The sequence below is a fragment of the Thiofaba sp. EF100 genome (assembly GCF_039822285.1).
Taxonomy (GTDB): domain Bacteria; phylum Pseudomonadota; class Gammaproteobacteria; order Halothiobacillales; family Halothiobacillaceae; genus Thiofaba.
This window is the reverse complement of sequence record NZ_JBAJEY010000001.1, coordinates 54123-167931: the sequence shown is the minus strand read 5'-3', so window position 1 is coordinate 167931 and position 113809 is coordinate 54123. Positions and strand designations below refer to the sequence as shown.

Below are 113809 nucleotides of genomic sequence, written 5' to 3'. Positions count from 1 at the left end.
TCTCCGATCTGTTCGACGGCCTGGGCGCGGCCCACCGTGACCCCAAGCGCCTGCTGGTCGTCATGCGTGACCCGCACATCGGCGGGATGGGTGCGCTGGCCCTGAATCTCCAGCTCATGACCAAGCTCGTGCTGCTGATGCTGGCCGTGCGCGAAGGGCTGTGGCTGGCCCTGCTTTTGATCCCCGCCTGGGGGCGGCTGGGCACCCTGGTCTGGGCCCGGCTCCTGCCGCCCCTGGACCGGGGGCTCGGGGAGCGCTTTGCCTGGCGCATCCCCCCCTGGGCCATCATCGGCTGGGGCCTGCTGCTGTTGGCCGCCGCCTTTCTTTATGCCCCCGTCCTGCTGCTGGCGCCACTGGTCCTCGCCTGCTGGGCCGCCTTCCTGCACTGGAGGGTCGGTGGGATGAGCGGGGACATGCTGGGGGCAGGCACGGAGGTGAGCGAGTCGTTGCTGCTCGCCCTCGCCTGCGCATGGGCACTGGCATGAGGGCGTGGCTTGCGCTCGTCCTTGGGCTGCTCATGGCTGCGGCTGCCGCCCAGCCCGTGTGCGTGCCCCAGGCCGACGGGACGCCGCTCTGTCTTGAGCAGCCGGCCCGGCGCGTGGTGAGCCTGGCCCCGCACCTGACCGAGATGCTGTTTGCCATCGGCGTGAGCCCGGTGGGGGTGGTCGAGCGCAGCGACTTCCCCCCTGCGGCGCGCAGCCTGCCCTCTATCGGCCCCTACCACAGTCCGGACCTTGAGCGGCTCATGCTCCTTGCCCCCGACCTGGTGGTGGCTTGGCAGAGTGGCACCCCGCCCGCCCTGCTCGAACGCCTGCGCGGCCTTGGGTTGAGGGTTCTGCTCACACGCGGGCAGGCCCTCGAAGACATCCCGCGCGAGCTGCGTGCCCTCGGCCAGCTGACTGGGCAGGCGCCGGCGGCCGAACAGACCGCCACGGCCTTCGAGCGGGAGCTGGACGAGCTCACCGCACAACATGCCCAGGTGCGCAAGCTCACCGGCTTCTACGAGATCTGGCCCAAGCCGCTGATCACCGTCAGCGATGCGCATTTCATCGGCCAGGCCATGGCCCGTTGCGGCATCCGCAACATCGTCGGACCCGCCATGGGGGAGACCCCCACCTGGAGCGAGGAGGCCGTCCTGCGCGCCCGCCCGGAGCTGCTCCTCACCTCCCCGCCCGCGCGCGACTTCGACCGCTGGCGGCGCTGGAAGGACCTGCCCGCGGTGCAGCACGACGCCCTGATCGTCCTGCCGCCCGACGTGCTGATGCGCCCCGGCCCCCGCCTGATCGAGGGCATCCGCGCCCTGTGCGCGGCGGCCGACCGGCAGAGGCAGGCGCAGCCATGAATCGCCTGCGCTGGCGTGTTGTCGTGCTCGTCCTGCTGGCCCTGGCCGCAGGCTTGATCCTGCTCGCCAATCTGCTGTTCGGCAGCAGCGGGCTGGTCTGGCCCGGTGCACCGCAAGGGCCGCTGGCGCAGGCCATCCTGCTCGAGCTGCGCCTGCCGCGCGTGCTGGCAGCCTTTGCCGCGGGAGGCTTGCTGGCGCTCGCCGGCGCGCTGATCCAGGTGCTGACCCGCAACCCGCTGGCCGACCCTTACATCCTCGGCATCTCCGGCGGGGCGGCGACCGGTGCCCTGCTGGCCATCCTGTTCGGCCTGCCGCTCTGGCTGCAGCATCTCTCCTCCTCGCTCGGCGCCCTGGCCGCCCTGCTTGCAGTCATCGCCCTGGCCCACGGCGAGGGGGCGTGGACCCGCCATCGCCTGCTCCTGACCGGGGTGGTGCTGGCCGCCGCCCTCGGCGCGCTGATCACCCTGCTCCTGGCCCTGGCCCCGGAGACCGCCCTGCGCGGGATGCTGTTCTGGCTGATGGGCGATCTTGCCAGCGCCCCAGCCCCGTGGTTCGCCCTGCTCGGTCTTGTGGCCCTGACCCTGCTTATCCTTCCCTGGGCGCGCGACCTGAACATCCTCACCCGCGGCGAGGCCAGTGCCCTCGCGCTCGGCGTTGCCGTGCCGTGGCTTCGCTGGGGGGCCTACCTGATCGCCGCCACGGCGACCGCACTTGCCGTCATCACCGCCGGCAGCATCGGCTTTGTCGGCCTGCTCGCCCCGCACCTCGCACGCCTGCTGGTCGGCGCGGACCACCGCCTCGTCCTGCCCGGCGCCATCCTGCTTGGCGGCAGCCTGGTCATGCTGGCCGACCTTCTGGCACGCACCCTCATCGCCCCGCAACAACTCCCCGCCGGGGCCCTGCTCGCCCTCATCGGCGCCCCGCTGTTCCTTGTGCTGCTCTACCGCGAGGCCCGGCGATGAACCGTCCCCTGATCACGGTCGAGGGGCTTGGCGTGTCGCAGGGCCAGCGTCGCTTGCTCAACGGCCTGGACATGGAGCTCAAGGCGGGCGAATGCTGGGCCCTGCTGGGTCGCAACGGCGCGGGCAAGACAACCCTGCTGCACACCTTAGCCGGCATCCGGCCGATCGAGGTGGGGAGCATCCGGCTTTTGGACCGCGATCTTCATGCGTGGCGCGCCCGGGAGCGGGCGCAGTGCCTCGGCCTGCTCACCCAGGATGCAAGCCAGGGCTTCGAGGAAACGGTGCTGGAGGCCGCACTCGTCGGGCGCCATCCACACATTGGGCGCTGGTCGAACGAGGGCGAAGAGGATGTGCGCATCGCGCGCCAGGCCCTGAACGACTGCGGCCTCGCGGGCTTCGAGCAGCGCGCGGTGCAGAGCCTGTCCGGCGGCGAGCAGCGCCGTCTTGGCCTGGCCACCCTGCTGACTCAAAACCCCCAGCTGCTGCTTCTGGACGAGCCGCTCAACCACCTGGACCTGCAATGGCAGTGGTGCATGCTGCATCAGCTGCGCGGCCTGTGTGAGGCGGGACGAGGCATCCTTCTGAGCCTGCACGATGCGAACCTTGCCCTGCGCTTCTGCTCTCACGCCCTGCTGCTGGATGGGGAGGGGGGATGGCGCGCGGGTTCGGTCGATGAGGTGATCACCCCCAAGGCCCTGCAGCAGACCTACGGCATGGCCATGCGGCTGATCGAGGATGAACAAGGGCGCTGGGTAGTGCCGGATACCCGCATGATGCGGACGGGCACCATGGGAGGAAGGGGCAACCTTAAAGGTTGAAAAAACTGGCGGAAGCGGTGAGATTCGAACTCACGGAGCCTTTCGACTCGGCGGTTTTCAAGACCGCTGCCTTAAACCACTCGGCCACGCTTCCGAAGGCCCGAAATGATGGTTTTCGGGCCGGGCAAAGTCAAGCCTTGCCCGGATGCAGTAGAATCCGTGGCTTTGTTGTCGAACGCCCGCTGGGCAAGCAAAAACACCGCATGAGCATCATCATCAAGACCCCGGAAGACATCGAGAAAATGCGCATCGCCGGCCGCCTGGCGGCCGAGGTGCTGGACTATCTGGCGCCGCATGTCGTCCCGGGGGTCACCACCGGCGAGCTGGATCGTCTGGCGCATGACTACATGGTCAACGTGCAGGGCACCATCCCCGCCACCCTCGGCTACCACGGCTTTCCCAAGTCCATCTGCACCTCGATCAACCACCAGGTCTGCCACGGCATCCCGGGGGAGAAGGTGCTGAAGAAGGGCGATATCGTCAATATCGACGTGACCGTCATCAAGGATGGCTATTTCGGCGACACCAGCCGCATGTACGAGATCGGCGAGGTCTCGGTGCTGGCCAAGCGCCTGATCCGGGTGACCAAGGAGTGCCTGGAGATCGGCATTGAGACGGTGCGGCCCGGTGTGGATCTCGGCACCATCGGCCACAAAATCCAGCAGCACGCCGAGAAGAACGGCTTCTCCGTGGTGCGCGAATACTGCGGCCACGGCATCGGCAAGGCCTTCCACGAGGAACCGCAGGTGCTGCACTACGGCACCCCAGGCGAAGGCGTGGTGCTCGAACCCGGCATGACCTTCACCATCGAGCCGATGATCAACGCAGGCAAGCGCCAGGTGAAACTGCTCAACGACGGCTGGACGGTGGTCACCAAGGACCACTCCCTCTCCGCCCAGTGGGAGCACACCGTGTTGGTGACCGACACGGGGGTGGAGATCCTCACCCTCTCCCCCAACACCCCTGCCTGACGCGCGGCCATGCCCCCTTCCCCGCTTGAGCAGTCCTGCGCCGCCCTCGCCCAGTGGAGCGCGGAGGAACCGGCCCGCCTGCGCGAAGGGGTCGCCCTGGAGACCTTGTTCGCCCGCCGCGTGGAGCGGGTCGATGCCGTGCTCCATGCCGCCTGGCAGGCAGCGGGCCTGGCCGAGGCCCCAGCGGCCCTGCTCGCGGTCGGCGGCTACGGGCGCGGCGAGCTGTTCCCGCACTCGGACATCGACGTGCTGGTGCTGCTCGACAACGCGCAGGCCGATGGATGGAGCCCGCAGGTCGAGCGTTTCATCAGCGCCCTGTGGGACATCGGCTTCAACCTGGGCCACAGCACGCGGACGCTGGATGAGTGCCTCGCGCTCGCGGCGGAAGATCTGTCGGTGGCCACCAACCTGTTCGAGTCGCGCCTTCTGAGCGGCAAGACGGCCCTGTGGGACAGGCTGCGCCAGGGCATGCAGGCACCCTTGTTCTGGCCCGCGCGCGAATTCTTTCTCGCCAAAAAGGCCGAACAGACCGCACGCCACCAGCGTTACGACCATTCCGGCTACAAGATCGAACCCAACGTAAAGGAGAGCCCGGGCGGCCTGCGCGACTGGCACATGCTGCGCTGGCTGGCCTGCCGCATCCTCGGGCAGGACGACATGGCATCTCTGGTGGAGCACGGCCTGTTGACCCGTGGCGAGGCCGACGACCTGGGGCGCGACATCGATTTTCTCTCCCGGGTACGCTATGCGCTGCACCTGCTCACCGGCCGGCACGAGGATCGCCTGCTGTTGATCCACCAGAAGGCCTTGGCCGCCGAGTTCGGGCATGCGACCGCAGACGGCAACACCGGGGTCGAGGCCTTCATGCAGCGCTACTTCCGTGCGGTGATGAGCATCGAGCGGCTCAACGATCTGGTCGTGCAGCAATTCGAGGAACGCCTGTTCCCGCCCCAGGGCGAGGCTCGGCCCCTCAACCCGCGCTTCAATGTGCGCGAGGGCCTGATCGAAACCCGCCATGCGCAGATCTTCCTCATGGCCCCCTGGGCGATGCTCGAGATCTTCCTGCTCATGCAGCAGCACCCTGAGATTCAGGGCATCCGCGCCAGCACGCTCCGCCAGCTGCGCAGCCACGTGATGCTCATGCGCCAGGAGATGCGCAGCAACCCGCAGGCGCGCGAGCTGTTCATCGCCATCCTGCGCCAGCCGCAGGGGGTCACCGAGGCCCTGCGGCGGATGAACCGCCTCGGCCTGCTCGCAGCCTACCTCCCCGCCTTCGAGCAGATCGTGGGGCGCATGCAGTTCGACCTGTTCCACCTCTACACGGTGGACGAGCACACCCTGTTCGTCATCCGTAACCTGCGTCGCTTCGCCGTGCCCGAGTACCGGGAGGAGAATCCGCTGGCGCACGAGCTCTTCCTTGCCTTCGACCAGCCTGAAGTTTTGCTGCTGGCCGCGCTGTTCCACGACATCGCCAAGGGCCGCGGCGGCGACCACGAGCTTTTGGGGGCGGAGGATGCGCGCGAGTTCTGCACCCTGCACTGCCTGCCCAAGGAGGACACCGAACTGGTCGCCTGGCTGGTGCGCGAGCATCTGGCCCTCTCCTTCACCGCCCAGCGGCGCGACATCGAGGATGCGGACGTCATCCGCGAATTTGCCGCCCGGGTTGGCGATCGGCGGCATCTGGACGCCCTCTACCTTTTGACTGTGGCCGACATCCGTGCCACCAACCCCACCCTGTGGACCGAGTGGCGGGCCGCCCTGCTACGCGCCCTGTACCGCAAGACCCGTGCCTTCCTGGAGGCCGAACAAGCGGCCCTCGACCTGGCCGAGCTGCGCACGCGCACCTTCGCCCTGCTGGCGGAAGATGCCCCGGTCAACACTCAGGCCGCGGAGCGCCTGTGGGCCACCCTGCCACCGGGCCATCTTGCCCGTTTCGACGCGGCCAGCCTGGCCTGGCAGACCCGCGCCGTCCTGCGCGACCCCGAGCGTCCGGTGGTCGTCCTGCGCCAGGATCGGGAGCGCCAGGCCACCGAGCTGTTCGTCTACACCCCCGATGCCGCCAACATCTTCGCCCGCATTGCCGCCACCCTGGACAGAATGGGGCTCGACATCCAGGCGGCCCACATCACCAGCAGCACGGACGGCCATGCGCTGGAGGACATCCTCTTCCTCGACGGGCAGGGCCAGCCCCTGAATGACGAATGGACCCAGCTTGAACTGATCCGCCAGATCAAGGCCGCCCTATCCCTGCCCGAGGATACCCCGCTGCGCCTCGGCACCCGTCGCCCTTCACCCCACCTGCGCCACTTCGACGTGCCCACCGTGATCATCATGGATCCGGCCTGCGGCGGTCATTGCACCCGCGTGCAGCTTGAAACCGGGGACCGGCCGGGGCTGCTGGCGCGCGTGGGGCTCGCGCTGGCGGAGTCCGGCCTGCGCCTGCGCGGCGCGGTGATTAACACCCTCGGCGAGCGGGCGCTCGACACCCTGTTCGTGTCCACCCGCGACCACCAGCCCCTGGATGGGGCGCAACGCGACGATCTGGAGCGCCGCCTGCGCGCGGCCCTGGATGAAGGGCGAGGCGGATGATCACCGACCCAGCCATCCCCCTCCCCGGCTATGGCGTGCTGTATGAGGACGAGGACCTGCTGGTGGTGGACAAGCCCACCCGCATGCTCACCCAGCCCGGCGTCGGGCCGGGCAAGGATGACAGCCTCATCACCCGCATCCAGCGTGAATGGCCCCAGGCGCGCATCGTCCACCGCCTGGACTGGGACACCTCCGGCCTGCTGCTGATCGCCCTCAACGCCGCCTCCCACCGCGCCCTGTCGATCCAGTTCCAGGAGCGGGAAACGGAAAAGACCTACATCGCCGTGGTGCATGGCCACCTGCACCGGCCAAGCGGCACGGTCGACGCCCCGCTCGGCCCCGACCGTGCCCGCGCGCCGCGCCACCTCGTCACCCCCACCGGCCGGCCGTCCCTCACCCATTGGGAGGTGATCGGCCAGGAAGGCCCCCACACCCGCGTGGCGCTCCACCCCGTCACCGGCCGCTCGCACCAGCTGCGCGTGCACATGCTGCACCTCGGCCACCCGATCCTGGGCGACACCCTCTACGCCCCGCCCGAGATCCAGGCCGCGGCCCCGCGCCTGCTCCTGCACGCCGCCCGTCTGGGCTTTGCCCACCCACGCCGTGGCGAGGCCATGGTCGTGGAGAGCCCGGTGCCATTTTGAAGCATGGGGGTGTAGGAGCGGCGACCCCGCCGCGACCCGGCACGCATACAGGTGTGATCGGCCCGAGGGCGGGCCTCCTACATTCAATGCCCGCGCCATACCCATCCTTCAGCGCAGGGGATAAGCTTGGACCACCCCATCCTCATCCTACCCAGGGGGCCTCACATGCGTCGGCTACTTATCCTCTGCCTCCTCCTGCCCACCCTGGCCGCGGCGGCCAGCGTGGAAGTCCTCCCCCTGCACAACCGCCCGGCCGAGGAGATCATCCCGCTCCTCCAGCCCCTGCTCGGCCCCGAGGATGCCATCAGCGGTCAGGGCGGCACCCTGATCGTGCGCAGCTCGCCAGCCACGCTCCAGACCATCCAGCGCCTGCTGGGCGAGCTCGACCGCGCCCCGCGCAACCTGCTCATCAGCGTGCGCAGCAGCATGGACGACCTGCGCGAAGGCACCTCGGCCGGTGGGCGCATCCAGGCCGGCCCGGGCGGGACGACCATCCAGGGCAGCGCAGGGGCGCGCGAACTGAGCACGGGCCGCGGGGCAACGCAGCAGATCCGCGTGCTCGAAGGCATGCCCGCCATGCTCAGGGTCGGGGAGGAGACCTCGCGCACGGAACCGGTGGTCGTCCCCTACCCCGGCGGCTATGCCGTGGTACCGGCCACCACCACCCGTGCCACCGGCCGCTGGCTGCGCGTCGTACCGCGTTTGCAGGGCCAGCAGGTCCTGCTCGCCATCGAGCCGGAGGAGGCTCATCCCGACCCTCACCAGCCACGTACCCTCGATGTTCAGCGGCTCGCCACCGAGGTCGTGGTACCGCTCGGTCAGTGGGTGCCACTGGGAGGGCTGGAGAGCCAGGAAGCGCGCAGTTCGGGTTGGAGCGCCAGCACCCGCAGCCAGTCCAGCGAGGTGTGGGTGAAGGTCGAGCTGGCGGAAGGTTCTCCCTGAGACATCGGGGACAAGTCTGCACACTCATCGCCCCACTTTCCGGAAACGGGGCTATGTTCATTCCACGCACCGGAACTCCGGCGCGCTTCACAAACCAACCCCGTTGGAGGTGGAAGCCATGAACAACCCCCGCAAGAACCTGCTGGCCCTCGGGCTGGCCTCCGCCCTGTTTGCAGTCACCCCGGTATCCGCTGACCCTCAGCCTGGCCCGGGCGGGTACGGCCCCATGATGGGCGGCCCGGGCATGATGCGCGGCTACGGCCCCGGTGCCGCGACGGGCATCGAACTGAGCAACGAGCAGCGCGCCAAGATGCGCGAGATCCAGCGCGAGCAGTTCAAGCAGGAAATGGCGCTGCGGGAGAAGCTGTACGACGAATACGGCAAGCTCGAGGAGATCTACGAAGCCGACAAGCCAGACCCTAAGGCCGTGCGTGACGCCTACGACCGCATCTACGCCCTCCGCAAGCAAAGGATCGAGGCCCGCCTCCAAGCACACAACAAAATGTTCGACCTGCTGACGGACGAACAACGCACGCTGTGGAGAGCCCAGCGCAGGCAAGGGGCTGGCCTGGGCCGTGGCATGATGGGGCCGGGCATGATGGGAGGACCGGGGTGGGGCGGCTACGGCTTCATGGGCCCAGGCTATGGGCCGTGGTGGGATGACGAGAACTGATTTGAGAGCATCCCCCGCAGACCGCCTCGGCCAGATATCACCGGGCTATTGGCCCGGGTCGTCTTCCAGCACGGGCTTGTACCCTCGGTCTCGCACGCCCTGGAGCAGCTGATCGATGTCCGGAGCCGGCACCTGAAGCATCTTCAGGGCCGTCGCACCGAGGCGCAGGCTTGCCTCGATGGTTTCCGGATAGGCGTGGACCGCCCCGGCCTCAAGCAGGCGTGTGCTCGATTCCAGATCGCGCGCACGCGCGACAACCGGAACCTGCGGATACGTTCTGCGCAAATAGGCGATGACCCGCAAAGCCGAGGCGAGGCCGTCGACAGTCATCACCACCAGCGAAGCACGTTCTACGTGGATGGACGACAGTAATGCCGGATCCGAGATATCGCCATACATGACTGGAAAACCATCCGCCCTTCCCTGGGCGACCTGCCGCGGATCGGTGTCGAAGGCTACGAACGGAATGCCACGTGAATGCAACAGCACCGCGATGGTGTGGCCTACGCGGCCATAGCCGCCGATCACGACCCATTTTTCCGGGGGTTCCGGCAACTCCGGAATGACGGTTTCTTCGGCACGCGGGGAACCGGCCAACCAGGATGCAATGACCGCATTGAAACGGATCAGAATGGCACCCGCAATCATCGAAAGCAAAACCGATGTGATCGCGATTTGCCCCAATTGCGTGTCGATCACGTTGGAATCCAGCGCGATGGCAACAAGAGCGAGACCGAATTCCCCTCCCACGCTCAACAGCAAACCCGTGCGCAGCGCGACTTGAGCATCCACCCCGATCCTGCGCACCAAGATCGTGACGATCAATATTTTGCTCGCCAGGATGAGCAAGGCACCAAGCAAGGACCAGTGCCATATGGGCGGTATCGCCGCCGGCTCGAAACGCATGCCGATGCCGATAAAGAACAGGCCAAGCAGCACGTCCCGGAAAGGGCGGATGCTGGATTCCACCTGGTGACGGAACTCCGTTTCACCCAGCATCATGCCGGCAAGAAATCCTCCGAATGCGAGCGACAACCCGAGGCTGTTCGTGGTCCATGCCGCAAGCAGGGCGACCAGCAGCACCGCTAGTGTGAACATTTCCAGCGAGGGGCGCACAGAAACTACATGAAACAGAGGCCTGAGCAGCCAGCGCCCCACCATGAATACGAGCGCGAACGCGAGGACGGCTTTCGCGATCGCCCATCCCAGCGCGCCGGCCAGGACATCCGCAGCGACCGACGCCCCCAGTACAGGTATGACCACAAGGAAAGGAACGGCAGTGACGTCCTGGAAAACGGACATCGCGATCCCGAGGCGACCGTGCCGGGTGTTCTCCTCACCCTGCTCGGCTAACAGGCTGGCAATGATGGTGGTCGACGACTGGGCGAAGACCGCTCCGAACACAAACGCGGCGGCGACAGGAAGCCCCGCAAGCCAGGCGATGAACCCAACGAGCAGGGTTGTGAAAACGACCTGCCCCGTCCCCAGTCCCAGCACCTGGTGGCGCAAAGTCCGCAAATGCGGCAGGGAAAAATTGAGTCCGATCGTGAACAGCAGAAAGACGACACCAAATTCAGCGAGAGCTGCGAATTCCGGAACCCAGACCGTCGGCCCCACCGTATGCGGACCGAGAATCACTCCCACGAGCAAATACCCCAGACTGGTCGGGATATGCAGCCTCAGGAAGGCCACCACGACGACCAGCGTCACGCCCAGAAGCAAGAGGATTTGCGCAAGATGCTCCATCATGGCCTTGATTGCCGCATTTGCAGTCAGCCTCCCATCAGTTCCACCGCGTTCCCATCCGGGTCTCGCAAGAAAATGGAGGCTCGCCCCGATCTGCTCCGAGTGTAGGCCACGTTCCCCTGTTCCAGCCGCTGGATGAAGGGCGCGAGGTCCGCCACGCGCAGGGCGAAGTGACGATCCCGACCGCCGTGCTCCGGTCGGCCAGTCTTGGGATCGGGATCGGGCAGCTCCATCAGGTGCAGCTGCTGGCCCTCGCCCAGCGCCAGCCAAGCGCCGGGGAAGCCAAGATCGGGGCGCTCCAGCGGCTTGAGGCCGAGCACATCTTCATAGAAGCGACGGGCGCGGGCGATATCGGCAACAAGGATGCTGACGTGATGCAGGGCGAGGATGGTGGGTTCGGCGGTCATGAGGGGCCTTTGCGGTATACTCCCGCCTCATTCTCCACGACCTTTGCCGCCGCATGAACCCCGATCTCGGCCTGTTGCAGCCCTATCCCTTCGAAAAGCTGGCCAAGCTCAAGGCCGGGGTCACCCCGCCCGCCCACCTTGAGCACATCGCCCTGTCGATCGGCGAGCCCAAGCATGCGCCACCCGGCTTCGTGGTCGAGGAACTCATCCACCACCTGCACGGGCTGGCAAACTACCCGCTCACCCGCGGCAGCGACGCGCTGCGCGAGGCGGTGGCGGGCTGGCTGCTGCGCCGCTTCAAGGCCAAGGTCGATCCGGCCACCCAGATCCTGCCCGTGTCCGGTACGCGCGAGGCGCTGTTCTCCTTCGCCCAGTGCGTGGTGAACCGTGCCGACAAGCCCCTGGTGCTGATGCCCAACCCCTTCTACCAGATCTACGAAGGCGCGGCGTACCTGGCCGGTGCAACGCCCTGGTTCTACCCCACCCCAGCCGAAAATGGCTTTCTGCCGGACTTCGACGCCATTCCCGCCGAGGTCTGGCGGCGCTGCCAGCTCATCTACGTCTGCTCGCCCGGCAACCCGACCGGCGCGGTGCTGCCGGAGGCCGCCTACCGCCGCCTGATCGAGCTGGCCGATGAGCACGACTTCATCATCGCCTCCGACGAGTGCTATTCGGAGCTGTACTACGACGCGCCCCCGGTCGGCCTGCTGCAGGTCTGCGCCAACCTCGGCCGCGACGACTTCGCCCGCTGCGTGGTGTTCCACTCGCTCTCCAAGCGCTCCAACCTTCCGGGTCTGCGCTCCGGCTTCGTCGCCGGGGATGCGGTGATCCTCAAGGGCTACCACCTGTACCGCACTTACCACGGCTGCACCCTGCCCCCGCCCACCCAGACGGCGAGCGTGGCCGCCTGGCGCGACGAGGCGCATGTGGAGAAGAACCGCGCGCTTTACCTGCAAAAATTCACGAAAGCCATTGAAATCCTTGGCGATGTGCTGGATGTGAGCATGCCCGAGGGCGCCTTCTACCTGTGGGCCAAAACACCCATCAGTGATACCGAATTCGCCCGCCGCCTGTTCGCCGAGCAGAACGTCACCGTGCTGCCAGGCAGCTACCTCTCGCGCGAGGTCGACGGTCATAACCCGGGCGCGGGCTACGTGCGCATGGCGCTGGTGGCCGAGATGGACGAGTGCGCCGAGGCCGCCGAGCGCATCAGGCATTTCATCCAGACCCTGTAGGAGTCGGCTGGTCCCAGCCCGCTCCACCCGATTCAAAACCAGATCGCGACGCAAGCGTCGCTCCTACATGAGGACATGACATGAACAATCTTCGCCAGCTCATCGAGGACGCCTTCGAGAAGCGTGCCGAATTCACCCCCGCCAACGCCCCGAAGGACGTGCGCGATGCGGTCAACGAGGTCATCGCCCAACTGGACGCGGGTACCCTGCGCGTGGCCGAGCGCCAAGGCGTGGGCCAGTGGCAGGTGAATGAGTGGGTCAAGAAGGCCGTGCTTTTGTCCTTCCGCCTGAACGACAACCGCGTCATGGGCGCAGGCGATCTGCAGTTCTTCGACAAGGTCGAGCCCAAATTCGCCGGCTGGAGCGACGCGCAGTTCCGCGCCGCCGGCATCCGTGTCGCCCCCACCGCCATGGCACGCCGCGGCAGCTTCATCGCCAAGAGCTGCGTGCTCATGCCGTCCTACGTGAACATCGGCGCCTATGTCGATGAAGGCACGATGGTGGACACCTGGGCCACCGTCGGCTCCTGCGCCCAGATCGGCAAGAACGTCCACCTCTCCGGCGGCGTCGGCATCGGCGGCGTGCTGGAACCGCTGCAGGCTTCCCCGACCATCATTGAGGACAACTGCTTCATCGGTGCCCGCTCCGAGGTCGTCGAGGGCGTGATCGTCGAGGAAGGCTCGGTGATCTCCATGGGGGTCTACATCGGCCAGTCCACCAAAATCTACGACCGCGAGACCGGCGAGGTGCACTACGGCCGTGTCCCGGCGGGTTCCGTGGTGGTGTCCGGCAACCTGCCTTCCAAGTGCGGCAAGTACAGCCTGTACTGCGCGGTGATCGTGAAGAAGGTGGATGCCAAGACCCTTGGCAAGGTCGGCATCAACGAGCTTCTGCGTGACGTGTGACGTCCCCCCGCGCCGCTCTGTAGGAGGCCCGCCCGCGGGCCGATGCGATGCATCGCGGCGGGGGCGCCGCTCCTACGGCTTTGGATTGATTGTAGGAGGCCCGCCCTCGGGCCGAATTCTGCCACCCTCGATCGCGCATCGCGCCGGGGGCGGCGCTCCTACCCCTCAGATCGCGCCATTCACCCCAAAGGCCCGGCCGATCAGGTAGGTCGCCAGCATGGCGATCGCCCCCCATACCATCACCCGCATCCCGCCGGGCATCAGGCGCGCCCCGCCTGCCCAGGCTGCCAGCGCCCCCAAGGCAAAGAGCAGCACGAGGGAGGACAGGGCAAGGACCCACAGAAGCTCGTTGGGTAGCCCCCAGGCCAAGAGCACGGGCACGATGCCGCCGGACATGAAAGCCGCGGCCGAGAACGCGGCCGCCTGCAAAGGGCGCGGGGCATGGGTGTCGGTCAGACCCAGCTCGTCGATGGCATGGGCACGCAGGGCGTCATGCGCCATCAGCTCCCGCGCCACCGCCAAGGCCGTTTCCTTGCACACCCCACGGGCCTCGTAAACCCCGGCGAGTTCGTGCACCTCCTCTTCCCAGTTTTCCTCCAGCGCGGCCTTTTCGACCGCAAGATCGGCCTGTTCGGTATCGGCCTGGGATTTGACCGAGACATACTCCCCCGCCGCCATCGAGATGGCTCCGGCAATCAAGGCGCCCAGTCCGACGAGCATGAGCGTCTGCTTATCCGCCCCCGAGGCCATGACCCCGATCAGCAGACTCACCACCGAGATGATCCCGTCATTGGCCCCCAGCACAGCGGCACGCAGGCCGTTCATGCGGTGGCTGAAATGTTTTTCTTCGATGTGCTGCTGGAGGGTACTCATGGGCCTTCTCTCACAAAGACATGCGCGCAGGATAGCCCATCTTGCCGCTCACGCCTGTGACGGTGTCGTGACCAGGCGCACACGATGGACGAACCAGCCGAGCGCCAACACAGACACCGCCGCCGCCACGGCAAAGGCCAGCCTTGAGCCGAACGCCTCCCAGAGCACCCCGAACAGCAGTGCCCCCGGCAGGGCCGCCAGTCCCGTCACCATGTGGTACATGCCAAAGGCCGTGCCACGCACGGCCTCGGGTGCGCGATCGCCGATCAAGGCCCGCTCTGCCCCCTCGGTCGAGGCCAGGGCGGCGGCATAGGCCAGGAAAAGCAGCAAGGTGACCACCACGGATGCCTGGCTGCCATACAGGGCCAACAAGGCCAGCACGACGAATCGCAGCCCCCATCCGACCATCAATACCGGCAGACGCCCCAAGCGGTCCGACAACACGGAAAAAGGCACCACGATCACCATCTTGATCGCGCTGGCCGCCGCCCAGAGCAGCGGCACCCAAGCCACCGCGAGGCCACGATCATGAGCCCACAGCACGAGGAAGGCCTCCGGCACTGCGACCAGGGCCAGCAGACCTGCCGCCAGAATCAGACCGCGTAGACGGGCATCGAGCAGGGACCAGCGCAAGGGCGGCACCGGCTGGGTGGACGCGGTGACCGGGGCATGGCCGGGCAGGCCGAAGATCAACAGCAGCATGACCAGGGTGCCGGGGATCACTGACCAGAGAAAGACGTTCTCCAGCGCCATCCCGGAGCTGAGCAAGGCGAAGGCGAGCAAGGGCCCGACGACTGCCCCCGCATTGTCGAAGGCCCGATGGATGCCAAACGCCAAACCCCGCCGGTTCGTTTCCACCGAAGCTGCGATCAGGGCGTCGCGCGGCGCTGTGCGAATGCCCTTCCCCACCCGGTCGAGAAAGCGCAGCAACAACACCCAGAACCAGCCGACGGCCAAGCCGAGCAAGGGCCGCAGAACGTTCGACAGGCCATAGCCGATGAGCACCAGCCGCTTGGCCCGGAAGCCATGATCCAGAAGACGGCCGGAGAAGAGCTTGAGCAGGCTCGCGGTGGCCTCGGCCAGCCCTTCGATCAGGCCTACGATGGCCGGCCCCGCGCCCAAGGCCGCGGTCAGGAAGATGGGCAGCAAGGGGGTGATCATTTCACTGGCGGCGTCATTGAGGAAGGACACCAGGCCCAGAATGAAAACCGTGCGCGGGATGCCGAAAGACATGTCACCTTGTCCTAAACACGCCCCTCTCCTGCCTCGCCGGCTAGGCGGAGGGAGGGAGAGGAGCCGGAGCGGCCCCCTTGGGCTCTGTACGTCCCAACAACATCGGGAACAGCAGGGGCAGCAACAAGAGGGTAAAGAGCGTCGCGGAGACAATACCGCCCACGATCACCACCGCAAACGGGCGCTGGGTCTCTGAACCGATGGCGTCGGAGAGCGCCGCGGGCAAGAGCCCCAGCCCGGCCATGAGCGCGGTCATGAGGATGGGGCGCAGGCGACTGGCTGCACCTTCCAGCACGGCCTCGGTCAATTCCATGCCGTTGCGCAGCGATTCGAGGAAGCGCTCGACCATGATCACACCGTTCTGCACCGAGATCCCCGCCACGGCGATGAAACCGACGGCGGCGGAGACCGACAAATGCAGCCCCGCAAGCCCAAGCCCCGCCAGCCCCCCGATGAGGGTGAAGGGCACCATCAGCAGGATCAGCAGGGCAAACTTGACCGAACGGAAGGCCCAGAACAGCAGCACGAAGATACCCGCCAGGCTCAAAGGCACGATGATGGACAGACGCTTCATCGCGCGCTGCTGGTTCTCAAACTGCCCGCCCCAGGTGATGGCGTAGCCTTCCGGCAGGCGCACCTGGGCGGCGACTTTTTGCATCGCCTCGGCCACGAAGCTGCCCTGGTCGCGCCCAAGCAGGTTGGCCTTGACCGCGATGTAGCGGCTGCCGAATTCACGTGAGACGCGGTTCGGTCCCTGCCGCACGACGATCTCGGCAATACTCGCCAGCGGGATGACCTTGCCATCCGGCAGGCTGATGGGCAGCTCCTTGAGGTCCTCCGGAGAGTCACGATAGGGCTTCATCAGGCGCACGGCGATGTCGAACATCCGCTCGCCCTCGTAGAAGGTGTTGACCGCCATGCCCGCCAGCGCGGTATTGAGGGTCCCGTTCACGTCCTCCACGGTGAGGCCATAGCGGGCCATGAGGTCGCGGTTGAGGTGGATATCCAGCTCGGCCTGACCGCTGACCTTGATGGCCGCGACATCCGAAGCCCCGGGGATGGCGGCGACGATGGCGGCAATCTGGCTGGCCTTGTCCTCGAGAATCTCCAGGTCCGGCCCATAGACCTTGATCGCGATCTCCCCCTTCACCCCGCTGATGGACTCCTCGACGTTGTCCTGGATGACCTGCGAGAAATTGGTCTCCAGTCCCGGCACCACCTTCAGGCGCGCCGCCATGTCCTCGACCAGGGCCTCCTTGGAAGGGAAGCGCCAGCCCTCGCGCGGTTTGAGATCGACCAGGAGTTCCATGTGGTTCGGCCCTTTGGGGTCGGTTCCATCGTCGGGCCGCCCCATGTGGGCGATGACCTTGTTGACCTCCGGATAGCCCAACAAGGTGGTGCGTACGATCTTCTCCACCTCGCGGGTCTTGTCCAAGCTGGTGGCCGGGGGGAGGTCGATGGTCAGCCAGATATTGCCCTCGTCGAGCTTGGGCAGAAACTCGGTTCCCAGGCGCGGGGCAAGCAGAATGGCCACGGCCAGCACGGCCACGGAGGCCAGAATCACCCCGGCACGCAGACGCATGGCCCCTTCCAGGATGCGCCGGTAAGCATGCTGCAAGGCATGCATCCATTGGCTATGGCGCTCCGCCAGGTCATAGCGGCGCACACCGTAGCTCAACAGCGCGGGCACCAGGGTCAGGGTCAACAGGATGGCACCGAGGATCGCGAAACTGAGGGTGATGGCCATGGGCGAGAAGATCTTTCCCTCCACCCGCTGGAAGGTGAAGATGGGCAGGAAGGCCAGGATGATGATGGCCTTGGCGAACAGGATCGGCTTGCCCATCTCGACCACGGTGTGCTTGAGGGTGCCAAGCCGCCAGGCATAGGTGCCGTGGCTTGGGTGCTGGTCCACCGCCGCCAGCGCCAAGCGCACCATCAAGGCCTCCACCAGCACGACCGCGCCATCGACGATGATGCCGAAGTCCACCGAGCCCAGCGAGATCAGGTTCGCCGACACTCCCATCAGGTGGATGAAGATGAAGGCAAAAAGCATGGACAGCGGGATGACGATCGCCACCACCAGCGCGGCAAAGAGCGAGCGCAGGAAGATCACCAGAATCGCCATGACCAACAGCGCCCCGACCCCCAGGTTGTGCGCCACCGTGTGCACGGTGTGATGCACGAGCTGGGTGCGATCGTACAGGGGTTGCACGCGCACCCCCTCGGGCAGGCGGGGGGTGAGTTTGTCGATGGCCGCATGCACATTCTCGATCACCACCGACGGGTTCTGGCGCTTGGTCATCTGCACGATGCCGATGACCACATCGTCCCGCTCGTTGTAGGACACGATGCCCGAGCGGGTGCGATCACCGATGGCCACCTCGCCCACATCCCCCACGAGGATGGGCTTGCCATCGCGCACGTCCACCCCGATCCGGGCGATGTCCTCCACTGACTCCACGAGGCCGATGCCGCGGATGACCAGGCTCTCCTCCCCGCTCTGCATCAAACCGCCGCCGGTGTTGGCGCTATTGGCCGCCAGGGCCTTGGCGACCTGATCAATGGAGACCTGGAATTTGCGCAACAGGAAGGGGTCCAGGCGCACCTGGTATTCCTTCACGCTGCCGCCAAAGCTGACCACATCCGCCACGCCCTGCACCTGCCTTAAGGCCGGGCGCACCACCCAATCCTGGATGGCACGCACCTCGCGCGCGGGCATCCCGGGCGGGGCTTCGATCACGTAGCGGAAGATCTCGCCCACCGCGGTGGTCAGCGGGGCGAGCGAGGGCTGCACGCCGGCCGGCAGGTCGGCATCGCGCAGCTTCTCCAGCACCTGCTGGCGGGCGAAATAATCATCAGTGCGATCGGTGAAGGTCAGGGTCACCACGGAGAGCCCGGCGATCGACACCGAGCGCAGCCCGGACATGTGCGGCACCCCGCCCATCGCACGCTCGATCGGCATGGAGATGGCGCGTTCCACCTCCTTGGCCGCCAGCCCCGGGGCTTGGGTAACGATGTTGACCTGCACATCCTGTACGTCAGGAAAGGCCTCGATCGGCGTATTCATCAAGGCAAACCACCCTGCCGCCGCCATGAACAGCGACAGGGCGATGACAAAGACGCGCTGCTCCAGCGCGAAGGTCGTCAAACGTTGCAACATGTCATTGCCCCGAAAGCTCGGCATTGAGCAGCAAGGCGCCCGTGGTGACGATGCGCTCGCCCGCCTTGAGGCCCTCCTTCACCCACGATGTCGCCGGACCACGGAAGGCCAGGCGCACCTCGCGCTTTTCAATCACCCCCGGCTCGCGCTCCACGAACAGGAAGGTCTTGACGCCTTCGGTCACCAGCGCCGTATTGGGCACGCGCGGCAGGCTCTGGCCTTCGGCCAGCGGCGTGACCTTGGCATACATCTCGGGCTTGAGACGACGTTCCGGGTTGTCGAGCTCCGAGCGCACGACCAAACGACGCGTGGTCGGGTCCACCACGTCGCTGATGAAGTCGATGCGGGCGGTGAAGGCCTGGTCCGGATAGGCCTCCACGCTCACCGCCACGGGCTGGCCCAGGTGCAGCTTGCCGACGTCCTTTTCCGCCAGCTCGAAACTGACCCACAGCCGGGTCGGGTCGGTGATCACGAACAAAGGCTCGGTCTTGGCATTGTCCACCTCGGTGCCGGGCAGGATCTTGCGCTCGGTCACCACCCCGTCGATGGGCGCACGCAGGGCAAAGCTGGTCTGGCGTGTATCCAGCTTGGGGTTGAGGTGACGGAAACGCGCCTCGGACCGGCGCAGCTCCTCCTGCGCGTGCTCGAGCTCGAACACCGCAGCCTCGAAGTCCTTGCGCGCGATCACCTCGCCCTTGTACAGCGCGGCGGCGCGGTCCCGCTCGATGCTCTTCTGCCGGAGCTGGGCACGGGCATCGTTCAAATCGGCCAGGGCCTGGATGTAATCCGGCGATTCCAGCCAAGCCAGAGGATCGCCCTGACGCACCGCATCGCCGGGTTTGGCGACGATGCGCGTGACGCGGCCATCCACGGGGGTGAAGACGCGTGCGGTCAGATCATCGTTGTAGGCGATCCGCCCGTTCTGGGGTTCGAGCACCGGCACGGGGCTGACCACCATCGCCTCGATGTTCAAATACGACAACTGCGGCGCGCCGGGCGGGTAGCGCAGCACCCGGTCGGCAAACTGGGTGGCGGCGGGCGTCGGCTCGGCGGCCCCCACGGCGAAGGACCCCATGACGCAACACAAGGTCATGATGAGCGGAAGCTTGTTCATGGCTGATCATCCATAAGTGCGAGGGCCGCCCGCCAGGCAGCCAGGGCCTTGGCGTGATCGGCACGGGCCGAGACGGCCTCGATCTGGGTGGCAAGATAGGTACGGCGCGCATCGAGCAATTCGACCAGGCTCGAGGCGCCATGCTGGAAGGCAAATTCGGCATTGATTGCGGCGCGTTCAGCATCGGCCAAGAGGCCGTTCTCGTAACGCAGCAAACGATCCTGGGCGGTTTCCAGGTCGCCCTGCGCCCGCGCGATCTCCTGCCGCGCCTGGGCAATCACCTGGGCGATCTGCGCCTGGGCCTGGGTGAGCAGGGTTTGCGCCTTGCCGATCTCGCCCTGGTACTGATAGTTGGTGAAAAGGGGCACGGAAACCTGCACACCGACGGTGTTGGCAACGAGCGGATGACGCTCGGCGCTCACCCCCACCGTCACATCCCGGGTCAGCTGTGCCCGCGCAAGCTCCAGCGCGGTGCGCGCCCCCTCCAAGCGTTCCTGGGCGGCGCGCACATCGGGACGCTTCTCCAAGCGCCCCTCGATGCCAGGCGAATGAGCCGGCATCATCTCCGGCCAAGGATCGGTGGCCTGGAGCGATGCGGCATCCTGCATCGACACCCCCAGGTAATAGGCCAGGGCCGACTGGGCCTGGCGCAAGGTGTTCAAATCCTGGCGCACCTGATTCTCCATGCGCGCCACCTCCACCTTCAGGCGGGTGACATCGCTTGCGGGGACATCCCCCTCCTTCCAACGCTTGCTCGTGGCCATGAGGCTGCCGCGGTACAACTCGGCCATGCCCTGGTCAATGGCCAGGATCTCTTGCGCCAGTTTCAGGTCGTAATACGCCTGCATGACCGTCACGCCCTGCGCGCGCATGACATCGCTCCAATCCTGCTCGCTGGCACGGGTCGCACTCTGCGCCAGGGCCTGACGCAACTCCCGCTTACCGCCCCGTTCGATCAGCTGGCTGAGCCCGAGGATGGTGTCGTTGCCGTTGACATCCCGCTGGGTGAGCGGCGCGATGCTCTGGACCGACATGGTCGGATTGGGCCGCGCAGCAGCCGTCAGCTCATCGAAACGCGTCCCCTCGACCTGGAGTCGCGCAAGCTCCAGCTCATGGCTGTGGCTCTTCCAGAGCGTCAACGACTCACGCAGGGAGAGGGCCCGCGTCGGCGCAGGATCGGCCGCCAGGGCCTCAGGGGGCGGAAGCCCCGCAGCAATGAGGGAAAAAAGTCCCAAGGCAAAGATGACATGACGCGGCATAATGAAACGGCTTCAAAAAGGCTTTGAACACGGCTGGCAGGCCGTTGAAAAACGCCTTCAACGGCCCGCCAAGGCAAGCCATGCGACGAGGTGCGTTGAAAAAGGCACGATGCCCTTTTTCAACATGTTGCTATTACACCCTTTCAAGCTGACAGCACGCTGACAAACCATGCATCTTTTGATTGTGGAGGACGACACCCTGCTCGCCGAGGCCATTGGCGACTCCCTCCGCCCGCTCGGCCCCCGCCTGCGCTTTGCCCGCACCGGTGCCGATGCCCTGGAGGCCTTGCATGCGGAGACGTTCGATCTGGTGCTGCTGGATATCGGCTTGCCGGGACTGTCGGGGCTGGAGGTGCTCAAACGCCTGCGGCAGAAGGATGCGCACACCCCGGTGTTGATTCTGACCGCGCGCGACGGGCTTGAAGACCGGGTACGCGGGCTGGACCTTGGCGCCGATGATTACCTTATCAAGCCCTTCGATCCCCGCGAGTTGGAGGCCCGCGTACGCGCCCTCCTGCGCCGCGCGGGGGGCGTGTCGCTCGGCATCCTCACGCATGGCGCCCTGCGCCTGGACCTTGCGGCGCAGCGAGCCTGGCTGGACGGTCAGCCCCTGGACCTGTCCGCGCGCGAATGGCACCTGCTGCGCCTCTTGGTTGAGCGCGCGGGGCGCATCATCGACAAGACCACCATCATCGACGCCCTGTGCGGACACGATGAGGCCATCACCCCCAATGCCATCGAGGTCTATATCTCGCGGCTGCGCGGCAAGCTGGGCACGGCGGGGATGACGCTCCGCACGGTGCGCGGGCTGGGATACCTGCTGGAGAAGGACAACGAGGCCTACCATGCCAAGCCTTAGCCTGCGCGCGCGGCTGGCGCGCTGGGTGCTGCTGCCCATGATCGCCATCCTGGTGATCTCGGCGGTCCTGGTTTATCGCACCACGCTGCGACTCACCACGGTCCCCTACGACCGGGGCTTACGCGATACCGCCCTCATCCTCCAGGACCGCCTGCACGTCGTGGATGGGCGGATCGAACTGGATCTGCCCGTCGCCGCTCAGGATATCCTGCTCGAGGGGCCTCGGGATGAGCTCTTCTACGCCATACGGAGTCAGGAGGACCATTTCATTGCCGGACACAAAGGCCTGCCCTCTCCCCCTTATATCCCAGCGGTGGGCCATCCGCTCTACTTCGACGCCCATTACCTTGGTCAGCGCGTGCGGGTGGCCGCCTTACAGGCCATGGTCGAAGGCCGTGAGGTCACGCTCCTGATCGCCGAGACCACGCATGAGCGCGATGCGATCAGCCGCGAAACCACCCTGACGCTTATCATCCCTCTGACGCTGCTGATGAGCTTTGTCCTGTTCTGGATGATCTATGGCCTTGCTCATGCCTTAAAGCCGCTGGACCGGCTGCGAGGTGACATCGCCCGACGCAGCGCCCAAGACCTTGCCCCGCTCCCCACGGCAGGCGTGCCCTCGGAGGTGCGCCCGCTGGTCGAGGAAATCAATGCGCTGCTGGAACGTCTTGCCCATGCCCAAGAGACACAACGCCGGTTCATCGCCGATGCCGCCCACCAGCTCCGCACCCCCCTGGCCAGCCTGCGCGCCTATGCCGAACTCGCCGCGCGGGTTGAAGGGGACACCACCCTCCTGCGGCATGACCTTGACCGGCTGCGCGCCGCCACCGAACGCGCCGCACGCCTCGTCCAGCAGCTGCTCGGCCTGGCCCGTACCGAACCGGGCGCCGAAGCGGGATTGCGGCGGGAGCGGGTGCGGCTCGACGCGCTCATCCGCGAGCGCGCACCGGACTGGCTGCATCGCGCCGATGCCCGGCAGCAAAACCTGGAGTTCGCCGTCGAACCTGGCGAGGTCATCGGCGACCCCTTCATGCTCGGCGAACTCATGGACAACCTCGTGGACAACGCCCTGCGTCATACCCCAGCGGGCGGCGACATCCTCATCCGCACCGCCCTGATCGATCAGGCCATGTTGTTCGAAGTCGAAGACAGCGGCCCCGGCATCCCACCGGCCCAACGCGAGGCGGTGTTCGAGCGTTTCGTGCGCTTGCCTGGCAGCCCTGAGGGCGGTAGCGGACTTGGCCTCGCGATCGTTCGCGGCATCGCCCGACTGCATGACGCCAGGATTGAACTGCATTCCGGCCCTCAAGGACGGGGAACGCGCCTTCGTGTGCTCTTCCCTGCCCCGCCCGAGGATTCCCCGCCCATTGTTGCCTCCCAGACGGCCTGCTAAGGTTGCCCCTCCCCCGAAAGAAGAACGTCCATGCTTCATGTTTATGGCATCTCCAACTGCGGCACGGTGAAGAAGGCCCGTGCCTGGCTGGAGCAACGCGGACTGCCCTACCACTTCCATGACTTCAAAAAAGACGGCGTGCCGGAGGATCACCTGCTGGCCTGGGAGACCCGGCTTGGCTGGGAGAAGCTGCTGAAAAAGACCGGCACCACCTGGCGCACCCTGCCGGAGGAGGCCAAGGCGGGGCTTAACCGCGACAAGGCCCTCGCCCTGCTGCGCAGCCAGCACAACCTCATCCGCCGCCCGATCGTCGAGCTGCCCGACGGCCGCCTGTTGGCAGGCTTCGTGGAGGCCGAATACGAAACTGCCTTCAAGGAATAATCATGTCCGACGTCCTCAAGCTCGCCAGCGACCTCATCGGCCGCCGATCCGTCACCCCCGAAGATGCCGGCTGCCAGGCCATGCTCGCTGCCCGGCTGGAAAGGCTCGGCTTCCACATCGAGTGGATGCATGCAGGCTCCGTGACCAATCTGTGGGCGCGACGTGGCGACAAGGGGCCGCTGGTGGCCCTTGCCGGCCACACCGATGTCGTGCCGCCCGGGCGCGAGGAGGCCTGGAGCTCGCCGCCGTTCCAGCCGACCGTGCGCGACGGGCTGCTGTACGGCCGCGGCGCGGCAGACATGAAGGGTGGCGTCGCGGCGCTGGTGGTCGCGGCCGAGCGCTTCGTGCAGCGCCATCCCGACCATGCGGGCTCGATCGCCTTCCTGTTGACCTCGGACGAGGAAGGCGTGGCGGTGGATGGCACGGTCAGGGTCATCGAGACGCTTGAGCGTCGCGGCGAGAAGATCGACTACGCCATCGTCGGCGAGCCCACGAGCCGCGCGGTGCTGGGCGATGAATTCAAGATCGGCCGCCGCGGTTCGCTCACCGGCAATCTCACCGTGCACGGCGTGCAAGGTCATGTGGCCTATCCGCACCTGGCCGACAACCCGGTGCACCGCGCCGCCCCCGCCCTGGCGGAACTGGCCGCGACCGTGTGGGACGAAGGCAACGCGCACTTCCCGCCCACGAGCTTCCAGATCGCCAATATCCACGCCGGCACCGGGGCCAACAACGTCATCCCGGGCGAACTCATCGTCCAGTTCAACTTTCGCTTCAACACCGAGTGGACTTCCGAGGGGCTGCAGGCCAGGGTGGAGGAGATCCTGAGCCGCCACGGGCTGAACTACACCCTGGACTGGAACCTCTCCGGCCACCCCTTCCTCACCCGCGCGGATGGCCGGCTGGTGGAAGCGGTGCACACGGCCATTCGCGACGTGCTCGGCATCGAGACCATGCCCTCGACCTCCGGGGGCACCTCGGATGCCCGTTTCATCGCCCCCACCGGCGCGGAGGTGATCGAGCTCGGCCCCTTGAATGCCACCATCCACAAGGTCAACGAGTGCGTCGGCATCGAGGACCTGGAGCGCCTGGCGACGGTGTACGAGCGCATCCTCGACCTGCTCCTGCTCGACGAGGAAGGCGCCTGACATGGACCTGTGGATGCTGCTGAAGGCCGCTGTGCTGGGCCTGATCGAGGGCGCGACCGAGTTTCTGCCCATCTCCTCCACCGGGCATCTGATCATCGCCCAGGACCTTTTGGGCTACAACGACGAGGCGGGCAAGGTCTTCACCATCGCCATCCAGCTCGGCGCCATCCTGGCGGTGTGCTGGCATTACCGTGCGAAGATCTTCACCGTGGTCAGGGGCCTTCCCCATGAGGCGACGGCGCAGCGCTTTGCCATCAATCTGATCATCGCCTTCATCCCGGCCATGGTGTTCGGCCTGTTGTTCCACAAGCTGATCAAGGACCACCTGTTCAGCCCGCTGACCGTGGCGGGGGCGCTGATCGTGGGCGGCATCGTCATCCTCCTGGTGGAGCGCTTCAAGCCCGCCCCGCGCATCCACACCGTGGATGACATGCGCTGGGGCGATGCCCTCAAGGTCGGGCTGGCGCAGAGTATCTCGCTGTTCCCGGGCACCTCGCGCTCCGGCGCCACCATCATGGGCGGGTTGGTGTTCGGCCTCTCGCGCACCACCGCCACCGAGTTCTCCTTCTTCCTCGCCATTCCCACCATGTTCGCCGCCGTGACCTACGATCTGTACAAGCACGCCGGGCAGCTCAACGGGGAGGACATGGGCATGATCGCGGTAGGCTTCGTCATGGCCTTCATTTCCGGACTCGCCGCGGTGCGCTTCCTGCTGCACTACGTGTCCAGCCACAGCTTCGTCGGCTTTGCCTGGTACCGCATCGTGTTCGGCAGCCTGGTGCTGCTCTACTTCCTGTAACCGCACCACCGCCGAGGCCGCGCTTGCCCCACGCCCTGACGCCGCTCGAGTCCCGCTGGCTGGCCGAGGTCATCCGCCAGCATGAGGCTGCGGGATCGCCGCTGGAGGATGGCGACCTCCTTCCCCAGGTGCTCCAGGCGCCTGCGGATGCCGAGACACGCATCCTGCGTCGCGCCGAGCTCATCGGCGCGCGCGAGGGTTGGCTTGCGTCCATCACGGCCTGGCGCGGACACGCCCGCACCACCTTGCTTGTCCTTGCCCTGATCGCCCTCATCAGCGGCTTCGGCGCCGCCCTCGGCGTGATGGGGACGGGCGATCGGCCGGTCAACGTGCTCTGGCTCCTCGGCAGCCTGCTCGGCGTGCACCTGTTCAGCCTTGCCCTGTGGCTGGTCGGCATGACGGCCGGCGGCCAGGGCGGTGGAGCGCTGCTCGGCCGGGCCTGGTGGTGGCTGAGCGACCATCTGGGCGCACTCGGTACGGGCCGAAAGCAAGACGCGTTGATCGGCGGGGCCCTGCTCCATCTGCTGGCGCAGCATGGCCTGCTGCGCTGGGTCAGCGGCGCGATCAGCCACCTGCTCTGGCTGATCGCCCTGCTCGGCGCCCTCTTGGGGCTGCTGCTCGCACTCGCCCTGCAGCGCTATGCCTTCATCATTGAGACCACGATCCTGCCCTCGGAGGTGTTCGTCGCCTTGACCGCCGCCCTCGGCTGGCTTCCCGCAAAACTCGGGTTCGCCATCCCGGATGCAGGCATGGTGCGCGCAAGTGGCGAGGGGCTGCCACAGATGGAGGCCGCGCGGCTCGCGTGGTCCTCCTGGCTCGTGGGCTGCGTGGTGGCCTACGGCCTCCTGCCGCGTCTGCTGCTGTGGGCGGGCTGCCAACTCCTGTGGATGCGCGGCCGCAGCCGTCTGCGCCTCGACCTGAATCTTCCGGGCTACGCTGCGCTGCGCGCCCGTCTGCTGCCCGCGAGCGAGCGCATCGGCGTCGTCGATCAGGCCCCGAGCAGCCTGCCGCGCGCGCGCATCCAGGCGCATGCCGCACACCATGGCGAAACGAACCTTCTGGTGGGACTGGAGCTTGCCGCCGATATCATCTGGCCACCCGCCGAAGCGGAGCGGCTCGCGACCTGGACGGTGGTCGATTCGCGCGAGGAACGTCAGCGCCTGCTCGAGGCGTTGCAGGCCCATCCCCCGGCCCGCCTGCTGGTCGCCCTCGATGCGCGCCTCTCGCCCGACCGGGGCACCCTGCGCTATCTCACCGAGCTGGCCGGCCACGCCGACGACACGCATGTCTGGCTGATGGACCATGAACCTCGGGATGCGGGGCGCATCGGCCACTGGCACGAGGCCCTGCAGTCCATCGGACTGCCGCCCGAGGCCGTCATCGATGATGATCCCCAGCACGCCCTCCACTGGCTGGAGCAAGGCCCATGAGCACGCCCCTGCACCTCGCCGTCGTCGGCCACACCAACACCGGCAAGACCTCGCTGCTGCGCACCCTGACCCGTGACACGGACTTCGGCGAGGTTTCCGCCCGACCAAGCACCACCCGCCATGTCGAGGGTGCGCGCCTGCTGGTCGAAGACGAGCCGGTCGTCGAACTGTACGACACCCCGGGGATGGAGGATGCCATGGGGCTGCTCGAGGCCGTGGAAAGTCTGGTGAAGCCGGGGGAGCGGCTGGATGGGCCCGCGCGCATCGACCGCTTCCTGCACTCGCCCCTCGCCACCGAACGCTTCGAGCAGGAGGCCAAGGTGCTGCGCCAGCTGTTGGCGAGCGACGCGGCGCTGGTGGTGATCGACGCGCGCGACCCGGTGCTGGCCAAGTACCGCGACGAGCTGACCCTGCTCGCCGCCTGCGCCCGCCCCCTGCTGCCCGTGCTCAACTTCGCGCACAGCCCTGCCAGCCGCGAGGCCGAATGGCGCGAGGCCCTGGCCCGGCTCGGCCTGCATGCCGTGGTCAGCTTCGATACCGTGGCCCCGGAGGTCGACGGCGAGCGCCGCCTGCTGGAAAAGCTCATCACCCTGCTCGATGCCCATCGCCTGCCGCTCGAACGCCTGCTGAAGGCCCGCGAGGCAGAGGCGCGCGAGCGCATGGCCGCGGGCCGGAGGCTCATCGCCGAGCTGCTGGTCGACGTCGCCGCCTGCCGCATGCTGGTGAAGCATGATGAGGACGAGGCGATCCAGCGGCAGGTGGAGCTTTTGCGCGAGCGCATCCGGCAGCGCGAGCAGGCCTGCGTCGCCGCCCTGCTCACGCTTTACCGCTTTCGCCCCGGCGACGTCGACATGGCGACCATCCCCCTGGTCGAGGGGCGCTGGGAAGAGGATCTGTTCAGTCCTGACGCCCTGCGTGGCATGGGGATCCGCATAGGAAAGGGCGCAGTGGCGGGGGCCATCACCGGCGTCGGCATCGACCTGATCGTGGGCGGACTCACCCTCGGCGCGGCCACCGTCGCAGGCGCCGTTGCGGGCGGGCTGTGGCAGGTGTTCGGCCACTACGGCGAGCGCCTCGTCGGCAAGCTACGAGGTTTCCGCAGCCTGACCGTGGACGATGCCATCCTGCGCCTTCTGGCCGTGCGCCAGCGCTGGCTGCTCTCGGCCCTTCATCGGCGTGGCCATGCAGCGATCGAGCCCCTCCGGCTCGAGGCCCCGGACGTGAAGCGCTGGCGCAAGGGACCGCTGCCAGATGCCCTCAAGTCCGCGCGCCAGCATCCCGAGTGGTCTGCGCTCAACGAAGGCTTCAAACCGGAGGCTGCGCGCGAGAAGGCCATCGCGGAGCTGGCCGAACAGCTTTTGGATGAGCCATCCACGCGGTAAAGACCGCGAGGCCTGCTACCATCCTTCCCACATGACAGGAGGATGAATTCGGATGTGCGGCATTGCAGGTGAATTGCGATTTGACGGCCAGCAGGCGGACCTGGCTGCCCTCGCCCGCATGATGTGCCAGGTGGCGCGGCGCGGCCCGGACCACGCGGGCAGCTTCAGCGACGGGCCCCTGGGTCTAGGCCACCAGCGCCTGTCCATCCTCGACCTGTCCATCCACGGCCACCAGCCGATGGTGGACCGCGAGGCGGGCCTGGCGCTGGTGTTCAACGGCACCATCTACAACCACCCGGAACTGCGCGACGAGCTGCGCCATCGCGGCCACCGCTTCAATTCCACCGGAGACACCGAGGTCATCCTGCGCGCCTGGGCCGAATGGGGCCCGGAGTGCGTGAAACACTTCCGCGGCATGTTCGCCTTCGCCCTCTGGGAGATGGAGCCCCGGCGCCTGTGGCTGGTGCGTGATCGCTTCGGCATCAAGCCGCTCTACTACAGCAAGGATGCGGCGCGCATCCGCTTCGCATCGAGCAGCCAGGCCCTGCTCGCGGGGGGCGGGGTGGACACCACCCTCGATCCAATCGCCCTGCACCACCAATTCACCCTGCACGCCGTGGTGCCCGCGCCGCGCACGGTGTTAAACGGCATCCGCAAGCTGCCGCCCGCGCACATGCTGTGCATCGCTGGGGACGGCACGGAGCAGCTTTCCCGCTACTGGGAGCTGACCGCCCACCGGCCGGCGGATGCGCTCACCGAGGACGAATGGGCCGAGGCCCTGCGTGGCAAGCTGATGGAGACCACCGCCCGCCACCAGGCCATCTCGGACGTGCCCGTGGGTGTGCTGCTCTCCGGCGGGCTGGATTCCAGCCTCTTGGTGGGCCTCTTGGCCGCCCACGCCACCCTGCCCCGCACCTTCTCGATTGGCTTCGAGGACCAGCCGGAGGAGAAAGGCAGCGAGTTCGAGTATTCCGACCTCGTGGTCGAGCGCTTCGGCACGCAGCACACCAAGATCCACATCCCCAACGAGCAGGTGCTCACCCGCCTGCCCGAGGCCATCGACGCCATGAACGAGCCGATGGTCGGCCAGGACGCGGTCGCCTTTTATCTTCTGGCCGAGCAGGTCAGCCAGCACGTCAAGGTGGTGCAGAGCGGCCAGGGGGCGGACGAGGTGTTCGCAGGCTACTTCTGGTATCCCAAGATGGCCGCCGCCCAGGGGACGGACCTGGAACGCTTCGCCCCGTACTATTTCGACCGCGACGACGCCGAGTTCCAGGGCATGGTCACCCCGCCCTACCGTGGCGCAGACCACACCGGCCGGCTCGTGAGCGAGCGCCTGGCCGCCCTCCGGGGCGACACGTACATCGACCGCGTGCTGGCCTTCGACGTCACCACCCTGATCGTGGATGACCCGGTCAAGCGCGTGGACAACATGACCATGGCCTGGGGCCTGGAGGCCCGCGTGCCCTTCCTCGACCACGAGCTGGTCGAATTGGCGATGCAGATCCCGCCGGAGTTGAAGATGGCGGACGGCGGCAAGGGCATCCTCAAGAAGGTGGCGCGCGGCATGATCCCGGACGGGGTGATCGACCGGCCCAAGGGCTACTTTCCGGTGCCCGCGCTCAAGTTCGTGCGCGGCGCGTTCCTCGATTTCATGCGCGACATCCTCAACAGCCAGGCCTGCCGCGAGCGCGGTCTGTATGAGCGGGCCTACGTGGACAAGCTATTGAGCGAGCCCGACCAGCACTTCACCCGCCTGTTGGGAAGCAAGCTCTGGCACCTGGCCCTGCTGGAGCTGTGGCTGCAGCGCAATGTCGACCGGCAGCCGGGCTAATCCCCAATCGGCCCGGGGGCGGGCCTCCTACATAAGGTATGGGCGGCGCCCCACTGCAATGCTTCAATCGTCCCCCTCCGCAACCGACCACGGCTTGCGGTGCTCGGGCGCAAGGCGCATCTGACGGTAATCGAAACGCGCCGGATGAACCGCATGCAGAAGATCCACGGTCAGGGGCAAGGGATCCCCCGCAAGAGCGCTTGCGATCAGCTCGCCGAGCAGCGCGGTCCACACCAGCCCGCGCGCGCCGTGGCCGGTGGTCACCCAGAGGCCGGGGTGTAGCCGCGCCGGCACAAAGCGCCGCGCCGGCCAGCCCAGGTGGAGGCCTTCGAAACCCCGCCGAAAGGCCTCGGCATCGTGCAGCGGGCCCGCGATGGGCAGGCGGTCGGGCGTGGCGCAGCGGTGGCTGACCCGCCCAGCAAGGCGTTCCGGTGCAAGCCCGGCCCAGTCCGGCAGGATGCTTTCCAGGCGCTCGATGTTGCCGAGGTGGTCCTCAAGGCGCGGAGCCAGATCAAACACACCGTGGGCAAAGCTTGCGCCGAAGCAGTGCAGCCCCTCACGCACGGGGATCACATACCCCTCGCGGCAGGCCACCGCATGCAGGTCCCGCCCCGCAAGCGCCGGAGTGAGACTGATCTGGCCGCGCACCGGAACGAGCGGCAAGGCGCCCGGCAGCAGCTCATTCACCGCGCAGGCGTTGGCCAGGATCAGGGCGCCGGTCTCGGCCACGCAGCTTCCGCCCTCGTCCCACACCCGCCAGCTCTTCCCGGCGCGCTCGATGTGCTTCACCCCCACCGAGGTCGTAAGCTCGATGCCGGAATGATCGAGCAGCGCGCGCACGGTATTGGGCGGATTGACCCAGCCGCCCCCGGGAAACCACCAGCCCGGCTGCTCCACCCGTGCCCCGATCAGGGATGAGCCCTCCTCGGGCTCGACCCAGCGGGCGAAATCCGCGGGAAGGTTCAGGCGTGCGGCGATCTTGAGCTGCTGTGCGGCATGGCGTTCGTTGCGTGCCAGCCGCAGCACACCGGTCGGATGCCAGTCGATCCCGGGATGCTGGCGCGCCAGCCGATGGAGGGTGCGCCGTGCGTAGCCCAGCCCGAGGCTGGCGAGGCGGCTGAGGTTATTCCACTCTGCACTCAGCACCGGCAGCAGGATGCCGGCATGGTTGCCCGAGGCCTCCTGGGCCGGCAGCGCATGGTGCTCCAGCACCCGAACCGTCCAGCCGCGTTCGGCCAGACGCCATGCGGCCGAGGCCCCGGCGATACCCGCGCCGATGACGACGGCTTCACGGGATGTCGCGGGCCTGCCGCGCGGGAACCAGGGCGGGTCCTCCTCGGCAGGAACCTCACGCGCCAGATGCCCCACCAGCATCTCCCGCTTGCGCCCGAACCCCGCGCGCTTCTCGAACGCGAAGCCCGCTGCGGCCAACCCGTCACGCACCATGCGCGCGCAGGTGAAGGTGGCGAAGGTCGCCCCCGGGGCGGACAGACGGGCCATGGCCTCGAACAGGGGCGGCTGCCACATCTGTGGGTTCTTCGCCGGGGCAAAACCGTCCAGGAACCAGGCGTCCACCCGCGCCCTGGCACGCGGCAGGATATCCAGCGCGTCGCCGAACAGCAGGGTGAGATGGACGCGGCCACCGGCAAGCTCCAGTCGGTGGCTGCCTGGAATCAGGTCGGGGTAGTGGGCGATGAGCTCGCGCGCAAGTTCCGCCAACGGGTGCCCGGCGGGGTACAGCCGCTTGAGGTCATCCTTGGGGATGGGATGCCTCTCCACCGTCACCACGTGCAAACGGGCATGCCCCGGGGCGGTGTCGAGGAACAGCCGGGCGGCCGCCAGCACGTTCTGCCCGGTGCCAAAGCCGGTCTCCCCGATGCCGAAGCGCTCCCGGTCCCGCCAGCGCTCCGGCAGGCCGTTGCCCTGCAGGAAGACGTAGTCGGTCTCGGCCAGGCCGCCATCGGCGGAGTAATAGACGTCGCCGTAGTCGAGGCTTCGGGGCACGCCGTGCTCATCCACCTCGATCCGCGCGGGAGTGAGGCCCTCATTCGCCATGCAGGGTCACCACGATCTCGCGGGTATGTGGCTCGGTGCGGTGTTCATACAGGTAGAGCCCCTGCCAGGTGCCGAGGCCAAGCGCACCTTCGACGATGGGCACCGTCAGGCTCACCTCGGTGAGCATCGTGCGCAGATGCGCCGCCATGTCGTCCGGCCCCTCCAGATCATGCCGGTAGCGGGGATCGCCATCCGGCACGGTGCGCCCGAACCAGCCCTCGATGTCCGCGCGCACCTCGGGCGAGGCGTTCTCGCAGATCATCAGCGCGCAGCTGGTGTGACGGACGAACAGGTGGCACAGCCCCGTGCGCAAACCGCTTTCCTGAACTATACGTTCTACCAGTGACGTGATGTCCTGGGTGCCGCGCCCGCGCGTCGCAAGCCGCATGATGTTTTGCCGCATCTCAATCCTGCCCGGTGAATCACAAAATTCGTTAATATTCTGAACAGGTACGGACCAAGGCTCCAGCATGACCGGCATTCGCAAATATTCCCGCATCCCCTTCGTGGCGGATGCCCTGATCGAGACCGGTACGGAACGCATCCAGGCCCGTATTCTGGACATCTCGCTCAAGGGCGTCCTGCTCGCACTCGAAAGCAAGGCATCGCCCCCAGCCTCCGAACCCTACACGCTCTGCATCCGGCTCGCCGAGGCCGATACCGCCATCTGCATGGAGGCCGTGACGCGTAACAGGAACGCTGACAAACTCGGATGCGAATGGACGGGCATCGACATCGAAAGCATGACCAGCCTGCGTCGCCTGCTCGAACTGAACCTCGCGGACTGCGAACTCATCGAGCGCGAGCTGCATCAACTTCAACATCCTTGATTCCATGTTGCACGACTACCCCGAGTCCCCCGAAGAGGCCGCCTCCAACCTGCGCCTGGTCCTGCAGCTGATGGGGCAGCACGACATTACCCCCAACCCGCGCAACTTCGCTCTGTGTTACGAGTACGTGCTGGCGAGGAACCCCTCGCTGAACCGGGCCCTCGATGGATTCTTCGCGCATGGAAAGCGGCTGGATGAGGCCGCCTCGCACAACCTGTTTGACGAGCACATCGCCCATGGCACCCTCGGCAGCATGCAGCGCGCGCAGGATGAGCTCAAGCGCATCCTGCGCGCGGTCATGCTCCAGCTCTTGCAGACCGGCAATGATTTCGCCCAGTACGCCAACGGTCTTGGGCTGCACCTCAGCAAGCTCGAGAACGACCCCAACATCGAGCTGCTGCGCGAGATCACCCGCGAGGTGGTCAAGGAGCCCCGCGAGATCGAACGCTCCAGCAAGGACTCCTCCACACGCCTGACCAACGCCACGGAGGAGGTCGAGCTCCTGCGTAAGGAGCTCGAGGATGCCCGCCGCGAGGCCAGCACCGACCCGCTGACCGGCCTGCTCAACCGTCGCGCCTTCACCACGGTGCTGACCAACGCCATCGCCAAGGCGCAGGCCGATGACCATCCCCTCTGTCTGCTGATGCTGGACATCGACCACTTCAAGAACATCAACGACACCTACGGTCACCTGGTTGGCGACAAAGTGCTGCGCTTCATCGGTCGCCTTCTCGCCCAGGTGGTCAAGGGTCAGGACACGCTCTGCCGTTTCGGCGGGGAGGAGTTCGCCATCCTGCTGCCGGACACCGCCCTGCACGGTGCCATCCGCGTCGCGGAAACCATCCGCGGCCGCCTCAACGGCAGCCATCTGCGCCTTGCCGACAGTGGGCAGCTGCTGGGCGAACTCACTGCATCCCTCGGCGTGGCCTGCTACCGCCAAGGCGAATCCGTCGACGAATTCACCCAGCGGGCCGACAAGGCCCTGTACGAGGCCAAGCGCCAAGGGCGCAACCGGGTGCACCAGGAGTTCACCCCCCTGAGCTGAGGGGACAGCTGCCGCCTGCTAAGCTCGGAACAGCGGCCCAGACTAGCTGTTTTACAAGGGCCATCAGATCCAAGGAGATGACATGTTCAAACGCATCCTTGTCGCGGTGGACGGCAGTGACACCTCGGAACACGCGCTGACCCAGGCGATGGATCTTGCGCGCTCGCATGGCGCGCAGCTGCTGGTGCTGCACGTCGTCGAGGAGGTCTTCCTCAACGTCGGCGAGGAGATCGTCGATCCGCGCGCCCTCTGGCAGGCCCTGGCTGCCGGCGGGAAAAAGACCCTCGAGCGCTATGCCGAGCAGGTCCGGGCCGCGGGGCTCACGGCCGAATCCCGCCTGATCGAGCTGCGCGACCTGGGCGAGACGGTGGCCGGAAGCATCGTCAACGAAGCCGAGTCCTGGGGCGCCGATCTCATCGTACTTGGCACCCATGGCCGCCGTGGCTGGCGCCGCCTTTTGCTCGGCAGCACTGCCGAGGAGGTCGCCCGCCTGGCCAAGACCCCGGTGCTGCTGATCAGGAAGCCTTGACGGGCACCTGACCGCCCTCTCCAACTTGCGGGGGAGGACACATCCTCACGCTCGCCCGAGCATTGCCAGCAGCCCCTCCAAGGCGGCCATGACCGCCTGGGCACGCACCGCCTCGCGATCTCCCGCGAACAGGAAGTGCCGCGTCACGGTCTCACCCTGGCGCCGCGACCAGGCCATCCACACCGTCCCGACCGGCTTGGTGGGCGTGCCCCCCCCCGGCCCGGCAATGCCGCTGATCGCCACGCTCACGTCCGCCACGCTCTTTGCCAGCGCACCTTCGGCCATCGCCCGAACCGTCGCCTCGCTGACCGCGCCGTGCTCCTCCAATGTCTCTCGCCTCACCCCCAGCATGTCCTGCTTGGCTGCATTGCTGTAGGTGACAAAGCCACGATCAAACCAGCCGGAGCTGCCCGCCACATCCGTCACCGCCTTGGCCAGCCAGCCGCCGGTGCAGGACTCCGCCGCCGCCATCATCATGCCCTGCTGCGCCAGCAAGGCCCCAAGACGCCGTGCCAGCTCGCCGATCCGCCCCTCATCGTTCATCGCACACTCCCAGCTCTCGCGGTTAGAATGCCCTGATTATGCACAAGCCGACGCTGGATCTTTCCGCCCACACGCCGATGATGCGCCAGTACCTGACGCTCAAGGCGGATTTTCCCGACACCCTGCTGTTCTACCGCATGGGTGACTTCTACGAGCTGTTCTACGAGGACGCCCGCAAGGTGGCGGCCCTGCTCGACCTGACCCTCACCCACCGCGGCCAGTCGGCGGGCGAGCCGATCCCGATGGCCGGGGTGCCCTACCACGCGGCCGAAGGCTACCTCGCCCGCCTGGTGAAGATGGGCGAGTCGGTGGCGATCTGCGAGCAGATCGGCGATCCGGCCACCAGCAAGGGCCCGGTGGAGCGCAAGGTGGTGCGCATTGTCACCCCCGGCACCCTGACCGATGAGGCCCTGCTGGAAGACAAGCGCGACAACCTGCTCGCCGCCATGACGCCCGGCAAAAAAGGCTGGGGCCTGGCCTGGGCCGAGCTCGCCAGCGGCCGCTTCCGCGCCATGGAGCTGCCCGATGACGAGGCCCTGGCCAGCGAACTGGCCCGCCTCGCCCCCGCCGAACTGCTCCACCCGGAGGATACCCCCGTGCCACCGGCCATCGCCGAGCTGTCCGGCCGCCGGCCGCGCCCGGCCTGGCACTTCGGCCATGCGAGCGGGGAGCGCACTCTGTGCAGCCAATTCGGCGTGCACGACCTTTCGGGCTTCGGCTTGGTGGGTCATGAGCTTGCCATCGGCGCGGCCGGGGCGCTGCTGGCCTACCTCAACGATACCCAGCGCGCCGCCCTCCCCCACCTCACCGGCATCGGCCTCGAACGGCGCGAGGATGGCCTGCTGCTCGACCCCGTGGCGCGCCGCAACCTCGAACTGGACAGCTCCCTGTCCGGCGAGCGCCGCCACAGCCTGCTCGGCGTGCTCGATGGTACGGTCACTGCCCTCGGCGCGCGCGAGCTGCGCCGCTGGCTGCACCGCCCGCTGCGCGACCGTGCCACCCTGCTCGCCCGCCAGGAGGCCATCAGCGCGCTGATCGAGACCCGCGCCTTCGAGCCCCTGCAGGATCTGTTACGCGAAACCGCCGACGTGGAGCGCATCCTCGCCCGCATCGCCCTCAAGAGCGCCCGCCCGCGCGATCTCTCGGCCCTGCGCCACACCCTCGGCCAGCTGCCGGGGGTTTTTGCGAGCCTCGCCGACCTCGACCGACCGGCCCTCCAGCCCGTGCAGGACCGGCTGCAGCCGCTCCCCGAGGCCCATCACCTGCTCACCATGGCCATAGCCGAACCGCCCGCGGCCCTGCTGCGCGATGGGGGGGTGATTGCGGAAGGCTTCGATGCCGAGCTGGACGAGCTGCGCGCCCTGTCGGTCAATGCCGACGCCTTCCTGCTCGAACTGGAACAGCGCGAGCGCGAGCGCACCGGCATCCCCACCCTCAAGGTGGCCTACAACCGCGTGCACGGCTTCTACATCGAGCTGACCCGCGCGCAGGCGGAAAAGGCCCCGGCCGACTACCTTCGCCGCCAGACCCTCAAGGGCGCGGAGCGCTACATCACCCCGGAACTCAAGGCCTACGAAGACAAGGTGCTCTCCGCCCGCGAACGCGCCCTGGCGCGGGAGAAGCTGCTGTTCGAGGACCTGCTGGACACCCTGATCGGGCACCGCGAGGCTTTGCAGCGTGTGGCCGAGGGCATTGCCCAGCTCGATGTGCTCTGTACCCTGGCCGGACGCGCCGTGGCGCTCGACTGGTGCCGCCCGCAGCTTAGCGACGAGCCCGGCATCGACATCCAGGGCGGCCGCCACCCGGTGGTGGAGGCCACCCTGGAAGCCCCCTTCATCGCCAACGACACGACCCTCACCCCGGAGCAGAGCCTGCTGCTCATCACCGGCCCCAATATGGGCGGCAAGTCCACCTACATGCGCCAGACCGCGCTGATCGTGCTGCTCACCCATATCGGCAGTTTTGTTCCCGCAAGCGCCGTGCGCATCGGCCCCATCGACCGCATCTTCACCCGCATCGGCGCCTCGGACGACCTGGCCACCGGACGCTCGACCTTCATGGTGGAGATGACCGAGACCGCCAACATCCTCCATCACGCCACGAACCAGAGCCTGGTGCTGATGGACGAGATCGGCCGCGGCACCAGCACCTTCGACGGCCTGGCCCTGGCCTGGGCGGTGGCGGAAAGGCTGGCCGCGCTCGGCGCCTACACCCTGTTCGCCACCCACTACTTTGAACTCACCCGCCTGCCCGAGCAGCTGCCCAACGCGCGCAACGCCCACCTCGCCGCGGTGGAGCATGGCGAGCGCATCGTCTTCCTGCACAGCGTGCAGGACGGCCCGGCCAGCCAGAGCTACGGCCTGCAGGTGGCGCAGCTGGCCGGGGTGCCGCGTAAGGTGATCGAGCGGGCCCGCAAGCGCCTGCGCGAACTCGAGACCCCGGACCGGGGCGAAGCCCTGCCCCAGCTCGACCTGTTCGCGAGTCCCGCCGTCGTGGAACCTGAACCCTCGCCTGCCCTGGAGGCTTTGCGCGAGCTCGACCCCGACGCGATGAGCCCGCGCCAGGCGCTGGAGGCCCTCTACCGCCTCAAAGAGATGCTCTGACCTCCCATCGGCCCGAGGCAGATTGTTTCAAAGGGGGTTGAAACAGCCTGGAGGGCGGGCCTCCTACAGGCCATCCCAGCCTTTTCCACAGCCCCATCCACGGAAAATGTGGACAACCCCCTCATCCTCGAAGCACAGTCGTAGGAGCGACGCCCTCGTCGCGACCCTCCATTGGCCCGAGGGCGGGCTTCCTACAGGCCATCCTGGTCTTTTCCACAGACCCATCCACGGAAAATGTGGAAAAACCCCATGCCCCTCCAATCCGCGGGTGTGGCGGGGCATCCACATGGGCTAACATCAGGCATACCCACTTTCCAAGAAAACACTGAGAAACTCAGAATGTGGCACGTTCCCTCCCCCTGGCGGGGGAGGGTTAGGGAGAGGGGGACTGAGTTGCAAAAGATGATCACCCCTCCCCAAGCCCCTCCCCCTTGATGGGGAAGGGGCGAATCATCGGTCAAGACCTATTCACAGAGAACCACACCATGGCCTTCGTCGTCACCGACAACTGCATCCAGTGCAAGTACACCGACTGCGTGGAGGTCTGCCCGGTCGACTGCTTCCACGAGGGGCCAAACTTCCTCGTCATCGATCCCAACGAGTGCATCGACTGCGCCCTGTGTGAACCCGAATGCCCGGCCAAGGCCATCTACTCGGAAGACGACATCCCCTCCGATCAGGTGAAATTCATCAACCTCAACGCCGAACTGGCACAGAACTGGCCGGTCATCACCCGACGCAAGGACCCGCTGCCGGAGGCGGCCAAATGGGACGGAGTTCCCGACAAGCTCAAGCACCTTGTGCGCTGATCTGGCTTAACAGGCCGTTGAAAAAGTCTTTCAACGGCCTGTTAACGCAAGCCATGGAAGGCTTGCACGCAGATCAATCACTCCAAGTGATTGATCTGCGGAGACCGTCGCGGACATGCGCCGCGACGGGCGAGTTGAAAAAGGGCAGGAAGCCCTTTTTCAACAACCTGTTAAACCCGGATTTTCCATTGGACCGGCCTGTCTTGCGCCAGAGAAAAGTCTGGCGCTTGGCCTACGCAGGCCGCCATACTCCCGCGTTCCAATGGAAAATCCGGGTTAAAATGGGCGATTCACGGAATCAATGAACGCCCAGCATGAGCCTTGATCACGCCGCCCCGACGCCCGCGACCCACTTCATCCGCGCCATCATCGACGCCGACAACGCCTCCGGCAAATGGGGCGGCCGTGTCGAGACCCGCTTCCCGCCCGAACCGAACGGCTACCTGCACTTTGGCCACGCCAAGAGCATCTTTCTGAACTTCGGTCTGGCGCGGGACTATGGCGGCGCATGCCACATGCGCTTCGATGACACCAACCCGGTCAAGGAAGACCAGGAATACGTGGACGCCATCCTCGAGGACGTGCGCTGGCTCGGCTTCGACTGGGGCGAACACCTCTATTACGCCTCCGACTACTTCGACAAGCTGTACGCCTTCGCCGAAACCCTGATCCGGGGCGGCCACGCCTATGTCGACTCGCAAACCGCGGACGAGATGCGCGCCAACCGGGGCACGCTGACGGAGCCCGGCAAGGACAGCCCCTTCCGCAACCGTTCGGTCGAGGAAAACCTCGACCTGTTCCGCCGCATGAAGGCCGGTGAGTTCCCGGACGGCGCACACATCCTGCGCGCCAAGATCGACATGGCCTCGCCCAACATCAACCTGCGCGACCCGGCCATCTACCGTATCCGCCATGCCCACCATCACCGCACGGGCGAGACTTGGTGCATTTACCCGATGTACGACTACGCCCACTGCGTGTCGGACGCGCTGGAAAACATCACCCACTCGCTCTGCACCCTCGAATTCGAGGATCATCGCCCGCTGTATGAATGGTTCCTCGAACGCCTGGCGGATGCAGGCCACTTCACCCGCCCGCTGCCGCAGCAGATCGAGTTCTCGCGCCTGAACCTCAACTACACCGTGCTCTCCAAGCGCAAGCTGATCCAGCTGGTCGAGGGCGGCCATGTGGAGGGCTGGGACGACCCGCGCATGCCCACCCTCAAGGGCGCGCGACGGCGCGGCTACACCCCTGAGGGGTTCAAGCTGTTCACCGACCGCATCGGCATTTCCAAGTCCGACAGCCTGATCGACATGGTGGTGCTCGAGGACTGCATGCGCGAGGATTTGAACGAGCGCGCCGAGCGCCGCATCGCGGTGCTCGACCCGCTCAAGCTGGTGCTGGTCAACTACCCCGAGGGCCAGTCCGAGGACTGCTTTGCCCCCAACCACCCGCAAAAGCCGGAGCTCGGCAAGCGCGCCGTCCCCCTCTCGCGTACGCTCTGGATCGAGCGCGAAGATTTCATGGAGAACCCGCCCAAGGGCTACTTCCGCCTTAAGCCCGACGGCGAGGTGCGCCTGCGCTACGGCTACATCATCAAGTGCACGGGCTTCGACAAGGATCCGAACGGCAACGTGACCTGTGTCTACGCCGAGGTGGATTTCGACACCAAGTCCGGCACCCCCGGCGCGGATGCGCGCAAGGTGAAGGGCAACATCCACTGGCTTTCCGCCGCCCACGCGGTGGAGGCCGAGATCCGCATGTACGACCGCCTGTTCGCCCACCCTGCCCCCGGCGCCCGCCGCGAGGGCGACGCCCCGGACGCGGAACGCGACTTTTTGGACGACCTCAACCCCCACTCCAAGTCTTCCATCCGCGCCATGCTCGAACCTGCGCTCGCCCAGGCCCTGCCGGAAACGCGCTTCCAGTTCGAGCGGCATGGCTACTTCGTGGCCGACCAGAAGGACCATCGCACGGAGCGCCCGGTGTACAACCGCACCGTGACCCTGCGCGACTCCTGGGCCAAGGGCGGGGCCTGATCCCCCCGGCCGACCTCCAGCGACCACCCGGATACAGCATGCACCTCCGCCCGATCAGCGAGATCATGACCGCGCACGTCATTACGGTGACGCGCGAGACCCCGGTCCTGGAAGCCCTGCGCATCATCGATACCCAGCGCCTGAGCTGCGTGGTGGTGGTCGAAGGCCCTCGCCCGGTGGGGGTCTTCACCGAATGGGATGCCGTCACCCTCCTCGCCCGCAGCCCGCAGGTATCGCATCAATGCGTCGATGAGGTCATGCAGCCGCCGCTCTTGATCGGCGCCAAGGTCGATGTGCGCGAGGCCTACCAAGGCATGGTCGAGGCGGAGGCGCTCCAAGCCATCGTGGTGGACGAGGCAGGCCACCTGCGCGGACTGGTGACCGAGGGCGACTTGCTCCACTTCATCGATACCGCCCAGCTGGTCGAGCTCAAGCCAGTCTCCAGGGTGATGCTGCGCGACCCGCTCGAGCTCCCCCCGGAGGCCTCCCTCGCCGAGGCAGCCCAGGGCATGACCGCCCGCCAGTCCGGCACGGTGCTGGTGACCGTGGATCGTCGCCCGGTCGGCATCCTCACCGAGCGCGACATGGTGCATCTGATCCGCGAGGGCCGGACCGCCGACTCAACCCGCCTTATTGATGTGATGAGCCGCCCGGTGCAAACCATCAGCGAGCATGCCCCCCTGCGCGAAGCCGGCCATGGCATGGAGCAGGCAGGCATCCGCAGGCTGGCCGTGGTGGACGGCGAAGGCAGGCTCATCGGCCTGCTCACCCGCCACGAGGTGGTCAGGACGCTGCAAGGGCGTTACCTCGAGTTCCTGCGCGACATGCTCAAGCAGCAGGGCAAGGATCTCAGCCGGACGCGCCAGAAGCTCGAGGAGACCCGGCGCGAACTCATCTACCGCAGCGTGATCGCCCAGGTCAATGACGCGGTGATGGTCATCGATGTCGCCACTGGGCGACTGATCGAGACCAACGACCAGGCCGACACCCTGCTTGGCTACGCGCGCGAATCCCTGCTCCAGCGCCATGCCTGGGAGATCTGTGCATCCATCGGGAACGCGGAGGGCTGGGCATCGTTCGCCCAAGAGTTGTTGCAGGCGGGCACGCGCCTGCTGGAATCCACCCTCCGGGCCTGCGATGGCACCCTCATCCCTGTGAAAACCAGCCTGCGTTACGTCGCAAGCCCGGACGGTCGCTACGTTGTCGCCCTGGCGCGTGATATCCGCGAGCGCAAACAGGCCGAGGAGCGTCTGCGCCGCAGCGAAGCCCAGCTACGCGAGGCCCAGCACATCGCCCACGTCGGCAGCTGGGAGCTGGATCACCCCACGGGTGAACTGATCTGGTCGGACGAGGTCTTCCGCATCTTCGAGATCGAGCACATTGCCTTCGGCGCTGACTACCCTGCCTTCCTCGCCCGCGTGCATCCCGACGACCGCCTACTCGTCGACCAGGCCTTCCAGCAGCACCTGGCCACCCGCGCCCCCTACGACATCGTCCATCGTCTCCTCCTCGCCGACGGCCGGATCAAGCATGTACGCGAACAGTGCGAGACCAGCTTCGACGCCCACGGTCTTCCGCGGCGCTCAGTCGGCACCGTGCATGACATCACCCACCTCAAGGAGACCGAGAACCGCCTGCGGGAGACCCAGGACATGCTGCGCCTGGTCATCAACACCATCCCGCATGCCGTGTTCTGGAAGGATCGCGACAGCCGCTATCTGGGCGGCAACGAGAGCTTCGCCCGCAGCGCGGGCCTCCGCAGCGCCGAGGAGCTGGTCGGCAAGCGCGACGAGGATCTTGCCTGGAGGGATCAGGCCGCGCTCTACCAAAAGGATGACGAGGAGGTGATGGCCAGCGGCGTCGCCCGCTACAGCTACATCGAACCGCAGACCAGCGCCGACGGCCACCTGATCTGGCTGGAAACCAGCAAGGTGCCGCTGCGCGACGCCCGGGGCACCGTCTTTGGCGTCCTGGGCATCTACCAGGACGTGAGCGAGCGCCACCTGAGCGAGGCGCAGCTGCGCCAAGCCGCCGCCGTGTTCGAGAACACCCGCGAAGGCGTCATCATCACCGACGCCAAGGGCCAGATCGTGGCCGTCAACCGTGCGTTCAGCGAAATCACCCAATACGCTCCCGAGGAGCGTCCTGGGACACTCGCCTTCCTTGCTCAAGTCGGGACGCCACGGCCCGGATTTCTACCAGTCGCTGTGGAGCAGCCTGCGGGCCCAGGGGCACTGGCAGGGCGAGATCTGGAACCGGCGCAAGGATGGCGAGCTCTACCCCGAACTGCTGACCATCAGCAGTGTGCTCGATGACGAAGGCAGCGTCACCCACTACGTCGCCGTGTTCGCGGACATCAGCCAGCTGAAGCGTTCCGAAGAACAGCTCACGCAGCTGGCACACTACGACCAGCTCACCGGCCTGCCCAATCGCCTGCTGCTGCAGTCCCGCCTGGAGCACAGCCTCGACCGCGCGCGCCGGGAGCAGCGCAAGGTGGCGGTCATGTTCCTCGATCTGGACCGCTTCAAGAACGTCAACGACAGCCTCGGCCACCCGGCCGGTGACGAGCTTCTGTCCCTCATCGCCCACCGCCTTCGCGGGCGCCTGCGCGAAGAGGACACCCTGGCACGCCTCGGTGGTGACGAGTTCGTGCTGGTGCTGGAGGACCTGCGCCATCCCGACGAAGCGGCCCGCATCGCCCTGGAAGTCATCGAGCTCCTCTCGCAGGGCCCCTTCAGGCTCGGCGGCGGCCACGAGGTCTACATCGGCGCCAGTATCGGCATCAGCCTCTACCCCGGGGACGGCCAGGACCCGATGGAGCTCATCCGCAACGCCGACGCCGCCATGTACCAGGCCAAGATGGCCGGCCGCAACACCTACCGTTTCTACACCGAGGAACTGACACGCAAGGCCCAGCAGCGCCTTTCGCTCGAAACGCGCCTGCGCCAGGCCCTGGAGACGGACGAGCTGACGGTCTTCTACCAGCCGCAGATCGAGCTTGCCTCCGGACGCTTGGTGGGGGTGGAGGCCCTGGCGCGCTGGATCCACCCGGACGAAGGCCTGATCCCCCCCACGCAGTTCATCCCTCTGGCGGAAGAATCAGGGCTCATCGTGCCCCTCGGCGAGCAGATTCTGCGCAAGGCCATGATCCAGGCGCACGCCTGGCACCTGGGCGGTCATGCGGGGCTGCGCGTGGCGGTCAACCTCTCCTCGCGCCAGTTCCAGCAACCCGACCTTCCCGGTCGGCTCCTCGCGCTGCTCAAAGAAACCGGGCTCGACCCGGACTGCCTGGAACTCGAGATCACCGAGAGCATGCTTCTCGAGCAGGGACCGGGCGCCCTGCATACCCTGGAGCGCATGCGCAGCCTCGGGGTCAGCCTGTCCATCGATGACTTCGGCACCGGCTATTCCTCCCTCGCCTACCTCAAGCGCCTGCCGGTCCACAAACTCAAGATCGACCAGAGCTTCGTGCGCGGCATTCCCGACGACCTCCGGGACATGGAGATCGCCGCCACCATCATCGCCATGGCCCGCAACCTCCGCCTCGAGGTGCTGGCCGAGGGGGTGGAGACCAAGGCCCAGCTCGCCTACCTGCGCTCCAGGGGCTGCGACCTGGCCCAGGGGTACTACTTCAGCCCCCCGGTTCCGGCGGAACAGCTCGGCCCCATGCTTGCTGCGGGTGGCGTGCCGCTCCCCGCCATGGAATACACCCCTTCCCGCTGCCCAGCAGGCGCTGAATAATCTGGAAACCGCCCCCCCCATGGTTTACAGCCTGGGACAAACCTCGGGAGGGGCATCAGTCGAGCGGGCGCCCGGCCGTTTCCACCGGACAGGTGGGCATGATGCATGACGCCCGGCCCTTCACCAACGCCTGAAGCTCCCGCAGGCTGTCCCGGTAGTCCGCATTGCCTGGATCGAGGGCGATGGCACAGCGCACCGCCTCCAGCGCCTGCTCCCCACATGGGCCCCGAGCCAGGGCATAACCAAGATTGTTCCACAGTGCGGCATCACGCGGGGCCACCCGCACACCATGGCCCAGACTGTCGGCAGCTTCCTGATCGAGCCCCAGCCGGTAGGCGAGGTTCCCCCGCGCCAGCCAGGCGAAAGGGGCCTGCGGCCATTGCTCTGTGGCCACGCGGAAACTGCGGAGGGCGGCGTCGGACTGGCCGCTCTGCTCGAGATCGAGCGCGGCCCGCACGTAGTCCAAGGGCATGGCTGACGCGGGCATCCCGCCGGGCGGTACGACCACGCGGGCCCAGTAGCCTCCCCGCCGCCAGGTCGCCTCGAACACACCCATCGACATCAGGTAGCGCCGGGTGACACCGGAGCGCAGCATGACCTCGCCCTCCCGCAAGTCATAGCCGACGACGACCGCGTAGTGCCACTTCGGCCACCACTCCAGCCCGAGGTTCTGCAACACAAGCACTGGATGCCCCGCCGCCACCTCGCGCAGCACGGCCTCGAGATCGGCCGCCAACGGGTAGACCAGCATGCCGTGGCGCCGGGCCGCGGCCTCCATCTCGATGGACACACTGCCCTCACGCGCCGGCAGGTAGACCTGGTCAACGAGCTGGTCGGGCGACACGGCCAATCCGCGCTGCGCAAGGACGGTGGCCAGTGCCGCCGGTCCGCACTGGTAGCGCGCCTGGGCGAAGAAGGGGGTGTCGACCAGCTCGTGACGCAGTGGCAGCTGGTCGGGATGGGACTGCTGCAGGCGCGCGGTCTGGATGGCGTGGCTGCAGGCGGTCAGGATGGCAACGAGAAAAAGCGTGCCCCCGAATCTGAGGACACGCCATGGCAGGCGCATCGATTACTTGTTGATGTTATGGACGAAGCTGAACACGTCAGTCGCGCCGAGCATATCGGTGATGACGAGGATGATGAACACCGCGAGGACGAACCCGAGGACATCCCCGCCCGCCGGCATTTCCTGGATGCCCTGGTTGAGCTGGCGCACCTCCTCGTCGGTCATGGCGGCCACGCGCTCCCTGGCCGCGGCGGGATCGACCCCCATCGCGACCAGCTGGTCCCGCACGTCCTGACGGTCGAGCAGCGTGGCCAGCCCGGCACGATCCATCTTCTGCTGCGCCTGCTGCAACACCGTGGGGCTGTCCACCATGGCGGCGTAGGCCGGGCTCAGTTGGGCCCCCAGGAGGGCAACGGAAACCAGGGGCACTCCGACCATCTTTTTCATGTTCAGACTCGGCATGGCTCTCTCCTCACGTCGGAAAAGGTTTGCCCAGAGAGCGTAGCCCACCGGATGCTCATCCGCCGTCAATCCTCCGTACGTCCCGGAGCTGCCGCGACGCGGGCGTGCTTGAGCTCGACACGCTCGATACCGGACAGCAGACGCAGGCGGCGCAAAAGCTCGCCCGCGGGGGCAATGCGCCAGGCATCTCCCAGCACCATGTGCCCGCGCGCCTGGCCGTTGCGCACATCGAGCAGGACGGGGCAGCGACCGGGCCGGAAGGGGGCCAGGGTCTCAGCCAGGCGCTCGACCCCGTCCGGCCCGAAGCCCGCGCCCAGCACCAGGCGTAGCTCGCGCGCATAGGCCTCGCGCGCCTGGTCCAGGGTCATGAGGTTTTTCACCCGCAGGCGCACGCCGCCGGAGAAGCTGTCGAAGCTCGCCCCGCCTTCGAGCACCAGCACCTGGTCCTTGCCGAGCTGCTCGGCATGGCGCTTGTAGTCCTCCGGGAACAGGCGCGCCTCGATGCGCCCGGTGCCGTCGTCCAGCAGCAGGAAGGCCTCCTTCTCGCCCTGCTGGGTGATGCGCGGGCGCACGCCAATCATGAGCCCGGCGACCACGACGTTGCGCTCCTGTGGCCGCCCGTTGGCCTTCGGCGCCATGTCCTCGAGCTGGCCGGTCAGCTCGCCGAAGCGCATATCGGTGAACTGGCGGATCTCATCCATCACGCCCTGGATGGGATGGCCGGTGAGGTAGAGACCGAGCACGTCCTTTTCCTGGGCCAGGCGGTCGAAGTCGTCCCATTCGGGGATTTCGACCACCGGCACCGGCGCCTCCTCAGCCGCCGTGTCCTCGGCGAACATGCCGAACAGGTCACCCTGCCCGGCGGCCTCCTGCTCGGCCGCATGCTCCGCCAGCCGCAGGGCGTCCGGCAGGGCGGCCATGAGCGAGGCACGATTCGGGCCGAGGCCATCCAGGGCCCCGGCGCGGATCATGGCCTCCAGCACGCGGCGGTTGAGACGGCCGCGGTCCACGCGACGGACGAAGTCGTGCAGGTCGCGGAAGGCCCCCCCTTGGGCCCGAGCCTCCAGCACGGACTCGATGGCGCCCTGCCCCACGCCCTTGATGGCGCCGAGGCCATAGACCACGGTGGCGTCGTCGCGCACGGTGAAGCGGTAGTCGGAGTCGTTGACCCGCGGCGGCTCGACCTTGAGCCCCATCTGCCGGCACTCCTCGATCAGGACCACGACCTTGTCGGTGTTGTCCATGTCGGCGGACAGCACGGCGGCCATGAAGGCGGCTGGATAGTGCGCCTTGAGCCAGGCGGTCTGCACCGACACCAGCGCATAGGCGGCGGAGTGCGACTTGTTGAAGCCGTAGCCCGCGAACTTCTCCATCAAGTCGAAGATGTAGCCCGCGACGCCCGCATCCACGCCGCGCCCGGTCGCGCCCGCGAGGAAGATCTCGCGCTGCTTGGCCATCTCCTCGGGCTTTTTCTTGCCCATCGCGCGGCGCAAAAGGTCCGCGCCACCCAGGGTGTACTGCGCCAGCACCTGGGCGATCTGCATCACCTGTTCCTGGTAGACGATGACGCCGTAGGTGGGCTTGAGGATGGGCTCAAGATCGGGGTGCGGGTACTCGATGGCCGCGCGACCGTGCTTGCGGGCGATGAAGTCGTCCACCATGCCGGACTCGAGCGGACCGGGGCGGAACAGCGCCACCAGCGCGATGACATCCTCGAAACAGTCTGGCTGCAGGCGGCGGATGAGATCCTTCATGCCGCGCGATTCGAGCTGGAACACCGCCGTGGTCTGGCAGGCCTTGAGCAGGTCGAAGGCCTTGCGGTCGGCGAGGTCGATCTGGCTGATGTCGATGGGCGGCTCGCCGGCCTTCGCCCGGCGGGCGTTGATGGTCTTGACCGCCCAGTCGATGATGGTCAGGGTGCGCAGGCCAAGGAAGTCGAACTTGACCAGGCCGATCTGCTCCACGTCATCCTTGTCGAGCTGGGTAACGATGCCCTCCTCGCCTTCGGCACGGTACAAGGGGCTGAAGTCGGTCAGTGGGCCGGGGGCGATCACCACGCCACCTGCATGCTTGCCCGCATTGCGCGACAGGCCTTCGAGTTGCAGGCCCATGTCGAGGATCGCGCGCACCTCCTCATCGTTGTCGTAGCGCTGCTTGAGATCCTCGGCCTTCTCCAGGGCCTCGCTCAGGCTGATACCGAGCTCGTTCGGGATCAGCTTGGCGATGCCATCGACGAAGCCATAACCGTTGCCGAGCACGCGCCCCACGTCGCGCACCACCGCCTTCGCCGCCATGCTGCCGTAGGTGATGATCTGGGAGACGCTCTCGCGGCCGTAGGTGCGGGCCACGTAGTCGATCACCTCGTCGCGCCGCTCCATGCAGAAGTCGACATCGAAGTCGGGCATGGACACCCGCTCGGGGTTCAGGAATCGCTCGAACAGCAGGTCGTAGGGAATGGGGTCGAGGTCGGTGATCTTCAGCGCGTAGGCGACCAGCGAGCCCGCGCCCGAACCCCGCCCCGGCCCGACCGGGATGCCGTTGCGCTTGGCCCACTGGATGAAGTCGGCCACGATCAGGAAGTAGCCGGGGAAGCCCATCTGCAGGATGGTGCCCAGTTCGAACTTCAGGCGCTCGAAATACAGGGCGCGTTTCTGCTCGGCCCCCGGTGACCCTTCGGGGGCGATCACCGCCAGGCGTTCCTCGAGGCCCTTTTCCGCCTCAAGGGTGAAAAACTCGCCCTCGCTGAGCCCCTCGGGGATCGGGAACTTGGGCAGGACCGGCTTGCCCAGGGACAGGCCGACCGAGCAGCGACGGGCGATCTCGACCGTATTCTCGATGGCCTCCGGCAGATCGGCGAACAGCTCGATCATCTCCTCGGGCGAGCGCAGGTACTGCTGCTCGGAATAGCGGCGCGGGCGCTTGGGATCGTCGAGAATGCGGCCCTCGTGGATGCAGACGCGCACCTCGTGGGCCTCGAAGTCCTCCGGGCTGAGGAAGCGCACGTCGTTGGTGGCAACGATGGGTGCGCCCATGGCGGCAGCGAGGTCCACGCTCTTGTGCAGCACGTCCTCCTCACCGGGGCGTCCGGTGCGGCTGACCTCGAGGTAGAAGCGGTCCGGGAAGACATCCATCCAGTGCGCAAGCAGTCCCTCGGCCTGCCCGGGCTGGCCCCCGAGCAGGGCTTGGCCGACCTCGCCCTCGCGCCCGCCGGAGAGGGCGATGATCCCCTCGCAGGACGCACGGCTCAGCCAGTCGCGCTCGAGCATGGCCACCCCGCCCGAGAGCCCCTCCAGGTAGCCTCGCGAGACCAGCCGGGTCAGGTTGCGGAAGCCCGCCTCGTTCTGCGCCAGCAGCACCAGGCGGGAGGGCTCCTTGTCCGGCAGGCCCTTGAGGATGGCGTCCACGCCGAAGATCGGTTTGATGCCACTCTCCTGCGCCGCCTTGTAGAACTTCACAAAGGCGAACAGGTTGCACTGGTCGGTCAGCGCCAGGGCCGGGATGCCCAGTTCCTTGGCCCGCTTCATCAGCGGCTTGATGCGCAGCAGGCCATCGACCAGCGAGTATTCGGTATGCAGGCGCAGGTGGACGAAGGCGGTCATGACAGGCGTCCCATGGTTTCCATCTCCAGTGCCCGCAGGTCCTCCATCTCCTCCGCGGTGAAGCCCGCGTGCATGCGGCCAAGCTCGTCGTAGGGCCCGCGGATGCGGCCGGCCATGTACTCGGAGAGCAACGCGCGGAAGGTCGCGCGCGCATCCAGACCGCGCTCGGTGCAAAGAAAACGGAACCAGCGCGTGCCGATCTCCACGTGGCCGATCTCCTCGCGGTAGATCACGTCGAGGATCTCGACCAGGCGTATGTCCCCCACCTCGCGCAACCTGGCCTGCATCCCCGGAGTGACGTCCAGGCCGCGCGCCTCCAACACGCGCGGCACCAGGGCCATGCGAATCAGGGCGTCGTCGTCGGTGCGGCGTACCATCTCCCACAGGCCATCGTGCGCGGGGTAGTCGCCGTAGTCCCGCCCCTGATCGTTCAGGTAGGCGCGCAGGAGTTCGAAGTGATGGGCCTCCTCCACCGCGACGCGAATCCAGTCGGCATAAAACCCTTCAGGCAGGCCGCGGAAACGGTAGGCCGCGTCCAGGCCGATGTTGATGGCGTTGAATTCGATGTGGGCCAGGGCATGGGCCAGCGCCAAGCGGCCTTCCAGTACCGATACCGGGCGCTGGGCCAGGAGCCTGCGCTCGACCAGTTCGGGCCTGGCAGGACGGCCGGGGTCGGGCACCGGCATGGCCATGCTGCCCTGCTCCACGGCCAGCCGCCCCGCGGCAAAGTCCTGCGCAAGGCGGCGCACGCAGGCCGCCTTGCGCGCGGGATCGGACTCCATCAGGCAGGCATGGGCCGCGTCGTGAACGTTGGACAAGAAAACCTCGAAACAGGCTCAGAGATCCATGGGATGCGGGAACTTCCGCACGAAGGCCGCGAACTCGGCCTCGAACTCCCGATACAGCTTGATCGCATGCTCGCCGCGCGGGGTCAGGCGCGTGCCGCCGCCATGGGCGCCACCGGTCTCGGTGACCACCATCGGGGAGTCGCCCAGACCGTTCAGCTCCTCGACCAGCTGCCAGGCGCGCTTGTAGGACATGCCGATGGCCTTCGCGGCCTGGCTGATCGAGCCTTTCTCGGCGATCGCCTCCAGCAGCTGAACCTTGCCCACGCCAAGGTAGCCCCCCTGGCCCCCGGTGATCCACAGGCGCGCGCGGACATGCCCGCCATACGGCGTGCCGGGCAGCTTCGGAGGGGCTTTCGAGGGTTTGCTGGACATGGACGGAAGTATACCATCCACGGATCCCCTCATTCCGGATGATCCCGACCATGTGGACGACCGACCAGGTCCTTGGCGGCATGCCCGTCGAAACCTTCCTGCGCGACTACTGGCAGAAGAAGCCGCTCCTGATCCGCCAAGCCTTTCCAGGCTTCCTGGCCCCCGTCACCCCCGAGGAGCTCGCAGGGCTCGCCTGCGAGGAAGGCATCCACAGCCGCATGGTGCTGGAGGAAGGCGGCAGCAAGCCCTGGGAGCTGCGCTACGGCCCGTTCAGCGAGGAGGACTTCGCCCGCCTGCCCGAGCGGGGCTGGTCGATCCTCGTCTCCGACGTGGAAAAGGCCGTCCCGGAGCTGATGGCGATCATCGAACCCTTCCGCTTCATCCCGGACTGGCGCATCGACGATCTGATGATGAGCTACGCCCCGCCCGGAGGCTCGGTCGGCGCACACGTCGACCAGTACGACGTGTTCCTGCTCCAGGCCTGGGGACGGCGACGCTGGATGATCGAATCCACCCCGCGCGACGACGAGAACGCCTACATCGACGGGCTGGACCTGCGCATCCTGCGCGAGTTCAACCCCGACCAAAGCTGGGACCTGGAACCGGGGGACATGCTCTACCTGCCCCCGGGCATCCCCCACCACGGGGTCGCCCTGAGCGAGTGCATGACCTGGTCGATCGGCTTCCGCGCCCCGGCACATGCCGACATCGTCGGCGCGGTGGCCGAGGCCCTGGTCGACCGCATCCCGCCCAAGCTGCGCTACAGCGACCCGGACCTCGCCCCGCAAGGCAACCCCGGCGAGATCAGCGCTGCCGCCCTCACCAAACTCACCCGCCTGGTGCGCGAGGCCCTGACCCCGGACGACGCCGCCCTGCAACGCATCCTGGGCGAATGGCTGACCGAGCGTAACCTCAACCTCGGCGGTCTGTTCCCGGACAATGAGCCGCTGAACCTCGACGAACTGCGCGAGATGCTGGAAGACGGCGCGGTGCTGCGCCGCGTACCCGCCGCCCGCCTGGCCTTCATCACCCAGCCGGGCAAGGTCCTGTTCTTTATGGATGGCGAGTGCGTGGAGCTGTCCGAGTCCGGGCGCGGGATGGTGGAGATGCTCTGCCGCGAGCAGCATGTCGACGCCGAGGCTGCTGCGAAGTATGGCGCAGCGATCTGGCCCCTGCTCCACCGCCTGTACGCCCGCGGCTGCCTGATGTTCACTGACGACGAATGAGGACTGCCCCCATGCTCGACCCCATCATCATCATCGGCATCGGCGAGATCGGCGCCGTGCTGGCGCGCGGCCTGCTGCGCCTGGGCCACCCGGTCTATCCGGTCAACCGCGACATGCCGCTTGCCACCGCCCACACCCTCAACCCCGAGCCGCAGGCTGTGATCCTGGCGGTCGGCGAGGCCGACCTGCAAACCTGCCTGCGGGACATGCCCACGCCATGGCGTGATCGCCTGGTGCTGCTGCAGAACGAGCTGTTACCGCGCGACTGGGAATCCCACGGCCTGACCCACCCCACGATCATGTCGGTCTGGTTCGAGAAAAAGAAGGGCCAGGACAGCAAGCCCCTGCTCCCCTCCCCCGTGTATGGCCCGCATGCGGGGCTGATCGTCAGGGCCATGGCCAAGGTCGATCTACCGGCCCGCGAAGTGGGCGACATGGACACCCTGCTCTGGGAGCTGGTGCGCAAGAACGTCTACATCCTCACCACCAATATCTGCGGGCTGGTCACCGGGGGTACCGTGGAGGAGCTCTGGCGCGAGCACGAGGCCCTGGCGCGCGAGGTGGCGTCGGATGTGATCGACCTGCAGGAGTGGCTCTCCGGTAGGAACTTCGACCGCGAGCGGCTGCTCCAGGGGATGCTGGAGGGCTTCGCTGGGGATCCGGCGCACAAGTGCATGGGCCGCAGTGCCCCAGCGCGCCTGGCGCGGGCGCTGGCCTTGGCGGATCAGGCGGGGCTGGCAGTACCAGCGCTGCGCCGCGTGGCTCAAACTTCGGGCTGAGCCGCCAGAAGGCACTCCGCCAGACGGAAATCCAGCGCCGTGTCGATGTCCACCGAACGCTCGGCAGGCATCACATGGGCCACGGTTTCCTCGCTCAGAAAGCTGCGGGTCTTGCGCAGCCACTCCACCCGCGCGACGTAGACCGCGCCATTGAGGGTGTAGAGGGTGGGCGCCTCCTGCCGGCGTTGCGGGCGCTGCGCCGCATCGAGAAACGGCACAAGCCGCCCCGTCGCATCCACCCTGAACATCCACCACGGCAAGGCCGGAGATTCGCTCACGCTCACGCAGGCCGGCGCGCCGGTCTCCAGGCAGCGGGCGATGGCCTGGTCGATGTCCTCCGCGCTGCGCAGCGGCGAAGTCGGTTGCAACAGGACGACCCAGTCCACCGGCGGCAGCTGATCGAGGGCATGGAGCACGACATCCATGCTAGGGGTGTCGTCCTGCGCCAGTTCTGCCGGGCGGACGAAGGGCGTCTCGGCCCCCGCCGCCCGCGCCACCGCGAGGATGGCAGGATCATCGCTGGAGACCACCACCCGGGTCATGAAGCGCGAGCCGTGCGCGGCCTCGATGCTCCACTGGATCAGCGGTTTCCCCGCGAGGGGCAGGATGTTCTTGCCCGGCAGCCCCTTGCTCCCACCCCGCGCAGGAATGAGGGCGAGAATATTCGGCCGATCGGCTTCAGCCATGGCGGAGGACCTGGAGCGCGTCCTGCTGGGCCAGCTCGAAGTCGTTCATCCGCCCGATGTCGAGCCAGTATTCGTGCACCGGGAACATCCGCACCTCCCGACCGGCAACGATCTGCTGCTTGAGCAGGTCGGGCATGTCCACCCGAACCCCTGCCTGCATGCCATGCACGACCTGGGGGGCGAGGACGTAGATCCCCGCGCTGACGAAGAAGTGGTGCACCGGCTTTTCGATGATGTCGAGGATGCGCTGGCCCTCGTGCTCGATCACGCCATACGGCACCTGGAAGTCGTACTGGCGGGTGCAGACCGTGGCCGCCGGGGTGTGACGATCATGATCCTGCAGCAGGGCCTCGTAGTTCACCCGGGTCATGATGTCGCCATTGACGACGATGATGGGGCGCTGGACTGCCTCCTTGGGCAAAAGACCCAGGCAGCCCGCGGTGCCAAGCGGGGTATCCTCGTGGATGTAGTGGATGTTCACCCCCCAGCGGCTGCCATCCTGGAAGTGCTCGATGACCTGCTCACGCAGGTAGTGCACCGAGATGTAGAAGCGGTAGAAGCCGTAGTCGATCAGATCCTGCAGGATATGCTCAAGCATCGGCTTGCCTGCCACCGGCAGCATGGGCTTGGGGCAGGTGTCGGTCAATGGGCGCAGGCGGGTACCAAAGCCTCCGGCCATCAGGAACACCGGATTCTCCAGCCGAGGACGCTTGAGCAGGTCGGTTAGGGTCTCCAGCCCAAGCAACACCCCCTGCTCATCCACGATCGGCACCTGCAACACCTGGGCACTGCCCAAAAGGCGCATGGCCTCCTCGCGGCTGTAGTGGCGGGGCAGGACGCGCGGCTGGGTATTCATGACCTCGGCCACCGGGGCGCTCAGGGGCAGATGGCGCAAGATGCCGCGGCGAATGTCCCCGTCGGTGACCGTACCGAGCAGCTTGCCAGCATCATCCACCACCAGCGCAATGCGCTTGGCGCCCTGGTCGATGACCTCGATAGCCCGGTGAATGCTGTCTTCCGGCTTAAGCAGGATGCTGCGCCAATCGAAGCTCATGATCCTCTCTCCTCACAACGGCTTGTCGGGATGACCGGGGATATGCCGCACCCTGGGCGGGAGATCGCGGCGTACCGTCGCTCCCGCGGCCACCTGGGCCCCTTCACCAATCCGCACCCCCGGCAACACCACAGCCCCAGCGCCAATAAAGGCCCCCTCGCCCACCCGTACCCCACCACAGAGGACTCCCCCGGGGGCGAGGTGGGCATGGGCGCCAATCTGACAGTCGTGATCCACCCGGCAGCCGGTATTGAGCAGGGCATCTTCACCGATCAGGCAACCCGGCTGAATGACCGCCCCGGCCATGACCTGGGCCCCCCGCTCGATAAGCACGTCCCGTGCCACGATGGCCGAGGGGTGGATCAGGGTGGGGGTGTCGAGCCCCAAGTGACGCACCCGGCGGTAGAGGTCGGCGCGCAGGGTAGGACGGTGCGGCAGCAGCCCCAGGCCCAGGACATAGGTATAGTCGCCTGCCCTCTCGCCTTCGAGCCAGCCGTCATCCCCCAGCACCGGCAGCCCCTGCACGTCCGTCCCGGCCGCAAGGTCCGGCGTCAGAAATCCGGCAACAGGCCATCCAAGGCAGCGCAGCACATCCAGCACCACCCGCGCATGACCGCCATGCCCCAGAATGACGATCGGCTTATTCATCCAGCAAGGCGCCTGCCTCGTAATCGCGGGAGGCCGGCCGACCCAGGAGCTCCCAATAGCGCATCGGCACCATCCCCGTCCCCGGCCGCAGGATGGCGATGTGCTCGGGGCCAAGGCGCTCCCCGGCGCGGATGACGGTGCGGGCGACGAGGCTCTTGCGCGCGACCTGGGCGGTGGAGTGCTCGGCCAGGGTTGGACGCTTGATGCCATCGCCCAAGGCCTGGCCGATGGTACGGATACCCTGGATCATGGCCGCAAGCTCATCAGGCTCCAGCGAGGCGGCATGGTCCGGCCCCGGCAGGCTGCGGTCGAGGGTGAAATGTTTCTCGATCACCGCCGCCCCCCGCGCCGCCGCGGCCAGGGCGATGGCCGTGCCTTGGGTGTGGTCCGAATAGCCCACCGGCACGCCAAAGGCCGTATGCAGGGTGTCCATGGCGCGCAGGTTCACGTCCTCCGGCGCAGCGGGGTAATCGCTGGTGCAGTGCAGCAGGGTCAAGCCACGGCGCAGGGCGGCCTGGCCTTCCGCGCTGGCATAGGCGGCGCGGAAGGCCGCGGGCGAGGGCTGCTCCTTGCCCCCGGCGATGCGGCCAAAGGCGATGACCCCCAGCGCCTCCTCCACCTCCGCCAGGGTAGCCATGCCGGTGGAGACGATCAGTTCGCAACCGCTGCGCGCATGGTCAAGAAGAAATGGGGCGTTGGTCAGCTCGCCCGAGGGGATCTTCAAAAGCTCCAGGCCCAACTCATCGCGCAAAAAGCGCAGGCTCTCGCCATCGAAGGCGGTGGAGAGAAAGCGCAGCCCCCGCCGCTCGGCCTCGGCCTTCAATTCATGGTGCAGGGCAAACGGCAGCTCCAGGCGCTTGAGCATCGCAAACTGCGACTCGGCCGCGCCGGTGGCCTGTTGCTGGTAGGCCGCCTTGGGGGCCTCGCGGGTGACCAGGGCTTCGGCCTTGAAGGTCTGAAACTTGACCACGTCTGCCCCCGCGCGCGCGGCGGCCTCGACCAAACCAAAGGCCAGCTCGGGCTGACCGTTGTGATTGACACCAGCCTCGGCAATGACCTGAACGAGGTTCATGGGCACTCCACGGGAAGGTCGTAGAAAGGCTTGCGCGCCAGGCTGGCGGGGTCCACCCGGCGGAGGATCGCCAGCATCCGCTGGGCGGCATCGCCCGCACCGTAAGGATTGACGACCTTGGCGAGGCTGACCTGGAACGCAGGGCTGAGGGCCTGGCGGATGGCCACCTCGATCTGCGCCGCGCGGGGACCGCAGTCGATCACACTCGCCGCCCGAAGCCGCCCGCGCTGGCGGTCGCCAATGTTCACCGTGGCCGTGCCGACGCTCGGGGCCTCGATGATCCCGCTGGAGGAGTTACCAATCACGACCGAGGCCTCGCGCAGCAGGGAGAGGTAACGCACCTGGCCGAGGCTGGCAAACAGGCGGCAACGCGCAGGGTGACGGGCGACGTAGTCCTCGAGCAGGGGGATGATGGCCCTACCGCCGGGGTCGGCATTGGGCAGGGTAAAGACGATGTGCGCCGCGGGGAAGGCATCCAGGGCGGTCAGCAGGGCGCGGCACTGGCTCGCAGCGTCCTCGGCGTCCAAGGTGGCGGGGTGGAAGGTGACGAGGAAGGTCTCTGGCGCAAGGGCGAACCCCAGCGCCCGCTCCAGTTCAGCACGATCCAGCAGCGGTGTGCGGGTGAGGTGATCCAGCCCAGGCGCCCCGACGGTGAACACCCGCTCCGGGAGCTCGCCCATCTGGATGACCCGCCGCCGGTAGGGCTCCGCCGCGGTGAAATGCAGGGCGGCAAGCTTGGTGATGGCATGGCGGAAGCCCTCATCCAGTGCGCCCTCGGTCACCTCGCCGCCGTGGATGTGGACAATCGGTATGCGCTGGACGAAGGCCGCCGCGGCCGCCGCGAGCATCTCGAAACGGTCGCCGAGGATGACCACATACTCCGGGGCCAGCCGGGCGAAGGCGTCGGCGAAGCCGATCATGCCCACCCCCATGGCCCGTGCCACCGCCTCGGCAGCGTCCGAGTGCAGGTCGAGATCGACCCGCGCCGCGATGGGAAAGACATCGCGCTCGATCCCCTCCACCGTGTGACCGAACTCCGGCATCAGGTGCATGCCGGTGACGATGAGCTGCAGCTCGAAGTCCGGCGAGGCGTGCAGGTCGTGGATCAGCCAGTAGAGCAGTCCGTAATCCGCTCGCGTGCCGGTGATGACCGCGATCCTGCGCCGCTGCATCTTACCCCCCTGCCATGCGGGCCGAGCTTGGGATGTTCACCACCGTCGCCGCCAGACGCTCGGTCACCGGCAAGGGGCCGCGCCGGGCCTGGGCGTACATGGGCAGGCGGTGCATGGGGGTCCACAGCGGGCGGGTCATGACCCCGGCTGCGTTGGTGGCCGCAAGGAAGGCATCACGCTCGGCCTCATCCGCAAGGCGCAGGGCATTGAGCCAGTAGTTGCTGCGCGTGCCCGCCGGCTCATGCACAAAGGCCATCCCTTGTGCCTTGCACCAGCGGGCATAGGCCGCGGCCACCTCGCGCTTGCTGGCCATAAGCTCGGGCAGGCGCTCCATCTGTGCCACGCCAAAGGCGGCATTGAGGTTGGGCAGGCGGTAGTTGAAGCCGATTTCATCGTGCTCGAAGGCCCAGGGGTGGGGCTTCTTGGCGGTGGTGGTCAAATGCTTGGCGCGGCGGGCCAGGTCCTCGTCATCGGTGACGATCATCCCGCCGCCGCCGGTGGTGATGATCTTGTTACCGTTGAAGCTGAAGACACCCAAGCGGCCGAAGGTGCCGCAATGCCGCCCGCCTCGCGTACTGCCAAGGGCCTCGGCCGCATCCTCGACCAGCTCGATGCCCCAAGCGGCGCAGATCTCGGCGATCTTCTCGATCCGCACCGGGTGGCCGAGGGTATGCATGGGCACGCAGGCGCGAATGCGACGCCCACTGGCCGGCTCGTAGGCGCCATCCTCACGCTGCTCGGCATGCTCCTCAAGCCAGCTTGCGAGGGCCTCGGGCGAGAGGCCCAGGGTGTCCTCGTCCACGTCGATGAAGACGGGATCCGCGCCGCAGTAATGGATGGCATTGCAGGTGGCGATGAAGGTCAGGGACTGGGTGAGCACCATGTCGCCAGCCTGCACGCCGGCCACCACCAGGGCGGCATGCAGTCCAGCGGTGCCATTGACCGTGGCCACCGCGTACCGGCTGCCCACGAAGGCTGCCACCTGCCGCTCGAACTCGGTCACGAAGGCACCTACGCTGGAGACAAAACTGGAGTCGATGGCCTCCCCCACCCGCGCCTTCTCCCGCGTCCCCATGACCGGGGCATGCAGGGGGATGCCCGCCCTGGGTTCGCCATAGAGCTCGCGCACGAAGCGGATGAAGGCCTCAGACATTGTAAATGCCGGTCTTGTAGCGCTTGAGGTTGTCGGGGTTGGTGAACCAGGCGATGGTGCGGGAGAGCCCCTCGCGGATATCCACCTGCGGCTTGAAGCCGGTCAGGCGCTCGATCTTGCCGTTGTCACACCACAGGCGGAAGACCTCGGAGCCCTGCGGGCGCAGGCGGCGCTCATCTTGCACCACCTCGATGTCGCTGCCCATCAGCTCACGGATCAGGTTTAGGGTAGCGCCAATGGAGATCTCGTAGTTCGAGCCGATATTGACCACTTCGCCCACCGCCGCCTCACACTCGGCCAAGGCAATGAAGCCGCGGCAGGTGTCCTCGACGTAGTTGAAATCGCGCGTAGGGCTGAGGTCCCCAAGCTCGATGCTGCGCTTGCCCGCGGCCATCTGGCTGATGATGGTCGGGATCACCGCGCGCGCCGACTGGCGTGGGCCGTAGGTGTTGAAGGGACGGGCCACGGTAAGCGGCAGACCAAAGCTGTGGTGGAAGCTCTGGGCAAGGGCATCCGCCCCGATCTTGGAGGCGCTGTAGGGCGACTGCGGCTGGAGCGGGTGCTGCTCGTCGATCGGCACATAGCGCGCCGTGCCGTAGACCTCGCTGGTCGAGGTGTGGATGACCCGCTTCACGCCTGCCTCCAGCGCGGCCTGACAGATGTTCAGCGTACCGCGCACGTTGGTGTCCACATAGCTCTCGGGGGCCACGTAGGAATAGGGAATGGCAATCAGCGCCGCAAGGTGGAAGACCACATCCACCTCCTTCATCAGCGTGCGGCAGAAGTGGGCATCACGGATATCCCCGCCGACCACCTCGATCGCCTCCCGGCACGCCACGTCCTCCAGCCAGCCCCAGTGATTGAAGCTGTTGTACTGAGCCAGGGCGCGGACGGTGTAGCCGCGGGCGACGAGCATTTCAACCAGATGCGAGCCAATGAATCCATCGGCACCAGTCACGAGGACACGACGAGCGGCTTGAGCAGTCATGGGCGGTTCTTTGACATCACAAAACAGGGCCAAGGGCAACCATGGGGCCAGCATAGCCGAAGGCCGATACCTTGCCTATGATAGGCGGACACCACTCAGGATCCTCTGGATGAACGCCAGTACCCCTACCGTTTTCTCCACGTCCAACCCGGATGAAAACGAGCTCGAGACCGTAACACGGGAATCCTTCATCCAGAACAGTTTCGGGGATCGTTACCTCTACAGCGTCAATCGGCACGCCTTCGATCGCTTCGGTGCCAGACATACCTTCGACCTAGCGTTCAAAGACACCCTCCGCGCGGAAGACACTCTTTACATCATCGCGGGCTCGGATTCCGGACTGCTGTACGAGTATGTACACGACCTGCCACGCCCGGCGGGCAGCCGGTATCTGTTCGTCGAACTCGAGAACATCCATGCCCTCCTTCTCAACGAGGACCGCTGCCAGCATGACGATGCATCCATCCGCTGCGCGGCCTCCTCTCGCTGGTTGGAGGAAGCCTCAGCGCTGCAAATCCATGAGTATCTTTACCTTGATGCGGTCAAGGTGGTGTTATCCGTTGCTGCGCAGGACCAACATCACCCGGAATACACCGAGCTTGCCTGGCAGCTGAAAGAGGAGGTGGACAAGCTGCGCTGGCAGGCCGTGGCCCAGCTTGGCGATGAGGCCTTCATCATCTGCCAGTTGCAGAATGCTGCGGACAACATCCAATCCGCCCACATCCTGCGCCAAGCCTTTGCCGAAAAAACCGCCGTGCTGCTCGCGGGCGGCCCCTCCCTCGACGAACTGCTGCCCTGGGTGATCCAACACCGGGACAAACTCGCCGTGCTGGCGGTTTCCAGGATCGCCGCACGCCTTCTGGAGACGGGCATCACCCCGGATTTCATCTTCTCAGTCGACCCCACCGAACTGAGCTATGACATCAGCAAACCGATGTTGGCGCTCGATGCGCGGACCACCCTGATCCATCAGTACCACGTCGCGCCCAGACTGCTGACGCAATGGCCTCACCGCTCGTTGTATCTCGGTGAGCTATTGCCCTGGACCTCCAAACTCAACGCCTCCGCCCCCCTCTCCGCCCCTGGGCCGACGGTGACCAATACCGCCCTCCAGATCGCTTTCGACATGGGATTCCGCACCATCATCCTCGGTGGGGTTGATCTGTGTTTCACCCAAGAGGGCTATACCCACGCCCTTGGCAGCAACGAACGTGCGGCAGGACCTCGTTTCGACCTCACCCATCTGGAGGTCGAAACCTACGCCGGCCACAAGGCCACCACTACACCCGATTTCGCCACCGCCATCGAAACTCTAGGCAACCAGGCCCGTTACCTGGCCGCCAACGGCTGCACACTCATCAATCCATCCCCCGGGGCTGCAAGGATCGAGACCATTCAACACCTCCCGCAGGAAGACCTGCCGGTCCCGACGGAGTCCATCGATATCTCCACGACTCTTGCAAGCTTGCTGCCTGCATCGGATGAGAAACAGCGTCTTGTGCATTATCAGGAGCTGGAACGTGAGTTTTCACGCATCCAGCATGAGTTGGAGATCATGCGCAGCCTGATCAAAGAAGCCATCCGTATCAATGACTCGATGTTCAACCCGAACAGCGGGCTGATCGAGAGCGGAAAGTCCAAGAAAAAGCTGGACCGAATCGAAAAAACGCTCAGCAAGAAACACGGCCATTTGAGCCTGATCGTCAAGCGCATGGGCCTGCGGGCCCTGCTGCGGGCGATGCGCCCCTTCATGGACTATGAAACCATGAGCGCGGAAGACACCCGGACGATCGGCCACGACTATTACGCCGCCTATCTGAGCGGTACCGAGCGGCTGATGGCTATCCTCAAGGAGGCCGAACAACGGCTGAAATTGCGTATCCGGGAGGAAGAGGCCAACACTCCGCTGGCCGAAATCGCCGAGGGTTGGCGCCGCGACACCGTCCCCGGTCGCATCCGGGTGTGGGCCCAACGTCATCCGGATCGCATCATCACATTGACTCTGGAAGAGCAAGCCCTTCGCGAAGCGCTGGAACGGGAGTTCGAACAGGACCTAGCGCGCAAGCACACCGTGCACATGCAACGCGCCCAAGCCCATGCCGACCTTGGCGCAGCGCGCATCCGGGCACGGCAACTCTTTTCTCAGCGCAAAATTGATGCGCTCAAGGGACTTATGATCGCCCTCAAGAAGCATCATAACCATACACAGGGACGCCCCTTCATGCTCTTGGTCGAAGGGTATCTTCACGAACTCGAGGGCAACATGGCCTCCGCCCTCGATGCCTATGCCCAGGTGCTCGAACACGGGGATCTCCGCTTGAGCGAGGATGCCCTGCTGCGGATGACAAACTGGAGCCTCGACCAGGGTCAGGTTGAACAAGCACTGCATGCACTCCAGTGCCTGGCCTCCATTTCCGAGCAGTACACCCTGCAATATGCGGAAATGCTGCGCATCGCCGGTGACCCGATCCAGGCTGTGGAGGCTTACCGGCGCCATATCGAGCGCTTCCCCGACGACAGCCATGCCAAACTCCGCCTGGCAAAGCACCTGATCGACCATCAGGCCTATGAAGGTGCGTTGTTGGTACTCGACCACATGCTGGGGGACAAGGCCAATGAGCAAGGCGTGCAAGCCATGCGGAAGGCGCTCGAAACGGCGATGCAGGGGAGCTTAGGGCATCGCCCCCCCCTCCTGATCACTCCCCCATCTCACCCGTTTGCTGATATTCGGCCAAACCCCGTGCCTGGTGACGCATGACAGCGTGCTGCTCCTGCATCTTCTGTCTGCGCAGAGCAAGAGCCTGCATGGCCTTGCGATCCATGATCATGAGATCTTGAATCCATGCCGCAACCTCAGCCCGCAGCTCAGACTCGATGGGGGATGAAAAAAAACGCCTGATGCGCTCTTCCCGCTCGGCCACCAGCGACTCGATACGCTCCAAAGGCTCCGCCTCGTCATCCATGGCCTGACGTAATTCACGGGAGATGAGCATGATAGCCTGCATCTCCTCGCGGCAGGTGTTCATGCCTTTTGACTCAAGGCGTGCTGGTAATTTCGGGGATCGCGTCCCACGCCCCTTTGACCTCAAGCATCAGGCGCTTGACCTCCTCGAGGCGCTCCATGTCATTCTTGGCACTGGCCTCGAAAAGGCCCAATTCCATGTAGGAATACAGATCGCTGAGATTGGTAGCAAGCTCCCCACCTTGTTCGAAATCCAGGCCATCCTTCAGCCCACCCAGGATGGCGATGGCCTTGGAGATCTGCGCGCCCTTCAGCGCATGATCACCCCGCTCGATGGCAATCCTTGCCACATTGACACGCTCAATGAACCCCTCCATCAGCATCTGGATCAGCCGATGCGGGCTGGCATTGTGGATGCTCGACTGCAAGCCGACGTTGGAATAGAAACTGGCGCCCATGGAACGGGGGGAGATGTACATGAAATGACTCCTTAAAACCTTACTTCAACAAGCCGGCAAGCTGGGCAGCCAGGTAGTTGCCGGTGCTCTGATAGCCTGCAACGATCTGATCCATCTTGTTGAACTGCTTCAGATATTGTTCTTCGACTTTGCTCAGCCGCGCGTCGAGCGCAGCACGACGATCGGCGATCTGTCTTTTCTGATCGTTCATCGAGCGGGTCTGAGTATCCAGTATCCCCCCCGATTTGAGGTATTCGTCAATCTTGGCATTGGTTCGGGTGGCAACGCCGTCGGCAGAACGGAAAAGATCGGACACGACCGCAGGATTGCCATTCATGGCCTCACTGAGCTTGGCGCTATTGAGCTTCATGGCACCGTAACGGTCGATTTCGATGCCAATGCCTGCAAGGGAATCCACACCACCACTCACGCTGGACACATTGGAGGTCAGATCACGGCGCAGCTGCTGCTGTAGGTTGCGGAGCGTGGCATCGCCTGTCAGCTCAGCCGCCTTCTTGGTGGCGGGGTCGTACCGACCGAGGTCGCTCATGACCTGACGCAAGCTGTTGTAGCTGTCAACAAATCCCTGCAATGCCTTCACGACCTCCTCGCTGTCCGCACTCACCTGGGCGGTGACCGGGCTGGTCGTGACCGCCTTGAGGTTGAAGGTCAGCCCACTGACAGCATCGCTGATGGTATTGGATGAGCGTGTCACGGTCTGACCATCCACCCGGATCACGGCATCCTGCGCTGCGACCAACTGGGTCATGGCAAGCCCCGACAACCCGGAGGCATCGGCGTTGTTGCCATCGTCATCACTGATGCTCACGCTCAGGGCGTTGGCGGTGCCTGTCTCCTTGGCGGTGAGCACCAGCTTGCTCACGGTGCCACCACTGCCATCATCCGCATTGACGATGGTCGCACTCACCCCGATGTTGCCGCTGGCATTGTTGATCGCATCACGAATACCAGCCAGGGTGTTGTTGCTCGCGTCGATGGTCACGCTGAAGCTGTTGCCCCCCACTCCCAGCGTCAGGGTTCCAGTCCCCACCACTGTGCTCGCAGAAGCCAAGCCTGAGGAAACCATTTTTTCCGCCCGGGCAAGGTTGAGGACCTCAATGCTGTAGGAGCCCACAGCTGCCGTCCGATCAGCCTGCAGGGCCAGAGCCGAATCATTGCTCAAAGTGGTCTTGCGTGCGCTGAAGGTATCGAGGGCCTCGAGTTTCTTGAGCGCCGTCTGGAACGAGGAGAGCACCCCCTTGAGTTTGCCCAGACCGGAAAGCCGGGTATCAACGCGAGCCTGCTGGCGGTCGAGCAGTCCCTTGGCCGCCTGCCCTTCAGCATTCACCAACTGCTGAACGACACCGTTAATGTTCATGCCGGTGGCAAGACCCGTGGATGTGATGGCCATGGGAGCACCTCGATGGAATTTTCGAAAAAAGCCGCCGACTCAATGCATGCATGCAGTCTTGGCGGTTCACACCTTTTCTTTTAGCAACACACCCTCACGCTCGCCCGTTAGTTTGAGCATGTTGTGGATGAAGGCCAGGATTTCTTCGGCCGGGATCTGCCGTACGACCTCTTCGGTATCCTTGTCGACGACTTTGATGACGAGCAACCCCGTCTCCTCATCATAATTGAGGTTCAAATCCCTGCGCACGGACTGAATGTATTCCTTGGCCCGAGTCACGGCCTGATCGAGTTCCTTCGCATCGGGTTGCGCGCCCTGGGAATCGGTTTGGGGAGAATCCTTAGGGCGCGCCGCCGATGAAGGCTCGCCAGACACAAAACCAGAAACTGCGGCAGCCCGCGCGGATGTGGCGGGCTCCATTCGAACTGCGGCGCCAGCATTGCCCTCTGAAGCCATCTGTGCTCCAGCGACCGACACAGGCTGTAATGGGTTGGGATTGATAAGCATCGTTGCCCCTCCTATGAGGAGGGGGGGAGTTTCATCCAACTCCTCCCCCCATCAGGATAAGACTAGGCTACCCCGATGTTACCGCAGCAGACCAAGAACCGCTTGCGGCGCCTGGTTGGCTTGGGCCAGCATCGCCGTACCGGCTTGCTGCAGGATCTGAGCACGGCTGAGGTTCGCGGTCTCAGAGGCGAAGTCAGCATCCATGATGCGGGAACGTGCCGCGCTCTGGTTCTCGATCGAGCTCTGCAGGTTGGAGATGGTCGCATTGAAGCGGTTCTGGGCTGCACCCAGGCGACCACGCAGATTGTTGAGCTTGCCGATCGCGCCATCCAGAATACCAATCACCGAATTGCCCTTGGTCACCGCGGAGGCCCCAGCCGCCGTGGAGATGTGCATGGTAGCAGTCATCGCACTACCAATACCGGTGGCCCCCGCCGTAGAGAGGTTGGCAAGGGATACGGTGATCCGGTTATTGTTTGCCGTATTGGCCCCCACCTGGAACTGATAACTGGTTCCCGAGGTGCTGAGAATCTTCTTGCCGTTGAACTCGGTATTGCCGACGATGCGGCCGATTTCCTGCTTGAGCTGCTGGAATTCGGTGTTCAGGTCGGTGCGATCAGAGGCCGTATTGGTGGCGTTCATCGACTGCACGGTCAGGTCACGCATGCGCTGGAGCATGCCCTGCAGCTCGGTGATCGCCCCTTCGGCGGTTTGCGCCATCGACAAGCCATCGTTGGCGTTGCGCACGGCCACGGTCATGCCGCGAATCTGGGAGTTCATGCGCTCTGCGATAGACATGCCTGCGGCATCGTCCTTGGCGCTATTGACCCGCATCCCAGAGGCCAGGCGCTCCATTGCGGTTTTCTGGAGGATGTCCGTCTTGTACAGGCTGCGCTGTGCATTGATGGACATCATGTTGGTATTGACGACGTTAGCCATGGCTAGGTCTCCTTGTGCTTGCGCTTGAGCGCGGTTGAAATCGGTCAGGAACCTTATCGGCGGGGCCTGGAGAAGCTTTAGCCCTGACTGGATCTTTTTCGTCCAAACTCCGCTTTCGAACTTGTTATCGGCGCGATGCTTTCAAGCTTTAGTGGGCATTGAAAAATTCTTTTCGCTGCACTGCCAAAGCCTGAGGCCTGGCCAAGTGCCCCACCCACAGGCCGGCTGGCACAATCGATGATTGAATCGTCACGTTTTTGCGCCATGATCCTGTGACGGACGCATTGCACAGGACCCGACCCATGCCCGGCTCGCTCTACTCTCTCGAAGTCCAACCCAACATCCCACCCGCCCTGGCCTGTCTTCATGACTTCGCCAACAATCTCTATTACAGCTGGAGCCGGAAGGTGCGCGGCCTGTTCTTCCGCATGGATGCCGCCCTGTGGGAGGCCTGCGGCCACAATCCGAAGATCTTCCTGCGCCGGGTGGCCCAGGAGCGCGTGGATGCAGCCCTGGCCGACCCAACCTACATGTTCGACCTGGAGGAGACCCGCGCCCAGTTCGAGCGCTATCTGAGCGACCCGCCCCATCCCGAAATCGCCGCGCACCTCGACCCGCACGAGGATTTGATCGCCTACTTCTGCGCGGAATACGGTTTCCATGAGAGCTTTCCCATCTACTCGGGCGGCCTCGGCATCCTGGCCGGCGACCACTGCAAGGCGGCGAGCGACCTCGGGCTGCCCTTCGTGGCGGTGGGGCTGCTCTACCGCGTGGGTTATTTCACCCAGACCATCGATGCCCAGGGGCAGCAGGTCGAATCGTTCCTGCCGGTCAACTTCGACGACCTGCCGATCAGCCCGGTCCTCGATGAGACGGGCAAGGAGTTGGTGTTCTGGCTGCCCCTGCCAGGCCGCCAGATCGCGGTCAAGCTGTGGCAGGCGCATGTCGGGCGGGTGCGCCTGATCCTGCTGGACACCGACCTTGCGCAGAACAGCCCTCAGGATCGCGCCATCACCTACCGCCTCTACGGTGGGGACAAATCGATGCGCATCCAGCAGGAGATCCTGCTCGGCATGGGCGGCGTGCGTGCCCTGCGGGCGCTTGGCCTGCACCCAAGCGCATGGCATGTGAACGAGGGCCATGCCGCCTTCCTCATCGTCGAACGCTGCCGCGAGTACGTCGCCCAGGGCATGGGCTTCGAGGCCGCTCTCGAACTGACCGCGACCAATACAGTGTTCACCACCCACACCCCGGTCGATGCCGGACACGACGCCTTCGAAATCGGGCTGGTCGAGCAGTATTTCCGCGACATCGCCCACGGGATGGGGCTGGATTTCGAGCGCTTCATCCGCCTGGGCAGTGTGGATGCGACCCCTTCCAGCTTCGACATGACCACGCTCGCCCTGCGAGGCTCGCGCCAGCACAACGGTGTCAGTCGCATCCACGGCCATGTCGCCTCAAGGATGGCGCGCGACCTCTGGCCCCAGATCGAGCCGGAGGAAAACCCGGTCCGCTACGTGACCAACGGGGTACATGTCAGCACCTTCCTCGCCCGCGAGTGGGCCAACCTGCTCGACCAGCGCCAGCGCGACTGGCGCCTTCACCTGTGCGACCGGGATTTTTGGCGCGAGGCCCTGGATCAAATCCCCGACCACCGCTTCTGGAGCCTGCGCCAGTCGCTGAAGCGGGAAATGCTGGACGACGTCGCCCAGCGCATTCGCGACCAGCACCACCGCAACGGCAGCAGCGAGGCCGTGATCCGCAAGTCGCTGAGTGTCATCACCCAGCAGGACCAGGATGTGCTGGTGATCGGTTTCGCCCGCCGTTTCGCCACCTACAAGCGCGCCACCCTGCTGTTCAATGACCTGGAACGGCTGGCGCGGCTGGTCAATGACGACGAGCGGCCGGTGGTGTTCATCTTCGCCGGCAAGGCGCACCCGGCCGACGAGCCCGCCCAGGCGATGATCCGCACGATCTGGGAGATTGCCCACCGGCCCGAGTTCCTCGGCCGCATCCTGCTGCTGGAGGGCTACGACATGGCCCTCGCCCGCAAACTGGTGACCGGTGTGGACGTCTGGCTCAACACCCCGGAATACCCGCTGGAGGCCAGCGGCACCTCCGGCCAGAAGGCCGGCATGAACGGCGTGGTCAACCTGAGCGTGCTGGACGGCTGGTGGGGTGAGGGCTTTGAGGGCGACAACGGCTGGGCCATCACCCCCCACGGCCCAGAATACAGCGCCGAATACCGCAACAGCCAGGAGGCCCATGACCTGATGGAGATGCTGCGCAAGGAGGTCGTACCCCTCTACTACCACCGCGACAAGGGCAGCTTTTCCAGCCGCTGGGTCGCGCTGTCCAAGGCCTCGATGCGCAGCATTCTGCCCCGCTTCAACAGCGAGCGCATGGTGCTCGACTACACACGCGGGTTCTACCTGACCGCCCTGCGCAACCATAAGGCCTTCCATGCAGAGGGCGGGCAGTTGGCGCGCGAACTGGCCGAATGGAAGGCCCGCATCCGTATGACGTGGCCGAAGATCCGTGCCGAGCGCGTGGATCTCGCCACAACCCAGTTGCATCACGGCGAAGCGCTCGAGATCAAGGTGGCGGTCGATGTGGATGGCCTGTCGGCCCAGGATGTGCGGGTGGAATGCCAGTTCGGCCGGCTGAGCAACAGCGCACACTTCGAGCTGGACTCACACTATCTTCTCGAGGCCGACGGCCAGGACGAGAAGGGGCGCCAGCTGTACACGCTGAAAATGCAACCCTCGCTCGCCGGGCTGCAGGTCTACCGCATCCGCATCGTCCCCTGGCATCCCGCCCTGACCCACCCCTACGAGATGGGCTGCATGCTGTGGCTGTAGGGAGGGCTGGGATCCGGGATGCCAAGACGTCTGCAAGGCTTGTCACACATGACGAGCATCCCCATACTTGACCGTCAGAGTCAACCATATGAGATCCCCCATGGACCCCATCCTCCAGCAGATCGACGAGATCGTTAAGAACAACCCGATCGTGATCTTCATGAAAGGCACGCCGCAGTTCCCGATGTGCGGCTATTCCAGCCGCGCGGCCGAGGCCATCAAGGCCTGCGGCGTGGAGTTCGCCTATGTGAACGTGCTCGCGGACATGGAAATCTTCAACAACCTACCACGCTACCAGGACTGGCCAACCTTCCCGCAGATCTACGTCAACGGCGAATTGATCGGCGGCTCGGACATCACCGTGGAACTGCATCAGCGCGGCGAACTGAAGCCGATGCTGGAAGCGGCCATCAAAAAGGGCTGAGCGCCCACGCGACACCTCGACGAGGGACAGACGAACCTGCCATAGGCTATCGTCTTGTCTCTCAAATCCTCAACGGCCCGGCGCGCTCCGCGCTCACGCCGCCCCCCTTTCCGGCTTATGTTTTCAATAGGTTATCCGACGTTTGCAATCCAAGATTGCAACTTGTACGGGTTGCCTATTGAACTTCATGCAAGTTCTTCACTGCGACTTATGCACAAGTCCACATCCCCAGGCAAGGCCCCGTTGCAGCGCAAGCCCGTGCTCACAAGAAACGAACAAACAACCAGCAACTCATTGTTTTTTCTAGATTTTTATTAAGCGGTCAAATTTTGATCAATTCAAGTAAAGCCTCTTCACCATACGCCTTGCGAACGTTTTTCCAACAATCGTTCACAGACTTATCCACAGACCCTGTGGGCAACATAAAACCCCTTGCACAACAGCGCTCTAACAGGATGTTGAAAAAGGGCTTCCTGCCCTTTTTCAACTCGCCTCGTCGCCGCGCATGTCCGCGACGGGCTCCGAAGGTCAATCACTTAGCGTGATTGACCTTCGCGCAAGCCTTCCATGGCTTGCCTTAACAGGCCGTTGAACGACTTTTTCAACGACCTGCTAACGATGCGCCAGACGCGTCGGAACATCAGGAAAGGTCCAGCGTCAGGCGGCCATAGATGCCCGGCTGCCAGCGCCGTGTCGGGAGGAAGTCACTCTGTTCACCCAGCAGGTACTGGCCGACCAGCTCCATCCGCAGACCCTGCCCTCCCACGCGGAAACGTTTCTCCAGGCGCAGATCCAGCCGGTCCTGAGGCTCCAGCATCGGATAGGTGTACCAGAGCCAGCGCATCGCCCCGACATGGGAATACACGCCGGATACGGTCCAGCCATCCTCCAGCCGCTTGCCGACCAGCAGGGAGCCTGCATGACGCGGCGCGGATTGGTCGTAGGCGTAGCTCTGCCCGGCAACCTGCTCGAGGGGGCTCTGCTCTGCGAGCTGTGTCCAGGCGTAGCTCGCATGCAGGCGCCAGCCCTCGGCGGGACGGGCATCCAACTGCAGTTCGAGACCGTGCAGATGAACTTCGCCGAGATTGGCGAAATCCCCCACCAGGCCTGGCAGGCTGGTCAGTACGCCGGTTTCCGGGCGCAGTGTGGGCTTGATCATGTCGGAGAGATGATCGCGGAACAGGCGGGCATCGAGGCCGAGCCTCTGGCTCGGCCGATAGATGTAGGCCAGTTCGAGGCTCCGCACATGCTCCGTCCGCAACCCATCCCCGCCGTCGAGTAGGCTGGAGGCGATCACGCTGTAGACCCGGGTACTGCCATCGAGGGTCGTATAGCTCTTCACCCCCTGGCGCTCATAGAAAAATGGCGTGCGCCGACCCTCGGCATAGCCGACGCGCCAGGTATGTCCAGGCTGCGCATGCCAGAGGACGGCAATGCGGGGGCTGAACTCAGCCGGATTGAAGCTGGAGGACTCCAGCATGCCGCCGAAATTGAGCGTGAGGGGAGGCGCCATGCGCCATTCGGCATTGGCGAAGGCGCGTCGGATGGTGTTGTCCCGCTTCTCCGCGGAGCCGAGGAAACTCGGACTCTCGATCCGGTCCTCGCGCCAAGCCAGGCCCACCGAGCTGCGCAGCGTGTCAGACCACTGAGTGTTGTGCTCGTACTCCGCATCCAGGCGCTCACTGTCATAGCCCTCGGCGATGACCAGCGGGGCGGGCAGCAAGGGATGGGGAAGGAGATAGCCATCATCCGTTTGCGCATCACGTGAGCGCGACAGCCTGAGCACCCCGTAGTGGCTCTCGTTGTAGCCGTGGCGCCACTGCAGGTATTGGTAGTCATTCTTCCCCGTCGTCTCGCGCGCCGGCCCGCCCTCGGCCAGGCCATTGAGGGCGGGGTCGCCGCCGATGCCCTTGTCGGCGGTGGAGATGCCCAAGGCCAGGCTCAGCTCGTCGTCACGCCCAGCGTCCAGTTCGAATCGGCCGTTCAATGCCTTGAGGTGACGGTCATCGTGGATCGGCGTCTCCATCCGGCTATATCCATCGTCCCGCTGGGACAGGGCATTCAGGCTTCCTGCCCACCGGCCGTGCTGGAAGCCGTAGCTTGCCTGCACGTCACGCTCACCGTGGCTGCCAACGAGGACCGAGACCCGTCCGCCGGTCGACTCACGTGCCGGGCGGGTGATGATGTTGATGGTGGCAAGGAAGGCGTTGCTGCCGTAGTTGACCGTGTTCGGCCCACGGATTACCTCGATGCGCACGATCTCGTCCAGCTGCACCGGCAGATCCAGCCAGTACACGCCCCCCATCGCCGGGCTGTAGATCGAGCGGCCGTCCACCAGCACCTGCATGCGGCGCGAATACTCGTCGGTCATGCCGTGGTAAGCCACACTCTGCAGGTTGCCCACCTTGCTGCCCACCTGCATGCCCGGTACCAGCAGCATCAGATCGGCGATCTTGCGCGCCCCGGACAGCCGGATCATCTCCTGGTCAATCACCGTCACCGCAGCGGGAGATTCCTGCGGTGCCTGGGGCAGGCGCGCAGCGGTGAAAATGAGTGACTCGTCATCGACCGGGCTGCCCGCATGGAGCAGCCTTGGGACAACAAGGCCAAGAAATATCAGGAACGGCAAGGGTCGATCCATAACACGCTTCATCCAGCAAGACCGGCAAGCATCGGATAACTGAACAGGGAGAGGTGCAACAGGTTGACCGTCAGATGGGCGGCCATCGAGGCCTCAAGCCTTGAGCGGCCCAGATGATACGCAATCCCGTACCCCACGCCGGCGATGCTTGCGCCGATGATCCAGCTCAAGCCGCCCGCGAAATGCGCCAGCCCAAACAGTACACCGGCGAGGACGATGGCGACAGCCACCGGGACATGGCGGACCAGATGACGCTGCAGGAACCCCCGGAAGAAACCCTCCTCCATCGCCAGCGTCAGCACCTGCCCACCCAGCCACATCAGGATGAACGCCGCCCCGGGGAGGCCGGGCGCAAAAGCCAGGTCGCCCAGCAGGTAGCCCGCCCCGAGTGCGGGTATCGCAGTCAGCAGCCCCACCCCCACACCCAGCCGGATCGCCCGGACTGCGCTCGCCCAACGGCCCCCCAGCGGATGCATGGCGAGCAGAAGCAGCGTGATCGCGACCAGTCCGAGGCTCACCCCGCGCACATAGGCTTCTGAGCCAGGTTTGATGGCCTCCGGTCCGAACACCACGACCTGCGTGAATCCAGGCAGCAGGCCGAACCCCATCGCCAGCGCCAGCAACGCGAAGACCAGCCCGCTGACTGCCCGCGCATCGGGCTGAAGGCGCCAGGCCATCAGTAGCAGAACGAGCAGAGCGGCCAGCCCCTCGCCCCCGATCACTCCAAGGCCGAATCCCGCCAGCGCCACCACACCAGCCAGTCCCAGGCGACCATACCGCCCGATCGGCAACCAGGCCGCGAGCACTGCAAGGATGGCGAAAACAAAAATGACAACACTCATGGAGTCGATTGTCGCCGCCCTGGAGGGATGGAGGGAAGCGTGGGCAAAGGCTCCATGCCCCCCCTGCGGGGCGGCTGCAGGCCGCTCACGGCGGGCTGGCCTGCGCATCGAGAAGATGATGCGAATGCAGAAATGCAAAAAGCCGTCCAAATTGGACGGCCTCATGCAATCAAATGGTGGTAGCGGGGGCAGGATTTGAACCTACGACCTTCGGGTTATGAGCCCGACGAGCTACCGGACTGCTCCACCCCGCATTCGATGGGAGGCATTATAGACATCTCACCGTCCTTGTCAAGGCCAAATTGCGCCATCGCCCAGATGACAAAACCCTTCGTGCGCGACTGGGCTATGCTGGTGGGGCAATGATGGATCAGCAGGGAGACCCGCATGCGCTACGTCCGACTCTTCGAAGAATTGACGATCAACGATGTCCCCCTCGTCGGCGGCAAGAACGCCTCGCTGGGCGAGATGTTCCGCACCCTCAAGCCCAAAGGGGTCAACGTGCCAGGCGGCTTTGCCACCACCGCCGAGGCCTACTGGGCGGTACTGGAGCACAACCACCTGCGCGAGCCCATCTTCGACCTGCTAGCCGGACTTGATGTCGACGACGTGGTGCGCCTGGCCGAGGTCGGACAGACCATCCGCGACTGGCTGACCCATGCCGACCTGCCGGACGAACTCGCCGACGAGATCGCGGAGGCCTACCGCAGGATGTCCGGGCCGGATGGCGCGACGGTCGACGTCGCCGTGCGCAGCTCGGCCACGGCGGAGGATCTACCGACCGCCTCCTTCGCCGGCCAGCAGGAGACCTACCTGAACATCCGCGGCGAAGCGAGCCTGCTTGCGACCTGCAAGCGCGTGTTCGCCTCGCTGTTCACCGACCGCGCCATCGCCTACCGCGTGCATCAGGGCTTCGCCCACGACAAGGTCGCCTTGTCGATCGGCGTGCAGCGCATGGTGCGCTCCGACCTCGCCTCCTCCGGGGTGATGTTCACCCTGGATACCGAATCCGGTTTCCGCGATGCCGTCCTCATCACCGCCGCCTGGGGCTTGGGCGAGAACGTGGTGCAAGGCGCGGTCAACCCGGACGAGTTCCTGGTCTTCAAACCCACCCTGGCAAGCGGGCACCGGCCGATCATCAAACGCCAGCTTGGCAGCAAGGCCATGCGCATGATCTACACCCACGACAGCCTGGCCGGCCGCTCGACCCGCAACATCGAGGTTCCGCCGGACGAGCGCCACCAATTCTGCATCAGCGACGATGAGGTCCTGGAGCTGGCGCGCCAGGCGGTCATCATCGAGCAGCACTACGGCCGTCCGATGGACATCGAGTGGGCCAAGGACGGCAACACGGGCGAGCTGTTCATTGTCCAGGCCCGCCCGGAGACCGTGCAGACCCAGGCGGACGCGAACCTGTTCAAGCAGTACATCCTTAATGAGCGCGGCACGGTGGTCGCGGCGGGGCGCAGCGTCGGCCAGAAGATCGCCGTCGGCCGCGCACGCGTCATCCTGCATGCACGTGACATGCATGAACTGCAACCCGGCGAGGTACTGGTGACCGACATCACCGACCCGGACTGGGAGCCGATCATGAAGCGCGCCTCGGCCATCGTCACCAACCGTGGCGGGCGCACCTGCCACGCCGCCATCGTCGCCCGCGAGCTGGGCATCCCCGCCGTGGTTGGCTGCGGCGACGCCACCCAGACCGTGCCGGACGGCGAGGCGGTGACCGTCTCCTGCGCCGAGGGCGACACCGGCTTCATCTATCAGGGTGCCCTGCCCTTCCGCGTGGAGGAGCAGCGCCTGGATGAGGCAGCAACCCACACCCGCACCAAGGTCTACCTCAACGTCGCCCAGCCCGAGCAGGCCTTCGAGTTCTCCCGCCTGCCGGCGGATGGCGTAGGCCTTGCCCGGCTCGAGTTCATCATCATGCGCGGCATCCAGGCCCATCCGAATGCCCTGCTGCATCCGGACAAGGTCGACGAAGCCACCCGCGGGAAGATCGCCCACCTGATCCGCGGGCATGCGGATGGGCGCGATTTCTTCGTCAAGCGCCTGTCCGAGGGCGTGGCGCAGATCGCCGCCGCCTTCTACCCTCGCCCGGTGATCGTGCGTTTCTCTGACTTCAAGTCGAACGAATATGCCTCCCTGCTCGGCGGATCAGGCTTCGAGCCGGACGAGGAGAACCCGATGATCGGCCTGCGCGGGGCGGCACGCTACCACCACCCGGACTATGCCGAAGGTTTCGCCCTCGAGTGTGCGGCCATGCGACGGGTGCGGGAGGAGATGGGCCTCACCAACGTCGCCCTGCTGCTGCCCTTCGTGCGCACGGTGGACGAGGCGCGCGAGGTCATCACGTTGATGGAGAAAAACGGCCTTGTGCGCGGCAAGGCGGGGCTTGCGCTCTACATCATGTGCGAGATCCCCGCGAACGCCATCCTCGCGGAGCCGTTCCTTGAGCTGTGCGACGGCTTCTCCATCGGCTCCAACGATCTGACCCAGCTCACCCTTGGCGTGGACCGGGATTCGGGGCTTTTGACCGGCTTCGACGAGCGTGACCCGGCGGTGCTGGAGCTGATCCGCATGGCGATCAAGGCCTGCAAGAAACAGGACAAGTACATCGGCATCTGCGGCCAGGCACCGTCCGACTTTCCGGAGATCACCCGCTTCCTGGTCGAGCAGGGCATCGACTCCCTCTCGCTCAACCCGGACAGTCTGCTGAAGATGCGGCAGGTGGTACGCGAAGCAGAAGAGGGCTGAAACGGCTAAGGAGGCGCTGAACCAATCATTCTCCCCTCCCCCTTAAAGGGGGAGGGGTTGGGGGAGAGGGTGATAACCCGTTGCCCCCCTCTCCCTAACCCTCCCCCACCAGGGGGGAGGGAACGTGTCCCATTCCAGGTTTTTCAGCATGTCCCAAAGCCGCTGGCAGGAAATGCTGAGGCGGGCGGATATGTTCGCTCCAGGCATTGACGATGCCGCAGAAGAGCTGGGCAGTCATCTGGGCATCGTAGAGGGCACCGTGCGCCTGCTTGCCATCCCACGCCAGCCCCGCCTCGGCGCAGGCCTTGGCCAGCACCGTCTGGCCGTAGGCGAGACCGGACAGCGTGGCGGTGTCGAACACCGTGAACGGATGGAAGGGATTCCGCTTGTGCCCGGTGCGGGCCACCATGGCGTTGAGGAAACCGAGGTCGAAATGGGCGTTGTGGCCGACCAGCACGGCGCGCTTGCAGCCCTCTTCCTTCATCGCGCGGCGAATGGGGGCAAAGATCAGGTCCAGCGCCTCACGCTCCTCCACAGCATGGCGCAGCGGATTGAACGGGTCGATCTTGTTGACCTTCAGCGCCTCCTCAAGGATGCGTGCCCCTGCAAACGGCGCCACGTGCACACCGACCTGCTCCCCCGCCCCCAGTCGTCCCTCGGCATCGAAGCCGAGGATCACGGCCCCCATCTCCAGCACCGCGTCGGTGGAGGCCTCGAAGCCGCCCATCTCCATGTCCACGACCACCGGAAGAAAGCCGCGGAAACGGGCAGCCATCAGGCCCTTGCCGTGCTCGCTCACGTCAGGCGCCAGTGCAGAGCCTCGCCCGTGCGCAGGGGCACCAGCTCCACGCCCGGTTCGACCTCGATCGGGGCCGGCGCGGTCCACGCCTCCTTCACCAGCGTGATGCGGCCCTCATTGCGCGGCAGGCCGTAGAAATCCGCGCCGAAGTGGCTGGCAAAGCCCTCCAGCCGCCCCAAGGCCCCCGCCTGGTCAAAGGCCTCGGCGTACAGCTCGATGGCGGCGTGCGCGGTGTAGCATCCGGCACAACCGCAGCTCGACTCCTTGGCGTTCTTCGGGTGCGGCGCGCTGTCGGTGCCGAGGAAGAACTTCGGGTTGCCGCTGGTGGCCGCCGCCACCAGCGCCTGGCGGTGCTCCTCGCGCTTGAGGATCGGCAGGCAGTAGTAGTGCGGACGGATACCGCCGACCAGCATGGCGTTGCGGTTGTACAGCAGGTGGTGGGCGGTGATGGTGGCGCCGACATTGGCCGGGGCCGCCTTGACGAACTCGGCGGCATCGCGGGTGGTGATGTGCTCCATCACCACCTTCAGCTCAGGAAAATCACGCAGCAGGGGCGCGAGCACACGGTCGATAAAGACCTTCTCGCGATCGAAGATGTCCACGCCCGGATCGACCACCTCGCCATGCACGCACAGCACCATGCCCTCGCGCTGCATAGCCTCGAACACCGGGTAGACCGCGCGGATGTCGGTCACCCCGCGGTCGGAGTTGGTGGTCGCCCCGGCCGGATACAGCTTGACGGCATGGACGATGCCACTCGCCTTGGCGCGGGCGATCTCCTCGGGCGGCGTGTTGCCGGTGAGGTAGAGGGTCATCAGCGGCTGGAAGGAGGCTCCCGCAGGCAGCGCGGCGAGGATACGCTCACGGTACGCCCGTGCATCCTCGGTGATCACCACCGGCGGGACGAGATTGGGCATGACGATGGCGCGGGCAAACTCGCGCGCCACGTCAGGCAGCACCGCCTTGAGCATGGCGCCGTCGCGCAGGTGGATGTGCCAGTCGTCAGGACGGGTCAGGGTGATCTGCATGCGGAGGCTCACACGATGGGCTTGTTCTGTTCAAGCAAAAGCCCGGCGGACCGGGCTCATGCGCGGCATCGGCAGGGGGTTACCACGCAAGATAGGCGTAGCCTTTCTCCTGCAGCTCCATGATGGCCGCGGCGCCGACTTCCTCGACCTGGGCGAAGTCCAGCATATCGGACTTTTCCCAGCCGATGGTCTTCATGGTGTTGCCACAGGCGATGTACTTCACGCCGTAGTTCTTGGCCTGGGACTCGACGCGCTGGCGCAGGATGGCCGGGATGTCACGCTTCGGGTTCTTGGCGAGCAGGTGGATCCCCGAGCCGAACACCACCACCGCGATCGACACATTGTCCTCGTACTTGGTCAGCATGGCGCTGATCGAGTTGAGAATGTGCTCGATGTACTCCCACTCGGAGTGGTTGAGCTGGTAGACGATCTTGTGTTCGGGCGGATCCCCAGGGAAACGCTCGCCCTTCTTGGCCTCCTTCTTGGCTTCGGCAGCCTGCACGGCGGAGGAAAGACCGAACAGGGCCCCCACGGCGGGAAGACCGGTCAGAAATCGGCGGCGGGCGTTGCTCATCCAGGGACTCCTTATCAATTTTTCGGAACTATACCAAAAGTCCGGTCTATGAGGCGCGGGGCCCCATCCTCCCGTCCTCAGGGCCATCGCATGAACCTGCCCCATCGCTCTGAAGGCTCGCGTAGGAGCGGCGCCCTCGCCGCGACAGGCACGTCGTGCTCAGACCATCTCATTGTTCTCTTTGGCAGCGCAGGACGCCCCAGGTTCCGCGCATGTCACATGGACCACAGCCAGGCCGCGCCGCGCACACCGCTGGAGTCGCCATGCAGGGGGGCGAGGAGACGGGTAGCGACCCGGTCGGAAAACACGTACCGGCCCCACAGCTTCGGCACGTTGTCATACAGGCGGCGCACGTTGGACATCCCACCGCCGAGCACGATCACGTCCGGGTCGAGGATATTGATGACGTGTGCCAGACTCCGCGCCATGCGATCCTCGTAACGCTGCAGGGCAGCCTCGCACACGGCATCCCCAGCCTCGGCACGAGCCACGATCCCGGGCGCCTGAAGCCTCTCCCCGGTTTCCGCTACGAATACGTTCGCAAGGCCGGTACCGGACAGCCAGGTCTCGATGCAGCCGTGCTTGCCGCAGTAACAGGCGGGCCCCGGTCGCTCCTCATCCGTCGGCCAGGGCAGCGGGTTGTGTCCCCACTCCCCGGCGATGGCATTGGGGCCGGTCAGGGCATGGCCGCGCACCACCACGCCCGCACCGCAGCCGGTGCCGACGATCACGCCGAACACCACCTCCGCCCCGGCCGCAGCACCATCCACCGCCTCGGACAGGGCGAAGCAGTTGGCGTCGTTGGCCATGCGTATCTCTCGCCCCAAAAGCTGCTCCAGGTCCTGCTTGAGTGGCTTGCCATTGAGCACGGTCGAATTACTGTTCTTCATCAAGCCGCTCGCGGGCGAGATCGCCCCCGGCGTCCCGATGCCCACCGTGCAGGTCTGCCCGACCGCCCGCTCGGCGCGGGCCACCAGGCCCCCGATCGCCGCCAGCGTCCCCGCGTAATCCCCCTGTGGGGTCGGCACCCGCTCGCGGAAGCGCACCGATCCTGTATCGTCCAGCACGACGGCCTCGATCTTGGTGCCGCCGAGATCAATCCCCATGCGCATAGATCGCTCCCCTTCATTGGATGGCTGCGATTTGAGAACCATGTCCCGGCACTCACGACTGGGCAAGACGGTCGAGGCGCAGACGCTGGCGTTCGTCGAACAGACGGCGGGCACCCAGCTCGATCGCCAGCATGGCGCCCATGCCTGTCGCGCTGGCGATCAGCATCAGGATCATGATCTGGTACTTGACCGCCTCCAGCGGGGGCGTGCCGGAGAGGATCTGCCCGGTCATCATGCCCGGCAAGCTGACGATGCCCGCGACGGCAAGCATGTTGATGGTTGGAACCAGCGCGGTGTGCAGGCTGTCTCGCCTCAGGCTGCGCGAGGCGCGGCGCGCATCGAAGCCCAGCAGCAGCTGAGCCTCGATCGCTTGCCGCCCGGCCGCCGCGCCGCGGGTCAGACTGTTCAGCCCGAGGCCGATGCCGGTCATGGTATTGCCAAGGATCATGCCCAGCAGCGGGATGGCGTACTGCGGGGTGTACCAGGGGTGGACCTTGATGATCACCACCAGCGCCATCAGGGTGAGGGTGAAGGCCGGCAGGGCCATGGCCGCCACGCCGATCAGGTAGCCCGCGCCGCCGCGGATACGGCGCTGCTGGCGCGCCATCACCTCCCAGCCCGCAAGCAGAAGCATCACCACGCCCATCCCCCCGACCCAGAAGGGGTGATCGGCACTGAACAGGGCCTCCAGCACCAGCCCCACGAGCAGGAGCTGCACCGTCATGCGCACCGTGGACACGTACAGGGAGCGGGTCAGCCCGAGGCCATTGAGGCTGATCAAAATGCCCAGCAGCAGCACCAGCCCGGCGGCCAACCCGAGGTCAGAGGCCGTCAGCTCGATCAGGTTCATGCCACCCCCCTCGCCTTCAATTCGATGCTGCGATCCGCGATCCGACCACGCTGAGCGGGGTCATGGCTGACCCAGATCGCAGCCGCCTGCGTCTCGTCCAGATAGCGCCGAATGCACGCCTCCATCAGCAAGGTGCTTTCGGGATCGAGATTGGCGGAAGGCTCGTCCAGCAGCAGGACGCGCGGGCGCTGCTCGAGCATGCGCAGCAGGCCGAGACGCTGGCGCTCTCCGGTGGAGAGGCCTTCCACCTCGCGCTCGAGGATGTCCGGCGTCAGCCCCAGTGCGGCCAGCGCCTCCGGACTGGGCGGCATGGCGAAGTGCTGGCCGGCGCGAGGTGCCCACCAGCCGCTCTCGGCAGGCAGGTAGGCCACCTGACGCCGCCACTCGGTGGGGCGGACGGCCTGCTGAGGGACATCGGCGAGAAGGACTTCGCCCTCGTGCGGGTCGAGATCGGCCAGGGCGCGCATCAGCTGCGACTTGCCGACTCCGGAGGGGCCGTACAGGCATAACAGTTCGCGCGGCGCGAGGCGCAAGTCGATGGGGCCGAAATGGGGCCCGGAGAGGTGGCGTACGTGGAGCATGTGTGGCCAGGCAGGGCGGCCCTGCTAAGGACCGCGTGGATTGAGTCATCGCCTAGGCATAGTCCATGCCTATCGACCCCATATCAAAATACAATTTTATATATTGAAAAGTAATTTCTATAGTTCATCCACGCACCACGCAGTGGGCGATGAACCGACCTCTCACAGGAGACATGACATGTCCGAGACCATCGTATCCCTCCCGCGCCTCAATGAGCGCGCCCCCGAGTTCGACGCACCGACCACCTACGGCCGCAAGACCCTGAGCGACTACGCGGGCAAGTGGCTGGTCCTGTTCTCCCACCCGGCCGACTTCACCCCGGTGTGCACCACCGAGTTCACCGCCTTCGCCAAGGCGCACAAGGACTTCCAGGCCATCAACTGCGAACTGCTCGGCCTGTCCATCGACAGCCACTACTCGCACATCGCCTGGGATCGCAACATCGAGGAGAAATTCGGCGTCAAGATCACCTTCCCGATCATCGCCGACCTGTCCATGACCGTGGCCAAGGCCTACGGCATGGTCCACCCGGGAGCCTCCGACACCCAGGCCGTGCGCGCCACCTTCATCATCGACCCGAACGGCGTGCTGCGTGCCATGCTGTACTACCCGATGAGTAACGGCCGCTCCATCCCGGAGATCCTGCGCCTGGTCAAGGCCCTGCAGACCTCCACCGAGCATGGCGTGGCCACCCCCGAGGGCTGGCAGCCGGGCGACAAGGTGATCGTCCCGCCGCCCGCCACCGCCGAGGAGGCCGAGCGCCGCTTCAACAGCGGCGAATACGAGTGCGTCGACTGGTACTTCTGCAAGAAGTCCGTCTGATCAGACGCTCGGTCTTCAGCCCCGCCCCGCGCGGGGCTTTTCGCGTTTCAACCAAAGGGAGAACATCCATGGCCCCCTGGCCCCTGCGTCACCTCAGCCTGATGACCCTGGTCGAGGGCGCGTCCCTCATCACTCTGATCCTGATCGCCGTGCCACTCAAGCACCTCGCCGGCCTGCCGATCGCCGTCGCCATCGTGGGCCCGATCCATGGCGCCCTGTTCCTGTGGACCATGGGCGTGCTTACCCTGGTCGTACTGCGCGGTCATCTCCCCGCCCTCAAGGGCGCGGGGGTGTTTGTTGCCGCCCTGATCCCGTTCGGCGGGCTGTGGTCTCACCGCATGCTGGCACGCGCCGTTGCCGCCTACGGGGGCCGCTGATCAGTCGTTCTTGACGACAATGGTGGGGAACTTGGTGCTGTAGTCCTTCGCCCGCTGAGCAAGCCTCGCCGCGAGCCTGCGGGCGATGGCACGGTAGATCTTCGCGGTCGGGCTCTCGGGCTCGACCGCCACCGTCGGCCGCCCGGAATCGACCTGTTCGCGGATCGCGCGCTCCAGAGGCAATTGCCCCAAAAGCTCCACCCCGTACTCAGCGGCCATCCGCGCGCCGCCCCCCTCGCCAAAGATCGGTTCGGCATGGCCGCAGTTCGAGCACACATGCAGGCTCATGTTCTCGATGATGCCGAGCACCGGCACGTCCACCCGCTCGAACATCTTCAGGCCCTTCTTGGCATCCAGCAGGGCAATGTCCTGTGGGGTGGTGACGATCACCACCCCGGCCACCGGCACCTTCTGCGCCAAGGTCAGCTGGATGTCGCCGGTGCCCGGCGGCATGTCGATGATCAGGTAGTCCAGGTCGTGCCAGCGGGTGTCGTTCAACAGCTGCTGGAGGGCGGAGGTGACCATGGGCCCGCGCCAGATCATCGGGTTGTCCTCCCCGACGAGGAAACCGATGGACATGCTCTGCAGGCCATGGGCACGCTTGGGTTCGAGTGAACGCCCATCCACGCTGGTCGGCGGTTCACCCTCGGCCCCCAGCATGCGCGGGATGCTCGGGCCGTAAATGTCCGCGTCCAGAATCCCCACCTTCGCCCCCTCAGCCTGGAGGGCCAAGGCCAGGTTGACCGCGGTGGTGGACTTGCCCACCCCGCCCTTGCCGGAGGCCACGGCGATGATGTTGCGCACCTCGGGCAGGCGCTTGAGCGTCTTCTGCACCGCATGCGGCTCGATCACCCAGTCGAGGGTGACCTGCGCCACCTTCACCCCTTCGACCTCCCGCAAGGCGGCCTCGGCCTCGCGGCAGATCGCCTCGCGCACCCCAAAGGCGGGGTAGCCTAACCGCAGGTGGGCTCGCACCGTGCCGTCCTTGATTTCTAGCTCGTGCACCCGCTTGCCCTCGAACGGCTGCCCGAGTTCGGGATCGCGCACCTTGGCCAGAGCGGCACGCACTGCCTCTTCGCTCACCGTGCTGTCTTTTCTGCCGAAACCGAACAAGGCCATGCCATTCTCCAAAACAGTTTCAAATTCATACATCAAGGGGCAGGGCAACGCATGCGCCTGTTTCATCGTTCTTGAGGCCCGCGTAGGAGCGGCGCCCCCGCCGCGACAGGCGCATTGCGCGAGGGCTATCGGCGAGGGCGGGCCTCCTACAACTGACGATGTGGTAAGGTTACAGGCTTTTCAAACAACCCTCGACCGAGCATCAGCCTTCCATGACGCGCCGCATCCTCGTCACCTCCGCCCTGCCCTATGCCAACGGCCCGATCCATCTTGGGCACATGGTCGAATACATCCAGACCGACATCTGGGCGCGCTTTCAGCGCATGCGCGGGCATGAGGTGCACTACGTCTGCGCGGACGATGCGCATGGCACGCCGATCATGCTGCGGGCGCAGAACGAGGGGATCACCCCGGAGGCGCTGATCAGCCGCATCGGCCAGGAGCATCGCGCCGACTTTGCCGATTTTCTCATCGGCTTCGACCATTATCACGTCACCCATTCCGAGGAAAACCGCGTACTTGCCGAGGCTGTCTACCGCGCCCTGCGCGCGGGGGGGCACATCGCCGTGCGCACCATCCGCCAGGCCTATGATCCGGTCAAGGAAATGTTCCTGCCGGATCGCTTCATCAAGGGCGAATGCCCCAAGTGCGGCGCGCCCGACCAGTACGGCGACTCCTGCGAGGTGTGCGGGGCCACCTACAGCCCCACCGACCTGAAGAACCCGAAATCCGCCATCTCCGGCGCCACCCCGGTGGAGCGCGAGTCCGAGCACTACTTCTTCAAGCTCGGTGACTTCGAGGCGGTGCTCAAGAACTGGCTCGCCAGCAGCGCGGTGCAGCCGGAGATCGCCGCCAAGATGAACGAGTGGTTCGCCGCAGGGCTGCAGGACTGGGACATCTCGCGTGATGCCCCCTACTTCGGCTTCGCCATCCCCGATGCGCCCGGCAAGTATTTCTACGTCTGGCTGGATGCCCCGATCGGCTACATGGCGAGCTTCAAGGCCCTGTGCCAGATCAAGGGCATGGACTTCGACGCCTTCTGGAAACGGGGCTCCGAGACGGAGCTGTGGCACTTCATCGGCAAGGACATCGCCTACTTCCACACCCTGTTCTGGCCGGCCATGCTCGCCGGCAGCCAGCACCGCCTGCCGACCTGCGTGCGCGCGCACGGTTTCCTGACCGTCAACGGCCAGAAAATGAGCAAATCGCGCGGCACCTTCATCATGGCGCGCAGCTTCCTCAACCACCTGAACCCCGAGGCTTTGCGCTACTACTTCGCCGCCAAACTCAACGGCACGGTGGAGGACATCGACCTCAACCTCGAGGACTTCATGTTACGGGTGAATGCCGACCTCGTGGGCAAGGTGGTGAACCTCGCCTCGCGCACCGCAGGCTTCATCCAGCGCCTGTTCGACGGACGGCTGGCGCAGGAGCTGCACGACCCGGCCCTGTACCACGAGTTCGTCGCCGCAGGCGACTCCATCGCCGCGGCCTATGAGGCCTCCGACACCGCGCGCGCCATGCGCGAGATCATGGCCTTGGCTGACCGTGCCAACCAGTACATCGACCAGCACAAGCCCTGGGCCCTGGCCAAGGAAGGCGGCCGGGAGGAGGAGGTGCAGGCCATCTGCACCCAGGGACTCAACCTGTTCCGCGTGCTGATGACCTACCTCAAGCCCGTGCTGCCGGGCATGGCGCAAAAGGTCGAGGCCTTCCTCCACTTTGGCGAGCTGACCTGGGACGCCCCCCACCAGCTCATGCTCCACCACGTCATCCAGCCGTTCGAACCGCTGATGACCCGCATCGAAAAAGACAAGATCGACGCCATGCTCGAAGAGAACAAGACCACCCTGCCCGGCCCCGCTGCCGCCGCCCCCGCCACCGAGGCCAAGCCCGCCATCGAGCCGATTGCGGAGACCATCTCCATCGAGGACTTCGCCAAGATCGACCTTAGAATTGCCCGCATCGTCAAGGCCGAGCATGTGGAGGGCGCGGACAAGCTCCTGCGCCTGACCCTCGACATCGGCAGCGAGACGCGCAATGTCTTTGCCGGGATCAAGTCGGCCTACAAGCCCGAGGACCTGGAAGGCCGCCTGACCGTGATGGTCGCCAACCTTGCCCCGCGCAAGATGAAGTTTGGTCTTTCGGAGGGCATGGTGCTGGCCGCCTCCGGGGCGGGCGCGCCGGGGCTGTTCATTCTCAGCCCCGATGAAGGCGCCCAGCCGGGGATGCGGGTCAAATAAGCCCCCCCTCTCCCGCAAGCGGGAGTTCTCGACGGCCGCACCCCGCAGGGGCTTCCGGCATGGAGGCCGGAAGGGTCGGAGAGGAGGGATCAAGAGCTGGGGGAGAGGGTGAGCGAGGCATCAAGGTTTGAGCTCCGCGCCAACGCCCATCCCCCTCTCCCCAACCCTCCCCCGCCAGGGGGGAGGGCGTTCCGAAATGACGCCGGTTAAATAAAGACCATGAATCCCACCGTCATCATCATCGGCGGCGGCCCGGCCGGCCTGATGGCGGCGGAGGTGCTGGCCACCGCCGGCATCGCGGTCGACCTCTTTGATGCCATGCCCTCGGTGGGCCGCAAGTTCCTGCTCGCCGGCAAGGGCGGTATGAACATCACCCACTCCGAGCCCCTCGAACCCTTCCTTGGCCGCTACGGCGCACGGCGGGAGGCGCTCGAGCCGCTGGTGCGCGCCTTCGACCCGGACGCCCTGCGGGCGTGGATCCATGACCTGGGCATCCCCACCTTCGTCGGCAGCTCCGGCCGTGTCTTCCCCGAGGGCATGAAGTCCGCGCCCCTGCTACGCGCCTGGCTGCACCGCCTGCGCGAGCTCGGGGTGCGCTTCCATGTCCGCCACCGCTGGCTGGGTTCGGACGAGACGGGGGCGCTGCGCTTCGCCACCCCGGAAGGCGAGGTGCAGGCCTCGGCCCCGGCGGTGATCCTGGCCTTGGGCGGAGCAAGCTGGGCCCGGCTTGGATCGGATGGGGCCTGGGTGCCGCTCTTGACCGCACGTGGGGTGCCCATCGCCCCGCTGCGCCCGGCCAACTGCGGCTTTGAATGTGCCTGGAGCGAACACTTCCGCACCCGCTTCGCCGGCCAGCCGGTCAAGCCGGTAGTGCTGTCCTTCACCGATGATGAGGGTGTGGAACACCGCCGCCAGGGCGAGCTGATGGTGACCGTGCACGGCCTGGAGGGGGGGCTGATCTATGCCCTCTCCGCCCTGCTGCGCGAGGCCATTGCGCAGCAGGGCCAAGCGACCATCCACCTCGACCTCGTCCCCGGCCGCACGCTGGAGCGCCTCACGGCCGACCTCGCCCGCCCGCGCGGCGCGGCCTCGCTGGCCAAGCATCTGAAGGCCCGCGCCGGGATCGAGGGGGTGAAGGCGGGGCTTGTGCGCGAGGTGCTCACTGGGGCCCAGCTCGACGATCCGGCTTGGCTTGCCCGCACCCTCAAGGCCCTGCCCCTGCGCCTGACCGCCACCCGCCCGATTGACGAGGCGATCAGCAGCGCGGGCGGGGTGATGTTCGAGGCCCTGGACGAGCACCTCATGCTGCGCAACCTGCCCGGGGTGTTCTGCGCCGGGGAGATGCTGGATTGGGAGGCCCCCACCGGCGGCTACCTGCTCACGGCCTGTTTCGCCAGCGGCCGTGCCGCGGGGCTGGGGGCCTTGGCATGGCTCAACCCGTAGGAGCGGCGCCCTCGCCGCGACCCGATGGCGAATCATCGGCCCGAGGGCGGGCCTCCTACCCGCGGTTGGGCACGTAGGAGCAGCGCCCCGCCGCGTCCCGAGGGGGAATCATCGGCCCGAGGGCGGGCCTCCTACCTGCGCAGGGCACGCCGGTCGATGGCGTTCTTCAGCGCCACCAACAACCCCAGACCGATGAAGGCCCCGGGCGGGAGGATGGCGAGCAGGAAGCCGTGGTACTCGGGAATGACCTGCACCGTCAAGCTCCGCCCCCACTCACCGAACATCAGGTGCGCATTGGCCAGGATCGTGCCCTGCCCAAAGACCTCACGCAGCATGCCAAGGGTGACCAGCACCAGAGCAAAGCCCGCCCCCATCATCAGCCCATCGAAGGCCGCCCGGCCGAGGTCGTGGCGGGAGGCAAAGCCCTCCGCGCGGGCGATGATGATGCAGTTGGTGACGATCAGCGGGATAAAGATGCCGAGCACGAGGTAAAGCCCATGCAGCCAGGCGTTCATGGCCAGCTCGATGGCGGTGACCACCGAGGCGATCACCAGCACGAACACCGGCAGGCGCACCTCCGGCCGCACCCAGTGGCGGATCAGGGACACCAGGGTGTTGCTCACCACCAAGGTGAGCAGGGTGGCGAGCCCAAGGCCCAGCGCATTGACCGTATTGTTGGAGATGGCGAGCAGGGGACAGAGTCCCAGCACCTGCACCAGCGCCGGATTGTTGCGCCACAGCCCGTCCACGGCCAGCTGGCGGAGGGCGGGACCCTGCGGGGCCGGCCGGGTGAGATCCTCCGTGCTGACCTCCGGGGCGGTGGTTTCGATCGTGCTCATGGTTGCTGCTCCTCGAGCAATGCAGCCCGGTGGGCCTCGAAATAGCGCAGGGCGTCGTGTACCGCGGTGACCACCGCGCGCGGGGTGATGGTGGCGCCGGTGAACTGGTCAAACACGCCGCCATCCTTCTTCACCGCCCAGCCCTTCTCTCCCGGGTTATCCAGGGTCTTGCCGGTAAAGCCGTGGATCCAGTCGGACTTCTCTACCTCGATCGGGTCCCCAAGCCCCGGTGTTTCCTTGTGGGACAGCACCCGCACCCCGCTCACCTGGCCGTTCCGATCCACCCCGACCAGCAGCTGGATGCCACCGCTGTAGCCCTTGGGCGCCACCACCTCGAAGGCCACCCCGTGCACCCGCCCATCTTTGCGGGCGACATACAGCATGACCGGGCCCTTGCCGCCCAGCAGCGGGTCGGCAGCGAGCTGCCGGGTGTCGCGCGCCGGATCATTGTCGTAGCCCGCAGGCAAGACCGCCGCCAGCCGCTGGCCGAGGGCCGCGCGGGCCTGCTCGGCGATGAGGGGGGCGGTCTGACCGTGCATGAAGGCCACGATGCCCACGCCAAGAAAGGCAAACACCGCCAGCACCAGGGCTGTCAGGATGATCTGGGTGCGGTTCATGGCCGGCCCGCCTCGCGCCCGAACACCCGCGCCGGGGTGTAGTGGTCAATCAACGGCGCGGCAATGTTCATGAGCAGGACGGCAAAGGCCACCCCATCCGGATAGCCCGCGAAGGTGCGGATGAAATATTCGAGCACGCCGATGCCTGCACCGAAGATGAGCTGGCCGCGCTGGGTGGTGGAACCACTCACCGGGTCAGTGGCGATGAAGAAGGCGCCGAGCATCGCCCCGCCGCTGAACAGGTGGAACAGGGGCGAGGCAAAGCGCTCGGCATCATAAAGATGAAAGCCCAGCGCCAGGAGGCCGAACGCGCCGAGCATGGTCACGGGGATGCGCCAGCTGATGACCTTACGCCAGATCATCCACAGCCCCCCCAGCAGCCAACCTGCGGCCACCCACTCCCAGCCCGCGCCGCCAAGCCAACCAAAAGTCGGCGCCTGCTGAATGGTGGACAGAGGGTGCCCCTGCCCCGTCTCGGTCTTGTAGGCATTGAGCGGGGTGGCGCCGCTGAGCGCATCCCAGCCAAGACCCACCGGAAGCTGGCCTGTGAACACCACACCCAGGGCCTCGGGCAGGCTCAGGGAGGCCGCGGCGACCCCGTGCGGCAGCATCCACTGGGTCATCTCGCGCGGGAAGGAGATCAACAGGACGACGTAGCCGACCATGGCCGGGTTGAACAGGTTGTAGCCCAGGCCCCCGTACAGATGCTTGGCGACGACCACCGCGAACACGATCCCCACCACCGGCAGCCACCACGGGGCCAGCGGCGGCAGGCAAACGGCCAGCAGCCAGGCGGTGACGACCACGCTGCCATCCAGAAGGAAGGGCCGCAGCGGCCGGCGACGGAGGGCGAGCATCAGGGCCTCGGCGGCGAGGCCCGCGGCGACGGCCAGCAGGATATTGATCAACACCCCCCAGCCGAAAAAGCCGATCGCAATGGCCGTGCCGGGCACCAGGGCCAGCAGCACCTGGCGCATCAGGCGACCGACCTCACTGTTCGGCGCAATGTGGGGGGAGGCGGTGGTCTGAAATCGCATGACTAGTGACGGATGCTCTGCATAACCAAAAGGTTCTCCCCTCCCCCTTCAAGGGGGAGGGGCTGGGGGAGAAGGTGATGGCCTGAGAGACTCAAGCCCCCTCTCCCTAACCCTCCCCCGCCAGGGGGGAGGGAACACGCCACATTGGGGCGTTTACGGTTGCTCTTCCTCAATCCTTGTCGTGTTCCTTGGCCTCCGCCACCGTGCTGGCAGAGGGTGTGTCCTCCGCGGGGGCCTGTTGCCCAGCCTTGCGAGCCTTGGCACGCTCCAGCGCGGCCTGGATGGCCTTCTGCTTCTCATCGCTGCCGGAGCCTGCGCCCTCACCCTCGGCCTTTTGCGCCGCCAGCTGGGCACGCTTCTTCGCCAGCATCTCCTCGCGCTCGCGCTTTTCCCGCTCCAGGCGGGCATTGCGCGCCTCGAAGCGCTCCTTGGCCTGCGCCGCCTTGTCCTTCTCGCGTTCGCGCTGCCAGATCTCGGTCTTGGCGTAGCGGAAGTACTGCACCAGCGGGATGTGTGAGGGACAGACGGCGGCGCAGATGCCGCACTCGATGCACTCGAACAGGCTGTCTTGTTTCTCGGCGCGCTCGAAATCCCCGGCCTTGGCATCCCACAACAGCTGCTGGGGCTGCAACTCGACTGGACAGGCCTCCGCGCAGCGACCGCAGCGGATGCAGGGCAGCGGCAGGGGGTCGACGGGGGCATCGGGCGCGGCCAGCGCCAGCAGGCAGTTGGCAGCCTTGGTCACCGGCACCTCGTCACTGCCCAGGGCGAAGCCCATCATCGGCCCGCCAAGGATCAGCCGCGCGACATCCGGGGTGTAGCCACCGGCCTGAGCAATGAGATCACAGGCGAGCATGCCGAGCGGCACATCCCAGTTGCCCTTGTGCTGCATGCCGCTGCCGGTGAGGGTGACGATGCGGCGGGTGAGTGGCTCGCCCAGCACCACGGCACGGTACACCGCCGCCGCGGTGGCGACATTGTGCCCCAGGAAGCCGCGCTCGGTAGCGCGCGTCTCGCGGCTGATCCGCTCGCCGGTCAGCACATGGATCAGCTGCTTCTCCGCGCCCGAGGGGTAGACGGTGGGGATGGCGACGATCTCGATGCGCGGGTCGTCAAGCTCGCCTGCGGCCGCGCGCAGGGCGGCGATGGCCTCGGGCTTGTTGTCCTCTACCCCCACTAGGCAGGTGGAGGCCCCCACCACATGCATGAGGATCTGCCCGCCACGCAGCACCTCCCCCGCCCGCTCGCGCATCAGCCGGTCGTCACAGGTGATGTAAGGCTCGCACTCGGCGCCGTTGAGCACCACGGTGTGGATCGGCGTGCCCGGACTTCCTGCGAGCTTCACCGCGCTGGGAAAGACCGCCCCACCCAGGCCCACCACGCCCGCCTCCCGCACGCGCTCACGCAGCAGGATGGGGGCGATGGCCCGGTAGTCCGGCCAGGGATCGAAGGCCTGCATGGCCTCGTCCAGGCCGTCCGGTTCGAGCACGATGCAGGGGGCGGAAAGGCCGGAGGGATGCGCCACCGGGCGCTCCTCGATCGCCACGATGGTGCCGGAGGTGGGGGCATGGACGGGGGCGCTGACAAAGCCATCCGCCCTGCCGAGCAGTTGGTTACGCAGCACACGCTCGCCCACTGCGACCACCGGCTGCGCGGGGTTGCCGATGTGCTGCTTGAGCGGCAGCACCAACGTGCCCTCGAGGCGCGCGTGGCGGATCGGCGTGCCGTTTGATTCGGTCTTGTGCTGCGCAGGATGCAGACCGCCGGGGAAACGGTGGAGGATGCGCTCGCTCATGCGTGCTGCTCCAGAGGCTTGGACGGCGCATGGACAGAGCCCGGACCTTCGGCAATCTCGCGTCGCTGCTCGGGGTTCGGCCAGCGCCACTGGTCCAGCTCGACCTTGAGCGGGACCATGTGGATGCAGTCCACCGGACAGGGGGCGACACACAGCTCGCAGCCGGTGCACTCATCGACGATGACGGTATGCATCAGCTTGGGCGCGCCGAGGATGGCATCCACCGGGCAGGCCTGGATGCACAGGGTACAGCCGATGCAGACCTGCTCGTCGATCCAGGCCACACGCTTGGGCTTCTCCTCACCGACCTCGGCATCGAGCGGCTTGGGCTCCACCCCCAGAAGGTCGGCCAGGGCCTTGATGGTCGCCTCGCCGCCCGGCGGGCAGCGGTTGATGTCCGCCCTACCCTCGGCAATCGCCTCGGCATACGGGCGGCACCCGGGGTAGCCGCACTGGCCGCACTGGGTCTGGGGCAGCAGGGCATCGATCTTGTCGGCAAGCGGGTCGCCTTCCACCCGGAAGGCCTGCCCGGCATAGCCCAGCAGCGCGCCAAGGACGAGCGCAAAGAAGGTGAAGATCAGGAGGGCGGTGAGCATGTCAGACCTTCACCAACCCCGCAAAGCCCATGAAGGCCAGGGCCATCAGCCCGGCGGTGATGAGGCCAATGGGCGTGCCCTGGAACGACGCAGGCACGTCCGCCGCCACCAGGCGCTCGCGCATGGCAGCGAACAGCACCAGCACCAGGGTGAACCCGAGCGCGGCGCCCAGGCCATACACCGCCGTCTGGGCCAGGTTATGCCCCTCCTGCACATTCAGCAGGGCCACGCCGAGCACCGCGCAGTTGGTGGTGATCAGCGGCAGGTAGATGCCGAGCACGTTGTGCAGCAGCGGGCTGCTCTTCTTCAGCGCCATCTCAGTGAAATTGACCACCGCGGCGATCAGCACGATGAAGGCGATGGTGCGCAGGTATTCGAGGCCGAAGGGGGCCAGCAGGTAGGCCTGGGCCAGATAGCTCAAGACGGAGGAGAGGGTCAGCACGAAGGTGGTGGCAAGCCCCATGCCCATCGCCGTTTCCAGCTTGCGGGACACGCCCATGAACGGGCACAGGCCAAGGAACTTCACCAGCACGAAGTTGTTGACCAGGACCGTACTGACCAAGATGAGCAGGAATTCCGTCATTTCGCCGCCAGAAGGATGGATTGGCAGCCGGTCATATTACGCCAAAAGCGGCCAGGCGGCTCACTCAGCGACCGGGGTCTCCGTCAGAGACCATGCCCGAATCGGTTGATAACACACTCCGTTCGGACCATGGAGCGACTCCACCAGGACGACCCCCTCCACCCGCCAGGCCACGGGATGCCTGTCCTCGGGCCATGGACAGGGATGACGGGCATCCCGCCGGAGGGTGAGGTGGGGGGCGAAGGGACGCTCATCTCCGGGCAACCCGCAACGGCTGGCAAGCAGGCCGACCAGCCGCGCCTGCAATTCGAGCAATTCCCGGGGAGGCTGGCTGACGCCGAGCCAGAGCACGCGCGCGCGCTGGAAATGACCGAGTCGGTCGAAGATCAGTTCGAACGGCTGTCCCGTCAGGGAGGCCCCGACCTCGTCGAGGCAGGTCAGCAGCCCCTCCTCGCAATCGCCCAGGAAGGCGAGGGTCAGGTGCAGGTTTTCCACCCGCATGTCACGCCCGTCCCCCTTCGGCAGCGCCTCAAGGAACGCGGCCAGCCGCCCCCGGGTGGATTCATCCGGCCACAGGGCGAAGAACAGGCGCCGCTTCCGGGGATAGGGGGCGGTGCTCGAGGCTCCTGCGACAGACGGGCTTGCGCCAGCTTCGCGTTCGGCCATGGGCGTGTCCCGTCAGAAGGCGCTGAAGTCGAAATCCAGCCGCTCGACCGGGGCCTGGATGAAATTGCCCTGCACGAAGTCGGCACCATCGCCCAGCACGATCTGCAGGGTCATGGCGTTCTCCACATTCGCGACGACCAGCTGGCCGCTGCCGCGCTGTTTGATGGCCTTGATCAGCTCACGCACCTTGGCCTGGTTGACCTTGTGGGTGGCAAAGGACTCCATCAGCCCCCGATCGAGCTTGAGCCACTGCACATCGATGTAGTTGAGTATCCGGAACGGATCGTCGCCAAGGCCGAAGCCATCCAGCAGCAGCGGGCAGTTCAAGGCCCCGAGCTGGCGCTGAAGGTCCTTGACCTGCTTGAGGTGCTCGATGGCGACCTTCTCACTCATCTCCAGGGCGAGGGATCCGTCATGGACCTGCATCGCCATCAGGCGCTCGCCGAGCCAGCCCGGGAACTCCGGATCGGCGATGGAGCGGGCCGAGAGACGGACGAAGAGCTGCACGTTCAAGCCGCGCTGGCGCGCCTCGGTGATGGCTTGCAGGGCATGCAGGATGACCCAGCGGTCCAGGGCGTGGCTGATCTGGGTGCGTTCCGCCGCGGCCATGAACTCGCTTGGGGAAATCGGACGGTTTTCCTCATCCAGCAGGCGCAGGAAGGCCTCGTAGCGCTGGCGCGAAGTATCCCCGCCCAGGCTGAGCATGGGTTGGTAGAGCAGGCGGAAGCGGTTGCTGCGCAGCGCGTTGCGCAGCATGCGGCTCCACTGCTCGTCCTGCTCGCTCTGGCTCACCTCGCCCTCTTTCGGGGTGTAGGTGGCCACCCGCTCCGTGGTCTTGGCCTCGGCATCCAGGGTGGCCCGCTCGGCCCGGTTGAGCAACTCGTTGACGTTCGGCGTGTCCTGGTCAAGCAGCGCGATCCCGGCGGCGGCCTGGAGGGTGGCGGACTGCCCCCCCACGTCGAAGATATGCTGGGTCAGGCCGGCCAGGAGGCGCAAAGCGAAGGTTTCAGGGGCCTCCTGGCTGCCATCGAGGGGCAGGAGCAGGGCGAAGGCGTGGGCGCTGTAACGGGAGAGGAGCATCTCCGGGCCGACCAGCTTCTCGATCAGCTTGCCGGCGTCGGTGATCAGGACGTCCAGGCCCGCGACGCCCAGCTTGCCCTTCAGCTCCGGGACGTTGGTGATCTGGATATGGATGAGGGCCGAGGACTGGCCCTCGCGCGCCTGCTGCAGGGCGCCCTCCAGGCGGGAGAGGAAATACTGGCGGTTGTAGAGACCGGTCAACAGGTCGCGCTGGCTGAGGAAGTTGATCTGCTCCTCAAGTGCCTGGGTATCGGCTTGGGTGCGGATCATCACCTGCGTGCACGGCTCGCCTTCGATGGTTGCGGGAGAGAGCTCGATGGCTGCGGCAAGGACACGGCCATCACGCCGCTTGAACTTCACCCCTTCCAGCTTGCCTGCGGGATTGGCATCCGAATGGCCGCGCATGTATTCGCGGATCCGCGGCTGATCCTCGGCCTGAACCAGATCGAGCAAGGGCGACCCTTCCAGATCCTCGAGGCGATCGAAACCAAACGTCTCCAGGTAGACCGGGTTGGCGAAGACATGCATACCGCCATGCACATAGGCAATGGCGTCACGCGAACTTTCCATCAGGGCATGGCAACGCTTTTCCGATTCCTGGTACATCCCCTCAAAGCGTTTGAGCCTGCGCACGCAGTCCATCGCCCCGGTCTCGCGCTGGATCACGTGCAGCACATGGGCCGGATGGCTGAGATCGATGAGGTCGCGTGCGCCAGCCTTGATGCTGTCGAGCAGGGCCTCGACGCTGTAGCTTGCGGTCATGCCCACCACGGGGATGGCCGGCGCATGCCCCTGTGCGGCGGCGGTCACGTCGGCCAGCCGGGGCTCGGGCAGTTCGAGCAGGTGCAGGATCAGGTCCAGCTCATCCTCGCGCAGCAGCTCATGCAACTGGGGCAGATCTTCGGCATATCGCACGTTCGCCTGGATGCCCGCGTTGCGTAGCTGGCTGGCGAGCGCCAGGGCATCGTTGACGGAGTCGTGGAGGGCAATCAGACGCAGGGGGGAGGGGCTCATGGTTTCTCGTCAATGAGGGGGCGGCAGGGGGTCCTTGCTGGGTCCTGCCCGGCATCCGCGTGGGATTCCGAGCAGCAACGGAAGATCGCCACGGCGACCGTCTGGAGCATTCTCTCGCCAAGTCGCATGGGGGTCGAGTCCCCGCCGCGGAGGGTCACGACATGATCGCCGGTCTTGTAGTCATGGTTTGGCAGCAGGAGCAGCGGGCCATCGGCCAGCCTGGAGCGGGTGAGCAACAGGGCATCGAACCAGACGGTGGTGTTGCAGCCGGCACCCGACACCCGCAGCGGGACAGCACTGTGGGCGATAATCTCAAGCCCCATGTCCATGATCTGATCCGCAGGGGTGTGCAGCCAGCGCAGGATGCCGATGACCTCCTCGCCGGGAGCACCTTGGGGGAACTCGACCAGCACCGGTTCACCCATGTTCAGGTGATCAGCAATCCCCCCCTGACTGCGCAGGTGCAGCCCACCCGGGCTGACATCCACCAGCCGCCACTCCATCGGCGTGTCGACGGATGCAGCACTCGGGGGCGGGGCCCCCGCCTCCCCCCGATCGAACCCAACGGCCCTGCCCTCCACAAGATGGCGGTGCGCAACCCTATCCCAAAGTTCATCCGCCCGGGAGCGTTCTGCCTGCGGAGGGAGGTGCAGGGTCTCATCGGGCGGACTGTCGATCCCTTCCCGCAGGATATGCATGTCCGCCGACGCGGCCGGCTTGTTCCCCGCCCGCTCGCCAAGCTTGCGGAGGATACTGTTGCGGCCTGCCCAGACGCGCACCCGCCCCTCGGCCGTCTGACGGTGCACGTGCCGGCGGGCGCGTTCGCGCAGGAGGCTCCGTGTGCGCTCGAGGGTGCCGCGCGAGAGCATCGCCCCGCCATCGCCCAGAGAGATGTGGTCGTGAGGATGGGCTGCGAGCAGCCCATCGAGGGCCTCCAGCACGGGCGCGAGACGGAGGGTGCGCATGGAACCGCTCTGCAGGGGGCGCTGCCCCATGCCCAGTTCGGGCGGACGATCGTCCTTGAGATCGAAATGAATGAAGACATCCTCCGGCAGGCTCTCGACCGGCACGATGCGGGTCCTGCCGGCAAGGTCGAGGAAACACTGGTACAACGGCCGGATTTCCTGGTGCGGCAAGCCGTCGGGAATGCTCATCTCCAGCAGGGCAAAAGCGATGTAGCGCTCTTCCAGGCTGGGTTCGACGTGCTCGCCATGGCGCGACTCCAGATGATCCTGCATGTGCCGGGTGCGCTCCCCCTCCAGCAGGAGGGCATGAAAGCGCTGCCAGAAGTTGGGCGGCAGGTTGACGTAGATCAGCCGGCACATCAGGCCGATGCGGGTGAGCAGGTCCGCCGCGCGGGTCAGGGCAAGCTGCCGCTTCGATATGCCCCACCACGGTTCGCGGCTATCGTGCAGGTCCTCCACCTCTTGCTGAAACAGGCCAAGCAGGGCCTGGGCCAGGCGCGCATGCGACGCCGCCATGCCGGCCATGTGCGATGACAGCGGGATGCTGTTGCTGGCGACGCGCTGCTCGATCTGGTTGAGTGCATCGACCGCACTCGGCCAGACCGTCTCAAGGGACGCCAAGCGCTCCTTCGCGCGCAGGCGCGCAACCTGCCCCTCCTCGAGCAGGGCGCAGAGGGCATCGGCATCCCTGCCGGGATCGCCGGTCAGGCGGACGGCGAGATGCTCCTGCAACTGGGCAGGGGCATTCAGCACATGGGCGGTCAGGATCTCAGCCATAATTTTCAGTTTGGCCCGAATCGGGAAAAATCACCATACATCTCTGCGTCTTTATCAATCCGCCACGGGCCGCTTGGACGGCGCCCCGGCCACCTCCCACACCAGGCGTGGAACGAGGTAGCCCGGCAATCGGGCACGCAATGCCTCCACCAGGGCCCGAGCCTCGCTCTCGCCAACCTCGAAGTGCGCCGCGCCCCGTACCCGATCGAGCAGGTGCAGGTAGTAGGGCAGCACACCGGCCTTGAACAGGGCCTCCGCCAGCTGCGCCTGTGCCTCGAGCGTGTCGTTCACCCCGCGCAGAAGCACCGCCTGATTGAGGAGGGTCGCGCCGCCTTCCTGCAGCCTCTTCAGGGCCGTGCGTGCCGGGGAGGAAAGCTCGTTGGCGTGATTGACATGCACCACGACCACCTTGCGCAAGCCGAGGGGGGCGAACCAGGCGATGAACTCATCGCTGATCCGCTCCGGCAGCACGGTCGGCACGCGGGTGTGGATGCGCAGGCGCTCGACATGTGGAATGGCGGCCAGCGCCCCGCTGAGCGCAGCAAGCCGCCGGTCATTCAGCACCAGCGGGTCGCCCCCGCTGAGGATGACCTCGCGGATCGAGGCGTCCTTGGCGATGTACTCCAGCGCCTCGGCAAAATCATCGCCCCCAGCATGTGCCTGCTGGTAGGGGAAATGACGCCGGAAGCAATAGCGGCAATGGATGGCACAGGCCCCGGTGGCGATCAGCAACACACGGCCGCGGTACTTGTGCAATAGCCCCGGCCGCGGCATGACCGCACCCTCCCCCAAGGGATCGGCCGCGAAACCCGGCGCCGCGACCTCTTCCTCCGGGACGGGCAGAACCTGACGCAACAGCGGATCATCCACCTGCCCCGGCACGATGGCGGCGAGGAATCCGGGCGGCACGCGCACCGGAAACTGCCCCTCGGCCCCTGAAGCGGGAGGTAATGGGGGCAACCCAAGCGCCGCGGCAAGATCGGCGCCGCTGAGGGTCGAGGCGGCGAGCTGCGCCTGCCACGAGCGCACGGGGGAAGCAGGGTTTTTCATTGGACTATTATAGGTTGGGCTCAATCCACCCCCAGGAGGAGTCCGATGGCGTACTACAGCACCAGCGAATTCCGCTCCGGCCTCAAAGTCATGCTGGACGGGGACCCCTGCGTCATGCTCGAAAACGAGTTCGTCAAGCCCGGCAAGGGTCAGGCCTTCAACCGGGTCAAGCTGCGCAACCTCAAGACCGGCCGCGTGCTGGAGAAGACCTTCAAATCAGGCGAATCCATCGAGGCGGCCGACGTGCTCGAGGTCGAGATGCAGTACCTCTACAACGACGGCGAACAGTGGCACTTCATGGACCCGGTCACCTTCGAACAGCTGGCCGCAGACGGAAAGACCATCGGCGACGCGAGGCTCTGGCTCAAGGAAAACGACACCTGCACCCTCACCCTGTGGAACGGAGCGCCGATCGCCGTCACCCCGCCGAACTTCGTCGAACTGAAGGTGATCGAGACCGATCCGGGCGTACGCGGCGACACCGCGACCGGCGGCACCAAACCGGCCCGGCTCGAGACCGGGGCCGTGGTCAAGGTCCCGCTGTTCATCGAGGAAGGCGAGCTCATCCGCTGCGATACCCGCACCGGCGAGTACCTCGCCCGCGTCAAGGCCTGATGCCGACGCCCCGCGACTGGCAACCCGGCGCCTCCTTTGATGCCCTGACCGCCCGCGCCCGGCTACTGGCAAAGCTCCGGGCCTTTTTCGCGGCACGCGGCGTGCTGGAGGTGGAAACCCCGCTGCTCTCCCGTGCGGCCAGCACGGACGTGCATATCGAGAGCCTGCGGGTGCGCGATGCGCGCGGCGAGCTCGGCTTCCTGCACACCTCGCCCGAGTTCTTCATGAAACGCCTGCTCGCCGCCGGCAGCGGGCCCATCTACCAGGTGAGCAAGGTGTTTCGCGGCGGCGAGATCGGTCGCTGGCACAACCCCGAGTTCACCCTGCTCGAATGGTACCGGCCCGGATTCAGCCTCGCAGCCCTGATGGATGAGGTCGAGGACTTGGTGCGTGCCCTCGCCCAAGACATGCCTTCCCGCCCCGGCACCAGCCGACGGATCGGCTACCGGGAGGCCTTCATCGAGCACATCGGGATCGACCCGTGGACGGCTGACATCAAGACGCTGATCCCCTGCGCCATGGCGCATGGGCTGGACGTCGCGGAAGGCGAGCACTTCAGCCAGGACGACTGGCTCGACCTGTTGTTCGCCGGCGCCCTCGCCCCGCGCCTGCCGACTGACGCGCTGACCTTCATCCATGGCTTCCCGCCTTCGCAGGCCGCGCTGGCCAAGCGGATGATGCACGACGGGGTGGAGGTCGCGGCACGCTTCGAGCTGTTCTGGGGCGGGCTCGAACTCGCCAACGGCTTCGACGAGCTGCAGGATGCCAACGAGCAGGAAAGACGCTTTGCCGCCGACAACGCTGAGCGCGAACGGCGCGGCCTGCCGGCCATGCCGTACGATGAGCACTTGCTCGAGGCCCTGCGCGCCGGCCTCCCCGCCAGCGCGGGGGTGGCCATCGGGCTGGACCGCTTACTGGCCCGGTTGCTTGGCGCCGGACGGCTCGATGAGGTGCTCGCCTTCGGCATCCACCGTGTCTGACGGCTGGGCAGACTGCGGCCACTCAGCGCGCTGCGCCAACGCCTCGCCCATGCGCACCACCCTACCGGGCGCAAGGTCCGGACGGAAGGAGAAGCCCTCGGGGAACAGCACGATCACCGTGGAGCCCATATTGAAGCGCCCCATCTCCGCACCGCGCGCCAGTTCCACCTTCACCTGATCACCATAGCGCCACACCCCGATCTCGCGCCCACGCGGCGGGGTGACAAGACCGGACCAGACGGTCTCGATCGCGGCAACGTTCATCGCGCCCACCAGCACCATGCCCAGCGGCCCTTCGGCGGTGTCGAACAGCGCCGCCACGCGCTCGTTGCGGGCGAACAGGCGCGGCACGCGCTCGACCGTGACCGGGTTGACCGAGAACAGCCGCCCCGGCACATGCACCATCTCCGTCAGCCTACCCGCCAGCGGCATGTGGATGCGGTGGTAGTCGCGCGGGGAGAGGTAGATGGTGGCGAAGCTGCCGTTGCGGAACGGCTCCGCGCGGGTCAAATCGCCGCCAAGCAGCTCGACGAGCGAATAGTCGTGGCCCTTGGCCTGGAAGATGCGCCCGTCCTGGATGCGGCCAAGCTGGCTGATCGCGCCATCCACCGGGCAGGCGGCCAGGGCCTCGCCCTCCGCCAGCGGACGCACCCCCGGCTTCAGGGCGCGGGTGAAGAAGGCATTGAAGGTGCGGTAGGAGGCGGGGTCGCTCTCCGCCGCCTCGTCCAGGTTGACGCCGAAATGCCTGCAAAACAGGCGGATCGCCGGCTCCACCAAGGGCGTGCGCCAACGCGTCATGGCGTACACGCTGCGTGAGATCAGGTGGTGCGGCAGGATATATTGCAGACTAACGAACAGGGCGTCGCGCAAGGGAGATGACATGGTGCTCGGTTTGTATCCAAAAAAACGATGATACACCGGCCCACAAGCCGGCTGCGTCGATGACCCAGAGTAAAAATGAATCATGCGACAGATCGATAACAGCAAGGCCTTTGACGACGCCGCACGTGACTTGCTCACCCTGCGCGACTTCATGCGCTGGGCCATGTCCGCCTTCACCCGCCATGGGGTCCACTACGGCCATGGCACCGACAACGCCCTTGATGAGGCGGCTTATCTGGTCCTGCAGGCCCTGGACCTGCCGGCCGACCTTAGCGGGGAGTGGCTCGACGCACGCCTCACCGGCACCGAGCGCACCCGCTTGGCCGAACTGCTGCGCCAGCGCTGCATCGAGCGCATCCCCACCGCCTACCTCGTCGGCAAGGCCTGGTTCGCCGGACTGGAGTTCCATGCCGACAGGCGCGCCCTGATCCCGCGCTCGCCATTCGGCGAGCTCATCCAGCAAGGCTTCGCCCCCTGGGTGGAGGCCAAGCGCGTCCATGCCATCCTCGACCTATGCACAGGCTCAGGCTGCATCGCCCTCGCCTGCGCCCACTATCTGCCAGAGGCCAAGGTCGATGCGGTAGACCTCTCCTTTGAGGCCCTCGAACTCGCCCGCCTCAACCGCGAGAAGCTCGGCCTCACCGAGCAGGTCGAACTGCTGCTGGGCGACCTGTTCGCCCCCGTGGCCGGCCGCCGCTACGACCTGATCGTCAGCAACCCGCCCTATGTCGATGCGCGCGACATGGCCACCCTCCCCCCCGAATACTGGCATGAGCCGCGTATGGCGCTCGAAGCAGGCGAGGACGGCCTCGACATCGTGCGCCGCATCCTGCGCGAGGCCCCGCAGCACCTTGAACCCGAAGGCGTTTTGATCGTCGAAGTCGGCAACAGTCAGGAGCACGTGGAACACACCTGGCCGGACGTGCCCTTCACCTGGCTGAGCTTCGAGCACGGCGAGGACGGCGTCTTCCTGCTCACCCGCGAACAACTGGTCGAATACGCAGGACACTTCGAATCATGAATGCCCTGACCCAGCTTCCGGTGATCGTCCAGACAGTAGGGTTGCTCATCCTGTCGAACATCTTCATGACCTTCGCCTGGTACGCCCACCTCAAGAACCTGAACGACAAGCCCTGGTGGATCGCGGCCCTCGCCAGCTGGGGCATCGCCCTGTTCGAATACCTGCTCCAGGTGCCCGCCAACCGCATCGGCCACACCGAGCTCTCGCTCGCCCAGCTCAAGGTCATGCAGGAGGTCATCACCCTCTCGGTGTTCCTGCCCTTCGCCGTGTTCTACATGCACGAGGAGGTCAAACTCGACTTCCTGTGGGCAGGCCTGTGCCTGGTCGGTGCCGCCTACTTCATGTTCCGCGGCACCTGATTGAAGACCAGCACTTGAACTTTTTCCGTCAGGCCTCATCATACTCAACATGCTTCGGGGGCGACCTGGCTTCGACGTGGGTTGCAAAGCTCGAGGTGCATGCCGAGGTGCGGGTGACCTCGTAAAACCAACCGCAAAAAAATATACGCCAACGACGACGTATACTCCCTGGCCGCTTAACCCGGCTGGGCCTCTGACCGGTTCTTGTCTGTAAGTCCGGAGGCCGCAAGGCCATTCAGGGGTCATCCATTACAGAATCGCTGAGCGCCCTGCCCGAGAGCGCAAAGCTAAAACTTCAGGGCTCGCCGTTCATCATCCTGTCCGTCGGAGGATGTCCGGTTAAAACCCGTAGGCGAGACTAAGCATGTAGTACCAACAGCGGAGGGCTTGCGGACGCGGGTTCAATTCCCGCCGCCTCCACCAATATATAAAGGTCAACCGTTCTCGGTTGGCCTTTTTTCTTGCGCGCTCCCGCGCGTTCGCGGGGACTCCTGCGGATTCCTGCGGACTTCCTTCCCCGGCCGTCTCGCCTGCCTCGGGCCCCATTTCGCTCTCTCCGCGCCGTTTTTCTCTCCGGCCCTGCTCCCCGGCGAAAGGTCGAAGTCAACAGGGAGCGCCGACGGCACCATTCAATATCAACAAGTTACGTGCTGACCGTTCAACCGGTTGGATGAGTGCATCGCTCACCCAAACCAGACATAGCCTCAACCCTGCGTGGTCGGGGCGCCCTCGGGAGGTAGCGGAATGACGGTGCGGTACTTTCCGCCGCTGGATTGCGCAGGCGGCTCCTCGGCGCGCTCGACCGCGACCTGATCGAGCCGGTGCTCGATGAGCAGGCACGCGATCCCACTACGCACAGCCTCCCCCACATGCGCTCCGGGTCGGCGCCGGGCGCGGGACGCAGGCGCACGCGCAGACGCATCGGTGCAGTCTGCACGATCTGCGACAGCTCGACGCCAGAGATATGGTCAAGCTCCAACGCCAGCGGAGGGATAAAGACACGCTCGCCGCGTTCTGTCGTAAATGAGAGCACATCGGCGGAGCGGCCCTGCACGCGGATCGCGGGCAGTGGATTGCCGCAGGGACAGGGATCGGGCCGCTGCAGGATGCTGTCCCCGAGGTCGTAGCGCAGGATCGGCTGTACCCGGCTGGCGAGATTACTCAGCAGGACCGTGTGCGACGGCGTGCCCGGTAGAGTCGGCCGGTAGTCGGCGTCGACCGGCTCGAGCACGGCCCAGTCACCGTTAACGTGGCCGGCTGTGGCCGGCTACCGCATCATCCCGCCCCGCCCGCCGTAGTAACCGCGCAGCCGCTCCTTCTGCTCGGGGGTGAGCACCGCGTCCATGCGATTCTGCGCATCGACCTGGATCTGGATCATCTGCCGTCGCAGGTCGTAAATCTTCTTGTATTGGTTGTCGATCGCGGCGGGGTCACGCTTCCCGGAGTAGTAGATTTCGTTGAGCTTGGCTTGCTCGGCATCCATCTTCGCCGCCAGGTCCCCCTGCTTCTTGCGGAAGTCCTCCTGGATCTGTGCGATCTTGGCCTGCTGCTGCTCCGTGAGGTCGAGCGCCGGGCCATAGCCGTATCCGCCCATCATTCCGGGGCCCATCATTCCGGGGCCCATCATGCCAGGGCCCATCATGCCAGGGCCCATCATGCCACGGCCCATGTAGCGGTCGTCCCAGTCATCCCAATCCCCCCACATCCCGCGGGGACCCATGCCCATCATGCCGGGACCCATCATGCCCGGTCCCATGCCCATCATCCCCGGCCCCATGCCGCACATCGGGCACCATCCGCCCATCATGCCGGGTCCCATGCCGTAGCCGTAGTACGGTTGCCCTTGCTGAGCCGAAGCGCTGGCCACGGTTCCCAAAAGCGCCATCGCGGCAAGCGCGCCAACGAGTTTTTGCTTGGTGTTCATTTGCATCTCCTTTACTGGTGGAAATTGCACAACCCGGTCCTTGGACCGGGGCCTATCCCCCCTTCAAGTCGTCGCGCTTCTGCAAGAACTCGTCGCGATCGATTTCCCCCCGCGCGTATTTTTCTTCAAGGATAGCCAAGGCCCGGTCATCGCCCTGGCGAGCGCCCGTGCCCGTTCGGCTTCTGCCGCCCAACAGATACTTGATGGCGGCCAGCACGAGCAGTACCGGCACCAGCCAGAGCAGGATCATCCAGATCCAGCCGAATCCCCATCCCCAGCCCATGCCGTAATCCATCATCATCTTCTTAGCCTTTCATTCCCGGGTGCGGCCATGCCGCCGCAAGAAGTCGATAATCTCGGCCGTCGTCGTCTTGTCCGGGACGAACTTTCCCATTGCCGCCTCGTGCCCGCGCATCCGGCCGACCACCGCCGGCCACTCCTGCGCGGTGTGCTGACGCGGGTCCGGCAGCGCGTGGCACTGCACGCAGGAGGTGCTGAACGCCTGGCCCGCCTGCGTGTTCAGGTCCGGGTATTTGGCCGCGTCGATCGGTTCCTGGGCGTGCTTCTGCAGATAGTCGAGCAGGATGTCCAGTTCTACCCTGCTCGGGGCCACCACCCCCATCATTCCACCCATCATGCCGCCCATCATCCGCATGCGCATGTTCATGCGGCCCAGCACCCGCGGCCATCCGGCGGCGGTGTGCATGCCCGGGCCGGGCAGGTTGTGGCATTGCACGCAGTAATACTGCAGTATCCTCGCGCCTGCCGAATCCGGCTCGGGCAGCAGCGCGGGATCGATGCCGGGCGGCAGCGCGCCCCCCATCATCCGCTGCATCATGTTCCTGTGCATGGGGCCCATCATTCCCGGCCCCATCATGTCTTGCGCCAATTTTGTTGCCCCCTCCGCACGGGCAAGGCCAACAGCGAGGGATGAGACGAGCAACGAGAACGCGACGGCTGCACCGGCCGTTAGCCTTGAAATGCCTCGTCGAGTTGTTCTCATCTCCACGCTCCTCGTTCGCCCCGGGCTGAAAGACGCTTTTCGCCCGGGGCTACAGCGCCTGCATCACCCGCTGCAGCCGCTGCCTCACCTCACCGGCCAGCTGAGTGATATCCGGTTTGCCGACCAGGTCCAGCACGGCGTTGGGGTCCATGAACTCGACATGCACCTTGCCTGCATCATCCTGGCGCACCACCACGTTGCAGGGCAGGAGCAGCCCGATGGACGGCTCCACCGTCAGGGCCCGATGCGCGAGCGGCGGATTGCATGCGCCGAGAATTCGGTAGGGCGGCATGTCCTGGTTGAGCTTTTTCTTCATCGCGCCGGCGACGTCGATGTCGGCCAGCACGCCGAAGCCTTCGGCCTGCAGGGCCTGGGTGACGCGCTCGATCGCTTGATCGAAGGTCAGCTCCACCGTCTTGCCGAAACCGTACTTGATATCCATGACAACGCTCCTTGGGTTGGAATTGCTGTTCAGCGGCGCAGCATGCGCAGGCCGCTTCCGATCACCACGAACTCGCTGATCTCGTGCGCCAGCACCGCGATCGGCAGGGTGAAATAGCCGCCCACCGCGCCCGCGATCAGGCCGCCGATCACCACCGCGGACAGGGCGAGGTTCTGCCGGATCACCTGCCAGGTTCGGCGGCTGAAGGAAATCAGATAGGGCAGCCGCGCGAGGTTGTCGCTCATCAGCGCCACGTCCGCCGTCTCCAGCGCGACGTCGGTGCCCGCCGCGCCCATGGCGACGCCGACGTGGGCCGCCGCCAGTGCGGGCGCGTCGTTCACGCCATCGCCGACCATCACCACCTTGCCGTGGCGCGCCTCCAGCTCGGCGACCTTGCGCGTCTTGCCCTCCGGGGAAAGCTCGGCGAACACCTCGTCCACACCCACCTGCCTGGCGATCGCTTCCGCCGCCAAGGGATTGTCGCCGGTCAGCATGACCACCCGCTCGATGCCGGCGCGCTTGAGCTCGGCGACGGCCCGGACCGCCTCCGGCCGCAGCGGATCGGCGATGGCGATCAGGCCGTCGAGGGCTCGATCGGTGCCGACCAGCACCACGGTCTTGCCTTCCCGCTGCAAGGCTTCGATGCGGGGCATCGCGGCGGCCACCGGAACGCCCAGCCCCTCGAAGAGCCGTGGGTTTCCTACATAGTGGTCGACGCCTTCGATCCGGCCGCGGGCGCCCGCGCCGGTGAGGGACAGGAAATCTTGGGCCGGGTTGACCGCGATGCCCTCGCTCTTGGCCCGCTCCAGCACGGCCTGCGCCAGGGGGTGCTGCGAGCGCAGTTCGAGGGCGGCGGCCGCGGCCAGTACCTCGCGTTCGCTTTGCCCGTCCAGCGGGATCACATCCGTGACCTGCGGCCGGCCCAGGGTGAGCGTGCCGGTCTTGTCCAGGGCCACCACCCGCACCTTGGCCAGGTTCTCCAGATGCACGCCGCCCTTGATCAACAGGCCGTTGCGGCCGGCGGTGCCGATGGCGGCGACCAGCGTGATGGGGACGGAGATCACCAGGGCGCAAGGGGCGGCGGCGACGATGAACACGGTGGCGCGGGTGAGCCAGTCCTCCCAAGGCAGGCCGAACAGCGGCGGCAAAAGGCCGATGAGGATGCCCACGCCCAGGACGGAGGGGCTGTAGCGCTTGCCGAAGCGCTCGATGAAGCGTTGACTGCGGCCCTTGCTCGCCTGCGCGGCTTCCACCAGATGGATGATGCGCGAGAGGGTGTTGTCGGCGAAGGTCTTGGCGGCACGCACCGTGAGCGCGCCCTCGCCGTTGAGGGTGGCGGCGAACACCTGGCTGCCCGGCAGTTTCTCGACCGGCACGGATTCGCCGGTCACCGGCGCCTGGTTCACGCTGGAATGACCGTCGACCACCTCGCCGTCAGTGGCGACCGACTCGCCCGGCAGCACGATGAAGACATCGCCCACCCGGATCTGCTCGACCGGGATCCGTATCTCCTCGTCTCCGCGCCGCACGAGCGCGGTCTTCGGGGCCAAGTCCATGAGGGCGCGGATCGCGTGCCGGGCGCGCTCCGCCGTGTAGCCTTCCGCCGCCTCGGAGATCGAGTAGAGAAACACAAGCGTCGCGGCCTCCGCCCACTGCCCCATGACCCCGGCGACGATGGCGGCGGTGGACATGAGGAGCTCAATGCCGATCTCGCGCTCCTTGACCAGTTCCTCCAGCGCCTCGCGGCCGAAATAGTAGCCGCCGACGAGTACGGCGGCGATATAGAGAATTGCCTGGAACCCGGCGGGCAGGCCGAGATAGCCGCCGACGAAGCCGGTGAGCAGCAACAGCCCGGAGCATACGGAGGTGACGACCTTGGCGTTGCGCCAGGGTCGCGGCATGACCACCGGGGCCTCGGCGGCGCAGGCGCAGCCCATCACTCGCCCTCCACCGCCGCAAGCGATGCGGTCTGGATGCCGATACGACAGCGCCCGCCTTCCCGTAAACACATCCGCTCGCGAAAACGGTGCAAGTCCTGGGCAAAGAGCCCGCCGACGTCGGGCAGCGCCCGCAGCATGTCGTAGGCCAATTCCAGGTAAGGCACGCCGCGCACGAGGCGGTGATAGACCCAGCGCCCATCTTTCTCTGCGGACAGCAGCCCAGCCTGACGCAGAATCTTTACATGGCGCGACAGCTTGTACTGGGGCTCAAGCAGGCTGTCCACCAGTTCGCAGAGGCAGGCCTCCTCGCCGGTCTCGGCCAGCAGGCGGACGATACGGATCCTCGTCGGGTCGGCGAGGGCCTGAAAGATTTCGTGTGGTTGTACGTTGATCGTATGCATAGTTGCATGATAACACATCTATGCGACGACGCAACACTCGGACGGGAAATCGGCCACCCTCCCAACCCGGGGCGGGGAATCGGGGATCCGCGAGATCAGGCTTGGATTCTTCGCCGCTGCTCCTCCCACAACAACGGCGTCCCCGACGCCAGATCGAACAGCGTCACCTCTGGCGGCAGGGTCTCGTCGAGGATGGCGGCGACGATGTCCGGCGCCAGGGTGGTGAGGTTCACCATCCGACTCACATAGGCCCGATCCATCCCCTCGCGCTCGGCCACCTCGGATAGCGTGCGCGCCTCGCCGGACTCCACCATCGCCAGCCAGCGGTGGCCGCGGGCGAGCGCGAGCTGGATCGGCGTCGGCGTGTCATCCCAGGGACGGGGCTGGACAGCGCTGCCGTCCGGAAGGGCCACGGCCTTGCGGCTGCCGCGGCGCTTGATCCGGATCGGCACAGCGATGGTAAGGCTGCCGTCGCTCGCGGTGATCACCTCTGGCTGACCGGTCTTGTCGATCAAGATTTCATTCATGCCACGGCCTCCTCAAGGGTTTCCGGGGCGGGCTCGGGGCGCAGCTCCAGGGCGAGCACCTCGATGCCGTTGGGCCGGAACCGCACCTCGATGTCGTCCGGCGAGACGATCACCTTGTCGATGAGGAGCCGCACGATGCGCTGCTGCTCGGCCGGGAAGAGCTGATCCCAAATCGCATCCAGCCGGGTCATGGCCACCGTGACCTGGGCCTCGTCCAGGGAGGGGTCGAGCCGGGCGGCGCGCTCGGCCACCCCGGCGACCATGGCCGGGGCGCGCAGCACCCGGCGCATCTGCTCCAGCACGGCGGCCTCCAGTTCACCGGCCGGCAGGCGCGGCAGCCCGGAGGCGCCGGCGTGCTCCTTGTTCTCCCGCGTCGGCAGGTAGTAGCGGTAGATACGTCCGTTCTTCTTGCGCGTGGACCAGGGCGTGAGCGCCCGGCCATCGATCCCCACGACGATCCCCTTGAGCAGGAACGGCACCCGGGCGCGGGTGTTGTTGCCTCGCACACGCGAGTTCTGCGCGAGGATCGCCTGGGCGGCATCCCACAGCCTGCGCTCGACGACGGGCGGGTGTTCGCCCGGATACCACTGATCGCGATGGCGGATCTCGCCCAGGTAGACGCGGTTGTTGAGGATCTTGTAGACGAGGCTCTTGTCGATGGGCTTGCCATCGCGCACCCGCCCGTCTTGGGTAGTCCAGGCCTTGGAGGTCACGCCGTCGAGGCGCAGCTCCTTCACGAGCAGGGTCGAGGACCCGAGCTCGACGAAGCGCTGGAAGATGTGGCGGACGATCTTGGCCTCGCGCTCGTTGGGCACCAACCGCCGGTTCTCGACGTCGTAGCCGAGCGGCGGCACGCCACCCATCCACATGCCCTTGCGCTTGCTGGCGGCGATCTTGTCGCGGATGCGCTCGCCGGTCACCTCGCGCTCGAACTGGGCGAAGGAGAGCAGGATGTTGAGCATCAACCGCCCCATCGAGGTGGTGGTGTTGAACTGCTGGGTGACCGAGACGAAGGAGACCCCGTGGCGCTCGAAGACGTCGATCATTCGCGAGAAGTCAGTCAGCGATCGCGTCAGGCGATCGATCTTGTAGACCACCACGATGTCGATCCTGCCGGCCTCGATGTCGGCCAGCAGCCGCTTGAGCGCCGGCCGGTCCATGTTGCCACCGGAGAAGGCGGGATCGTCGTAGTCGTCGGCCACCGGAATCCAGCCCTCCGCGCGCTGGCTGGCGATGTAGGCGTGGCCGGCGTCACGCTGGGCGTCGATGGAGTTGTACTCCTGGTCGAGCCCCTCGTCGGTGGACTTCCGAGTGTAGACGGCGCAGCGCAGGCGGCGCTTCAGGGCTTCGTTCATCGCCGACCTCCCTGCTTCTTCGGATTCTTCGCCTTGGCCGGTGCCTTCACGCCGAAGAAGAGCGGCCCGGACCAGCGGGTGCCGGTGATCTCGCGGGCGATCATGGACAGGCTCGGGTAGCGCCTGCCCTCGAACTCATACTGTCCGTCCTGGGCGACCGTCACCCGGTGCTCGATCCCCTGGTACTCCCGGGTGAGCACGGTGCCGGGCATCAGCCGGATGTCGCGATCGAGCTTGCGCGCCTTGCCGGTCTCCACCAGGGCCTTGATGCGCCGCTTGTTGCGCTCCAAGAGGCTGGGATCGACCTTGCGGAACTCGATCTCTTGCAGCTTGTACGCGATCCGCCGCTCCATGAACTGGCGATTGGGCGTCGGGTTGTCGCTGCCGAAGAGTTCTCGCCAAAGCGCCCTCATTTCCTCTATCGAGAGATCCGGGAGCCCGGCGATCCGGGCGACGACGCTCGGCGGGGTGGGTGGGACGGTGCTTGCCTTCATGGAGCCTCCTCCAAAGTGTTGTTGACGGGGTGGCTATGAAGGCGCTGGTGGCCGGAGAAGCCAAGCTCAAACTCGCTCTCCGTGGGGTGACCTGCGGACTGCGCGACCGCGGCGTCGCGCAGTCGGACGAGGCCGCGCGCCAGCAAGGACGCGACCTCTTGCCGGCGCTGCTCCGGCGTCATCCGTTCGGGTGGTAGGTGGTTGATCGTGCACATCGGTATCGGTCCTGAACGTCCAACTCGCTCGATGACGAGATTGTCCGGTCAGGCCGTGACCTCGGCCATCAGGGAGTTTCGGGCCGGTGCGGACCGATGGGGGCTGGTGCGAAGGAGTTCGCGGGATCGGGTTGCGCCAAGCGAACAGAATTGGCGATGTTTACGAAACAAAGCTTCATACGTAAACTGTAAACAAAAGAGGACGCTCCCCAATGTTTGGCGAAAGACTGAAACTGGCCCGCAAGCGCTCCGGCCTGTCCCTTCGGGGACTGGCCGATGCCATCAACCATGCGGTCAGTGCCCAGGCGATCGGCCGCTATGAGCGCAACGAGATGCTGCCCGGTTCGGCGACCGCCCTGAAACTCGCCAAGGCGCTCGGCGTCCCGCTGAGCTACCTGTTCAGCCCCTCGGAGATCCGCCTCGAGGGGGTGGAGTTTCGCAAGACCGCTGCGACCCGGGCCCAGGAGCGCGCCATGGTGGAAGCCGCCGTCCTGGACAGCCTCGACCGCTACCTGCTCGTCGAAGACCTGCTGGAGATCGGCAGCCATGTGTGGGACAAGCCCGAAGGGGCTCCCTTCAAGGTCTCCGACCTCGATGATGCGGAGACCGCCGCCGAGAGCGTCCGCAAGGCCTGGAACCTGGGTGGCGACGCGATCCCCAACGTTACCGAGCTGCTCGAAGAGCACGGCATCAAGGTGCTCAAGCTCGACTTCCCGCTCTCGGTCGACGGACTGACCTGCCGGGTGGCGCGGCCGGGCCAGGAGAAGGTACCGGTCATCGTGGGTTCGGTGGCGAAATCGGTGGAACGCCGGCGCTTCACCCTGGCTCACGAGCTCGGCCATATGGTGATGGCCATCGACGGCGACCTGGACGAGGAGAAAGCGTGCCAGCGCTTCGCCAGCGCCCTCTTGATGCCCCGGGAGGACCTGCTGTTCGAGGTCGGGCAGCGCCGCCATGCCTTCGGCTACGCCGAGATCATCGAGATCAAGCGCATGTACGGCGTCAGCGCCGCCGCCTTGATCGTCCGGCTGCGCGACCTCGGCGTCATCACCGAGGGGACCTTGCAGACCGTGTTTCGCGGCATCGGCCGCACCTGGCGCAAGGCCGAGCCCGAGCCGCTCCCTTCGATGGAGGAACCCAGACGCTTCCAGCGCCTGGTGCTCCGCGCCCTGGCAGAGGACGTCATCTCGCTCCCCAAAGCCGCAGAGCTGCTGCGCAAGAGTACGGGCGAGGTGAGCCGGATCATGTCAGGACCCGCGGAGTGACCTATCGTGCGGGTATTGGTGAGCGATGCCTCGATTCTGATTGAGCTGGCGAAATGGTCCCTCCTCGAGGCGCTCTTCAAGCTGCCGTTTGAGTTTGCGGTACCCGACGCCCTGTACGAGGACGAGCTCATCGATCTCGGTGAGATCGACCGGGAGCAGCTCAAGGGCTTGGGCCTGCGGGTCGAGTCCCTGGATGCGGAGGGCATGGCCCAGGCCGTCACTTATCAGACGGCCCGACCCAAGCTCACCCTCCACGACTGCCTTGCCGTCACCCTGGCCGTGACCAACGACTGGCCCTTGCTGACGGGTGACAAGCGCATGCGTGCCCTCGCCGACGAAGAGCACCTCGAGGTGCACGGCGTCTTGTGGGTCATCGACCGGTTTGCCGAGCACCGCATCGTGCGCAAGCCCACGCTCGCGAAGGCGCTGCGCGGCATGCTGGACGACCCGCGGACACGGCTGCCGCATGCCGAGATCAATAAGCGGCTCGCCCTCTTCACCGCGAAGCAAGATTGAGCGGCCGGCACTGACGCCCGGAAAGGATTCTTCGTCACATGGGAGAACAAGAACGAATGAATGATGCTGAAAATCTGGCCAAGCTGCTCGGGCACCTGAAGCCCGAGCGGTTCCACTCCTTCATGGCGGACGAGTTCGGGCTCGTCATGCCGGAACTCGAAAAGAAGAAGACCAAGACGGAACATCGCCAGGTCATGGAGGCCGTGCTGGCCGCCTTGCCCGTACTGGAGCGGCAGAGGATCGAGGAGGTCGCCGAGAAGATCATCCTGTTGACTGACGGTGCGGGTCAGGACGTCGTCGAGGGGTTCCGGGACGGCATCTTCGATGATGCGGATCGTGAAGCTTTCGATGCCTTGCGCGACCAATACGAGCGTGCCTTGTGGCTGTACGCGAATGCCGCCGAGATCTTCAAGGAAGCGCTGGATGCCCGGCAGGCCGACGTGTTCCGCCAGAGCGTCACGTGCTACTCGGGCTTCGTCGCGCCGAAGGCTCTCGTCATGGCGACCGACGAGAAGGCGAAGGACGCGTTCCACGAGAACGTGGCTCGGCAGCTCGGCTGCGCCAAGGACGACGTCGCCATTCAGATCTTCAAGCGGTTGCGGCCGAACTCGCAGACCGGCGAGGACGTCGATCTCTACCAGATCAGCGTCCACAACAACCGTCCGCCCGAGATCATCGACTGCGTGCAAGCCAGCGAACTGGTGGCCCAGGAAGTGGTCCGCGCCGTGTCCTCCCACATTACCTACGAGCCGGACAACGGCCACCTGGAAGTGCTGTCCAGGGAGACCGACGGGCGCGAGGCGTTGGCGCGTATCGCTGCGGACTGTCTGCTGCAGTCTCCCTTCTCGGGCGAGAGGATCCCGCTCAAGCAGTACGACTACCAAAGCCTCGCGGCGCCGCGCAGCTTCGACCTCTCAGGCGAAAACGTCGCCTCGGTCAAGGTGGCCGAGCTCGGCTACTCGGACTCAAACCACCGCTCGCTATTGGTGAAGATCTGGGCCAAGGACCCCGACGACATCCACACGGCCGCGAAGTCGCTGATCGGCCCATCCTTCGACTTCCGCCATCACCGCCTGACCTACGCCAGATTGTCGATCCGTTTGAAGAAGGTCGGGCGGGAGCGGGCGCGAACGATCTCCGTCATCCTGCGTGACGACAACAAGTGCAACATCAAGACCAAGCGCGAGAAGGATCGCGCGCTGTGTGATCGACTGCTCGCCAAATGGAAGCTGGTCAAGGAGATCGGTGATGTCGTCGAAGCGCCTGTCGACGAAGTCGCTGCTTGACCTGATCGACCTGTTCGAGCGCTCTCATCAGATGCTCGTCGATGTCGAGGGGCAACGCCTGCGCGGCGTCCCTGGCTGGGACCTCGCCCGTATGATGCCGATGCCGCCCAAGGAACGGGATGCGTGGCTCGAATGCGTCGGGTACTCCGGCTCCTACCCGGCGCCGTGCCGAGACGAACACGTCCCCGTCGAACTGGAGGAAGACGACGATCCCTCCCGGTACCGGTATCGCTGCCCGGAAACCTTCCGGCTGAAATTCATCGATGCCGCGGAGGCGGCGGTCCATGTCGTTCGCCCCGCCGCGTTTCTCGGCGTCGTCGCCGATCTGCTCGACATTCCGAAGGCGCTGCGCAAAGGGATCGATTCGCCCTCAATTGATGGAGTGCTCTGGAATCTCGGCAAAGCCCGGGTCGGCCCGGCACACACTGACGTCTGGTTCGCGCGCGGCCTCGCGCAATCGGTTGAAGACGTGTTCCGGCACTTCCATTCGCCGACCATCCCCGACCAGGGCCTGATCCTGACGTCGGGTCAGCCGTTGCCCGAGTTCGTGCGTCCCCCCAGGAACTACCGATTCGCGGCGGTGCGCCAGGTACTCGTCGACTACGTGACAACACCCACCGTGGACATGGACCTGCTCCATCGCATCCTGGCGACGCCTGCGGACGGGATGCTTCGCCCGCTCCTACCGGTCCACTTCGACGAGTACACCAACACGCTCACCATCCGCAGCAAGAGCAACAAGCCCTGGGTGATCAAGGGCGAACGCCAAGCGGCGGCCGTCCGCTACATGTACGAGCAGGCAATGAACGACCGTTGGCTGTTGCCAGCCGGCGAAATCTTGGGGGCCGCATACCCGGACAAGAAAACCGCCCGCAGCCAGCGCATGCAGAACCTCTTCAGCGGCAACACCGAGTGGGAGGACTACATCGCCAACCCCGAGAAGGGCAAGTACGGGTTCCTGCTCGACTGACCCCAGCATCTTCCCGTCCCTGTTCCGCATGACCGCCTTCGGGCGGTTTTTTGTTTTCTGTGGCCCGTATTTCCCCGTTTCGGCCGGGCCCGTACATCCGCCCGTACATGGTGGTGGCGGACGCCCGCACATCACGAATCCGACACTGACCTCACGTTTTCGCAATCACCCGAAAGGAGAAAAACGTGAGTATCAAACACCTCAACCAACGCCAACTGGCCGACCGTTGGGGCGTCAGCGAAGCCACCTTGGAACGCTGGCGCTCCGAAGGGATCGGGCCGGTCTTTCTGAAGATCCAAGGCCGCGTGCTCTACCGCGTCGAGGACGTCGAGTCCTACGAGGCGGAGTGCCTGCGCAAGAGCACCTCCGAGCGCGTCGGCGCGGGAGGTGTCGCATGAGCCGCCTCACCCCCGACCAGGTTCTCGCCACGCCGGCCGGCGAGCTGGCCGCGCTGCAAAGCGAGGCGCTGTTCCAGCTGAAGAA

Annotated in this window: 105 protein-coding genes, 2 tRNA genes, 1 other RNA gene and 1 pseudogene (2 of these 109 only partly in view); 50 read left to right on the top strand and 59 right to left on the bottom strand. The window is 66.0% G+C overall.

The features are described 5' to 3' along the window. The 4 genes in view from cobS to V6D91_RS00845 are tightly spaced (each overlapping or abutting the next) and all read left to right on the top strand, a layout consistent with a single transcriptional unit that may run on beyond the window. A protein-coding gene (gene cobS, locus V6D91_RS00860; protein ID WP_347317295.1) for an adenosylcobinamide-GDP ribazoletransferase crosses the window boundary here: on the top strand, positions 1-485 show its 3' portion. It extends 238 nt beyond the left edge of the window; only the last 485 of its 723 coding nucleotides appear in the window; its start codon lies off the left edge, out of view; the stop codon is at positions 483-485. Continuing rightward, positions 482-1342, top strand: coding sequence for a cobalamin-binding protein (locus V6D91_RS00855; RefSeq protein ID WP_347317294.1), 861 nt, complete (start codon positions 482-484; stop codon positions 1340-1342). Before cobS ends, V6D91_RS00855 begins: the two co-directional genes overlap by 4 nt. After that, the gene (locus V6D91_RS00850) at positions 1339-2304 is read left to right on the top strand and encodes an iron ABC transporter permease (protein ID WP_347317293.1); all 966 of its coding nucleotides are present in this window, start codon (positions 1339-1341) and stop codon (positions 2302-2304) included. Before V6D91_RS00855 ends, V6D91_RS00850 begins: the two co-directional genes overlap by 4 nt. Continuing rightward, complete coding sequence (locus tag V6D91_RS00845) at positions 2301-3122, top strand: ABC transporter ATP-binding protein (protein ID WP_347317292.1); 822 nt, start codon at positions 2301-2303, stop codon at positions 3120-3122. Before V6D91_RS00850 ends, V6D91_RS00845 begins: the two co-directional genes overlap by 4 nt. A gap of 6 nt (positions 3123-3128) precedes the next feature. On the opposite strand, the gene V6D91_RS00840 is transcribed toward V6D91_RS00845, so the two are convergent. Then, positions 3129-3216, bottom strand: a tRNA-Ser gene (locus V6D91_RS00840). A gap of 109 nt (positions 3217-3325) precedes the next feature. Here V6D91_RS00840 and map point away from each other — a divergent pair. From map to V6D91_RS00815, 5 genes are all read left to right on the top strand, one after another. Further along, positions 3326-4093 carry a type I methionyl aminopeptidase gene (gene map, locus V6D91_RS00835; RefSeq protein WP_347317291.1) on the top strand — a complete coding sequence of 256 codons (768 nt, stop codon included), beginning with the start codon at positions 3326-3328 and terminating at the stop codon, positions 4091-4093. Positions 4094-4102: 9 nt separating this feature from the next. Beyond that, positions 4103-6682 carry a [protein-PII] uridylyltransferase gene (gene glnD / locus V6D91_RS00830; protein ID WP_347317290.1) on the top strand — a complete coding sequence of 860 codons (2580 nt, stop codon included), beginning with the start codon at positions 4103-4105 and terminating at the stop codon, positions 6680-6682. Continuing rightward, positions 6679-7326, top strand: coding sequence for an RluA family pseudouridine synthase (locus tag V6D91_RS00825; RefSeq protein WP_347317289.1), 648 nt, complete (start codon positions 6679-6681; stop codon positions 7324-7326). Before glnD ends, V6D91_RS00825 begins: the two co-directional genes overlap by 4 nt. A 165-nt stretch (positions 7327-7491) precedes the next feature. Beyond that, positions 7492-8268, top strand: coding sequence for a secretin N-terminal domain-containing protein (locus V6D91_RS00820; protein ID WP_347317288.1), 777 nt, complete (start codon positions 7492-7494; stop codon positions 8266-8268). Between the two features lie 118 nt (positions 8269-8386). Next, positions 8387-8941 carry a Spy/CpxP family protein refolding chaperone gene (locus V6D91_RS00815; protein ID WP_347317287.1) on the top strand — a complete coding sequence of 185 codons (555 nt, stop codon included), beginning with the start codon at positions 8387-8389 and terminating at the stop codon, positions 8939-8941. A gap of 45 nt (positions 8942-8986) precedes the next feature. Here V6D91_RS00815 and V6D91_RS00810 read toward each other — a convergent pair whose 3' ends face one another. Together V6D91_RS00810 and V6D91_RS00805 are read right to left on the bottom strand one after the other, a co-directional pair. After that, positions 8987-10690 (bottom strand): cation:proton antiporter, encoded by a 1704-nt coding sequence (locus V6D91_RS00810; RefSeq protein ID WP_347317286.1) that lies wholly within the window; start codon positions 10688-10690, stop codon positions 8987-8989. A 23-nt stretch (positions 10691-10713) separates the two neighbouring features. Continuing rightward, positions 10714-11094: a VOC family protein gene (locus V6D91_RS00805; RefSeq protein WP_347317285.1), complete on the bottom strand. Its 381-nt coding sequence runs from the start codon at positions 11092-11094 to the stop codon at positions 10714-10716. A 53-nt stretch (positions 11095-11147) separates the two neighbouring features. On the opposite strand from V6D91_RS00805, the gene dapC reads away from it, so the two are divergent. Together dapC and dapD are read left to right on the top strand one after the other, a co-directional pair. Continuing rightward, positions 11148-12329 (top strand): succinyldiaminopimelate transaminase, encoded by a 1182-nt coding sequence (gene dapC / locus V6D91_RS00800; RefSeq protein ID WP_347317284.1) that lies wholly within the window; start codon positions 11148-11150, stop codon positions 12327-12329. An 80-nt stretch (positions 12330-12409) separates the two neighbouring features. Continuing rightward, positions 12410-13234, top strand: a complete 825-nt coding sequence (gene dapD / locus V6D91_RS00795) for a 2,3,4,5-tetrahydropyridine-2,6-dicarboxylate N-succinyltransferase (RefSeq protein ID WP_347317283.1) — start codon at positions 12410-12412, stop codon at positions 13232-13234. Positions 13235-13399: 165 nt separating this feature from the next. Here the strand turns inward: dapD and V6D91_RS00790 are convergent, their stop codons facing one another. Genes V6D91_RS00790 through V6D91_RS00770 form a run of 5 tightly spaced genes read right to left on the bottom strand, consistent with a single transcriptional unit; the run spans position 13400 to position 20873 of the window. Further along, the gene (locus V6D91_RS00790) at positions 13400-14107 is read right to left on the bottom strand and encodes a VIT1/CCC1 transporter family protein (protein WP_347317282.1); all 708 of its coding nucleotides are present in this window, start codon (positions 14105-14107) and stop codon (positions 13400-13402) included. A gap of 48 nt (positions 14108-14155) precedes the next feature. After that, positions 14156-15340, bottom strand: a complete 1185-nt coding sequence (locus V6D91_RS00785) for an MFS transporter (protein ID WP_347317281.1) — start codon at positions 15338-15340, stop codon at positions 14156-14158. A gap of 40 nt (positions 15341-15380) precedes the next feature. Next, on the bottom strand, positions 15381-18500 hold the full coding sequence (locus V6D91_RS00780) for a CusA/CzcA family heavy metal efflux RND transporter (RefSeq protein ID WP_347317280.1): 3120 nt from the start codon (positions 18498-18500) through the stop codon (positions 15381-15383). A 1-nt stretch (position 18501) separates the two neighbouring features. Next, entirely contained in the window at positions 18502-19614 is a 1113-nt protein-coding gene (locus V6D91_RS00775; RefSeq protein WP_347317279.1) for an efflux RND transporter periplasmic adaptor subunit, read from the bottom strand. After that, on the bottom strand, positions 19611-20873 hold the full coding sequence (locus V6D91_RS00770) for a TolC family protein (protein ID WP_347317278.1): 1263 nt from the start codon (positions 20871-20873) through the stop codon (positions 19611-19613). Before V6D91_RS00770 ends, V6D91_RS00775 begins: the two co-directional genes overlap by 4 nt. 1 nt (position 20874) lies before the next feature. On the opposite strand from V6D91_RS00770, the gene V6D91_RS00765 reads away from it, so the two are divergent. Genes V6D91_RS00765 through V6D91_RS00725 form a run of 9 tightly spaced genes read left to right on the top strand, consistent with a single transcriptional unit; the run spans position 20875 to position 30099 of the window. Next, entirely contained in the window at positions 20875-21036 is a 162-nt protein-coding gene (locus V6D91_RS00765) for a hypothetical protein (protein WP_347317277.1), read from the top strand. Positions 21037-21042: 6 nt separating this feature from the next. Next, complete coding sequence (locus tag V6D91_RS00760; RefSeq protein ID WP_347317276.1) at positions 21043-21732, top strand: response regulator transcription factor; 690 nt, start codon at positions 21043-21045, stop codon at positions 21730-21732. Continuing rightward, entirely contained in the window at positions 21719-23125 is a 1407-nt protein-coding gene (locus V6D91_RS00755; RefSeq protein ID WP_347317275.1) for a sensor histidine kinase N-terminal domain-containing protein, read from the top strand. The genes V6D91_RS00760 and V6D91_RS00755 overlap by 14 nt, the downstream gene beginning before the upstream one ends. Positions 23126-23155: 30 nt before the next feature. Next, positions 23156-23506 carry an arsenate reductase gene (locus V6D91_RS00750; protein WP_347317274.1) on the top strand — a complete coding sequence of 117 codons (351 nt, stop codon included), beginning with the start codon at positions 23156-23158 and terminating at the stop codon, positions 23504-23506. A gap of 2 nt (positions 23507-23508) precedes the next feature. After that, positions 23509-24654 carry a succinyl-diaminopimelate desuccinylase gene (gene dapE / locus V6D91_RS00745; RefSeq protein WP_347317273.1) on the top strand — a complete coding sequence of 382 codons (1146 nt, stop codon included), beginning with the start codon at positions 23509-23511 and terminating at the stop codon, positions 24652-24654. Position 24655: 1 nt separating this feature from the next. After that, on the top strand, positions 24656-25453 hold the full coding sequence (locus V6D91_RS00740; protein WP_347317272.1) for an undecaprenyl-diphosphate phosphatase: 798 nt from the start codon (positions 24656-24658) through the stop codon (positions 25451-25453). A 23-nt stretch (positions 25454-25476) separates the two neighbouring features. Beyond that, positions 25477-26883: a DUF2868 domain-containing protein gene (locus tag V6D91_RS00735; protein ID WP_347317271.1), complete on the top strand. Its 1407-nt coding sequence runs from the start codon at positions 25477-25479 to the stop codon at positions 26881-26883. Continuing rightward, positions 26880-28265, top strand: a complete 1386-nt coding sequence (locus V6D91_RS00730) for a DUF3482 domain-containing protein (protein ID WP_347317270.1) — start codon at positions 26880-26882, stop codon at positions 28263-28265. Before V6D91_RS00735 ends, V6D91_RS00730 begins: the two co-directional genes overlap by 4 nt. Positions 28266-28317: 52 nt before the next feature. Beyond that, positions 28318-30099, top strand: a complete 1782-nt coding sequence (locus tag V6D91_RS00725; protein WP_347317269.1) for an N-acetylglutaminylglutamine amidotransferase — start codon at positions 28318-28320, stop codon at positions 30097-30099. Positions 30100-30162: 63 nt separating this feature from the next. Here V6D91_RS00725 and mnmC read toward each other — a convergent pair whose 3' ends face one another. Then, positions 30163-32154, bottom strand: a complete 1992-nt coding sequence (mnmC, locus tag V6D91_RS00720) for a bifunctional tRNA (5-methylaminomethyl-2-thiouridine)(34)-methyltransferase MnmD/FAD-dependent 5-carboxymethylaminomethyl-2-thiouridine(34) oxidoreductase MnmC (protein ID WP_347317268.1) — start codon at positions 32152-32154, stop codon at positions 30163-30165. Continuing rightward, on the bottom strand, positions 32144-32557 hold the full coding sequence (locus V6D91_RS00715) for a secondary thiamine-phosphate synthase enzyme YjbQ (RefSeq protein WP_347317267.1): 414 nt from the start codon (positions 32555-32557) through the stop codon (positions 32144-32146). Before V6D91_RS00715 ends, mnmC begins: the two co-directional genes overlap by 11 nt. 67 nt (positions 32558-32624) lie before the next feature. Between V6D91_RS00715 and V6D91_RS00710 the strand changes: the two genes are divergently transcribed. The 3 genes from V6D91_RS00710 (at position 32625) to V6D91_RS00700 (ending at position 34558) form a co-directional block, all read left to right on the top strand. After that, on the top strand, positions 32625-32984 hold the full coding sequence (locus V6D91_RS00710; protein ID WP_347317266.1) for a PilZ domain-containing protein: 360 nt from the start codon (positions 32625-32627) through the stop codon (positions 32982-32984). Between the two features lie 4 nt (positions 32985-32988). Further along, positions 32989-34029, top strand: coding sequence for a GGDEF domain-containing protein (locus tag V6D91_RS00705; protein ID WP_347317265.1), 1041 nt, complete (start codon positions 32989-32991; stop codon positions 34027-34029). Positions 34030-34111: 82 nt separating this feature from the next. Further along, positions 34112-34558 (top strand): universal stress protein, encoded by a 447-nt coding sequence (locus V6D91_RS00700; protein ID WP_347317264.1) that lies wholly within the window; start codon positions 34112-34114, stop codon positions 34556-34558. 45 nt (positions 34559-34603) lie between these two features. Here V6D91_RS00700 and pncC read toward each other — a convergent pair whose 3' ends face one another. Then, the gene (gene pncC, locus V6D91_RS00695) at positions 34604-35101 is read right to left on the bottom strand and encodes a nicotinamide-nucleotide amidase (RefSeq protein WP_347317263.1); all 498 of its coding nucleotides are present in this window, start codon (positions 35099-35101) and stop codon (positions 34604-34606) included. A gap of 38 nt (positions 35102-35139) precedes the next feature. Here pncC and mutS point away from each other — a divergent pair, with 38 nt between their 5' ends. The 5 genes and pseudogenes from mutS (at position 35140) to V6D91_RS00670 (ending at position 44293) form a co-directional block, all read left to right on the top strand. After that, on the top strand, positions 35140-37704 hold the full coding sequence (gene mutS / locus V6D91_RS00690) for a DNA mismatch repair protein MutS (RefSeq protein ID WP_347317262.1): 2565 nt from the start codon (positions 35140-35142) through the stop codon (positions 37702-37704). 485 nt (positions 37705-38189) lie between these two features. Further along, complete coding sequence (gene fdxA / locus V6D91_RS00685) at positions 38190-38513, top strand: ferredoxin FdxA (protein WP_347317261.1); 324 nt, start codon at positions 38190-38192, stop codon at positions 38511-38513. Positions 38514-38827: 314 nt separating this feature from the next. Further along, a complete protein-coding gene (locus tag V6D91_RS00680) occupies positions 38828-40552 on the top strand; it encodes a glutamine--tRNA ligase/YqeY domain fusion protein (RefSeq protein WP_347317260.1) in 1725 nt (574 codons plus the stop codon). Between the two features lie 38 nt (positions 40553-40590). Further along, positions 40591-42642: pseudogene (locus V6D91_RS00675) on the top strand (CBS domain-containing protein); the annotation flags it as partial. A gap of 73 nt (positions 42643-42715) precedes the next feature. After that, the gene (locus tag V6D91_RS00670) at positions 42716-44293 is read left to right on the top strand and encodes an EAL domain-containing protein (RefSeq protein WP_347317259.1); all 1578 of its coding nucleotides are present in this window, start codon (positions 42716-42718) and stop codon (positions 44291-44293) included. Positions 44294-44348: 55 nt separating this feature from the next. On the opposite strand, the gene V6D91_RS00665 is transcribed toward V6D91_RS00670, so the two are convergent. From V6D91_RS00665 to V6D91_RS00645, 5 genes are all read right to left on the bottom strand, one after another. After that, a complete protein-coding gene (locus tag V6D91_RS00665) occupies positions 44349-45359 on the bottom strand; it encodes a PA2778 family cysteine peptidase (protein ID WP_347317258.1) in 1011 nt (336 codons plus the stop codon). A 3-nt stretch (positions 45360-45362) separates the two neighbouring features. Beyond that, entirely contained in the window at positions 45363-45761 is a 399-nt protein-coding gene (locus V6D91_RS00660; protein ID WP_347317257.1) for a DUF6627 family protein, read from the bottom strand. A 65-nt stretch (positions 45762-45826) separates the two neighbouring features. Next, the gene (gene dnaE, locus V6D91_RS00655; protein ID WP_347317256.1) at positions 45827-49360 is read right to left on the bottom strand and encodes a DNA polymerase III subunit alpha; all 3534 of its coding nucleotides are present in this window, start codon (positions 49358-49360) and stop codon (positions 45827-45829) included. Next, the gene (locus V6D91_RS00650; protein WP_347317255.1) at positions 49357-50178 is read right to left on the bottom strand and encodes a ferritin-like domain-containing protein; all 822 of its coding nucleotides are present in this window, start codon (positions 50176-50178) and stop codon (positions 49357-49359) included. The genes dnaE and V6D91_RS00650 overlap by 4 nt, the downstream gene beginning before the upstream one ends. Positions 50179-50196: 18 nt before the next feature. Beyond that, the gene (locus tag V6D91_RS00645) at positions 50197-50580 is read right to left on the bottom strand and encodes a LysR family transcriptional regulator (protein ID WP_347317254.1); all 384 of its coding nucleotides are present in this window, start codon (positions 50578-50580) and stop codon (positions 50197-50199) included. Positions 50581-50630: 50 nt separating this feature from the next. Between V6D91_RS00645 and V6D91_RS00640 the strand changes: the two genes are divergently transcribed. Together V6D91_RS00640 and V6D91_RS00635 are read left to right on the top strand one after the other, a co-directional pair. After that, the gene (locus V6D91_RS00640) at positions 50631-51806 is read left to right on the top strand and encodes a cupin domain-containing protein (protein WP_347317253.1); all 1176 of its coding nucleotides are present in this window, start codon (positions 50631-50633) and stop codon (positions 51804-51806) included. Positions 51807-51817: 11 nt separating this feature from the next. After that, positions 51818-52585, top strand: a complete 768-nt coding sequence (locus tag V6D91_RS00635) for a hypothetical protein (protein WP_347317252.1) — start codon at positions 51818-51820, stop codon at positions 52583-52585. Here the strand turns inward: V6D91_RS00635 and V6D91_RS00630 are convergent. Genes V6D91_RS00630 through V6D91_RS00600 form a run of 7 tightly spaced genes read right to left on the bottom strand, consistent with a single transcriptional unit; the run spans position 52570 to position 59358 of the window. Then, on the bottom strand, positions 52570-53271 hold the full coding sequence (locus V6D91_RS00630) for an acylneuraminate cytidylyltransferase family protein (protein ID WP_347317251.1): 702 nt from the start codon (positions 53269-53271) through the stop codon (positions 52570-52572). The two genes, V6D91_RS00635 and V6D91_RS00630, sit on opposite strands and share 16 nt — an antisense overlap. Next, positions 53264-54325 carry a nucleotidyltransferase family protein gene (locus V6D91_RS00625; RefSeq protein WP_347317250.1) on the bottom strand — a complete coding sequence of 354 codons (1062 nt, stop codon included), beginning with the start codon at positions 54323-54325 and terminating at the stop codon, positions 53264-53266. The genes V6D91_RS00630 and V6D91_RS00625 overlap by 8 nt, the downstream gene beginning before the upstream one ends. 12 nt (positions 54326-54337) lie before the next feature. After that, positions 54338-54973 (bottom strand): acetyltransferase, encoded by a 636-nt coding sequence (locus V6D91_RS00620; protein WP_347317249.1) that lies wholly within the window; start codon positions 54971-54973, stop codon positions 54338-54340. Continuing rightward, positions 54966-56045: an N-acetylneuraminate synthase gene (gene neuB / locus V6D91_RS00615; protein WP_347317248.1), complete on the bottom strand. Its 1080-nt coding sequence runs from the start codon at positions 56043-56045 to the stop codon at positions 54966-54968. Before neuB ends, V6D91_RS00620 begins: the two co-directional genes overlap by 8 nt. Continuing rightward, positions 56042-57217 (bottom strand): UDP-N-acetylglucosamine 2-epimerase, encoded by a 1176-nt coding sequence (neuC, locus tag V6D91_RS00610; RefSeq protein ID WP_347317247.1) that lies wholly within the window; start codon positions 57215-57217, stop codon positions 56042-56044. The genes neuB and neuC overlap by 4 nt, the downstream gene beginning before the upstream one ends. A gap of 1 nt (position 57218) precedes the next feature. Then, positions 57219-58370 carry a LegC family aminotransferase gene (locus V6D91_RS00605; RefSeq protein WP_347317246.1) on the bottom strand — a complete coding sequence of 384 codons (1152 nt, stop codon included), beginning with the start codon at positions 58368-58370 and terminating at the stop codon, positions 57219-57221. Further along, positions 58363-59358, bottom strand: coding sequence for an NAD-dependent 4,6-dehydratase LegB (locus V6D91_RS00600; RefSeq protein WP_347317245.1), 996 nt, complete (start codon positions 59356-59358; stop codon positions 58363-58365). The genes V6D91_RS00605 and V6D91_RS00600 overlap by 8 nt, the downstream gene beginning before the upstream one ends. A 109-nt stretch (positions 59359-59467) precedes the next feature. On the opposite strand from V6D91_RS00600, the gene V6D91_RS00595 reads away from it, so the two are divergent. Then, on the top strand, positions 59468-62116 hold the full coding sequence (locus V6D91_RS00595) for a 6-hydroxymethylpterin diphosphokinase MptE-like protein (protein ID WP_347317244.1): 2649 nt from the start codon (positions 59468-59470) through the stop codon (positions 62114-62116). Here the strand turns inward: V6D91_RS00595 and V6D91_RS00590 are convergent. The 5 genes from V6D91_RS00590 to V6D91_RS00570 form a co-directional block, all read right to left on the bottom strand. Next, a complete protein-coding gene (locus V6D91_RS00590; RefSeq protein ID WP_347317243.1) occupies positions 62055-62384 on the bottom strand; it encodes a hypothetical protein in 330 nt (109 codons plus the stop codon). The two genes, V6D91_RS00595 and V6D91_RS00590, sit on opposite strands and share 62 nt — an antisense overlap. 10 nt (positions 62385-62394) lie before the next feature. Further along, positions 62395-62799: a flagellar export chaperone FliS gene (fliS, locus tag V6D91_RS00585; protein WP_347317242.1), complete on the bottom strand. Its 405-nt coding sequence runs from the start codon at positions 62797-62799 to the stop codon at positions 62395-62397. A 19-nt stretch (positions 62800-62818) separates the two neighbouring features. After that, complete coding sequence (fliD, locus tag V6D91_RS00580; RefSeq protein ID WP_347317241.1) at positions 62819-64189, bottom strand: flagellar filament capping protein FliD; 1371 nt, start codon at positions 64187-64189, stop codon at positions 62819-62821. 66 nt (positions 64190-64255) lie between these two features. Further along, a complete protein-coding gene (locus V6D91_RS00575; RefSeq protein WP_347317240.1) occupies positions 64256-64696 on the bottom strand; it encodes a flagellar protein FlaG in 441 nt (146 codons plus the stop codon). Between the two features lie 78 nt (positions 64697-64774). Beyond that, positions 64775-65635: a flagellin gene (locus V6D91_RS00570; RefSeq protein ID WP_347317239.1), complete on the bottom strand. Its 861-nt coding sequence runs from the start codon at positions 65633-65635 to the stop codon at positions 64775-64777. A gap of 302 nt (positions 65636-65937) precedes the next feature. On the opposite strand from V6D91_RS00570, the gene glgP reads away from it, so the two are divergent. Then, on the top strand, positions 65938-68496 hold the full coding sequence (gene glgP / locus V6D91_RS00565; RefSeq protein WP_347317238.1) for an alpha-glucan family phosphorylase: 2559 nt from the start codon (positions 65938-65940) through the stop codon (positions 68494-68496). Between the two features lie 100 nt (positions 68497-68596). Then, the gene (grxD, locus tag V6D91_RS00560; RefSeq protein WP_347317237.1) at positions 68597-68920 is read left to right on the top strand and encodes a Grx4 family monothiol glutaredoxin; all 324 of its coding nucleotides are present in this window, start codon (positions 68597-68599) and stop codon (positions 68918-68920) included. A gap of 640 nt (positions 68921-69560) precedes the next feature. On the opposite strand, the gene V6D91_RS00555 is transcribed toward grxD, so the two are convergent. From V6D91_RS00555 to V6D91_RS00545, 3 genes are all read right to left on the bottom strand, one after another. After that, positions 69561-71549: a TonB-dependent receptor gene (locus V6D91_RS00555; protein ID WP_347317236.1), complete on the bottom strand. Its 1989-nt coding sequence runs from the start codon at positions 71547-71549 to the stop codon at positions 69561-69563. A 20-nt stretch (positions 71550-71569) separates the two neighbouring features. After that, positions 71570-72403 carry a CPBP family intramembrane glutamic endopeptidase gene (locus V6D91_RS00550; protein ID WP_347317235.1) on the bottom strand — a complete coding sequence of 278 codons (834 nt, stop codon included), beginning with the start codon at positions 72401-72403 and terminating at the stop codon, positions 71570-71572. A gap of 177 nt (positions 72404-72580) precedes the next feature. Next, positions 72581-72657 (bottom strand) — tRNA-Met (locus V6D91_RS00545). A gap of 133 nt (positions 72658-72790) precedes the next feature. Between V6D91_RS00545 and ppsA the strand changes: the two genes are divergently transcribed. Beyond that, entirely contained in the window at positions 72791-75163 is a 2373-nt protein-coding gene (gene ppsA / locus V6D91_RS00540; RefSeq protein WP_347317234.1) for a phosphoenolpyruvate synthase, read from the top strand. Positions 75164-75257: 94 nt separating this feature from the next. Here the strand turns inward: ppsA and rnt are convergent, their stop codons facing one another. The 6 genes from rnt to V6D91_RS00510 form a co-directional block, all read right to left on the bottom strand. Continuing rightward, on the bottom strand, positions 75258-75962 hold the full coding sequence (rnt, locus tag V6D91_RS00535; protein WP_347317233.1) for a ribonuclease T: 705 nt from the start codon (positions 75960-75962) through the stop codon (positions 75258-75260). Next, a complete protein-coding gene (pyrC, locus tag V6D91_RS00530; protein WP_347317232.1) occupies positions 75959-76990 on the bottom strand; it encodes a dihydroorotase in 1032 nt (343 codons plus the stop codon). The genes rnt and pyrC overlap by 4 nt, the downstream gene beginning before the upstream one ends. 79 nt (positions 76991-77069) lie before the next feature. Continuing rightward, the gene (locus V6D91_RS00525; RefSeq protein ID WP_347317231.1) at positions 77070-77564 is read right to left on the bottom strand and encodes a DsrE family protein; all 495 of its coding nucleotides are present in this window, start codon (positions 77562-77564) and stop codon (positions 77070-77072) included. Positions 77565-77779: 215 nt separating this feature from the next. Then, on the bottom strand, positions 77780-78676 hold the full coding sequence (locus V6D91_RS00520) for an ROK family protein (protein ID WP_347317230.1): 897 nt from the start codon (positions 78674-78676) through the stop codon (positions 77780-77782). Positions 78677-78728: 52 nt separating this feature from the next. Beyond that, complete coding sequence (fetB, locus tag V6D91_RS00515; RefSeq protein ID WP_347317229.1) at positions 78729-79526, bottom strand: iron export ABC transporter permease subunit FetB; 798 nt, start codon at positions 79524-79526, stop codon at positions 78729-78731. Further along, complete coding sequence (locus tag V6D91_RS00510; protein ID WP_347317228.1) at positions 79523-80107, bottom strand: ATP-binding cassette domain-containing protein; 585 nt, start codon at positions 80105-80107, stop codon at positions 79523-79525. Before V6D91_RS00510 ends, fetB begins: the two co-directional genes overlap by 4 nt. A 178-nt stretch (positions 80108-80285) precedes the next feature. On the opposite strand from V6D91_RS00510, the gene V6D91_RS00505 reads away from it, so the two are divergent. Together V6D91_RS00505 and V6D91_RS00500 are read left to right on the top strand one after the other, a co-directional pair. Next, a complete protein-coding gene (locus tag V6D91_RS00505) occupies positions 80286-80930 on the top strand; it encodes a peroxiredoxin (protein ID WP_347317227.1) in 645 nt (214 codons plus the stop codon). A 68-nt stretch (positions 80931-80998) separates the two neighbouring features. Beyond that, positions 80999-81307 carry a DUF3817 domain-containing protein gene (locus V6D91_RS00500; protein WP_347317226.1) on the top strand — a complete coding sequence of 103 codons (309 nt, stop codon included), beginning with the start codon at positions 80999-81001 and terminating at the stop codon, positions 81305-81307. Here V6D91_RS00500 and apbC read toward each other — a convergent pair whose 3' ends face one another. Beyond that, entirely contained in the window at positions 81308-82426 is a 1119-nt protein-coding gene (gene apbC / locus V6D91_RS00495) for an iron-sulfur cluster carrier protein ApbC (RefSeq protein WP_347317225.1), read from the bottom strand. A 212-nt stretch (positions 82427-82638) separates the two neighbouring features. Between apbC and metG the strand changes: the two genes are divergently transcribed. Both metG and V6D91_RS00485 read left to right on the top strand, forming a co-directional pair. Then, a complete protein-coding gene (gene metG, locus V6D91_RS00490) occupies positions 82639-84669 on the top strand; it encodes a methionine--tRNA ligase (protein WP_347317224.1) in 2031 nt (676 codons plus the stop codon). 219 nt (positions 84670-84888) lie between these two features. After that, positions 84889-86112, top strand: a complete 1224-nt coding sequence (locus V6D91_RS00485) for a TIGR03862 family flavoprotein (RefSeq protein WP_347317223.1) — start codon at positions 84889-84891, stop codon at positions 86110-86112. A 131-nt stretch (positions 86113-86243) separates the two neighbouring features. Here the strand turns inward: V6D91_RS00485 and V6D91_RS00480 are convergent, their stop codons facing one another. From V6D91_RS00480 to epmB, 10 genes are all read right to left on the bottom strand, one after another. Then, the gene (locus V6D91_RS00480) at positions 86244-86951 is read right to left on the bottom strand and encodes an electron transport complex subunit E (protein WP_347317222.1); all 708 of its coding nucleotides are present in this window, start codon (positions 86949-86951) and stop codon (positions 86244-86246) included. After that, entirely contained in the window at positions 86948-87568 is a 621-nt protein-coding gene (gene rsxG / locus V6D91_RS00475; RefSeq protein WP_347317221.1) for an electron transport complex subunit RsxG, read from the bottom strand. Before rsxG ends, V6D91_RS00480 begins: the two co-directional genes overlap by 4 nt. Continuing rightward, positions 87565-88605, bottom strand: coding sequence for an electron transport complex subunit RsxD (gene rsxD / locus V6D91_RS00470; RefSeq protein WP_347317220.1), 1041 nt, complete (start codon positions 88603-88605; stop codon positions 87565-87567). Before rsxD ends, rsxG begins: the two co-directional genes overlap by 4 nt. A gap of 169 nt (positions 88606-88774) precedes the next feature. Further along, complete coding sequence (rsxC, locus tag V6D91_RS00465) at positions 88775-90400, bottom strand: electron transport complex subunit RsxC (protein WP_347317219.1); 1626 nt, start codon at positions 90398-90400, stop codon at positions 88775-88777. Next, complete coding sequence (gene rsxB / locus V6D91_RS00460) at positions 90397-90996, bottom strand: electron transport complex subunit RsxB (RefSeq protein WP_347317218.1); 600 nt, start codon at positions 90994-90996, stop codon at positions 90397-90399. Before rsxB ends, rsxC begins: the two co-directional genes overlap by 4 nt. A 1-nt stretch (position 90997) precedes the next feature. Beyond that, positions 90998-91579: an electron transport complex subunit RsxA gene (rsxA, locus tag V6D91_RS00455; RefSeq protein WP_347317217.1), complete on the bottom strand. Its 582-nt coding sequence runs from the start codon at positions 91577-91579 to the stop codon at positions 90998-91000. Positions 91580-91639: 60 nt separating this feature from the next. Continuing rightward, complete coding sequence (gene thpR, locus V6D91_RS00450; protein WP_347317216.1) at positions 91640-92245, bottom strand: RNA 2',3'-cyclic phosphodiesterase; 606 nt, start codon at positions 92243-92245, stop codon at positions 91640-91642. A gap of 12 nt (positions 92246-92257) precedes the next feature. Continuing rightward, positions 92258-94339, bottom strand: a complete 2082-nt coding sequence (locus V6D91_RS00445) for an EAL domain-containing protein (RefSeq protein WP_347317215.1) — start codon at positions 94337-94339, stop codon at positions 92258-92260. Next, positions 94336-96081 (bottom strand): hypothetical protein, encoded by a 1746-nt coding sequence (locus V6D91_RS00440; protein WP_347317214.1) that lies wholly within the window; start codon positions 96079-96081, stop codon positions 94336-94338. The genes V6D91_RS00445 and V6D91_RS00440 overlap by 4 nt, the downstream gene beginning before the upstream one ends. A gap of 54 nt (positions 96082-96135) precedes the next feature. Further along, the gene (gene epmB / locus V6D91_RS00435; RefSeq protein WP_347317213.1) at positions 96136-97131 is read right to left on the bottom strand and encodes an EF-P beta-lysylation protein EpmB; all 996 of its coding nucleotides are present in this window, start codon (positions 97129-97131) and stop codon (positions 96136-96138) included. Positions 97132-97176: 45 nt separating this feature from the next. Here epmB and efp point away from each other — a divergent pair, with 45 nt between their 5' ends. Both efp and epmA read left to right on the top strand, forming a co-directional pair. Then, a complete protein-coding gene (gene efp, locus V6D91_RS00430; RefSeq protein ID WP_347317212.1) occupies positions 97177-97746 on the top strand; it encodes an elongation factor P in 570 nt (189 codons plus the stop codon). Continuing rightward, a complete protein-coding gene (epmA, locus tag V6D91_RS00425) occupies positions 97746-98726 on the top strand; it encodes an EF-P lysine aminoacylase EpmA (protein ID WP_347317211.1) in 981 nt (326 codons plus the stop codon). Before efp ends, epmA begins: the two co-directional genes overlap by 1 nt. Here epmA and asd read toward each other — a convergent pair. Continuing rightward, positions 98658-99608 carry an archaetidylserine decarboxylase gene (asd, locus tag V6D91_RS00420; RefSeq protein WP_347317210.1) on the bottom strand — a complete coding sequence of 317 codons (951 nt, stop codon included), beginning with the start codon at positions 99606-99608 and terminating at the stop codon, positions 98658-98660. The two genes, epmA and asd, sit on opposite strands and share 69 nt — an antisense overlap. A gap of 82 nt (positions 99609-99690) precedes the next feature. On the opposite strand from asd, the gene prmB reads away from it, so the two are divergent. The 3 genes from prmB to ssrA all read left to right on the top strand — a co-directional run bounded on the left by prmB (position 99691) and on the right by ssrA (position 101411). After that, entirely contained in the window at positions 99691-100629 is a 939-nt protein-coding gene (prmB, locus tag V6D91_RS00415; protein ID WP_347317209.1) for a 50S ribosomal protein L3 N(5)-glutamine methyltransferase, read from the top strand. Further along, positions 100626-100988 carry a DMT family protein gene (locus tag V6D91_RS00410; RefSeq protein WP_347317208.1) on the top strand — a complete coding sequence of 121 codons (363 nt, stop codon included), beginning with the start codon at positions 100626-100628 and terminating at the stop codon, positions 100986-100988. The genes prmB and V6D91_RS00410 overlap by 4 nt, the downstream gene beginning before the upstream one ends. Positions 100989-101044: 56 nt before the next feature. Further along, positions 101045-101411, top strand: a transfer-messenger RNA (tmRNA) gene (gene ssrA, locus V6D91_RS00405). 281 nt (positions 101412-101692) lie between these two features. Here the strand turns inward: ssrA and V6D91_RS00400 are convergent. From V6D91_RS00400 to V6D91_RS00355, 10 genes are all read right to left on the bottom strand, one after another. Then, a complete protein-coding gene (locus V6D91_RS00400) occupies positions 101693-101845 on the bottom strand; it encodes a hypothetical protein (protein WP_169116434.1) in 153 nt (50 codons plus the stop codon). A 410-nt stretch (positions 101846-102255) separates the two neighbouring features. Then, complete coding sequence (locus V6D91_RS00395) at positions 102256-102912, bottom strand: Spy/CpxP family protein refolding chaperone (protein WP_347317207.1); 657 nt, start codon at positions 102910-102912, stop codon at positions 102256-102258. A 52-nt stretch (positions 102913-102964) separates the two neighbouring features. Continuing rightward, complete coding sequence (locus V6D91_RS00390) at positions 102965-103213, bottom strand: SHOCT domain-containing protein (protein WP_055423768.1); 249 nt, start codon at positions 103211-103213, stop codon at positions 102965-102967. Positions 103214-103225: 12 nt separating this feature from the next. Next, on the bottom strand, positions 103226-103762 hold the full coding sequence (locus tag V6D91_RS00385; RefSeq protein ID WP_142811697.1) for a hypothetical protein: 537 nt from the start codon (positions 103760-103762) through the stop codon (positions 103226-103228). Positions 103763-103964: 202 nt separating this feature from the next. Continuing rightward, the gene (locus V6D91_RS00380; RefSeq protein WP_127478535.1) at positions 103965-104357 is read right to left on the bottom strand and encodes a DUF302 domain-containing protein; all 393 of its coding nucleotides are present in this window, start codon (positions 104355-104357) and stop codon (positions 103965-103967) included. A gap of 29 nt (positions 104358-104386) precedes the next feature. Further along, complete coding sequence (locus V6D91_RS00375; RefSeq protein ID WP_127478534.1) at positions 104387-106294, bottom strand: cation-translocating P-type ATPase; 1908 nt, start codon at positions 106292-106294, stop codon at positions 104387-104389. Beyond that, a complete protein-coding gene (locus tag V6D91_RS00370) occupies positions 106294-106698 on the bottom strand; it encodes a metalloregulator ArsR/SmtB family transcription factor (protein ID WP_055423764.1) in 405 nt (134 codons plus the stop codon). Before V6D91_RS00370 ends, V6D91_RS00375 begins: the two co-directional genes overlap by 1 nt. Before the next feature lie 95 nt (positions 106699-106793). Beyond that, positions 106794-107225 (bottom strand): hypothetical protein, encoded by a 432-nt coding sequence (locus V6D91_RS00365; protein ID WP_169116438.1) that lies wholly within the window; start codon positions 107223-107225, stop codon positions 106794-106796. Further along, positions 107222-108580: a recombinase family protein gene (locus tag V6D91_RS00360; RefSeq protein WP_072755419.1), complete on the bottom strand. Its 1359-nt coding sequence runs from the start codon at positions 108578-108580 to the stop codon at positions 107222-107224. Before V6D91_RS00360 ends, V6D91_RS00365 begins: the two co-directional genes overlap by 4 nt. Next, on the bottom strand, positions 108577-109074 hold the full coding sequence (locus V6D91_RS00355) for a DUF2924 domain-containing protein (RefSeq protein ID WP_072755420.1): 498 nt from the start codon (positions 109072-109074) through the stop codon (positions 108577-108579). The genes V6D91_RS00360 and V6D91_RS00355 overlap by 4 nt, the downstream gene beginning before the upstream one ends. Positions 109075-109103: 29 nt before the next feature. Here V6D91_RS00355 and V6D91_RS00350 point away from each other — a divergent pair, with 29 nt between their 5' ends. The 7 genes from V6D91_RS00350 to V6D91_RS00320 form a co-directional block, all read left to right on the top strand. Continuing rightward, positions 109104-109271, top strand: coding sequence for a hypothetical protein (locus V6D91_RS00350; protein WP_347317206.1), 168 nt, complete (start codon positions 109104-109106; stop codon positions 109269-109271). A 230-nt stretch (positions 109272-109501) separates the two neighbouring features. Then, on the top strand, positions 109502-110554 hold the full coding sequence (locus V6D91_RS00345; RefSeq protein WP_347317205.1) for an XRE family transcriptional regulator: 1053 nt from the start codon (positions 109502-109504) through the stop codon (positions 110552-110554). A 6-nt stretch (positions 110555-110560) separates the two neighbouring features. Continuing rightward, positions 110561-111070 (top strand): hypothetical protein, encoded by a 510-nt coding sequence (locus V6D91_RS00340; protein ID WP_347317204.1) that lies wholly within the window; start codon positions 110561-110563, stop codon positions 111068-111070. Between the two features lie 56 nt (positions 111071-111126). Next, positions 111127-112356, top strand: a complete 1230-nt coding sequence (locus V6D91_RS00335) for a hypothetical protein (RefSeq protein WP_347317203.1) — start codon at positions 111127-111129, stop codon at positions 112354-112356. After that, positions 112319-113326 carry a hypothetical protein gene (locus tag V6D91_RS00330; RefSeq protein ID WP_347317202.1) on the top strand — a complete coding sequence of 336 codons (1008 nt, stop codon included), beginning with the start codon at positions 112319-112321 and terminating at the stop codon, positions 113324-113326. Before V6D91_RS00335 ends, V6D91_RS00330 begins: the two co-directional genes overlap by 38 nt. A gap of 185 nt (positions 113327-113511) precedes the next feature. Then, positions 113512-113724: a helix-turn-helix domain-containing protein gene (locus V6D91_RS00325; protein WP_024892258.1), complete on the top strand. Its 213-nt coding sequence runs from the start codon at positions 113512-113514 to the stop codon at positions 113722-113724. After that, a protein-coding gene (locus V6D91_RS00320) for a hypothetical protein (protein WP_024892259.1) crosses the window boundary here: on the top strand, positions 113721-113809 show its start. 382 nt of this gene lie beyond the right edge of the window; only the first 89 of its 471 coding nucleotides appear in the window; it begins with the start codon at positions 113721-113723; its stop codon lies off the right edge, out of view. The genes V6D91_RS00325 and V6D91_RS00320 overlap by 4 nt, the downstream gene beginning before the upstream one ends.

Excerpts from the sequence above, each read along its gene's own strand:
- V6D91_RS00855 (WP_347317294.1), top strand. The coding sequence starts at position 482 with ATGAGGGCGTGGCTTGCGCTCGTCCTTGGGCTGCTCATGGCTGCGGCT.
- V6D91_RS00850 (WP_347317293.1), top strand. The coding sequence starts at position 1,339 with ATGAATCGCCTGCGCTGGCGTGTTGTCGTGCTCGTCCTGCTGGCCCTG.
- V6D91_RS00845 (WP_347317292.1), top strand. The coding sequence starts at position 2,301 with ATGAACCGTCCCCTGATCACGGTCGAGGGGCTTGGCGTGTCGCAGGGC.
- map (WP_347317291.1), top strand. The coding sequence starts at position 3,326 with ATGAGCATCATCATCAAGACCCCGGAAGACATCGAGAAAATGCGCATC.
- glnD (WP_347317290.1), top strand. The coding sequence starts at position 4,103 with ATGCCCCCTTCCCCGCTTGAGCAGTCCTGCGCCGCCCTCGCCCAGTGG.
- V6D91_RS00825 (WP_347317289.1), top strand. The coding sequence starts at position 6,679 with ATGATCACCGACCCAGCCATCCCCCTCCCCGGCTATGGCGTGCTGTAT.
- V6D91_RS00820 (WP_347317288.1), top strand. The coding sequence starts at position 7,492 with ATGCGTCGGCTACTTATCCTCTGCCTCCTCCTGCCCACCCTGGCCGCG.
- V6D91_RS00815 (WP_347317287.1), top strand. The coding sequence starts at position 8,387 with ATGAACAACCCCCGCAAGAACCTGCTGGCCCTCGGGCTGGCCTCCGCC.
- V6D91_RS00810 (WP_347317286.1), bottom strand. The coding sequence starts at position 10,690 with ATGATGGAGCATCTTGCGCAAATCCTCTTGCTTCTGGGCGTGACGCTG.
- V6D91_RS00805 (WP_347317285.1), bottom strand. The coding sequence starts at position 11,094 with ATGACCGCCGAACCCACCATCCTCGCCCTGCATCACGTCAGCATCCTT.
- dapC (WP_347317284.1), top strand. The coding sequence starts at position 11,148 with ATGAACCCCGATCTCGGCCTGTTGCAGCCCTATCCCTTCGAAAAGCTG.
- dapD (WP_347317283.1), top strand. The coding sequence starts at position 12,410 with ATGAACAATCTTCGCCAGCTCATCGAGGACGCCTTCGAGAAGCGTGCC.
- V6D91_RS00790 (WP_347317282.1), bottom strand. The coding sequence starts at position 14,107 with ATGAGTACCCTCCAGCAGCACATCGAAGAAAAACATTTCAGCCACCGC.
- V6D91_RS00785 (WP_347317281.1), bottom strand. The coding sequence starts at position 15,340 with ATGTCTTTCGGCATCCCGCGCACGGTTTTCATTCTGGGCCTGGTGTCC.
- V6D91_RS00780 (WP_347317280.1), bottom strand. The coding sequence starts at position 18,500 with ATGTTGCAACGTTTGACGACCTTCGCGCTGGAGCAGCGCGTCTTTGTC.
- V6D91_RS00775 (WP_347317279.1), bottom strand. The coding sequence starts at position 19,614 with ATGAACAAGCTTCCGCTCATCATGACCTTGTGTTGCGTCATGGGGTCC.
- V6D91_RS00770 (WP_347317278.1), bottom strand. The coding sequence starts at position 20,873 with ATGCCGCGTCATGTCATCTTTGCCTTGGGACTTTTTTCCCTCATTGCT.
- V6D91_RS00765 (WP_347317277.1), top strand. The coding sequence starts at position 20,875 with ATGAAACGGCTTCAAAAAGGCTTTGAACACGGCTGGCAGGCCGTTGAA.
- V6D91_RS00760 (WP_347317276.1), top strand. The coding sequence starts at position 21,043 with ATGCATCTTTTGATTGTGGAGGACGACACCCTGCTCGCCGAGGCCATT.
- V6D91_RS00755 (WP_347317275.1), top strand. The coding sequence starts at position 21,719 with ATGCCAAGCCTTAGCCTGCGCGCGCGGCTGGCGCGCTGGGTGCTGCTG.
- V6D91_RS00750 (WP_347317274.1), top strand. The coding sequence starts at position 23,156 with ATGCTTCATGTTTATGGCATCTCCAACTGCGGCACGGTGAAGAAGGCC.
- dapE (WP_347317273.1), top strand. The coding sequence starts at position 23,509 with ATGTCCGACGTCCTCAAGCTCGCCAGCGACCTCATCGGCCGCCGATCC.
- V6D91_RS00740 (WP_347317272.1), top strand. The coding sequence starts at position 24,656 with ATGGACCTGTGGATGCTGCTGAAGGCCGCTGTGCTGGGCCTGATCGAG.
- V6D91_RS00730 (WP_347317270.1), top strand. The coding sequence starts at position 26,880 with ATGAGCACGCCCCTGCACCTCGCCGTCGTCGGCCACACCAACACCGGC.
- V6D91_RS00725 (WP_347317269.1), top strand. The coding sequence starts at position 28,318 with ATGTGCGGCATTGCAGGTGAATTGCGATTTGACGGCCAGCAGGCGGAC.
- mnmC (WP_347317268.1), bottom strand. The coding sequence starts at position 32,154 with ATGGCGAATGAGGGCCTCACTCCCGCGCGGATCGAGGTGGATGAGCAC.
- V6D91_RS00715 (WP_347317267.1), bottom strand. The coding sequence starts at position 32,557 with ATGCGGCAAAACATCATGCGGCTTGCGACGCGCGGGCGCGGCACCCAG.
- V6D91_RS00710 (WP_347317266.1), top strand. The coding sequence starts at position 32,625 with ATGACCGGCATTCGCAAATATTCCCGCATCCCCTTCGTGGCGGATGCC.
- V6D91_RS00705 (WP_347317265.1), top strand. The coding sequence starts at position 32,989 with ATGTTGCACGACTACCCCGAGTCCCCCGAAGAGGCCGCCTCCAACCTG.
- V6D91_RS00700 (WP_347317264.1), top strand. The coding sequence starts at position 34,112 with ATGTTCAAACGCATCCTTGTCGCGGTGGACGGCAGTGACACCTCGGAA.
- pncC (WP_347317263.1), bottom strand. The coding sequence starts at position 35,101 with ATGAACGATGAGGGGCGGATCGGCGAGCTGGCACGGCGTCTTGGGGCC.
- mutS (WP_347317262.1), top strand. The coding sequence starts at position 35,140 with ATGCACAAGCCGACGCTGGATCTTTCCGCCCACACGCCGATGATGCGC.
- fdxA (WP_347317261.1), top strand. The coding sequence starts at position 38,190 with ATGGCCTTCGTCGTCACCGACAACTGCATCCAGTGCAAGTACACCGAC.
- V6D91_RS00680 (WP_347317260.1), top strand. The coding sequence starts at position 38,828 with ATGAGCCTTGATCACGCCGCCCCGACGCCCGCGACCCACTTCATCCGC.
- V6D91_RS00665 (WP_347317258.1), bottom strand. The coding sequence starts at position 45,359 with ATGCGCCTGCCATGGCGTGTCCTCAGATTCGGGGGCACGCTTTTTCTC.
- V6D91_RS00660 (WP_347317257.1), bottom strand. The coding sequence starts at position 45,761 with ATGCCGAGTCTGAACATGAAAAAGATGGTCGGAGTGCCCCTGGTTTCC.
- dnaE (WP_347317256.1), bottom strand. The coding sequence starts at position 49,360 with ATGACCGCCTTCGTCCACCTGCGCCTGCATACCGAATACTCGCTGGTC.
- V6D91_RS00645 (WP_347317254.1), bottom strand. The coding sequence starts at position 50,580 with ATGTCCAGCAAACCCTCGAAAGCCCCTCCGAAGCTGCCCGGCACGCCG.
- V6D91_RS00640 (WP_347317253.1), top strand. The coding sequence starts at position 50,631 with ATGTGGACGACCGACCAGGTCCTTGGCGGCATGCCCGTCGAAACCTTC.
- V6D91_RS00635 (WP_347317252.1), top strand. The coding sequence starts at position 51,818 with ATGCTCGACCCCATCATCATCATCGGCATCGGCGAGATCGGCGCCGTG.
- V6D91_RS00630 (WP_347317251.1), bottom strand. The coding sequence starts at position 53,271 with ATGGCTGAAGCCGATCGGCCGAATATTCTCGCCCTCATTCCTGCGCGG.
- V6D91_RS00625 (WP_347317250.1), bottom strand. The coding sequence starts at position 54,325 with ATGAGCTTCGATTGGCGCAGCATCCTGCTTAAGCCGGAAGACAGCATT.
- V6D91_RS00620 (WP_347317249.1), bottom strand. The coding sequence starts at position 54,973 with ATGAATAAGCCGATCGTCATTCTGGGGCATGGCGGTCATGCGCGGGTG.
- neuB (WP_347317248.1), bottom strand. The coding sequence starts at position 56,045 with ATGAACCTCGTTCAGGTCATTGCCGAGGCTGGTGTCAATCACAACGGT.
- neuC (WP_347317247.1), bottom strand. The coding sequence starts at position 57,217 with ATGCAGCGGCGCAGGATCGCGGTCATCACCGGCACGCGAGCGGATTAC.
- V6D91_RS00605 (WP_347317246.1), bottom strand. The coding sequence starts at position 58,370 with ATGTCTGAGGCCTTCATCCGCTTCGTGCGCGAGCTCTATGGCGAACCC.
- V6D91_RS00600 (WP_347317245.1), bottom strand. The coding sequence starts at position 59,358 with ATGACTGCTCAAGCCGCTCGTCGTGTCCTCGTGACTGGTGCCGATGGA.
- V6D91_RS00595 (WP_347317244.1), top strand. The coding sequence starts at position 59,468 with ATGAACGCCAGTACCCCTACCGTTTTCTCCACGTCCAACCCGGATGAA.
- V6D91_RS00590 (WP_347317243.1), bottom strand. The coding sequence starts at position 62,384 with ATGAACACCTGCCGCGAGGAGATGCAGGCTATCATGCTCATCTCCCGT.
- fliS (WP_347317242.1), bottom strand. The coding sequence starts at position 62,799 with ATGTACATCTCCCCCCGTTCCATGGGCGCCAGTTTCTATTCCAACGTC.
- fliD (WP_347317241.1), bottom strand. The coding sequence starts at position 64,189 with ATGGCCATCACATCCACGGGTCTTGCCACCGGCATGAACATTAACGGT.
- V6D91_RS00575 (WP_347317240.1), bottom strand. The coding sequence starts at position 64,696 with ATGCTTATCAATCCCAACCCATTACAGCCTGTGTCGGTCGCTGGAGCA.
- V6D91_RS00570 (WP_347317239.1), bottom strand. The coding sequence starts at position 65,635 with ATGGCTAACGTCGTCAATACCAACATGATGTCCATCAATGCACAGCGC.
- glgP (WP_347317238.1), top strand. The coding sequence starts at position 65,938 with ATGCCCGGCTCGCTCTACTCTCTCGAAGTCCAACCCAACATCCCACCC.
- grxD (WP_347317237.1), top strand. The coding sequence starts at position 68,597 with ATGGACCCCATCCTCCAGCAGATCGACGAGATCGTTAAGAACAACCCG.
- V6D91_RS00550 (WP_347317235.1), bottom strand. The coding sequence starts at position 72,403 with ATGAGTGTTGTCATTTTTGTTTTCGCCATCCTTGCAGTGCTCGCGGCC.
- ppsA (WP_347317234.1), top strand. The coding sequence starts at position 72,791 with ATGCGCTACGTCCGACTCTTCGAAGAATTGACGATCAACGATGTCCCC.
- pyrC (WP_347317232.1), bottom strand. The coding sequence starts at position 76,990 with ATGCAGATCACCCTGACCCGTCCTGACGACTGGCACATCCACCTGCGC.
- V6D91_RS00525 (WP_347317231.1), bottom strand. The coding sequence starts at position 77,564 with ATGAGCAACGCCCGCCGCCGATTTCTGACCGGTCTTCCCGCCGTGGGG.
- V6D91_RS00520 (WP_347317230.1), bottom strand. The coding sequence starts at position 78,676 with ATGCGCATGGGGATTGATCTCGGCGGCACCAAGATCGAGGCCGTCGTG.
- fetB (WP_347317229.1), bottom strand. The coding sequence starts at position 79,526 with ATGAACCTGATCGAGCTGACGGCCTCTGACCTCGGGTTGGCCGCCGGG.
- V6D91_RS00510 (WP_347317228.1), bottom strand. The coding sequence starts at position 80,107 with ATGCTCCACGTACGCCACCTCTCCGGGCCCCATTTCGGCCCCATCGAC.
- V6D91_RS00505 (WP_347317227.1), top strand. The coding sequence starts at position 80,286 with ATGTCCGAGACCATCGTATCCCTCCCGCGCCTCAATGAGCGCGCCCCC.
- V6D91_RS00500 (WP_347317226.1), top strand. The coding sequence starts at position 80,999 with ATGGCCCCCTGGCCCCTGCGTCACCTCAGCCTGATGACCCTGGTCGAG.
- apbC (WP_347317225.1), bottom strand. The coding sequence starts at position 82,426 with ATGGCCTTGTTCGGTTTCGGCAGAAAAGACAGCACGGTGAGCGAAGAG.
- metG (WP_347317224.1), top strand. The coding sequence starts at position 82,639 with ATGACGCGCCGCATCCTCGTCACCTCCGCCCTGCCCTATGCCAACGGC.
- V6D91_RS00485 (WP_347317223.1), top strand. The coding sequence starts at position 84,889 with ATGAATCCCACCGTCATCATCATCGGCGGCGGCCCGGCCGGCCTGATG.
- V6D91_RS00480 (WP_347317222.1), bottom strand. The coding sequence starts at position 86,951 with ATGAGCACGATCGAAACCACCGCCCCGGAGGTCAGCACGGAGGATCTC.
- rsxG (WP_347317221.1), bottom strand. The coding sequence starts at position 87,568 with ATGAACCGCACCCAGATCATCCTGACAGCCCTGGTGCTGGCGGTGTTT.
- rsxD (WP_347317220.1), bottom strand. The coding sequence starts at position 88,605 with ATGCGATTTCAGACCACCGCCTCCCCCCACATTGCGCCGAACAGTGAG.
- rsxC (WP_347317219.1), bottom strand. The coding sequence starts at position 90,400 with ATGAGCGAGCGCATCCTCCACCGTTTCCCCGGCGGTCTGCATCCTGCG.
- rsxB (WP_347317218.1), bottom strand. The coding sequence starts at position 90,996 with ATGCTCACCGCCCTCCTGATCTTCACCTTCTTTGCGCTCGTCCTTGGC.
- rsxA (WP_347317217.1), bottom strand. The coding sequence starts at position 91,579 with ATGACGGAATTCCTGCTCATCTTGGTCAGTACGGTCCTGGTCAACAAC.
- thpR (WP_347317216.1), bottom strand. The coding sequence starts at position 92,245 with ATGGCCGAACGCGAAGCTGGCGCAAGCCCGTCTGTCGCAGGAGCCTCG.
- V6D91_RS00445 (WP_347317215.1), bottom strand. The coding sequence starts at position 94,339 with ATGAGCCCCTCCCCCCTGCGTCTGATTGCCCTCCACGACTCCGTCAAC.
- V6D91_RS00440 (WP_347317214.1), bottom strand. The coding sequence starts at position 96,081 with ATGGCTGAGATCCTGACCGCCCATGTGCTGAATGCCCCTGCCCAGTTG.
- epmB (WP_347317213.1), bottom strand. The coding sequence starts at position 97,131 with ATGAAAAACCCTGCTTCCCCCGTGCGCTCGTGGCAGGCGCAGCTCGCC.
- efp (WP_347317212.1), top strand. The coding sequence starts at position 97,177 with ATGGCGTACTACAGCACCAGCGAATTCCGCTCCGGCCTCAAAGTCATG.
- epmA (WP_347317211.1), top strand. The coding sequence starts at position 97,746 with ATGCCGACGCCCCGCGACTGGCAACCCGGCGCCTCCTTTGATGCCCTG.
- asd (WP_347317210.1), bottom strand. The coding sequence starts at position 99,608 with ATGTCATCTCCCTTGCGCGACGCCCTGTTCGTTAGTCTGCAATATATC.
- prmB (WP_347317209.1), top strand. The coding sequence starts at position 99,691 with ATGCGACAGATCGATAACAGCAAGGCCTTTGACGACGCCGCACGTGAC.
- V6D91_RS00410 (WP_347317208.1), top strand. The coding sequence starts at position 100,626 with ATGAATGCCCTGACCCAGCTTCCGGTGATCGTCCAGACAGTAGGGTTG.
- V6D91_RS00395 (WP_347317207.1), bottom strand. The coding sequence starts at position 102,912 with ATGAACACCAAGCAAAAACTCGTTGGCGCGCTTGCCGCGATGGCGCTT.
- V6D91_RS00390 (WP_055423768.1), bottom strand. The coding sequence starts at position 103,213 with ATGATGATGGATTACGGCATGGGCTGGGGATGGGGATTCGGCTGGATC.
- V6D91_RS00385 (WP_142811697.1), bottom strand. The coding sequence starts at position 103,762 with ATGCACAGGAACATGATGCAGCGGATGATGGGGGGCGCGCTGCCGCCC.
- V6D91_RS00380 (WP_127478535.1), bottom strand. The coding sequence starts at position 104,357 with ATGGATATCAAGTACGGTTTCGGCAAGACGGTGGAGCTGACCTTCGAT.
- V6D91_RS00375 (WP_127478534.1), bottom strand. The coding sequence starts at position 106,294 with ATGGGCTGCGCCTGCGCCGCCGAGGCCCCGGTGGTCATGCCGCGACCC.
- V6D91_RS00370 (WP_055423764.1), bottom strand. The coding sequence starts at position 106,698 with ATGCATACGATCAACGTACAACCACACGAAATCTTTCAGGCCCTCGCC.
- V6D91_RS00365 (WP_169116438.1), bottom strand. The coding sequence starts at position 107,225 with ATGAATGAAATCTTGATCGACAAGACCGGTCAGCCAGAGGTGATCACC.
- V6D91_RS00360 (WP_072755419.1), bottom strand. The coding sequence starts at position 108,580 with ATGAACGAAGCCCTGAAGCGCCGCCTGCGCTGCGCCGTCTACACTCGG.
- V6D91_RS00355 (WP_072755420.1), bottom strand. The coding sequence starts at position 109,074 with ATGAAGGCAAGCACCGTCCCACCCACCCCGCCGAGCGTCGTCGCCCGG.
- V6D91_RS00345 (WP_347317205.1), top strand. The coding sequence starts at position 109,502 with ATGTTTGGCGAAAGACTGAAACTGGCCCGCAAGCGCTCCGGCCTGTCC.
- V6D91_RS00335 (WP_347317203.1), top strand. The coding sequence starts at position 111,127 with ATGAATGATGCTGAAAATCTGGCCAAGCTGCTCGGGCACCTGAAGCCC.
- V6D91_RS00330 (WP_347317202.1), top strand. The coding sequence starts at position 112,319 with ATGTCGTCGAAGCGCCTGTCGACGAAGTCGCTGCTTGACCTGATCGAC.